Source organism: Arthrobacter sp. Marseille-P9274 (assembly GCF_946892675.1).
Classification (GTDB): domain Bacteria; phylum Actinomycetota; class Actinomycetes; order Actinomycetales; family Micrococcaceae; genus Crystallibacter.
The window spans coordinates 115344-226623 of record NZ_CAMPOV010000001.1 but is presented as its reverse complement, the minus strand read 5'-3'; the positions used below and the strand labels follow the sequence as shown (position 1 = coordinate 226623).

At 68.8% G+C, this 111280-nt stretch carries 107 protein-coding genes and 2 pseudogenes (1 of these 109 running past the window's edge); 61 read left to right on the top strand and 48 right to left on the bottom strand.

Annotated features, from left to right (window positions below; genetic code table 11):
• The first annotated feature begins 345 nt into the window (after positions 1-345).
• Positions 346-576 (top strand): hypothetical protein, encoded by a 231-nt coding sequence (locus OC550_RS01015; RefSeq protein ID WP_262103453.1) that lies wholly within the window; start codon positions 346-348, stop codon positions 574-576.
• Between the two features lie 302 nt (positions 577-878).
• On the top strand, positions 879-1334 hold the full coding sequence (locus tag OC550_RS01010; protein WP_262103452.1) for an LURP-one-related/scramblase family protein: 456 nt from the start codon (positions 879-881) through the stop codon (positions 1332-1334).
• A gap of 77 nt (positions 1335-1411) precedes the next feature.
• Here the strand turns inward: OC550_RS01010 and OC550_RS01005 are convergent, their stop codons facing one another.
• The 4 genes from OC550_RS01005 to OC550_RS00990 form a co-directional block, all read right to left on the bottom strand.
• Complete coding sequence (locus OC550_RS01005; protein ID WP_262103451.1) at positions 1412-1810, bottom strand: nuclear transport factor 2 family protein; 399 nt, start codon at positions 1808-1810, stop codon at positions 1412-1414.
• A 26-nt stretch (positions 1811-1836) separates the two neighbouring features.
• The gene (locus OC550_RS01000; protein ID WP_262103450.1) at positions 1837-2694 is read right to left on the bottom strand and encodes a hypothetical protein; all 858 of its coding nucleotides are present in this window, start codon (positions 2692-2694) and stop codon (positions 1837-1839) included.
• A 188-nt stretch (positions 2695-2882) separates the two neighbouring features.
• A complete protein-coding gene (locus OC550_RS00995; protein ID WP_262103449.1) occupies positions 2883-3797 on the bottom strand; it encodes an aldo/keto reductase in 915 nt (304 codons plus the stop codon).
• A gap of 57 nt (positions 3798-3854) precedes the next feature.
• The gene (locus OC550_RS00990) at positions 3855-4598 is read right to left on the bottom strand and encodes a hypothetical protein (RefSeq protein ID WP_262103448.1); all 744 of its coding nucleotides are present in this window, start codon (positions 4596-4598) and stop codon (positions 3855-3857) included.
• Positions 4599-4826: 228 nt separating this feature from the next.
• Here OC550_RS00990 and OC550_RS00985 point away from each other — a divergent pair, with 228 nt between their 5' ends.
• Complete coding sequence (locus tag OC550_RS00985; protein WP_262103447.1) at positions 4827-6143, top strand: ATP-binding protein; 1317 nt, start codon at positions 4827-4829, stop codon at positions 6141-6143.
• Between the two features lie 28 nt (positions 6144-6171).
• Here OC550_RS00985 and OC550_RS00980 read toward each other — a convergent pair whose 3' ends face one another.
• Both OC550_RS00980 and OC550_RS00975 read right to left on the bottom strand, forming a co-directional pair.
• Positions 6172-7356 (bottom strand): type II toxin-antitoxin system HipA family toxin, encoded by a 1185-nt coding sequence (locus OC550_RS00980; protein WP_306556899.1) that lies wholly within the window; start codon positions 7354-7356, stop codon positions 6172-6174.
• Positions 7356-7553, bottom strand: coding sequence for a helix-turn-helix transcriptional regulator (locus OC550_RS00975; protein ID WP_262103446.1), 198 nt, complete (start codon positions 7551-7553; stop codon positions 7356-7358). Before OC550_RS00975 ends, OC550_RS00980 begins: the two co-directional genes overlap by 1 nt.
• A gap of 193 nt (positions 7554-7746) precedes the next feature.
• Between OC550_RS00975 and OC550_RS00970 the strand changes: the two genes are divergently transcribed.
• The 4 genes from OC550_RS00970 (at position 7747) to OC550_RS00955 (ending at position 11335) form a co-directional block, all read left to right on the top strand.
• On the top strand, positions 7747-8250 hold the full coding sequence (locus tag OC550_RS00970; RefSeq protein ID WP_262103445.1) for a DUF2306 domain-containing protein: 504 nt from the start codon (positions 7747-7749) through the stop codon (positions 8248-8250).
• A 145-nt stretch (positions 8251-8395) separates the two neighbouring features.
• Positions 8396-9355: a BTAD domain-containing putative transcriptional regulator gene (locus tag OC550_RS00965; protein ID WP_262103444.1), complete on the top strand. Its 960-nt coding sequence runs from the start codon at positions 8396-8398 to the stop codon at positions 9353-9355.
• Between the two features lie 46 nt (positions 9356-9401).
• A complete protein-coding gene (locus OC550_RS00960; protein WP_262103443.1) occupies positions 9402-9608 on the top strand; it encodes a helix-turn-helix domain-containing protein in 207 nt (68 codons plus the stop codon).
• A gap of 197 nt (positions 9609-9805) precedes the next feature.
• Positions 9806-11335, top strand: a complete 1530-nt coding sequence (locus OC550_RS00955) for an SLC13 family permease (RefSeq protein WP_262103442.1) — start codon at positions 9806-9808, stop codon at positions 11333-11335.
• Between the two features lie 89 nt (positions 11336-11424).
• Here the strand turns inward: OC550_RS00955 and OC550_RS00950 are convergent, their stop codons facing one another.
• The gene (locus OC550_RS00950; RefSeq protein ID WP_262103441.1) at positions 11425-12327 is read right to left on the bottom strand and encodes a LamG domain-containing protein; all 903 of its coding nucleotides are present in this window, start codon (positions 12325-12327) and stop codon (positions 11425-11427) included.
• Between the two features lie 418 nt (positions 12328-12745).
• The gene (locus tag OC550_RS00945) at positions 12746-13315 is read right to left on the bottom strand and encodes a flavin reductase family protein (RefSeq protein ID WP_262103440.1); all 570 of its coding nucleotides are present in this window, start codon (positions 13313-13315) and stop codon (positions 12746-12748) included.
• A 216-nt stretch (positions 13316-13531) separates the two neighbouring features.
• Here OC550_RS00945 and OC550_RS00940 point away from each other — a divergent pair, with 216 nt between their 5' ends.
• The 7 genes from OC550_RS00940 to OC550_RS00910 are packed head-to-tail and all read left to right on the top strand — an operon-like array spanning position 13532 to position 19730.
• Positions 13532-13834: a (2Fe-2S)-binding protein gene (locus OC550_RS00940; RefSeq protein ID WP_262103439.1), complete on the top strand. Its 303-nt coding sequence runs from the start codon at positions 13532-13534 to the stop codon at positions 13832-13834.
• The gene (locus OC550_RS00935; protein WP_262103438.1) at positions 13822-14133 is read left to right on the top strand and encodes a (2Fe-2S)-binding protein; all 312 of its coding nucleotides are present in this window, start codon (positions 13822-13824) and stop codon (positions 14131-14133) included. The genes OC550_RS00940 and OC550_RS00935 overlap by 13 nt, the downstream gene beginning before the upstream one ends.
• Positions 14130-15350, top strand: coding sequence for an NAD(P)/FAD-dependent oxidoreductase (locus tag OC550_RS00930; RefSeq protein ID WP_306556898.1), 1221 nt, complete (start codon positions 14130-14132; stop codon positions 15348-15350). The genes OC550_RS00935 and OC550_RS00930 overlap by 4 nt, the downstream gene beginning before the upstream one ends.
• Positions 15341-16513: an FAD-binding oxidoreductase gene (locus OC550_RS00925; RefSeq protein WP_262103437.1), complete on the top strand. Its 1173-nt coding sequence runs from the start codon at positions 15341-15343 to the stop codon at positions 16511-16513. The genes OC550_RS00930 and OC550_RS00925 overlap by 10 nt, the downstream gene beginning before the upstream one ends.
• 27 nt (positions 16514-16540) lie before the next feature.
• Entirely contained in the window at positions 16541-18052 is a 1512-nt protein-coding gene (locus tag OC550_RS00920; RefSeq protein ID WP_262103436.1) for a TRAP transporter large permease subunit, read from the top strand.
• A 3-nt stretch (positions 18053-18055) separates the two neighbouring features.
• On the top strand, positions 18056-18712 hold the full coding sequence (locus OC550_RS00915) for an aspartate/glutamate racemase family protein (RefSeq protein ID WP_306556897.1): 657 nt from the start codon (positions 18056-18058) through the stop codon (positions 18710-18712).
• Positions 18713-18764: 52 nt separating this feature from the next.
• A complete protein-coding gene (locus OC550_RS00910; RefSeq protein ID WP_262103434.1) occupies positions 18765-19730 on the top strand; it encodes a LysR family transcriptional regulator in 966 nt (321 codons plus the stop codon).
• 59 nt (positions 19731-19789) lie between these two features.
• Here OC550_RS00910 and OC550_RS00905 read toward each other — a convergent pair whose 3' ends face one another.
• Positions 19790-20491 (bottom strand): BTAD domain-containing putative transcriptional regulator, encoded by a 702-nt coding sequence (locus OC550_RS00905; protein ID WP_262103433.1) that lies wholly within the window; start codon positions 20489-20491, stop codon positions 19790-19792.
• 172 nt (positions 20492-20663) lie between these two features.
• Between OC550_RS00905 and OC550_RS00900 the strand changes: the two genes are divergently transcribed.
• The 3 genes from OC550_RS00900 to OC550_RS00890 all read left to right on the top strand — a co-directional run bounded on the left by OC550_RS00900 (position 20664) and on the right by OC550_RS00890 (position 23667).
• Complete coding sequence (locus tag OC550_RS00900; RefSeq protein ID WP_262103432.1) at positions 20664-22748, top strand: M1 family aminopeptidase; 2085 nt, start codon at positions 20664-20666, stop codon at positions 22746-22748.
• Between the two features lie 229 nt (positions 22749-22977).
• Positions 22978-23298 (top strand): hypothetical protein, encoded by a 321-nt coding sequence (locus OC550_RS00895; RefSeq protein ID WP_262103431.1) that lies wholly within the window; start codon positions 22978-22980, stop codon positions 23296-23298.
• Between the two features lie 72 nt (positions 23299-23370).
• The gene (locus tag OC550_RS00890) at positions 23371-23667 is read left to right on the top strand and encodes a hypothetical protein (protein WP_262103430.1); all 297 of its coding nucleotides are present in this window, start codon (positions 23371-23373) and stop codon (positions 23665-23667) included.
• Positions 23668-23678: 11 nt separating this feature from the next.
• Here OC550_RS00890 and OC550_RS00885 read toward each other — a convergent pair whose 3' ends face one another.
• On the bottom strand, positions 23679-24227 hold the full coding sequence (locus OC550_RS00885) for a hypothetical protein (RefSeq protein WP_262103429.1): 549 nt from the start codon (positions 24225-24227) through the stop codon (positions 23679-23681).
• Between the two features lie 206 nt (positions 24228-24433).
• Positions 24434-26257 (bottom strand): calcineurin-like phosphoesterase family protein, encoded by a 1824-nt coding sequence (locus OC550_RS00880; protein WP_262103428.1) that lies wholly within the window; start codon positions 26255-26257, stop codon positions 24434-24436.
• A gap of 244 nt (positions 26258-26501) precedes the next feature.
• Here OC550_RS00880 and OC550_RS00875 point away from each other — a divergent pair, with 244 nt between their 5' ends.
• The 3 genes from OC550_RS00875 to OC550_RS00865 all read left to right on the top strand — a co-directional run bounded on the left by OC550_RS00875 (position 26502) and on the right by OC550_RS00865 (position 28308).
• Positions 26502-26741: a hypothetical protein gene (locus OC550_RS00875; RefSeq protein ID WP_262103427.1), complete on the top strand. Its 240-nt coding sequence runs from the start codon at positions 26502-26504 to the stop codon at positions 26739-26741.
• Positions 26742-26784: 43 nt separating this feature from the next.
• Positions 26785-27744, top strand: a complete 960-nt coding sequence (locus OC550_RS00870; RefSeq protein WP_262103426.1) for a 2-hydroxyacid dehydrogenase — start codon at positions 26785-26787, stop codon at positions 27742-27744.
• Between the two features lie 93 nt (positions 27745-27837).
• Positions 27838-28308: a universal stress protein gene (locus tag OC550_RS00865; RefSeq protein WP_262103425.1), complete on the top strand. Its 471-nt coding sequence runs from the start codon at positions 27838-27840 to the stop codon at positions 28306-28308.
• Positions 28309-28384: 76 nt separating this feature from the next.
• On the opposite strand, the gene OC550_RS00860 is transcribed toward OC550_RS00865, so the two are convergent.
• Complete coding sequence (locus OC550_RS00860) at positions 28385-28519, bottom strand: phospholipase D family protein (RefSeq protein ID WP_262103424.1); 135 nt, start codon at positions 28517-28519, stop codon at positions 28385-28387.
• Between the two features lie 136 nt (positions 28520-28655).
• Between OC550_RS00860 and OC550_RS00855 the strand changes: the two genes are divergently transcribed.
• Both OC550_RS00855 and OC550_RS00850 read left to right on the top strand, forming a co-directional pair.
• The gene (locus OC550_RS00855; RefSeq protein ID WP_262103423.1) at positions 28656-29006 is read left to right on the top strand and encodes a PadR family transcriptional regulator; all 351 of its coding nucleotides are present in this window, start codon (positions 28656-28658) and stop codon (positions 29004-29006) included.
• A gap of 2 nt (positions 29007-29008) precedes the next feature.
• Positions 29009-29377: a DUF1048 domain-containing protein gene (locus OC550_RS00850; RefSeq protein ID WP_262103422.1), complete on the top strand. Its 369-nt coding sequence runs from the start codon at positions 29009-29011 to the stop codon at positions 29375-29377.
• Positions 29378-29528: 151 nt separating this feature from the next.
• Here the strand turns inward: OC550_RS00850 and OC550_RS00845 are convergent, their stop codons facing one another.
• A complete protein-coding gene (locus OC550_RS00845; RefSeq protein WP_262103421.1) occupies positions 29529-30113 on the bottom strand; it encodes a DUF3237 domain-containing protein in 585 nt (194 codons plus the stop codon).
• Positions 30114-30124: 11 nt separating this feature from the next.
• Positions 30125-31543: a S9 family peptidase gene (locus OC550_RS00840; protein ID WP_262103420.1), complete on the bottom strand. Its 1419-nt coding sequence runs from the start codon at positions 31541-31543 to the stop codon at positions 30125-30127.
• A gap of 427 nt (positions 31544-31970) precedes the next feature.
• Between OC550_RS00840 and OC550_RS00835 the strand changes: the two genes are divergently transcribed.
• Positions 31971-33497 (top strand): flavin monoamine oxidase family protein, encoded by a 1527-nt coding sequence (locus tag OC550_RS00835; protein ID WP_306556896.1) that lies wholly within the window; start codon positions 31971-31973, stop codon positions 33495-33497.
• 53 nt (positions 33498-33550) lie between these two features.
• Positions 33551-34225, top strand: a complete 675-nt coding sequence (locus OC550_RS00830) for a Rid family hydrolase (RefSeq protein ID WP_262103419.1) — start codon at positions 33551-33553, stop codon at positions 34223-34225.
• Here OC550_RS00830 and OC550_RS00825 read toward each other — a convergent pair.
• The 3 genes from OC550_RS00825 to OC550_RS00815 form a co-directional block, all read right to left on the bottom strand.
• Entirely contained in the window at positions 34198-34854 is a 657-nt protein-coding gene (locus tag OC550_RS00825; RefSeq protein ID WP_262103418.1) for a hypothetical protein, read from the bottom strand. The two genes, OC550_RS00830 and OC550_RS00825, sit on opposite strands and share 28 nt — an antisense overlap.
• Before the next feature lie 67 nt (positions 34855-34921).
• Entirely contained in the window at positions 34922-35344 is a 423-nt protein-coding gene (locus OC550_RS00820; protein ID WP_262103417.1) for an organic hydroperoxide resistance protein, read from the bottom strand.
• Positions 35341-35790 (bottom strand): MarR family winged helix-turn-helix transcriptional regulator, encoded by a 450-nt coding sequence (locus OC550_RS00815; RefSeq protein ID WP_262103416.1) that lies wholly within the window; start codon positions 35788-35790, stop codon positions 35341-35343. Before OC550_RS00815 ends, OC550_RS00820 begins: the two co-directional genes overlap by 4 nt.
• Before the next feature lie 174 nt (positions 35791-35964).
• Between OC550_RS00815 and OC550_RS00810 the strand changes: the two genes are divergently transcribed.
• From OC550_RS00810 to OC550_RS00800, 3 genes are all read left to right on the top strand, one after another.
• Entirely contained in the window at positions 35965-38175 is a 2211-nt protein-coding gene (locus OC550_RS00810; protein WP_262103415.1) for a S8 family peptidase, read from the top strand.
• Between the two features lie 189 nt (positions 38176-38364).
• Positions 38365-41091 (top strand): hypothetical protein, encoded by a 2727-nt coding sequence (locus tag OC550_RS00805; RefSeq protein ID WP_262103414.1) that lies wholly within the window; start codon positions 38365-38367, stop codon positions 41089-41091.
• A 35-nt stretch (positions 41092-41126) separates the two neighbouring features.
• Positions 41127-42185, top strand: coding sequence for a nuclease-related domain-containing protein (locus OC550_RS00800; RefSeq protein ID WP_262103413.1), 1059 nt, complete (start codon positions 41127-41129; stop codon positions 42183-42185).
• Between the two features lie 84 nt (positions 42186-42269).
• Here OC550_RS00800 and OC550_RS00795 read toward each other — a convergent pair whose 3' ends face one another.
• The 5 genes from OC550_RS00795 to OC550_RS00775 form a co-directional block, all read right to left on the bottom strand.
• Positions 42270-43133, bottom strand: coding sequence for a hypothetical protein (locus OC550_RS00795; RefSeq protein WP_262103412.1), 864 nt, complete (start codon positions 43131-43133; stop codon positions 42270-42272).
• Complete coding sequence (locus OC550_RS00790; protein ID WP_262103411.1) at positions 43130-43993, bottom strand: hypothetical protein; 864 nt, start codon at positions 43991-43993, stop codon at positions 43130-43132. Before OC550_RS00790 ends, OC550_RS00795 begins: the two co-directional genes overlap by 4 nt.
• 518 nt (positions 43994-44511) lie before the next feature.
• The gene (locus OC550_RS00785) at positions 44512-45297 is read right to left on the bottom strand and encodes a SurA N-terminal domain-containing protein (RefSeq protein ID WP_262103410.1); all 786 of its coding nucleotides are present in this window, start codon (positions 45295-45297) and stop codon (positions 44512-44514) included.
• A gap of 77 nt (positions 45298-45374) precedes the next feature.
• Entirely contained in the window at positions 45375-46838 is a 1464-nt protein-coding gene (locus OC550_RS00780; protein ID WP_262103409.1) for an FG-GAP-like repeat-containing protein, read from the bottom strand.
• A 193-nt stretch (positions 46839-47031) separates the two neighbouring features.
• The gene (locus OC550_RS00775) at positions 47032-47382 is read right to left on the bottom strand and encodes a hypothetical protein (RefSeq protein ID WP_262103408.1); all 351 of its coding nucleotides are present in this window, start codon (positions 47380-47382) and stop codon (positions 47032-47034) included.
• Between the two features lie 201 nt (positions 47383-47583).
• Here OC550_RS00775 and OC550_RS00770 point away from each other — a divergent pair.
• Positions 47584-49073 (top strand): annotated as a pseudogene (locus OC550_RS00770) (FAD-dependent monooxygenase).
• Positions 49074-49086: 13 nt separating this feature from the next.
• On the opposite strand, the gene OC550_RS00765 reads toward OC550_RS00770, so the two are convergent.
• Positions 49087-50274 (bottom strand): FAD-dependent monooxygenase, encoded by a 1188-nt coding sequence (locus OC550_RS00765; protein WP_262103407.1) that lies wholly within the window; start codon positions 50272-50274, stop codon positions 49087-49089.
• Positions 50275-50361: 87 nt separating this feature from the next.
• Positions 50362-50631: pseudogene (locus OC550_RS00760) on the bottom strand (four-helix bundle copper-binding protein); the annotation flags it as partial.
• Between the two features lie 335 nt (positions 50632-50966).
• Between OC550_RS00760 and OC550_RS00755 the strand changes: the two are divergent.
• Positions 50967-52520 carry an HNH endonuclease signature motif containing protein gene (locus tag OC550_RS00755; RefSeq protein ID WP_262103406.1) on the top strand — a complete coding sequence of 518 codons (1554 nt, stop codon included), beginning with the start codon at positions 50967-50969 and terminating at the stop codon, positions 52518-52520.
• A 247-nt stretch (positions 52521-52767) separates the two neighbouring features.
• On the opposite strand, the gene OC550_RS00750 is transcribed toward OC550_RS00755, so the two are convergent.
• Positions 52768-53523: a ZIP family metal transporter gene (locus OC550_RS00750; RefSeq protein WP_262103405.1), complete on the bottom strand. Its 756-nt coding sequence runs from the start codon at positions 53521-53523 to the stop codon at positions 52768-52770.
• 108 nt (positions 53524-53631) lie between these two features.
• Positions 53632-54612 (bottom strand): ROK family glucokinase, encoded by a 981-nt coding sequence (locus OC550_RS00745; protein ID WP_262106213.1) that lies wholly within the window; start codon positions 54610-54612, stop codon positions 53632-53634.
• Between the two features lie 270 nt (positions 54613-54882).
• Between OC550_RS00745 and iolC the strand changes: the two genes are divergently transcribed.
• Genes iolC through OC550_RS00710 form a run of 7 tightly spaced genes read left to right on the top strand, consistent with a single transcriptional unit; the run spans position 54883 to position 63170 of the window.
• Complete coding sequence (gene iolC, locus OC550_RS00740) at positions 54883-55875, top strand: 5-dehydro-2-deoxygluconokinase (protein ID WP_262103404.1); 993 nt, start codon at positions 54883-54885, stop codon at positions 55873-55875.
• Positions 55872-56789, top strand: a complete 918-nt coding sequence (locus OC550_RS00735; protein WP_262103403.1) for a deoxyribose-phosphate aldolase — start codon at positions 55872-55874, stop codon at positions 56787-56789. Before iolC ends, OC550_RS00735 begins: the two co-directional genes overlap by 4 nt.
• 14 nt (positions 56790-56803) lie before the next feature.
• Positions 56804-58750, top strand: coding sequence for a 3D-(3,5/4)-trihydroxycyclohexane-1,2-dione acylhydrolase (decyclizing) (iolD, locus tag OC550_RS00730; protein WP_262106212.1), 1947 nt, complete (start codon positions 56804-56806; stop codon positions 58748-58750).
• A 25-nt stretch (positions 58751-58775) separates the two neighbouring features.
• On the top strand, positions 58776-60272 hold the full coding sequence (locus tag OC550_RS00725) for a CoA-acylating methylmalonate-semialdehyde dehydrogenase (RefSeq protein WP_262103402.1): 1497 nt from the start codon (positions 58776-58778) through the stop codon (positions 60270-60272).
• Positions 60273-60313: 41 nt separating this feature from the next.
• A complete protein-coding gene (locus OC550_RS00720; protein WP_262103401.1) occupies positions 60314-61234 on the top strand; it encodes a sugar phosphate isomerase/epimerase in 921 nt (306 codons plus the stop codon).
• Between the two features lie 12 nt (positions 61235-61246).
• Complete coding sequence (locus OC550_RS00715) at positions 61247-62266, top strand: Gfo/Idh/MocA family protein (RefSeq protein WP_262103400.1); 1020 nt, start codon at positions 61247-61249, stop codon at positions 62264-62266.
• Positions 62267-62297: 31 nt separating this feature from the next.
• A complete protein-coding gene (locus tag OC550_RS00710) occupies positions 62298-63170 on the top strand; it encodes a sugar phosphate isomerase/epimerase (RefSeq protein ID WP_262103399.1) in 873 nt (290 codons plus the stop codon).
• 4 nt (positions 63171-63174) lie between these two features.
• On the opposite strand, the gene OC550_RS00705 is transcribed toward OC550_RS00710, so the two are convergent.
• Complete coding sequence (locus OC550_RS00705) at positions 63175-63963, bottom strand: SDR family oxidoreductase (protein ID WP_262103398.1); 789 nt, start codon at positions 63961-63963, stop codon at positions 63175-63177.
• Positions 63964-63965: 2 nt separating this feature from the next.
• On the bottom strand, positions 63966-65171 hold the full coding sequence (locus OC550_RS00700) for a phytanoyl-CoA dioxygenase family protein (RefSeq protein WP_262103397.1): 1206 nt from the start codon (positions 65169-65171) through the stop codon (positions 63966-63968).
• A 246-nt stretch (positions 65172-65417) separates the two neighbouring features.
• On the opposite strand from OC550_RS00700, the gene OC550_RS00695 reads away from it, so the two are divergent.
• Entirely contained in the window at positions 65418-66443 is a 1026-nt protein-coding gene (locus OC550_RS00695) for a LacI family DNA-binding transcriptional regulator (protein WP_262103396.1), read from the top strand.
• A 79-nt stretch (positions 66444-66522) separates the two neighbouring features.
• Here the strand turns inward: OC550_RS00695 and iolB are convergent, their stop codons facing one another.
• Positions 66523-67425, bottom strand: a complete 903-nt coding sequence (iolB, locus tag OC550_RS00690; protein WP_262103395.1) for a 5-deoxy-glucuronate isomerase — start codon at positions 67423-67425, stop codon at positions 66523-66525.
• Positions 67426-67445: 20 nt separating this feature from the next.
• The gene (locus tag OC550_RS00685) at positions 67446-68186 is read right to left on the bottom strand and encodes a GntR family transcriptional regulator (protein ID WP_262103394.1); all 741 of its coding nucleotides are present in this window, start codon (positions 68184-68186) and stop codon (positions 67446-67448) included.
• Positions 68187-68483: 297 nt separating this feature from the next.
• Here OC550_RS00685 and OC550_RS00680 point away from each other — a divergent pair, with 297 nt between their 5' ends.
• The 6 genes from OC550_RS00680 (at position 68484) to OC550_RS00655 (ending at position 74704) form a co-directional block, all read left to right on the top strand.
• Complete coding sequence (locus OC550_RS00680) at positions 68484-69482, top strand: substrate-binding domain-containing protein (protein WP_262103393.1); 999 nt, start codon at positions 68484-68486, stop codon at positions 69480-69482.
• A 62-nt stretch (positions 69483-69544) separates the two neighbouring features.
• Positions 69545-70585 (top strand): ABC transporter permease, encoded by a 1041-nt coding sequence (locus tag OC550_RS00675; RefSeq protein ID WP_262103392.1) that lies wholly within the window; start codon positions 69545-69547, stop codon positions 70583-70585.
• Between the two features lie 29 nt (positions 70586-70614).
• Positions 70615-71520 (top strand): ATP-binding cassette domain-containing protein, encoded by a 906-nt coding sequence (locus OC550_RS00670; protein ID WP_262106211.1) that lies wholly within the window; start codon positions 70615-70617, stop codon positions 71518-71520.
• A gap of 30 nt (positions 71521-71550) precedes the next feature.
• On the top strand, positions 71551-72555 hold the full coding sequence (locus OC550_RS00665) for a Gfo/Idh/MocA family protein (protein ID WP_262103391.1): 1005 nt from the start codon (positions 71551-71553) through the stop codon (positions 72553-72555).
• Complete coding sequence (locus OC550_RS00660) at positions 72552-73658, top strand: Gfo/Idh/MocA family protein (protein WP_262103390.1); 1107 nt, start codon at positions 72552-72554, stop codon at positions 73656-73658. The genes OC550_RS00665 and OC550_RS00660 overlap by 4 nt, the downstream gene beginning before the upstream one ends.
• A 23-nt stretch (positions 73659-73681) precedes the next feature.
• Complete coding sequence (locus OC550_RS00655) at positions 73682-74704, top strand: Gfo/Idh/MocA family oxidoreductase (RefSeq protein WP_262103389.1); 1023 nt, start codon at positions 73682-73684, stop codon at positions 74702-74704.
• Here OC550_RS00655 and OC550_RS00650 read toward each other — a convergent pair.
• Together OC550_RS00650 and OC550_RS00645 are read right to left on the bottom strand one after the other, a co-directional pair.
• Entirely contained in the window at positions 74688-75503 is an 816-nt protein-coding gene (locus OC550_RS00650) for a TIM barrel protein (RefSeq protein ID WP_262103388.1), read from the bottom strand. The two genes, OC550_RS00655 and OC550_RS00650, sit on opposite strands and share 17 nt — an antisense overlap.
• Positions 75500-76603, bottom strand: coding sequence for a Gfo/Idh/MocA family oxidoreductase (locus OC550_RS00645; protein ID WP_262103387.1), 1104 nt, complete (start codon positions 76601-76603; stop codon positions 75500-75502). Before OC550_RS00645 ends, OC550_RS00650 begins: the two co-directional genes overlap by 4 nt.
• Positions 76604-76822: 219 nt before the next feature.
• Between OC550_RS00645 and OC550_RS00640 the strand changes: the two genes are divergently transcribed.
• The 7 genes from OC550_RS00640 to OC550_RS00610 all read left to right on the top strand — a co-directional run bounded on the left by OC550_RS00640 (position 76823) and on the right by OC550_RS00610 (position 82894).
• Complete coding sequence (locus OC550_RS00640) at positions 76823-77839, top strand: LacI family DNA-binding transcriptional regulator (RefSeq protein ID WP_262103386.1); 1017 nt, start codon at positions 76823-76825, stop codon at positions 77837-77839.
• Between the two features lie 198 nt (positions 77840-78037).
• Positions 78038-78706: a fasciclin domain-containing protein gene (locus OC550_RS00635; RefSeq protein WP_262103385.1), complete on the top strand. Its 669-nt coding sequence runs from the start codon at positions 78038-78040 to the stop codon at positions 78704-78706.
• Between the two features lie 133 nt (positions 78707-78839).
• Positions 78840-79418 carry an ECF RNA polymerase sigma factor SigK gene (sigK, locus tag OC550_RS00630; protein ID WP_262103384.1) on the top strand — a complete coding sequence of 193 codons (579 nt, stop codon included), beginning with the start codon at positions 78840-78842 and terminating at the stop codon, positions 79416-79418.
• On the top strand, positions 79418-79915 hold the full coding sequence (locus tag OC550_RS00625) for a hypothetical protein (RefSeq protein WP_262103383.1): 498 nt from the start codon (positions 79418-79420) through the stop codon (positions 79913-79915). Before sigK ends, OC550_RS00625 begins: the two co-directional genes overlap by 1 nt.
• The gene (locus tag OC550_RS00620) at positions 79861-80334 is read left to right on the top strand and encodes an anti-sigma factor (protein WP_262103382.1); all 474 of its coding nucleotides are present in this window, start codon (positions 79861-79863) and stop codon (positions 80332-80334) included. Before OC550_RS00625 ends, OC550_RS00620 begins: the two co-directional genes overlap by 55 nt.
• Before the next feature lie 319 nt (positions 80335-80653).
• Positions 80654-81097: a DUF4383 domain-containing protein gene (locus OC550_RS00615; protein WP_262103381.1), complete on the top strand. Its 444-nt coding sequence runs from the start codon at positions 80654-80656 to the stop codon at positions 81095-81097.
• 48 nt (positions 81098-81145) lie between these two features.
• On the top strand, positions 81146-82894 hold the full coding sequence (locus OC550_RS00610) for a molybdopterin-dependent oxidoreductase (RefSeq protein ID WP_262103380.1): 1749 nt from the start codon (positions 81146-81148) through the stop codon (positions 82892-82894).
• A 25-nt stretch (positions 82895-82919) separates the two neighbouring features.
• Here OC550_RS00610 and OC550_RS00605 read toward each other — a convergent pair whose 3' ends face one another.
• Positions 82920-83156 carry a DUF6480 family protein gene (locus OC550_RS00605; RefSeq protein WP_262103379.1) on the bottom strand — a complete coding sequence of 79 codons (237 nt, stop codon included), beginning with the start codon at positions 83154-83156 and terminating at the stop codon, positions 82920-82922.
• A 138-nt stretch (positions 83157-83294) separates the two neighbouring features.
• Here OC550_RS00605 and OC550_RS00600 point away from each other — a divergent pair, with 138 nt between their 5' ends.
• Positions 83295-84014 (top strand): hypothetical protein, encoded by a 720-nt coding sequence (locus OC550_RS00600; protein ID WP_262103378.1) that lies wholly within the window; start codon positions 83295-83297, stop codon positions 84012-84014.
• Positions 84011-85303, top strand: a complete 1293-nt coding sequence (locus OC550_RS00595) for an alanine racemase (RefSeq protein ID WP_262103377.1) — start codon at positions 84011-84013, stop codon at positions 85301-85303. The genes OC550_RS00600 and OC550_RS00595 overlap by 4 nt, the downstream gene beginning before the upstream one ends.
• Positions 85304-85395: 92 nt before the next feature.
• Here the strand turns inward: OC550_RS00595 and OC550_RS00590 are convergent, their stop codons facing one another.
• The 6 genes from OC550_RS00590 to OC550_RS00565 all read right to left on the bottom strand — a co-directional run bounded on the left by OC550_RS00590 (position 85396) and on the right by OC550_RS00565 (position 93734).
• Positions 85396-86823 carry an alpha-2,8-polysialyltransferase family protein gene (locus tag OC550_RS00590; RefSeq protein ID WP_262103376.1) on the bottom strand — a complete coding sequence of 476 codons (1428 nt, stop codon included), beginning with the start codon at positions 86821-86823 and terminating at the stop codon, positions 85396-85398.
• On the bottom strand, positions 86820-87725 hold the full coding sequence (locus OC550_RS00585; protein ID WP_262103375.1) for a glycosyltransferase family 2 protein: 906 nt from the start codon (positions 87723-87725) through the stop codon (positions 86820-86822). Before OC550_RS00585 ends, OC550_RS00590 begins: the two co-directional genes overlap by 4 nt.
• Positions 87726-87973: 248 nt before the next feature.
• The gene (locus OC550_RS00580; protein ID WP_262103374.1) at positions 87974-89410 is read right to left on the bottom strand and encodes a UDP-glucose/GDP-mannose dehydrogenase family protein; all 1437 of its coding nucleotides are present in this window, start codon (positions 89408-89410) and stop codon (positions 87974-87976) included.
• Positions 89411-89476: 66 nt separating this feature from the next.
• Complete coding sequence (locus OC550_RS00575) at positions 89477-90601, bottom strand: right-handed parallel beta-helix repeat-containing protein (RefSeq protein ID WP_262103373.1); 1125 nt, start codon at positions 90599-90601, stop codon at positions 89477-89479.
• The gene (locus tag OC550_RS00570) at positions 90598-92457 is read right to left on the bottom strand and encodes a right-handed parallel beta-helix repeat-containing protein (protein WP_262103372.1); all 1860 of its coding nucleotides are present in this window, start codon (positions 92455-92457) and stop codon (positions 90598-90600) included. Before OC550_RS00570 ends, OC550_RS00575 begins: the two co-directional genes overlap by 4 nt.
• Complete coding sequence (locus tag OC550_RS00565) at positions 92454-93734, bottom strand: glycosyltransferase (protein WP_262103371.1); 1281 nt, start codon at positions 93732-93734, stop codon at positions 92454-92456. Before OC550_RS00565 ends, OC550_RS00570 begins: the two co-directional genes overlap by 4 nt.
• 563 nt (positions 93735-94297) lie before the next feature.
• Between OC550_RS00565 and OC550_RS00560 the strand changes: the two genes are divergently transcribed.
• Entirely contained in the window at positions 94298-95125 is an 828-nt protein-coding gene (locus OC550_RS00560) for an alpha/beta fold hydrolase (protein ID WP_262103370.1), read from the top strand.
• A 2-nt stretch (positions 95126-95127) separates the two neighbouring features.
• Positions 95128-96246, top strand: a complete 1119-nt coding sequence (locus tag OC550_RS00555; protein ID WP_262103369.1) for a zinc-binding dehydrogenase — start codon at positions 95128-95130, stop codon at positions 96244-96246.
• Positions 96247-96290: 44 nt separating this feature from the next.
• Here OC550_RS00555 and OC550_RS00550 read toward each other — a convergent pair whose 3' ends face one another.
• The gene (locus OC550_RS00550) at positions 96291-97481 is read right to left on the bottom strand and encodes an acyltransferase (protein ID WP_262103368.1); all 1191 of its coding nucleotides are present in this window, start codon (positions 97479-97481) and stop codon (positions 96291-96293) included.
• Positions 97482-98157: 676 nt separating this feature from the next.
• Between OC550_RS00550 and OC550_RS00545 the strand changes: the two genes are divergently transcribed.
• From OC550_RS00545 to OC550_RS00525, 5 genes are all read left to right on the top strand, one after another.
• Positions 98158-98289: a hypothetical protein gene (locus OC550_RS00545; RefSeq protein WP_262103367.1), complete on the top strand. Its 132-nt coding sequence runs from the start codon at positions 98158-98160 to the stop codon at positions 98287-98289.
• Between the two features lie 127 nt (positions 98290-98416).
• Positions 98417-99229 carry an alpha/beta fold hydrolase gene (locus tag OC550_RS00540; RefSeq protein WP_262103366.1) on the top strand — a complete coding sequence of 271 codons (813 nt, stop codon included), beginning with the start codon at positions 98417-98419 and terminating at the stop codon, positions 99227-99229.
• 19 nt (positions 99230-99248) lie between these two features.
• Positions 99249-99968 carry a hypothetical protein gene (locus OC550_RS00535; RefSeq protein ID WP_262103365.1) on the top strand — a complete coding sequence of 240 codons (720 nt, stop codon included), beginning with the start codon at positions 99249-99251 and terminating at the stop codon, positions 99966-99968.
• Between the two features lie 6 nt (positions 99969-99974).
• Positions 99975-101195 (top strand): sensor histidine kinase, encoded by a 1221-nt coding sequence (locus tag OC550_RS00530; protein ID WP_262103364.1) that lies wholly within the window; start codon positions 99975-99977, stop codon positions 101193-101195.
• Positions 101195-101896, top strand: a complete 702-nt coding sequence (locus OC550_RS00525; protein WP_262103363.1) for a response regulator transcription factor — start codon at positions 101195-101197, stop codon at positions 101894-101896. Before OC550_RS00530 ends, OC550_RS00525 begins: the two co-directional genes overlap by 1 nt.
• Positions 101897-102010: 114 nt before the next feature.
• Here OC550_RS00525 and OC550_RS00520 read toward each other — a convergent pair whose 3' ends face one another.
• Positions 102011-102532, bottom strand: coding sequence for a hypothetical protein (locus tag OC550_RS00520; protein ID WP_262103362.1), 522 nt, complete (start codon positions 102530-102532; stop codon positions 102011-102013).
• Between the two features lie 412 nt (positions 102533-102944).
• On the opposite strand from OC550_RS00520, the gene OC550_RS00515 reads away from it, so the two are divergent.
• Together OC550_RS00515 and OC550_RS00510 are read left to right on the top strand one after the other, a co-directional pair.
• Positions 102945-103232 carry a hypothetical protein gene (locus OC550_RS00515; protein WP_262103361.1) on the top strand — a complete coding sequence of 96 codons (288 nt, stop codon included), beginning with the start codon at positions 102945-102947 and terminating at the stop codon, positions 103230-103232.
• 66 nt (positions 103233-103298) lie between these two features.
• Positions 103299-104426, top strand: coding sequence for a PKD domain-containing protein (locus OC550_RS00510; RefSeq protein WP_262103360.1), 1128 nt, complete (start codon positions 103299-103301; stop codon positions 104424-104426).
• Here the strand turns inward: OC550_RS00510 and OC550_RS00505 are convergent.
• The 7 genes in view from OC550_RS00505 to OC550_RS00475 are tightly spaced (at most 35 nt apart) and all read right to left on the bottom strand, a layout consistent with a single transcriptional unit that may run on beyond the window.
• Positions 104416-104865, bottom strand: coding sequence for an exodeoxyribonuclease VII small subunit (locus OC550_RS00505; protein ID WP_262103359.1), 450 nt, complete (start codon positions 104863-104865; stop codon positions 104416-104418). The genes OC550_RS00510 and OC550_RS00505 overlap by 11 nt on opposite strands.
• A gap of 35 nt (positions 104866-104900) precedes the next feature.
• On the bottom strand, positions 104901-105449 hold the full coding sequence (locus OC550_RS00500) for a hypothetical protein (protein ID WP_262103358.1): 549 nt from the start codon (positions 105447-105449) through the stop codon (positions 104901-104903).
• Positions 105442-107826, bottom strand: a complete 2385-nt coding sequence (locus OC550_RS00495; protein WP_262103357.1) for a caspase family protein — start codon at positions 107824-107826, stop codon at positions 105442-105444. The genes OC550_RS00500 and OC550_RS00495 overlap by 8 nt, the downstream gene beginning before the upstream one ends.
• A gap of 26 nt (positions 107827-107852) precedes the next feature.
• Positions 107853-108539 carry a M12 family metallopeptidase gene (locus OC550_RS00490; protein WP_262103356.1) on the bottom strand — a complete coding sequence of 229 codons (687 nt, stop codon included), beginning with the start codon at positions 108537-108539 and terminating at the stop codon, positions 107853-107855.
• Between the two features lie 28 nt (positions 108540-108567).
• Entirely contained in the window at positions 108568-109605 is a 1038-nt protein-coding gene (locus tag OC550_RS00485; protein WP_262103355.1) for a ComEC/Rec2 family competence protein, read from the bottom strand.
• Entirely contained in the window at positions 109598-110917 is a 1320-nt protein-coding gene (locus OC550_RS00480) for a hypothetical protein (protein ID WP_262103354.1), read from the bottom strand. The genes OC550_RS00485 and OC550_RS00480 overlap by 8 nt, the downstream gene beginning before the upstream one ends.
• Positions 110914-111280, bottom strand: the end of a protein-coding gene (locus tag OC550_RS00475; RefSeq protein WP_262103353.1) for a caspase family protein. Its footprint extends 812 nt past the window's final position; the window shows 367 of its 1179 coding nt (coding positions 813-1179); the start codon falls outside the window, past its right edge; its stop codon occupies positions 110914-110916. Before OC550_RS00475 ends, OC550_RS00480 begins: the two co-directional genes overlap by 4 nt.

The window sequence follows — 111280 nt, the reverse complement described above, 5'->3', positions numbered from 1 at the left end:
AGCTGACGACCTGACAGGCTCTCCGGGGGATGTGTAGCCGAATCGAGACCGTGCTCTTCGTCGGGCGGAAAGCGGCTCGGGCAAACCGGAACCCTATTTGTGCCACTGCGGCACATTTTGCTTTCCCCGGCCGGGCGCCTCCATCGCGCATCGCAACGGTCCTTCGCTCCTCGACCGCTGGGGGAGGGGCGGGCGAACGGGAGCTTTGCAGGAGCGAACGAGGGGGAGGACAGTAATGCCATGGGAGCCCGCTGTTTCGCATACTCCACGGCGCTGCTTTTATCCGCCGGCTTAGTGACCGGGTGTGCGCCTGACCGTGGAAGCGTCGCCGTCGAGGTGAGAAGCATGCCTGAAGGGCAGAAGAGTGCCCTCGAAATTCGTGTCACCGGTCCCGCGGACGAACTCCTCCTGTCCGAGGAGATGAGCGCAGGAATGTCCCTCGTGTCGGAAGACATCCCGCTGGGACGGGTGTCTATCAGTGCAGTTCAGCTCTGCACGGTTGAAACCGAGCTGACGTCGAAGGATCGGACGATGCGGCTGATCGTAGACGCATCGCACTGCACTCTTGCCGACTGAGAGCTGTCAAGCTGGGCCCTGGGGCAAAAGATAGACACCCTTGGCGCGTCCATGATCACTGTCGCTCGGACGCCCCCGGTCCCGGCCCTGGCGGATTCGCTCCCGGACCGGTGACGGTAAAACAGGCCGACATTCAGATCAAGTTCAACCGCCTGGTGAGCCGGCGGTTGGACCGGCGGGCGCTTCCACGGTCCCCGGACCATCCGGTTCGGGTGAGGCGCCGCCCGGTGAAGTGGACCTATGGTCACGGCATGGGATTATTACGGCATCGGCCCGACGAACCCGCCGGAGCGCGGTTTCAGATGCGCGAGAAACTGCTGTCGATTGGGGATGATTACTGGATCGAGGACGACCAGGGTCGACGCGTCTACAAGGTCAACGGCAAGGCGCTTCGAGCCCGGGACACGTTCGTTCTGGAGGACGCCTCGGGAAACGAGGCGGCGAGGATCCAGGAGCGAAAGCTCTCGATCCGGGACAAGGTCGCCATTGAGCGCGGCGGCGACACCGCCGCAACTGTCCACAAGGCGCTGATCGGGCTCCGGGACCGCTTCGCCATCGATGTGAAGGACGGCGACGATATGAAGGCGCACGGGAACATCGTCGACCACGAGTACCAGATCGAGCGCGAGGGCCGCACGGTCGCCACGATCTCCAAGAAATGGTTCCGGGTGCGTGAATCCTACGGCGTAGACATCGCGCAAGGCGAAGACGTCCCGCTCATTCTGGCGATCACCGTCGCCATCGACTCGTTGACCTAGCCCGTCCAGGGAACATTCGCCGAGGATCGGCCAGCAGCCTCGGTTTGAGTGCCAAACGAAGTTGACCGTCACAGCACCTACCCGGTGACGGTATCGCCGTGCCGGTGGGCCACCTTCCATTCGCCGTCTTCGCGACGATAGACCTGCGTAGCCCGCAGCACATAGCTGCGCGGCTCACCGTCCACCGAGGCGGAGGTGTGCTCCAGCCCGGCCGTATAGGCCATGTCGCCCACGACGTCGCAGGCCAACAGCTCGAAGCGGTAGGACGTGCAGTTGGAGAATTGTTTGGCGAGGCCGGTGAACAGTTCCTCCAGTTCCTGCTGCCCGAAGGCATTGCGCCACGCGCCCAGGACGCTCACCGGCTCGTTGCGCGACCAGAGCGCCCGCCGCGGCGCCGCGTCGCCGTTGTGGATGGCGCGTTCGGCGTCGTACAGGGAGGTCTTCACCCAGGCGACGAAATCATCTGCGTCAGTCATGCCTCAGTATGCTCCACCGAGAGCGCTCAGCGCTGTCTCACGGGGTATACCCGGTAGGCGATCTTGGAGCCGGCGGTCCAGCCCTGGCTGACCTTCAGCGTCTGGCCGTAACGGGCCGTGCCGGAGATAGCCGGCCACTGGGACGCAACGATGGAGCCGGCGGCGACCATGCGGGAGACCGACCAGCGGTCGAGGGTGGTGTAACCGGCCCGGGAGGCGCGCACGCGCACTTTCAGGTACTGGCCGTTGTCCGCAGCGGTCGGCGTGTAGGTGCATGCCGTAGCGCCGCTAATCGCAGTGCTGCCGCGGTACCACTGGTAGCCCAGGGTGGCGCCTGTGGGTGACCAGTTGCCCGGGTTGGCCGTCAGCTGGGACCCAACCTTGGCGGTCCCGGCAATGGCGGGGGTGGGAGTAGCTGTGAACGTGCCCTTGGCGACGACAACTGATTTGGACGCCAGGATGAGCGGATTCATGCCGGTCCCCGTGGCAGTGACTGTTACGGAGAGTGTCTGGGCTGAGTCGGCCGGAGTCAGCGTGTAGCTGGAAGACACCGCGCCGCTGATCGCCGAAGTGCCGCGGTACCACTGGTAGGCGACGCTCCCTGCAGGGGAGAGCAACGGGCTCGCTACGGAGAGCTTCTGCCCGACGGCGGGCTTGCCGGAGACAACACCGTCCCAGGTAGTGGTGAAGTCGCCGTTGGGAATCTCCGGCGTCGCCGGAGCGGAAGTTTCCGGCGACGGCGTCGGCTCAATGGGTGCGGCGGTTGCAGCCGGCCCCGAGAAGAGGCCGAGAACAAGTGCCCCGGCGCCGAATAGGACAGTGGCAGAGCGGAAACCGCGCGTGCGGACGCGCGGCGGCTCTGCGGAAATGAAATCAAGAGACACGAAAAATGCCCTCCCCCATCTGGCGGCCGGTGCTTCCGGCCGCGAAAAGAGTACGGTTTTTCAAGCACTAGGGAAACGTTTATCCAAGTGATGGACAAACGCCGGTTGTGCTCTTGACGACCGGTGCCGTAGTCGTACTGATTCAGGAAGCCGGTTTAAAGCCGGGGAGTTCAGGCTGGTGCGTGTGCTCAGACGGCTGTATTTATTGCGGTTCCCGCCTGCTCGATCCGGTGCAGCAGGTCTGCCGGCAGCCTAATGGCAGACGTTTCGAGGTTCGTCTGCAAGTGCTCCGGCCGCACAGTGCCGACCACGGCACTGGTGACATGCGGGTTGCTGAGCACGTAGGCAAGGGCGACTTGGCTGGCCTTGAGCCCTTCGACGTCGTTGATGAAACGGAATTTCCGGCCCTGGATGAACTTGTGGCGGTGGTTCTTCAGCGCGCGCAGCAGGTACCAGACGTCGCTTGGTGCGGAGATCTTGAAGATGTCGCGCGAGTAGAGAGTCTGTGCCAGCGGCGACTTGATGATGATGCCGGTCCCGGCCTTCCCCGCAGCCGCGATGACCGGTGCCAACGAACGGTCCACTAGGTTGTACTCGACCATCAGGCAGTCGAAAATCCCCAGCTTCAGGGCACGCTTCGCGCCGCCCGGCCCGGTGGATACGCCCAGCGCGCCGACCATGCCCTTGTCCTTGAGCCTGAGTAGGGTCTCAACCGCCGGGCCGGCAGGGTTCGGATAGCCATGAAAATGCAGCAGCGGCAAATGGTCAAGGTGCAGCCGCCGCAGGCTCTCCCGCAGACTGTGTTCGATCGAAGCCGGCGAAAAGTCCTTCGTATTCCGCCCTTCGGACCAGAGCGAGCCCACCTTGGTGGAAATGACCAGGTGCTTGGCACGGCCGCCGAGGATCCGGCCCAGCCGCACTTCAGCGTTGCCACGGCTGTAATTGGGGCCGGTGTCGAAAAGGTTGATCCCGCCATCGAGTGCCTGTTCCACCAGCCGCGCAGCGCGGCGATCGTCGAAGGCCTTCATGCCCCAGTATCCGCCGGCCCCGAAGCCGATCTCGGATACTGACAGCCCGGATTTTCCGAGCGTCCGCTGCTTCATTGTTCCCCCTCAGGCCCTGACCTGCATGACCGGCCCCAGTCAGGATATGGCACCTGGCTAGGAACTACCCTGTGCGGCATCCTCTGAGGCCAAGCGCGCCAGTTGGGTCAGGACCCGGCGTGTTTTGGATTCCCGGTCATCATCTATCGAGAGCCCCAAGGCACGGACCGCGGTCTCGAGGCCCTGTTGCCGGCGTTCGGCGTCGGTGTCGGAACGTATGGACACTTCGAGGAAGTCCAATTCGCCGACCTCCCACCGCTCGATGTGGGTGTCGAATTTTCCGACCGGGGCGTTCTTCCATTTGGTTGCCAAGACGGGACCCAGTGGGGTCAGCCCGGCGAAAGCGATCCGAAGAGTGCCGCAATCACGAAGGAACTCCCGCTGTTTCCCGGCTAGGAGAGTGTCGGCGTCGGCCCCCTCCGAGACCACGCTGTCAATCAGATTGGGGTCCAGATTCACCACTGACGAGGCGGCCAGGGACCGCCGTTGCCCGGTCCAGTCTTGCTCCACGCGGTACTCGAAGCCGTTACCGTCCGTGAATCCCGCGGCCCACTCGGGGGTCAACTGCGTGCGCCGGCAAGGCCGCAGCTTGAGCGTAAAGTCGCCGGATTTGCCGCTGCGGACCCGGAGCACAACCCCGCCCGAAAGCAGCGGCAGGCCCGGCTCGATGCCGGGGGTCAGGTCCTCGAAGAACCAGATGCGGCGTTTCGATCCGCCGTTGAGCCCTAGGGCCGACAACGCGTCCTCCGGGTGCCCTGCCACGTTCACTTTGCTTTCCACGGGATACTCGGTCGGCGACATCCTTGCTCCCACCCTTGTGACGGCGCGGTCCCGCGCGGGGACGAGGTGCTTGATCTCCGCCACAGACTACTCGGGGCCCGCCCCGGCAGCTATGGGCTGAAGGTCTCAACATGGTCGGACAGCGCGTCCCTTATTCACGAGCAGTCATGGAAGCGGCGGCTCCGGCGAAGGCCGCTATCTTGGGAGCAGGCGGCGCAGACGCGTGGCTCAGACCACAGGAGACTCTTCATGACCCACTGGCGGATCCGTGACTTCCACTCGACCGATCTGGATGGCATCCTGCACCTCTGGGAGTCGCTGAAGGCCACGAACGTCGAGCCCGTGTACGCGCTGTCGGAGGTGATGGCGTCCTGCGAGAAGGACCACGCCGTGGTGGCGGTGATGGGCGAGCAGGTGGTGGGCGCCGCCGTCGGCCGTGCCGCCCATGACCAGGGTTGGATCGTCTTCCTGGCCACGCTGCCGGAATTCCGCGGCCGGGGGATCGGCACCTCGCTGCTGGCCGCCGTCGAAAACCGGATGGCGCCGCACGGGCTGAACAAGCTGTCCGCACTGATGCCGGAGTCCGAGACGCGGATGGACGCCTTCATGGACCGCGGCTTCGTGCTGAAGAAGAACCTGCGCTACTTCGAGCGGACCATTCCGATCCAGCGCCAGGAGCTGGAGCCGCTGGGCCTGCTGGGAGGCCGGATCCTCGCGCGCAACCTCTGGGACAACGTGGCCGGCATGCGGCGCGAGAAGGAGCTGCTGGAGCGGCGCCTGGTCCTGCCGCTGGCCGAGTCGGACCTCGCGGACGAATACGGCGTGGTGCCGCCGCGCGCCGTCGTGCTCTTCGGGCCTCCGGGCACCGGCAAGACCACGTTCGCGAAAGCGATCGCGTCCCGGCTGGAGTGGCCGTTCGTGGAGGTCTTCCCCTCGCGGCTGGCCTCGGACCCGAAGGGCCTGGCCGGCGCGCTGCGCGAGACTTTCCTGGAGATCGCGGAGCTGGAGCACGCAGTGGTGTTCATCGACGAGGTGGAGGAGATCGCCTCGCAGCGGGCCGGGGATCCGCCGTCACCGCTGCAGGGCGTGACCAACGAGCTGCTCAAGATCATCCCCGCCTTCCGCGAGCAGCCCGGCCGGCTGCTGGTCTGCGCCACGAACTTCATCCGCGCCCTCGACTCCGCGTTCCTGCGCCACGGCCGGTTCGACTATGTCATTCCCATCGGCCTGCCTGACGCCGAGGCGCGCGAGGCGATGTGGCGGCGCTTCATCCCGGAGACCGTGGTGGAGAACGTGGACATCGCGCTGCTGGTGGGGCGTACCGAGGGCTTCTCGCCGGCGGATATCGAGTACGCGGCGCGCAGCGCGTCGCAGCGGGCGCTGGAGAAGGCGGTGTACGACGACGGCGGGACGGGGCACGCGGATGCCGGCATCTTCGGCGCGGGGGAGCGCCGGGGGCCGTCCACGCAGGACTACCTCGACGCGATCGGCGACACCCGGACCACGGTCAGCGAGGAAGTGCACCGGGACTTCCTCGACGACATCGACGTGCTGGGCCGGGTGTAGGTACCGGACGCGGCTTTCCCCGAGGGGCTTAGGTTTCCAGTTCTGCGCGGCGAAACCGCAGCTCGCGCTCGGTGCCGCCCAATGGGGAGCCGGTAAACGGCAGAGTCTTCAAGTCGACCGCGGACGCTGCCTTCAGGGCCAGTGCGTTGGCTGCTTTCGCGGCGCGTTCCGGTAGACCGATGGCTTTGGCGAAGGAGGCCCAGTGCCGCCGGCGCAGTCCTTTTAGCTTCCCGTCCACGGGCAGGGCCAGGGTGTCGTCGCCGTAAAGCAGGGTGCAGGGAACATCGTAGACCGGAGCAATGGTGAAGCCGTTCTGCAGGCCGCCGAGGACGGCAACGTTCTTGGCATGCAGGTCCCCGTTGCCGGTCAGCCATGCGTAAGCGAACTGGAGGTAGAGGTTCCTGACCGCGACCACGGGGGCCTTGCAGGTCGCAGCCAGGGCGCTGACAACGGACTCGGAATCGATGTTGTACTTAGCGGCCGGCGGCAGGCCCATGACCTGGGCTGCGTCCTCCAAGGGCAGCCGCCGCCACTCGGCGCCGTTGGGCACCCGGTCAAATCTCTCCACGAGCAGGCCCGGAAGCCCATTGCGGTCAGTCACCACGATGGCTTTTGCCACAGGGATTTTCAGCGCACGGGCGGCCGCGAGATGCAGGGCCTCATTTTCAACGAGGTGCGGGTGCCGGGGCGGATTCATCTTCAGGATGTACCGGCGGCCGCGCAGGGCCAGAGGAGCGGTGAGCATGGAAGCGCTGGCCTTGTCCTGCGCGCCGGGGAGGGCGTGCAGGTCCACCGCTTCGGCGAGCCGGGCAAAGTCAAGGCTTGCCGGATCGGTGGTGTCGGCCAAGGTTTCAGGCTCGGCAGCTGCCTCCCCGGCGGGCACGACCTGAACGTCGCCTGGCGCATCGGCCCCGACAGCCAGCAGCAGCGAGAACTCGTCACTCAGGCTCGTCTTGACCGCATCCTTCAGCACGGTCAGGCGGTGTCCTTCCGGCAGCACACCGGCGAAGAACGGCGGCAGGGCGCCGGACGGCGAGAGGACCGGGACCGGCGAGATCGGCAGACTGCTCGCCACGGCTCGGCCGTCGGCCAGGTATGCGCCGTCATAGGTGAAGGCCGTGCCCTCGCCCGTGCGCTCCAGCCGGCCAGCCAACCGTCCGCCCTTGTAGACGTCGGCGGCCGTGACGAACCGTAGCCGGTGCAGGTCTGCCATTATTCGGCCACCAGCCGCAAGCCGAGAACGTTGACTACGGCGGCAACAGCGGCCAATGCCGGATTGCCCGTTCCGGTCTCTATGGCCCGGACCGTACGTTCCGAAACACCGGCGAGGTCTGCGAGGTCCTGCTGCGTCAGTTGGGCGGCCTTGCGGGCGGAACGGATCCGCTTGCCCAAACCTTCGATGTCACTCATGTCTCTCCTCAATCGGCAACATCCTGCCGGTCTCCGGCCTATTCCGACTATTATCTCGCGCACAGTGCTGATTCGGCAAGATCTTGCCGATTTGCCCTCCAGAGGCCAGTGAGGGTAACTGTACGGAGAAAAGCGCAGAATCCTGCCGTTTGCGCCTGCAGGGGGCGGCCTGCCTGCGGGTTAGGATGCTTCCGTGCATCCTGCTTGGCCGGTCCTCATCGTCGTGCACGCCGTGGCCGCGGCGTACTCCATCCTGTTCGGCGCTTTCCAGCTGCTGCGGCGCACGAAGGGCGGGGCCGTCCACCGGGTCATCGGGCGGATCTGGGGTGCGGCGATGTACGTGGTCATTTTGACCTCCTTCGGGATCCGCACGCTCAACGGCGGGTTCACCTGGCTGCACGCACTCTCCGTCTTCACATTCTTCACCGTCAGCATCGGCCTCTGGGCCGCGCGCACCGGTCGCATCCCGGCACACCGGTCCTACATGACCGGCAGCTACTTCGGCATCCTCGGTGCGTTCGTCGGCGTAGTCGCAGTGCCGGACCGGCGGATCCCGCAGATGGCAGTCAATGACCTTCCCGGGTTGGTCGTTTGGGTGGCTTGCATCCTGCTGACCGCGGGCTTCGCGGTCGCCGGAACAGTGCTGCTCTCGCGGCAGAAAAAGTCGCTGCGGCCGGCACCAAGCAGCGGCCTGTAGGCCCGTAGTGTGATGGCGGCAACCCCCAAGTTTGGGGTGCCCGACATGCCACCTCTTCACCAGGAAACCCAGCAGTAACCCCTCATGATGAAAGGACGCATTTATGGGGGATGCCATTTGGGGAACGTGAATGCAAGGGGGATGTATGAAGCAATTGACAGCCGGGTACGCCGAGCCCATTTCCGTTCGGATGATCGGCAATCTCGAAGTGCGCCGCGGGGACGCCGTCATGACGTCCGCCACGTTGGGCAGCCCGAAGGTCAGGCAGGTCTTCGGAATCCTGCTGCTGAGGTTGGGCGCTAGAGTCTCCAAAAGCGAGCTCATTGAGCTGCTCTGGGACGGCAGGCCTCCGCTGAAGGCGCAAGCCACGCTGGAAAGCTACGTCAGCGTGCTGCGGCGCAGCCTCCAGCCGGGCGTCGCAAAGACCGGCCCGCTACGGACCGCTACCGGAAGCTACCTCCTCGACCCTGACCTGGTGGACGTGGACCTGATCTGCTTCAACGACCTCGTCGCTCAGGCCGAAGGGCTCGTACCGGAGGAGGCTTACCCGCTGCTGGTGCAGGCGCTGAAGCTGGGTTCGGCGCCGCTGCTCAGTGAGGAACTGGACACCGGCTGGGCCGAGGAGGCGCGTGCGCAGCACTCGTCCATGGTCACGTCGGTGCAGATCCGGGCGGCTGAAACTGCGGAGCAGCTGGGCCGGACACAGGAGGCGATCGACTGGGCCGGGCAGGCCGTGACGTCTGCACCGTTGAACGACCGGGCCTGGTGCACCCTGGTCCTCGCTTTGGAGTCCGCCGATCGCTACGTGGAGGCGCTGCAGTCCTACGACAAGTGCAGGCGTCTGCTGGACCGCGAATTGGGCTGCGCTCCGGCTCCCGACCTTCGGGCAGCCCACCTGCGGCTGCTGCAAAAGAGCGCACAGGACGACGACGAGCTGTACGACGTCCTGGACGCCCTTTTCTATCTGAACGACCGTTTGCGAGGCCAGTCCCGGCACCCGGGCCTCCATGCATCGGGCAAGCGGCCGCAGGGTTCGGCGTCACGTACAACCACGGCACGCCGGGTCATCCACTCCTTCCTCAACAAGGCGCTGACCGTCGCCTGATCCGCAAAGGCACATTTCCCGAACCAGTTACAGGAGGGCGATTCCCATGGTGGAGAACCGCATCGACCACGATCAGACATTCCTGTCTGTCGCCCAGGTCGCCGAACATCTGAACGTATCGAAAATGACCATCTACCGGCTGGTCCACACGGGGCAGCTGCCGTGCGTGCGGATCGGGCACACCTACCGGGTGGCCGAAGAAGCCATGACCCGGTACCTGGAAGAAGGAACGGTCCAGGCGAGCCCTCAATAGGGCTGTCTACGCCAGCAGCGGGCTCCATTCGCAGCCCGATCCATATCGACCGCGTATGAATGAACGGCCGGTCTGTATTTCCCTTGGGTGGCTCAAGTTACATACCGTAGTGACTCGGCTCGCTCCATCGCTCGCGGGCCTTTGATGAGTAGCAGGGCGTGCACGAGCTGTGCTGCAGGCCCGCCAAAGGAGATTTCATGACGGTGGATAACCGTGCCCAAACCGCTGTCCCGACGGAGGTGCAGCCGCAGGAAAAGTCCGCCAAGGTCACCAGGATCAAGTGGTCGATGGTCGCCGCCGGCATCGTCCTGGGGCTGGCCGCGTTCTTCCTCTTTCCCGATTCGCTCTCGCTGGAGGGCCGCGGGGTAGTTGGCATCGGCGTCGTTATGGCGTTTTGGTGGATGACCGAGGCGGTGCCGATCGAGGCCACGTCGCTGCTGCCGCTGATCCTCTTCCCGGTCACGGGGATCGCCCCGATCAGCGAGGCGGCGGCGCCGTACGCCAACTCCGTGATCTACCTGGTGCTCGGCGGCATCGTCCTCGGGCTGGCGACGCAGCGGTGGAACCTGCACCGCCGGGTGGCGCTGCTGATCATCATGGCGGTCGGCACCAAGCCGAGCCAGATCGTCTTCGGGCTCATGCTGGCCAGCGCGTTCATCACGATGTGGGTCTCCAACACCGCGACGGCCGTCATCATGGTGCCGATCGGCGGCGCCATCCTCGCGCTGATCAACTCGCTCGAGGGCAGCAAGGTCACGCCGAAGCTGGCGGCCTCGATGCTGCTGGGCATCGCCTACTCGGTCACAATCGGCTCGATGGCGACGCTGATCGGCCAGCCGCCGATGGCCCTGATGAAGGCCTACCTGGGCGACAACTACAACATCGAGATCGGCTTCGGCCAGTGGATGCTCGTGGGCGTTCCGTTCGCCGCCTTCATGATGTTCGCCAGCTGGCTGGTGCTGACCAAGCTGGTCTTCCGCTCCGAGGTCGAGGAGATCCCGGGCGGCAAGGAGATCATGCGCGCGGAGCTGGCCAGGCTGGGCGGGCTGACCACGCAGGAGAAGCGGGTCATCGCGATCTTCCTCGGCGCGGCGTTCTGCTGGATCTTCATGCCGTTCATCGCCGAAATCCCGGCCGTGGCCGCGGCCGCGCCGTTCCTGGCCAACTTCAACGACACCTCCATCGCCATCACTGCGGCGCTGCTCTGCTTCATCGTGCCGGGCGACAAGGTCTCCAACGGGCCGCTGCTCGAGTGGAGCGCGACCAAGGAGGTCCCGTGGGGCCTGCTCATCCTCTTCGGCGGCGGCCTCTCGCTGTCCGACCAGTTCACCTCCACCGGGCTGAGCGAGTGGATCGGCGACAGCGTCGGCGGCCTCGCCGGCGTCCCGACCCTGCTGCTGATGGTCATCGCGATCATCCTGCTGGTCATCCTGACCGAGCTCACCAGCAACACCGCGACGGCGGCGGCGTTCCTGCCGATCATGACCGCGGTGGGCGTGGGCCTGGGCATCGACCCGCTGGTCATGGCCATCGCCGTGACGCTGGCGGTCTCCGGGTCCTACATGCTGCCGGTGGGCACGCCGTCGAACGCGGTGGCCTTCGCGGTGGGCGACGTCTCAATGCAGAACATGATGCGCGGCGGCCTCTGGCTGAACATCATCAGCATCGTCACCATCCCGGTGGTCCTGACGACGCTGGTGCCGCTGGTCTTCGGCGTGGGGCTGTAGCCGGCTGATCCCAGAAGTAGATCGACGACGGCGGGTGGCTGCGTTACGCGACCACCCGCCGTAGCTATCTGGCTCGTCGGTTGGGCCCCTTATTTCTGGGTCATCGCGTTGAAGTGCGCGCCTATACGTTTGCCTGACAGTTCCTTGGTATAGATGGCGACCTTTCCGATCGCTCCGTCAAAGAATGAACCGCCGTCCCGGGTGGCTACCCGAAGCGGCGCGTTGCCTCTCGTTGGCACCACTGCGCTGCCGCGGTAACTGAGATCCACGGTCTTCTTGAGTACTCCATCCCGGTAAATCTTGCTGTAGCCGTTCGGATATTTGTCGGACTTTGCGTTTGCGTTGATCACGAAGACGTAATGGATCCACTTTCCGGCACTGACTTTCTCCTCGAAATAGGCCCCTGCACCTTTGCCTCCGGAGGAGTTGAACAGATAGCCGGAGATGCGGTTCGGGCGGTCCGGATCATCCTTCGAGTAGAACCTTGCAACATACTCGTGGTTGTTGGGCTGACCTTTTCCCATCCAGTGCACATAGTGGTTGCTGCCGCCCTCGCCTGTGAAGGTGACAGTGTCCGGCCGCATCCAGGCTTCGATAGTGAGCAGGCCCCTGGTGGCCGGGCTGAGTGCAGCGGAGTCTGCGACCTGTAGATATTCCCGACCGCCGTCGAAGTCGGCTGCGGTGTCGCCATTCGGCAGCGTTGCTGCAGCCGGGCGCCCGAAGTAAGTCCCCGTGTGGTCATGGCCGGTCCGATCCTTTTCGGTGGCTCGAAGCGGGCTGCCCATGGTCCAATATGCAGACGGTTTGTCGGTCAGGACGGCGCTGTCATACTTTGCTTCGGGCCGGGCTGCGCGATCAGCTTGTGGACTACCGAACTGGGCTGTCGCTGGAAATCCGAGGAGGCCCAGCGCGAGGGCGGATACCAGGATTGTTTCCGTTCCTTTGAGGAGCGCCGATTGCGTACTTCTTTGACGACGTTTCATCTCAGCCATCCCTGTAACTTCGTCGAACCGTGCTCCGCAGTCTTTGCATGGCCTCGGCACAGGACGAGGTCTAGACTGGCTGATTCTTTGACGGCCGGAAGCGAAAATACGGCAGCCAGCGGAGGGCATCATTCCGTGAGAGCCGAAGCGTAATCCGCCGGTGCTCTTCCTGATTCCGGAACCAAAGAACCAGATGAGAAAGTTCGAGAGCATGAACTATGAACGTTGTTTCTGATTCCAGTTTTCTGGATTTAGCTTCCCCAAGCTCGCCCCACGCACCAACAGATGTGATGCAGTAGTGACATTTTAATGACGAGCAAAAACCGGCACCAACACCCCAATCTAGGCGTTGACAGCAGCGACGCGTGTGTTCAGCCGCGCTTGCCCGGCCGTTTGCCACCTGCATCGAGGCCGGGAGAGCGTCCGGTCAATCCGCCGCCATCGGCATCGGTGCGCCCAAAGGAGTGAAGGTATCGCCGCCGGCACCGCCCCAGTAGTGCACCGGCCGGGCCTGTTTCCAGACGAGTTCATTGTCGGGGCCGAGGCAGTCACGGCGGGCAGAGGCGGCGACGACCCGGCCGACGACCATGCAGCGGCCGGACCAGGACTTGAGCCATTCCGTTTCCAGTTCCAGATGCGCGTAGCACTCGAACAGGCGTGGCGGCCGGATCCTGATCGCGGGCAAGGGCGTCAGCCCGGCGTACGTGGCTTCGTCGATTTCGGAGGGCCAGGGCTTTGCGGTAGTGACAACGCGCCGAAGCAAGTCCTCGCTGTGCGACACGAGATTCAGGGTGAACTGTCCGGTCGCCTGGACGTTGGCGCAGGTGTCGCTGCCTTCGCCGCAGGTGAAGGCAAGCTGCAAGGGCTCCTGGTTAACGCGGACAACGGTAGCGAAGGGCGCCGCGTTGGTACGGCCTTCGACGTCGACAGTCGTGACGATGGACAGCGCAGATGTCGGCCTGGCTACGGCCAGCCAGTTACCGGGACCGAGCTCCACACGCTCGTCAGACCTGCTTGAGGGTTCCTCCGGGTTGGGCGTCGCTGGACAGGACATAGCTATAGCGCACCATCAAATGTGCCCAGGCCAAAGCAGCCGAGCAATAGTTTTGCTGGACCTGGCGTGAACGCCTTCTGTAACTCGGGCTATTGTCCGCACATGTTGAATGCTGGAAATGTGTTGGAGCAATTCAACCTCTTGAAACGGTAGACCCGAATGAATGATCCGACGATCTGCAGGTGCGAGGATGTCACCCTCCGCCAACTCGAAGACTGCTTGGCGGCCAGCGGCACCGCGGTGTCCTTGCGGGAAGTGAAGCTGCAGACCCGTGCCGGGATGGGAATCTGCCAGGGCCGGACCTGCCTGCCGCTGCTCGCCGCACTCGTCGATTCCACCGGCCGCGGACTGCCGGAAGACGCCGGCCTGGCGCGGAACCAGCCGGTCCGGCCCCTTACCCTGGCAGACCTGGCCCGCTTCGCGTCCAATGGTGGAGGGGAGGTATCCGCGTGCAGCGGCTGACCGAACATCCCGTCCTGGGTCCGCATGACGGGCAGCCCATCTCCTTCGAGTTCGACGGCACCGTCTACCCAGCGATCGAGGGTGACTCCGTTGCATCCGCCCTGCTCGCTTCCGGTGTCCGGATTCTGCGCCGCTCCAAGAAGGCAGACGAACCCCGGGGCATCTACTGCGGCATCGGCCACTGCTATGAATGCCGGGTCACCGTGGATGGGAAGGCCAGCGTCCGTGCCTGCATCACGCCGGTCGCGGACGGCATGATGGTGGAGCCCGGGATCCCCTCGGCGGAGACACGCTCGTGACGGCGTTCGACGTGGCCATTGTCGGGGCCGGGCCGGCGGGCTTGTCCGCCGCGATCGCGGCGGCAGAAGCCGGTGGACGCGTCGCCGTCGTTGACGAGAACAGCGTGCCGGGAGGCCGTCTCCTCGGCCAGCTCCACCAGGAGTCCAAGGACAACTGGTGGATCGGCCAGAAGGTCGCCGCGGGTTTGGCGGAGCGGGCCGTCGCTGCCGGAGTGGAGCTGTTCTGCGGGCGGGAAGTGTGGGGTATGCACCCCCGGTGGTCCCTGGCGCTCGGCGGCGGCGACACCATCTCGGCGCCGCATGTGGTGCTGGCTTCCGGGGCTGCCGAGCGGGCGGTGCCAATTCCGGGCTGGACCCTCCCTGGCGTGATGACCGTGGGCGCTGCGCAGACCCTCACGAATTTCTACCGGGTGCGCCCCGGGCAGCGGATCGCCGTCGTCGGGGTGGACCCGCTGTCACTCACCGTCGCGCATGAGCTGAAGTTGGCAGGTGCGGACGTGGTGGGCATATTCCTGCCGCCGCTTGATATCTTCAGCGGTCAAGGCGGCAACCCCGGCTACAACCTGGGCTACCTGTCGGGCCTGTCCAGTCTGGCTCCCAATGCGTTCCTGCGCGCGGCGGCCGGCCTCGTCCGCCACTCCGTTCCCCGGAAAGTAGCGGCTCGGCTGTATCCGGCATCGGGCGTTCCCGTCCTCGGCGTCCCGCTCAAACTGAAGCAGAGCATCACCGCCATCGAGGGTGATGAGCGGGTCCACGCCGTCGAAATCACCGACATCGACGCGAAGGGCCGGCCGAAGGGACGTACCCGCTCGTTGGAAGTGGATTGCGTCTGCCTCTCCGGCAGCCTCTATCCGGTGCAGGAGTTGACGAGCGGATGCGATGTGGCCCGGATCGACGAGCTCGGGGGAGAGGTGCCGCTGCACAGCGCGGAAATGGAAACCACCCTGAAGAACGTGTTCGTGGCCGGCAACATCACCGGCATCGAGGGGGCGAAGGTCGCCATGGCGCAGGGGACCGTCGCCGGGCTGGCCGTCGCCGCCCGGCTGGGCCTGGCCGAACCTGCGCGGCTCAGGCAGGCCATCGCCACCGTCGACGACGTGCGCCGGACCAGCCCCATCACCTTCCTGCCGCACATCGGCGAAGGCCGGCGCAAAGCAGGGGAGCTGTGGGCCGCGGCGGGCATCGACCAGCAGACGGAGGCACAGGCATGGGCGTGAAAACAGCAGATGCGGTGATTATCGGCGCCGGCGTGATCGGCTCATCGATCGCCTTCCGGCTGGCCGAGCAGGGGCGGAAGGTCATCCTCGTCGAGAAGGGAGGCCCGGGGGCAGGCGCCTCCGGCTCCTGCGACAAGGCAATCTTCCTGCAGTCGAAGCGCCCCGGCCTCCACATGGAGCTGGCGCTCGCCAGCCGGCGCCTGTACGACACGCTCGAGGCGGAACTGGACGCCGACCTCGAACTGAAGAACGACGGCGGAATGGTCGCCATCGAGACGCCCGAACATCTGGACTTCATGCGGGACTTCGTCCGCAAGCAGCAGGATGCCGGCATCTCGGTTGAGCTGCTCGACGGAGACGAGGCCAGGACGCGCCAGCCGTGCCTGTCCCCGCACGTGCTCGGCGCTTCCTTCAGCCCCGACGATGCCGAGGTCAACCCGCTGGCCCTCAACACGGCCCTGTTCCGGGCAGCGGTGCGGCACGGAGCGGAGACCCTGACGCACTGCGAGGTTACGGGCATCCGCGCCTCCGCCGGGCGGGTCACCGCCGTGGAAACGCGGCGCGGCAGCATCTCCACGCCACTGGTGGTCAACGCCGCCGGTCCCTTCGCCGGACAGATCGGTCAGCTGGCCGCAGTGCACGTCCCGGTCAAGCCGCGGCGGGGTACGATCCTGATTTCCGAGGCCGTTGGACCGTTGGTCAACGGGAGCATGCTGTGTGCCCAGTACATTGCCGCCAAGCATCTTGCCGCCGTCGGCTCCGGGAAGGTGCCGCTGTACGGAATCGGCCTGTCACTGGGGCAGACCGACTCGGGCAACCTGCTGATCGGCGGCAGCAGGGAGTTTGCCGGCTTCGATAAGGCTTCCGGGCCGGAGATCATGGCCGCGATTGCCCAGCACGCCATTCGCATCGTGCCGGCGCTGGCCAAGATACGGATTATCCGTTCCATGTCCGGCTTCCGGCCGTACACCGGTGACGGCTTGCCCATCATCGATCGTGCCCCCGAACTGGACGGCTACGTCATTGCGGCGGGACATGAAGGCGACGGGATCGCACTGGCTCCCATTACCGGCATACTGGTCCGCGACCTGCTGGACGGAAAATCCAGCCCGTTCCTGCACGCCCTGACTGTCAACCGCTTCACCGCGCCCATCCCCGCGTAAGATCACCGAGGCCGAGGAGTCCGACACATGCTGGTAGTTATCGTCCCCCTGGTGCTGCTGTTCGCCATTGCCCTCGTCAAGAAGATCCCGTGGATCGGCGGCGACATCCGCGCCGCGCTGCTGGCCGCTGCGGTCTCCGCCGGCCTGATCGGCGGTCTGGCACCGGCGGAGTGGGCCCTGGCAATTGTCGACGGTGTGGACCGCCTGGCCTGGGTCATTGCCCTATCGCTGTTCGGCAGCATCTACGCCGAAGCCCAGGTCCGCCTGGGGGCGATGGAGACGACACTCTTCGGACTGCGTGCGCTGTTCGGCAAGTCGCCAAAAGGCTTGATTGCCGCCGTCTTCGTGACGCTGATCCTTGCCGGGTCGCTGCTCGGAGATGCTATCGCCGCTGCAACGGTCATCGGCTTCCTGGTGATCCATGCCCTCAGCGAACTACGGATCAAGCCGGTTCAAATCGGCATGATGATCCTTGTCGGTGCGTCCATCGGCTCGATCATGCCGCCAATCTCACAGGGCGTCTTCCTGTCGGCGTCCCTGGTGGGAATCGACCCGACGCCCGTCACTAACCTTGCCTACCTGACGGTGGGCGTCGGGGCAGTCTTCGCGATCCTGGAATCCTTCCGGTTCGTCCGGGCCAAGCGCGGTCTCGGCAGCAGCCTGGTTTCGGCCGTCCAGACGGCCGGCGGACCTCCCCCGGGCACAGCGTCCGGCCGCGCGGGGCGAACGGGAATCCCCTCCGCCCCTGCGGCGGCCGCGGGCGGCGCGGCCGGATCCGGAGGCGGCTCGACGGGTCCGGGTGCTGCGCCGCTGGATGCTACAGGATTCAAGGCTTTCGCCGGACTCATGCGGGAGCGCTGGAAGACCCTGATTCCGCTGGCGGTGCTGGTGGCAATTGTGATCGCGAAGACCGGGTTCGGCTTTGACGTCTTCACCGAAACTCCCGTACTTGGCTCCGCCGTTGCCTGGATGGGAACGATTCCAGTGCTCAAAGGCATCGCCTTCCCGGTAGTGCTGGCGATCATCGTTGCCATCGTGGTGAGTTTCTTCTTCAAGAGCGTCAGGCGGGATTCCTTGGGAACGGTCGGCGCGGGACTGGGCAAGGTCAGCGGAACCATCCAGATCCAGCTCTGCGCCGCGGCCATGATCGGCATCTTCTACGCGGTGGGGGCAATCGACATCGTGGCGGTGGCCGCGGAGTCGCTGGCAGGTCCTGAGCTTAAGCTCGGCGGAGCAGCAGGCATCGTCGCGATTGGGATGCTGACCGGATCCCAGACCGCGGCACAGACCGTCTTGGTGACCTTCCTTGGACCTATCCTGGTCAACCTCGGCATGGATCCGGTCAATGCTGCCTTGGGCGCCTCGCATATTGCGGCGGCCGGCCAGAACATGCCTCCCGTGGGGCTGACCGCGTTCGTGGTCTGTGGTCTCGTCGGTTCCGCCCTGAACACCAAGGTGGATCCGGTTAGGGTGATGATCCTGGCCTTGCCGAACTCGCTGTACTTCCTCGCCATTGGCCTGCTGGTCTGGTTTATCTGATCCATGCTTGGCGTACTGATGCTGGCAACCTCGTTCCGACGCCCCGTGGGGGATATCGGCAACCCTTTGACCTTTCCGTTTCCCGTCCTCTACGAAACAGTGCCAAAAGCCTCGGTGCACAGGGTCGTCAAGGAACCCGACCTCCTTCTCATCAACGAGTTTGTCGCCGCGGGCCGCGTTTTGGAGCGTCGCGGCGCGAAGGCCATTTCCACGAGCTGCGGCTTCCTGGCGCTGTTCCAGTCCGAGATCCAGGCGCAGCTCTCGGTTCCCTTTGCCGCGTCGAGTCTCCTGCAAGTCCCGGAGGCGGAGCGACGGCACGGCCAGGTCGGGGTGCTGACGGCCCGCAGGGCGAGCCTGACCGAGGCCCACTTCCTTGGCGCCGGTTGCCGTGGCCTTCCTGCGGCCGTCGCAGGCATGGACATGAGTCCAGCCTTCACCTCCGCGATTGTCGAAGGCACCGCTGACCTGGACGAGCAAGCGGTGGAGCAGGAGGTCGCCGAGGCAGCGAAGTCGTTGCTGCGCGAACACAGCCGGTTGGGCGCCATCGTGCTGGAATGCACAAACCTCCCGCCCTACGCGGCGACGGTACGTGAGGTCTCGGGCTTGCTGGTCTACGACTCGACAACACTCTGCCTGGCGTTGCTCAAAGCAGCATCGTAACGAGCTGTCGCCAAGCGCGAGCCGCCCGGCGGATGCAGGCAGAATGCAGAACATGAGCAGTACCAATAGCTTTGTGCACTTGCGGACTCTGCTGGCCGTGCTCGAAGCCGGCTCCCACAGCGCTGCCGCGAAGGAGCTCGGTTATACGACATCCGCCGTCTCCCAGCAGATTGCCGCGCTGGAAAAGGCCCTGGGCGTGGCACTCTTTGAACGCGGTGCCCGGAACCTGTGGCCGACGCCTGCCGGCGTGGCGATGGCCGGACACGCCCGCACCCTCCTTACCCAGCTGGCCCACGCGGAAGACGAAATGTCCTCCTACGCGCACGGCGACCGGGGCCGCCTAAAGGTTGGTGCATCCGGGACCGTAGCCGCCCAGCTTCTTCCGAAGGCCATGGCACGTATCCTGGACAGGCGCCCGGAAGCCGAGCTCCGCGTGGAGGACATCCAGTCAGCCGAGCTGCCGGATGCGGTCCTCAGCGGCGAGGTCGACCTCGGGATCGTTTACGAGTACCCGCTGCTCCCTGCGAAGCGGCACTCGGACCTGAAATACAGACTGGTGCTGGACGAGGAGCTCGTGGTCCTCAGAGGCGGCCCCAACACGGAACGGGATGAGCGGGTCCGCCTGGAAGTCCTCGCCGAGGCAGTATGGGCGACGAATGCCAGCGGCTCGGACAGCGAGCAGGTGCTGCAACTGCTGTGCGCCGAGGTGGGATTCAGCCCGCGGATCCGGTTCAACAGCAACGACTTCGACGTCATCCGCGGCATCGTCAGTGAACAGCTCGCCGTGGCGCTCGTTCCTGCCCTCGCCCTCGGCATCGACCGGAACATCAAAATGCAGCGGCTCTCCGGCACTCCGTCGCGACGCCGGATTTACGCCGTCCGTCGCTGCACCGATCCGAACCCCCTGCTTCCTGACATGCTCGAAGCCCTTGATACAGCTGCCTCCAACTTCCTTGAGTGGACGGCCACAGCGTTCCTGACCCGTTTGACCTCTCCGCTGGCGAGCACCAGGAGCTGATCGGAACAAAGGCGTTCCTCGCCGGCCACCGGAAACCGTCATGACGAAAAGGTTGCTTTTCAGACGGCGCGGATGAGCAGCGGGTTGACGATTGCAGTGATGTCTGCGGGGAGGCGGGCTCCGAACTCGTTTCGCATGCGGAGGCTGAAGTCCCGATAGGCGGAGAGTACCCCGGCGTGGTTTCCTTCCTGGAGTTGTGCGCGCAGGAGCAGGCGCATGGCGTTGCCGGCCAGCGGATCAATGCGCAACGCGGCCCAGGCCGCTTCCAGCGCACCTTCCGTTTCGCCGAGGGCCAGCATGTTTTCGGCCATGGCCTCCAGGGCGCTCAGCCTGCGCCGCTGGAATTGTTCCTGTTCTTCGAGGACCCAGTCGTCGTACCACCCGGGCAGCAGATCGGCCCGGCCCCGCACGTCCAGCCGGTTTCCCGTAGTCACACCAGTCGTCGCGCCCGCGGTGTCGAGGAGGAAGTCGGACACGTCGACACGCACTGATTCCGCCAGGCCCAGCCGAAGGTTATCGCTGACCAACAGGCCAGGGAGCTGCTGCGAGATGGTCCAGACTGCCGCCCGCAGGCTGCCCGAGGCCTGCTTCTCGCTGCTCTCCGGCCACAGCAACCCTGACAGGTAGGGCCGCGGCTGGCTCCCGAGTAGCGCCAGGGCGGCAATCAGCCGTTGCTGACGCAGGCCTACTTTCACGTCCCGGCCGCCGGAGCGCAGACGCCAACCGTCAATGAGCTGCAACTGCCATGTATTTGCTGCCATGTCCTGAACCGACTTCCCCTCGTTTGCCCGTTACTGGAACGACCCTGAAAACGTACGAGGCAGATGCTTAAAGAACCTTGGGAAGGAAGCTACTGATCCTCGGTTTTCCGCCTTGACGGTTGCGTGGTTCGGGAGGAGCCTTGTGTCCCAGACGTTCGATGCAGGAACCGTCATGACGAAGATGTTCAGCCGGGTTGGTCGTTCGGGATCGTTGCCTTCGCACAGAGCCGCGTGGTGCGCGCTGGCGTGCTCGGTTGCCCTGTTGGCCGCCGGATCGGCGGACGCACGGAACCCCGGCGAGGCCCCGCCGTCGCACACTCCGGGGGCGCCGGGACTGGGGGATCCGTATTACCCCAAGGACGGGAACGGCGGCTACGACGCGCTCCACTACGCGCTGGAGGTGGACTACGAGCCGGCGACGGACGAGCTGACGGGCCGGGCTGCGATGCGGGCCGAGGCGACGCAGGAGCTGAGCTCGTTCAACCTCGACCTGGACGGGCTGACGGTCGATTCCGTGGAGGTGGACGGGGAGAAGGCGGCGTTCAAGCGGGCGGGCAGCGAGCTGACCGTCATTCCCGCGGAGGGGATCGACGACGGCGAGGACTTCGTCAGCGTCGTCACCTACCACGGCGTGCCCAAGACGATCGAGGATGCGTTGGGCCGCTCGGGGTTCTTCCACACCGACGACGGCGCGATGGTACTCGGGCAGCCGCACGTGGCCGCGACGTGGTTCCCGGTAAACGACCATCCGTCCGACCCGGCCGGCTACACCTTCGACGTGACGGTGCCGGAGGGGCTGCAGGTGGTGGCGAACGGGCGGCTGGTGGACGAGGAGACGGCCAACGGCCGGAACCGGTGGGTGTGGGAGGCCGAGGACCCGATGGCGTCCTACCTGGCGACGATCAACGTGGGGGCGTTCGACCTGGACGAGTACCGGGCGGACGGGCTGAAGTTCGTCGACGCCTACGATCCGGACCTGTTCACGCCGCTCGCCGCGCACGCGGGCCGGCAGTTCGCGTCCGCGCAGGCCGGCGACGCGGCGTACAAGCGGCTGAGCCGCACCATTGCCGTGACGGCCGGCGGGGCCGAACTGTCCTTCTGGGTGAACCGGGAGCTGCAGGGCGGCCGGGACTTCGCGTTCGTCGAGGCCCGGACGCCGGGGCGGCAGGACTGGACGACGCTGCCGGACCGGAACGGGCACACCTCAACGGCGGCCGGCAGATCCTGCCCGGACTGGCTGAAGCTCCATCCCTTCCTGCAGCACTACCAGTCGGCGAAGCCCGACGGCACCTGCGCGTCCAAGGGCTCCTCGGGGACGTGGAATGCCGCGAGCGGCGTGGGCGAAACCTGGGAAGAGTGGAAGGTGGACCTCTCCGCCTACGCGGGCTCCGACGTCGAACTTTCCATCACCTACGCCTCCGACGCGGAGGTGGCCCACAACGGGCTGTTCATCGATGACATCGCCGTGTCTGCGGGGGAGGGCGGCACGTCCTTCGAGGACGACGGCGACACTTGGGACGGGTGGGCGGCCGGCGGTCCGCCTGCGGGCAGTCCCGACATCGGGGGGAGCTGGACCGCCACCGATGAGCCGCCGGCGACACTGGGTGCGCGTACCGAGGCGGCGCTGGGCCGCGAGCCCGAGATGATCCGGTTCCTCGAGGGCTACTTCGGCGACTATCCGTTCGGCGACGCCGGCGGGATCGTGGACGACCTGGCCGGGCTGGGCTTCGCGCTGGAGAACCAGACGCGGCCGGTCTATGCCAAGGATTTCTTCTACGCGCAGCCGCTGGCCGACCTGGTGGTGGTGCACGAGCTGGCCCACCAGTGGTACGGCGACAGCGTGAGGATAGCCGACTGGCGGGAGATCTGGCTGAACGAGGGAGTCACTTCTTATGCCGAGTGGCTGTGGAGCGAGGAGCAGGGCCTCGAGACCGCGCAGGAATTCTTCGACAAGCGGGCGGCGATTCCGGCGTCGGATCCGTTCTGGAAGGTCGTGATCGGCGATCCCGGCGCGGAGGCGCTCTTCGACATCGCGGTGTACGAGCGCGGCGCGATGGCCGTGCACGCGCTGCGGCAGGCGGTGGGTGACGAGGACTTCTTCACGATCCTGCGGCGGTGGCCCGAGGAGCAGGGCGGCGGCGACGCCACGATCGGCGAGTTCATCGCGCTCGCCGAGGACGTGTCCGGCGAGGACCTGGGCCCGCTGTTCGACATGTGGCTGTACGCGCCGGAGAAACCGGGCGTGCTGGCCGACTAGGCGCCGATTGCCGCCAGGGCCGGCTGCGAGGCGGGGGCTGTGTGGAGCCCGCCGTTCCCCTGATCGGGCTCCACACCAATACCCCCAACCGGCACCAGCGCCGCCGCAGCCTCCCCATCCGGCGGCGCCGCTGATGCGTTCCACTACGGTAACGATTAAGCAGCGGGCGCCCATAGGGCCGAAGGTCCCGGGCACACGTGTTCGAGCGAATGCGGCGATAATGGAGCGCATGTTCTATAAGGTGGACCGCACGAAGGCCCGCGGGTTGCTGCAGCAGGAGAGCTCCTGGCACCCGGACTTCAAGCGGTTCCCGCCGGCGCGGGCGCCCTACGGCCGGGAGCCGTACGTGCGGGCCCGGCTCGAGGCGGAGGGCGGCGTGACCGTGGACGCCAAGGCGATCGGCTGGACGCGCGAGCACGTCCACCTGAAGTGGCAGGATGCCGACTACCGGATGCACACGCGCTGGGTGCCCGCGGCGTGGGTCCGGCGGATCGAGCGGGACGAGTCGAGCTGGCAGGACCCGTACGACATCCGGGACGCGGAAGACTGAGCGGAAGGCCCCTTGTCCGGCCCGAAGCACAGGGCCACGATGAAGATGTTCGATCTTTCGAAGGAGCCCACCATGAACAGCTCGGCCTATGCGATCGTGCACTTTTTCCCCGGCGGAACCAAGGAGCAGTACGAGGCATCCGTGGCCGCCGTCCACCCCGGCCCGGGCCAGCGGCCGCCCGGCCAGATCTTCCACGCGGCCGGCCCCTCCGACGGCGGATGGCGGGTCATCGCCGTCCACGAGTCGAAGGAGAGCTGGGAGGCCTTCCGCGACGGGACGCTGCTGCCGAAGCTGCAGGCCGGGGTCGAGGGCGGCTTCACCACGATGCCCGAGGCCACCGAGGTGGAGGTCTACAACCTCATGCAGTAGGTCTCCACGGGTCAGGCAGCGGGCGATACGCCGTCGACGACTGCCACGCTGCCGTCAATCAGCCCGGTGCCCGTCGCACTCGAGTGGGCGCAGGCTGCCGAGATTGCTTCACGTGACGGTGCCCCGGCGACTTCGCCAGCCGTCGCACGGTCATAAACGCCGTCCTTGTCGAGGTCCGAGACGGTGATGGAGACAGCCGTGGTGGCGCCTTCGGGCTTATCCAGCCAGCCCCAGACCGTCGCGTTCCGGCCGGAGCCGGAGTCTTCCGCCGCGACGCAGATGACGTCGGCCGTCACGCCGGCTCCGGTCTTTTCGCCGTTGGCGTCGAGGAGGTTGTACGCGATGGTTCCCTCCGCGTCGTCGTTCGCTGCCTGGCTCGGGTCCTTGGCGTCAATGGCGAAGGCGGCTGGCCCCATCGTGGCCGCACCGTCGCTGACGTGGGCCAGGCGGATGACGGCATCGTCGGTCTCGACCGAGTCGAAGCTTGCTGATGACGCAGGTCCCGCCGACAGGGCGACGAACGCCGCGGTCACTCCGAAAGCAAAAATGGTCTTGCGCATGGGCGTTCTCTCCTTTCCTCTGGTGGCTACCGGCCGGCAGCCACTTAAGGACGCTACAGGCGTGGCATCCGGCAATGTAACCCCCTTGCCAACATCGACGCTGCCTGCGATATTGCCCCCGTTCGGGGGCGGGCAACAATGAGGGGACGACGGCGGGTGGTTGCGCCGGGAACTCAGCGCAACCCCCCGCCGTCGTACTGGGGTGTTTACTCGGTGACCTCGAAGGCCAGGGTCTCGGTGGACTCGCGGCCGTGCACATCGGTGGCGGTGACCGTGGCGGTGTGCTTGCCGACGGCCAGGTCGGCCGGCAGTTCCAGGCGCCACAGGTGCGAGGTGCGGTCGTGGAGGCCGCCCCCGTGCACCAGCTGCTCCAGGGTGGCGGACGGATCCGTGTACTCGCCGCCGATCAGCGGGGTCTCGCCCTGCAGCTGCTGGGTGCGGACGGCCTCGGTGGCCGCGCCGCCGTCGATGGACACCTTGACGGTGGAGCCGGTGGCGCCCATCCAGAAGTTGGTGGTCAGCCAGGTCTCGCCGAGTTCGCCCTTGGCCACGGCGTTCGGGTTCTCCGGGGCCGGAGCCTTGCCGCGCTGGTTCTTGTACTCGTCGAACCAGGCACGGTACGCGGGGGAGTTGATGCCCAGGGCCATCTGGTCGGAGCCGTCATCGCCGGTGGCGGTGAAGCGCTCCTTGACCTCGGTGTTCTTGATGTCCAGGGTCAGCACGCCCGGAGGGGTCCCGTCACGCTGGATGGCGGTGGGGAAGCCCTCCTCGAGCACCCGGCCGTTGTACCACTGGCCCGACACGGCGGGGACGGTCAGGTGCGTGAACGGCAGGCCGGCTTCGCCCACCTCGTCGCGCCAGCCGTCCATGAGGTCGCCCGCGCGCAGGTTCTCCGACATGTGGGTGTGGCCGCCCAGGGAGACCACTTCGCGGCCGTCGAGGATCTCGTAGATCTCCTGCAGCTGCTTCACGGTGTGGGAGTTGCTGTAGTAGAACTCGAGCAGCGGGCTGTGGCCGGCCAGCACGATCACGCGGTCCTTGGGCACCTCTGCAATGTCCGCCCGGAGCCATTCGAGCTGACGCTCGCCGAGGCTGTACGTGTAGTTGCTCTTCTTCGCGGGCACCTGGGTCGGATACTCGATGTTGCTCAGCGCGACGACGTGGGCCTTGCCGGCGTCGTACGAGTAGTACTCCGGGCCGAACTGGGCGCGGAAGGTGTCGAACTCGTGCTCCTTGTCGAGGGCGTCGAAGTCCAGGTCGTGGTTGCCGGGCAGGAAGCGGGCCGGGCCGTTGAGCATCGAGGTCAGCTCGCGGGTCTGCCCGAAGAGCGACAGGTCGTCGCCGACGATGTCGCCGATGAAGAGGGCGCCGCAGCCGGCATAGTCGGTGCGGGCGGCCAGGTCGGCGAAGGCGCCCTGCTGCGCGAACCCGACCTCTTCCTGGTCGTAGGTCTGGACGTCCGCGCCGACGGCGCAGTGCTGCTCCGGCGACTGGGTGAGCTGGCTCTGCGCCAGCGGGAAGTTCACCTTGTCCGGCAGCGCGCCGGTCGGGGCGATGCCGCCGAACTTCAGCTCGGGGGAGCCCTCGGGCAGGTGGTTGTAGAAGAACTGGGCGACGTTGTCCTCGTCCACCGGCACCTGGTAGCCGCGCGGCTGGGTGACGAACACGGTCATGTTGTCGAAGGCCGGCAGCTCGTAGCGGCCCTGGCCGTCGGTGGTCACGACCTCGCGGCCGTTCGAGACCTTGACACCGGGCAGGCCGGGCTCGCCGGATTCCTGCGTGGAGTTCTTGTTCTTGTCATCGAAGACGGTGCCGTCGAGGGTCTGCTGGTCCGCGTCCGCGGACTTAACGACGTCGACACCTCCGCGGTAGGCGTTGGCGGCCCAGTCGGATTCGGGCTGGGCGGGCGCGGCGTTGGCAGCGGGACCGATCATGGCGCCGGTGGCCAGCAGGGCCAGGGCGCCCGCGGTCAGGCGCAGCGGCCGGGACAGCCAGGCTGATTGTTGATGGGTGGACGTGGACGGGTGCACGAATGGAACCTCCGGTTGAGTGATCGCCGGCCGGTTGGGGTCGGCCGGCACCACCAACTGTTGCCCAACCGGGTGAACGAAACCCGACGCCCGGATGCTCGCCGTGCCATCCGCTCTTAACGCATCCGCACCGCCCGTTAACCGATTTATGCAGGGAGTGTCGACGACAAGCGTTTGCCCTTCGTGCGACGGCGCCGGGCCCGGCCTTCGCCACACCGACATCCCGCCCGGTTAGCATGGCGGCATGACTACCCGCGATGTGCCGGCGCAGATCGGTGACCTTCCCCCGATCGGCCGGCCGGCGAACAGCGCCCTGCTCCAGGCCGGCGTCACCACCCTGTCCCGGGTCGCCCAGCACACGCGCGGCGAACTGCTCGCCCTGCACGGCGTCGGCCCGAAAGCCATCCGCATCCTTGAGGCCGCGCTCGAGGAGCGCGACCTGGCCTTCGCCGACGAAGGCCCCGGCCGGTCAGCCGGCGACTGAAAACCAAGACCTGTCCGTATGAGAAGACGAACCCGGAGGTTCCGTGAGCGATTCTGCAGCTGACATCAAGACGATCAGCTTTCCCGACCAGGACCTGCTGGAGGCGGTGCAACCGCTGCCGGACGGACTGCGGGGAACGGTGTGGGATTTCCGGGGCGATCCGGTGGACGTGGATGTGGCCGATGTCGACGCCGTGGTGCTGCCGTACCTGAATGCGCAGGACGTCCTCGGTGCGCTTTCCCGGGCCACCAACCTGAAGCTGGTGCAGGCGCAGACCACCGGTGTCGACGGCGTGGCCGAGGCCGTCGGCGATGACGTCGCCATTGCGAGTGCGGCGGGAGTGCATGCGGCGTCGACGGCGGAGCTTGCCGTGGGCCTGGCGCTCGCCTCGCTGCGGGGCATCGACGCCGCGGCGCGGGACCAGCGCGACGCCCGGTGGTGCCACGAGCGCAGGCTGTCCCTGGCCGACCGGAAGGTCCTGCTGGTCGGGGTCGGCGGGATCGGGGCCGAGATCTCCAAGCGCCTGCTGCCGTTCGAGGTGGAGCTGACGCGGGTCGGCAGCAAGGCCCGGGAGGACGAACACGGCCATGTGCACGGCAGCGACGAGCTGGTCGAGCTGGCGCGGGAGGCGGAGATCCTGATCGTCATCACGCCGCTGACCGAGGCGACGCGCGGCCTCATCGATGCCCGGGTGCTGGCGGCCCTGCCGGACGGCGCGCTCGTGGTCAACGTGGCGCGCGGCGCCGTGGTCGACTCCGACGCTCTGACCCGCGAGGTGGTCTCGGGCCGGATCAGCTGCGCGATCGATGTCTTCGACCCCGAGCCGATCCCGGAAGACCATCCCTTGTGGCAGGCGGAAAATGCCCTGATCACGCCGCACGTCGGAGGCGACACGTCGGCGTTCCAGCCGCGGATCGTGCGGCTGCTGAAGCGGCAGCTCGCTGCACTGGGCAGCGGCACGGAGCCGGAGAACCTGGTGCAGCGCGGCAGGGCCTGGTCCTGACCGCAGTCTCCTGATGCGGGGCTTTGTTCCCTTACCCACCGGGCCGACCACGTGCCATGGTGGGGACCTGCAGGCGAACACTTGGAGGGCAGGATGGCGTTGTCGAGCGGCAAGATCGTTGTAGGCGTGGACGGTTCCAAGTCCTCCGTGGAGGCGCTTCGGATGGCGGCCAAACTGGCGCCGGCGCTGGATACCGGGGTCCACGCGATAGCGTGCTGGCATTTTCCGCGGATGTACGAAGGCTACGTGCCGCCGGATTTCGAGGCCTTTGAGGCATCTGCAAAGGAGAAGCTGGAGGCCGCGCTGCAGCAGGCGTACGGCACCGAGCAGCCGGCGGGCCTGTCCACGGAACTGCTGCGCGGCCCGGCGCCGGAACTGCTGGTGCAGGCCGGCGAAGAGGCCGCGCTCCTGGTGGTCGGCCGGCGGGGCCACGGCGGATTCCGCGGCATGCACCTCGGGTCGGTGAGCACGGCCTGCGTGGCCCATGCCGCCTGTCCCGTCCTGGTGCTGCACGAGAGCGGCAAGGTCCACACCCGCGGCGGCCGCGAGCACGCCGAACCCTAAGCAGCACATACAAAGGCGGTGGCCGGCGAAAAAGCCGGCCACCGCCGTCGTTGTTGTGCCGCCAGCTGGCGGGCGGTTACTGCCCGGCAGCTGCCCACATAGCGTCGAAGTTCGCCTCGTACTGGTCATAGATCCCGGCGTCCGTGGTTTCGACGATGGCTTCGTCGTTGCGGTGCAGGGAGGTGAAGTTCCAGTTGTGGCTGCCGGTCATGACGAGCTGGCTCGATGAGCCGCGGCCATGTCGACGAGGCGGTCAGCGATGCCGGCGCGGGCGCCTCTTGTGCAGGAGCTATTCAGTGTTACTATCTAGTGGTAGTCAGCAACACTAGGTAGCTTGGGAGGAATTCATGGCCAAGCAGATGACCGAGATGCTCAAGGGCACGCTCGAGGGAATCGTTCTCGCGATCCTGGCAGTGCGGCCGGCCTACGGGTACGAGATCACGGCACGGCTCAGGGAGCAGGGTTTCACCGAGATTGCCGAGGGCACGGTCTATGCACTGTTGATCAGGATCGAGCGCCGGGGATTTGTCGACGTGGAAAAGGTGCCGTCCGAGAAGGGACCGCCGCGCAAGGTCTATTCGATCAACACACTGGGCAAGGAGTACCTCGAAGAGTTCTGGGGGGCCTGGAGCTTCCTCGCGGAACGGATCGAACGGCTCCACCATCACAGGGAACACCCGCAGGGTGAAGGAGATTAATCATGGCAGCAAAGTGGATCGAGGCCCTTGCCGGGTCGCTCGAGCAGAAGAAGCAGTACAAGCAGGACAAGGCTCGCATCGATTCCCTCCCCGAGCCGTACGGAAGTGCGGCGCAGGCGATGCACCGGTACCTCATGTACTACGGAGGCGTCACCGACGGCGAGACCCTCCTCTCGATGTTCGGCGACCTGGCCGACCTGTGGGAGCGCGCCGCCGCCGACGGCACCCCAGTGCGGGAGATCGTCGGCGAGGACCCGGCCGACTTTGCCGAGAACTTTGCCCAGGCCTACGGCGGCAGGCAGTGGATCGACAAGGAACGGGCGCGCCTGGCCAAGGCGATCGAAGATGCCGAGCGGGAGGACCAGAGGTGAGCGCTGAACCCGCTCTGGATCAGCTGAGCCGCCAGGTCAGCGGAACAGCTCCCCGAAAGTTGACTGAATAATCCAGTTCAGACTCCCGGGGGGCTGTTGCGAAGGCGAGCACCGCCGTCGTTACTGCCCGCTGCCCAATGGCCTAGGTGGCCTAGGTGAGGACGAAGACGCGCACGAGGACGGCGTCCCGCGCCGGCTTCAGCGAGTTGAGCGTGCCGACGAGGATGCGCCGGTTCAGCCAGTCGTGCGGGCCGGTCGGCGCGGTGACCGTCAGGAATGAGCGGGAGTAGCGGTTGTCCGGGGTGGGCTGGTCGATCAGGACGTTGTTGACCACGTTGAGGACGGTGCCGTCGTCGGCGCGCAGCTCGTAGGTTGCTTCTAGCATGCGGATGCCGTCGCCGCGGATGAGCTGGCGGTCGGCGCCGCCGGCCTCGATCGTGCCGCTGATCCGCGGGCCGCGGAACCGGCCGCCGGTGATGGGGACGATGCGGCGCCCGCCGAGCGGGCCGGCGCCGAGGTCCTCGCTGGGTGCGATGTCGACGACGGCCTCGAAGGCGAGCTCGGTGCCGACCTTATCCATCGGGATGCCGGCGAGCAGGTCGCCGAACTTCTTGTCGGTGAGCGTCGGCTGGGTGCCCTTGCTGTCGGCGGCCGCTGCCGAGCCGGCGGTGGCGAGGCCGGCAGCGGCGGCGAGGCCTGCGCCGAGCATGGCGCGGCGCTGGATGGTGTTGGTCATGTCCACTCCCTCTAGCCGTTCCAGACGCGGTCGTTGATGAACTCGTCCGGGCGGAAGTCCACGAAGGCGGCGCCGTCCAGGCCGAGCGACTCGGCGTTCCGCTGCAGGACCGAAGTCTTGGTGGAGTCGGCCCAGCGGCCGGTGTCCAGGCGCTGGTCCATGGCCTCGACCGACGCGACGTTCTCTGCAACGGTGAAGCTGCAGTGCCCCTCGCGGTCCACGAAGGCCTGGCGGAAGAGCGGCTGTTCGCCCGCCCGGCGGACGGTTTCGGCATACTCCTCCTGGTATTCGACGGGCGCGAGCAGGTCGACGAGGGTGTGCGTGGCCAGCAGCGGCACCTGCAGCTCGCCGGTGGGAGTGGAGGTGCGCTGCATCCACTCGAGGCCGGCCTCGTCCGGGCCGATGTCCGCGTTGGCGGTCAGCGTCCCCAGATCATCCGAGAGGTCCAGGCCGGCGAGCCGGTACATGTGCTCGACCTGCGGGCGCTGGGCGGAGGCGCGCAGGAGCTTGGCGTAGTCAACGCCGGCGGTCCAGCCGCTGTCGCCGCCGGCCGCGTTGACGATGGTGTGGCGCCGCTCGATCACGGTGGGCAGGGTGTTGAGCACGAGCTGCGCCTGGGCGGCGGCGAGGGTGTCGGGATTGTCGACGTCGACGCCGTGCAGTTCCGTGGGGGTGTTCAGCAGCGCCGCGACGAGGGCGATCCGGGCCCGGCCTTCCGCCGATTCCGTGGCCTGCTGCAGCGCCGCCTTGAGGCTGGCGATGGTGGCGTTCGACTGCTCGGGAGTGGTGAAGCCTGTCAGCCGGACGTCCTGGCCCGGGAGCAGCAGCTCGGCCGCGGCGTAGGCGGCGTCCAGCTGGTAGTTGTTCAGGGCGACGCCGCCGCCGACCAGGCCGCAGGTGCTGACGGCGCCGTCGATGCCGGCGTCCGGAATCTCGGCCATCATACTGGTCACGAGGCCGCCCATGGAGCGGCCCATGGCGATGACGCGGTCCGCCTCGCCGAACTGCTCCTCAAAGGCGGCGAGGGTGTCCAGTTGGTCCTGCGCGGCGGTTTCCAGCGCCCAGCCGGTTGCGGCGTACGACGACGAGGCCACGGCGTAGCCGCGCTGGATGAGTTCGCTGGCCGTGGGGGCGAAGCTGTTGTCCCAGGCCGGGTTGGCGGGTCCGGGGCGGAACCCGTGGGCGAACAGGACCAGCTTGCCGTTCCAGTCGGCGGGGACCTCGGCGCGCCAGGTGGCGCCGTTGGCGAGGGTGCCGGTGGCGACGGTGGAGGCGACCGTGGAGGCGGCCTGGCTGGCGGCCGCGGGGGAGGAGCCGTTGGCGGCCGGGGGAGCGGCGACCGCGGCGGGGAGGGCGGCGGCGGTCAGGACGGCCGAGAGGGCGGTGGCGGAAACAATCGTGCGGCAGCTTTGACGCAGAGTACGGGTCATTTGGGAACCTGACTGTAGATCGTTTAATCGGACAACTAATGTTTATTCGAACGATTGAAAGTGTCAATGGTTACCCTGCGATTTTTGTTCCTCGCGTGCTGCCCGTCAGGCTCCGCGTGATGGGGCGGGCCGCTGCAGCTGCAAAGTCCGACGGCGGCGGGTCACCTTAGCGGGCAGCGGCGGGACTGTCGAGGGTCCGGACGCCGTTTTACCGGGCGGCAACGGAGTTTACCTGCGCGGTTTTCGGCTTAACGCTGCCGGAATCTTCCCGGCCACACGCGGAAACGCGGACTGAATAGTTTCACCTTGTCGGTCCAGCGAACGGCATTGATACGGCATTAATGAGGAGACGAAGTTGCCCAACACCCGCAGGGATTTTCTGAGATATGTAGGCATAGCCGGGGGAGCCGGCGTCATGTACGGAACGATGAGTGCGATGGGACTGGCTCCGGCGGTGGCCGAAACGCCGGCCTACGTGGCGCCCAATGCGGGGGACCTGCGCGGCCGCGGCCGGAAGTCCGTGGCCGTGCTCGGCGGCGGCATCGCCGGGCTGACCGCGGCCTACGAACTCGGCAAGGCCGGCTACACGGTGACCGTGCTGGAGGCGCGCAACCGGCCCGGCGGCCGGAACTGGACGGTCCGCGGGGGAACCAGCGAGACGGACTTGAAGGGCATCACCCAGACGGCGAAGTTCACCAAGGGCGAGTACATGAACGCCGGGCCGGGCCGGATCCCGCAGCACCACGTGACGCTGGACTACTGCCGCGAACTCGGGGTGGCGATCGAGCCGTTCGTCAACCAGAATGCCGATGCCTACCTCTACCGCGAGGGAAGCACGGCGCTGTCCAACACGGCGGTCCGCCACCGGGCGGCCAAGGCCGACGTCTACGGCTACGTCTCCGAGCTGCTCGCCAAGGCGACGGACCAGGGCTCGCTGGACGGCTACCTCACGGCGGCCGACAAGGAGTCGCTGATCTCCTTCCTGGGCAGCTTCGGCGCGATCGGGCCGAAGGTGCCCGGCGACGCGGCGGCCAGCTACAGGTACAGCGGCACGGGGCGCCGCGGCTACGAGGTGGAACCTGGAGCCGGGCTGGAGGCCGGAACGCCGCTGGCGCCGTATCCGCTGAGCGACGTGCTGGCCAGCGGCGTGGGCAACTACTTCTCCTTCGAGTTCGGCTGGGACCAGGCGATGATGATGTTCCAGCCGGTCGGCGGCATGGACCGGATTCCCTACGCGTTCGAGCAGGCCATCGGGCTGGACAAAATCCGGTACGGCGCCAAGGTGCTCGAACTGCGCAACACCCCTGCCGGCGTCGAGGTCGCCTACACCAACCCGGGCGGGCAGCAGAAGGTGCTCGAGGCGGACTTCGCGATCTGCGCGCTGCCGCCGCACATCGCCGCCAAGGTCCCGGGGAACCTCTCGGCCGAGGCGGTCGCTGCGCTCGCCTACGCGCAGCCGGCCGACGCGGGCAAGATCGGCATCGAATACAGCCGGCGCTGGTGGGAACTGGACCACCGGATCTACGGCGGCATCACCAACACCAGCACCGGGCTGGGCAACATGTGGTACCCCTCCAGCGGCTTCCACGGCGAACGCGGAACGATGATCGGCTACTACAACACCGGCACCAGCGCCCGGACCTACGGGGCCATGAAGCCCGCCGGCCGGCTCGCCTCGGCGCTGGAGAAGGGCGCGCAGATCCACGGCCCCGTCTACGGCCAGGACGTTGCCTCGTCCTTCTCGGTGGACTGGAAGAGCGTGGAGCACTCCGAGGGCGCCTGGGTGGGCTGGCCGTCGCAGGCCGACGACAAGTACAAGAGGCTGCTGGAACCGGAGGGCAACATCTACTTCGCCGGCGACCACCTCAGCCACGCCATCGCCTGGCAGCACGGCGCCATGGTCTCGGCGCGCGCCAGCGTGTCCGCGCTGCACGGCCGGGTGATGGCCGCATGATGCGCCGCATCCGGCCCCGCCAGGACCATCCGCACGTCCCCGAAAGGAACCTCATGCCCCACCGCAAGCTGCCGGCGATGGCCGCCGCCGCCGTCGTTGTTTCCCTCTCCGCCACCGCGGCGGTGGCCGCGCCGGAGATCGCGAAGAAATTCGGAGGGCCGAAGCCCAACGAGACCGTGTCCATGCTGCCGGAGGGGCAGGACAATCCGATGATCGCCGAGGGCGTGGCGATCGGGGCCAACACCGCCATCTACAAGAGCAGCGGGCTCGGCCCGGCGGCGAAGAATGCGGCGGCGCCGGCCGGCAGCGAGGAGCGCTACATCGACACGGACATCTTCCCCGGTGCCGAACTGCCGGCGGGCGTCACCATTACGGAGGCCCAGGGGATCAACGTGCTGGCGCGCATCGGGGAGAACCTTGAGCGGGCGGGGCTAACGTACGACGACGTGATCACCATGCGCGTGTTCCTCCAGAATCCCGACGGCGAGGAGCAGATGGATTTCGCCGGCTGGAACCGGGCCTACCGGCAGTACTTCGCCAACACCAGCCTGGCGACCGGAGAGCCGGTGCCGGTGCGGCTGGGCACCGCGGCGCCGGCCGAGCCGCTGGTGGTCAATCCGGCGCGTCCGTCCCGGTTCGCGCTGGAGATCGAGAACCTTCCGGTGGACGGCTGGCTGGTCGAAGTGGAAGTGGACGCGGCCTACCCCTCGTCCGCGGGCGGAAAGTAGGGTCCGCCCGGGCGGCCCGGAGAGCCGCCGGAGGCGCCGGCATGGGGGCCGGCGCCTCCGGCTATTTCCGCGGCGGGACGCAGCTTGGCCAGGACGATCCCGGCCGTGAGCGAGCCGAGCAGGCCCGCGGCGAGGTCGCCGACGGTGTCGTCGTAGCCCACGTTGATGTCGCTGCTGACCAGGTAGTAGCCGAACCATTCGCCGAACTCCCACAGGACGCTCAGCAGGGCGCCGAGGGACAGGACGGGCAGGACGCTCCGTGCGCCGCCGGGCGGAGGCTGCGGTGCGGGTTCGAGCCAGCGCTGCCAGAGGCGGAAGGCCAGGGCGGCCAGGACACCGGTGGCGGCGAAGTGCACCGCGAGGTCCAGCGCCGGGACCGCCGCGTACCAGTCGAGGACGGCACTCCAGGAGGCCAGCAGCAGCACGGTGCTCGTGGCGCCGTCGAGGACGGGATGCGTTCCGGCGGCACGGGTGAGCAGCTGGCCCAGGAGGACCAGCAGGAACAGCAGGACTTCGACCAGGCCCCAGCCGATGAGCGCCGCGAGGACGCTGAGCAGCCCGAGCACGCGCAAGCCGTCGGCGATCCGGGCGGCGGGTCCGAGCGGGCGGCGGAGCAGCATGTCGATCATGGGGCGCCTTCCTGCCGGTTCTCGGATTTTACCGGCCGGGGTCTGCCGACGGGCCGACGGATGCCGATCAGTCCTCGGCGAGGCGGAGCTCGACGTCGATGTTGCCGCGGGTGGCGGTGGAGTACGGGCAGACCTGGTGCGCCTGTTCCAGCAGGGCCTGCGCGTGCTCGGCGGGCACGTTGGGGAGCGAGGCTTCCAGGACGACCGCGAGGCCGAAGCCGCCGCCGTCCTGCCGGTTCAGGCTGACCTGCGCGCCGACGGCCGAGTCGGTGAGGTCGGCCTTGGCCTGGCGGGCCACGAGCTGCAGGGCGGAGTGGAAGCAGGCCGCGTAGCCGGCGGCGAAGAGCTCCTCCGGGTTGGTGCCGACGCCGCTGCCGCCGAGTTCGACGGGAGCGTCCAGCTTGAAGTCGAGGCGGCCGTTGGCGGAGCGGGTGCGTCCGTTGCGGCCGTCTCCGGTGGCCAGCGCCTCGGCGGTGTACAGAGGGGTCATGGGGTGGTCTCGCTTTCGGTTGTCTGCAGGGTGGTGGAAATCCGGTGCAGGGTCTCGCGCAGGGCGAGCAGCTCCTCGTGGTCCAGGCCGGTGGCGGCGGCGATCCGACCCGGAACGTCCACGGCCTTGGCCTGGAGGTCGCGGCCGGCCGGGGTGAGCCGGACCAGGACGCGGCGTTCGTCCTCCGGGAGCCGGCGCCGTTCGACGAGGCCGAGGTGTTCCAGCCGCTTCAGCAGCGGGGAGAGCGTGCCGCTGTCCAGCTGGAGTTCCCGGCCCAGCTCGCGGACCTCGAGTCCGTCGCCGTCCCAGAGGACGAGCATCGCCAGGTACTGCGGATAGGTCAGGTCGAGCTCCTTCAGCACCGTCCGGTACAGGCCGGTGGTGGCACGAGAAGCCGAGTACAGGGCGAAGCACACCTGCTGGCTCAGGGTCGGGGAGGTGGGCATGCGTCCACAGTAACGGGCAACTCAATTGTGCACAACTGATTGAGTGGCGGCGCGCAGAAACGGCTGTGGAAAACTCAGCCTTCGGTTTTGGTTAACCGTTATGATCAGACCGGGTGCGAAGGATGGGTTTTTGCAGAGCGCCCGTTCAGTTTCGTGCCTCTCCCAAGGATTTCCATGCCCGTGTTCCGCCCCTCCCGAGCCGTGTTCGGCGCCGCGGTTTTCAGCGCAGCCCTGCTGGCCGGCAGCCTAGCCGTGCCCGCGGTGCCCGCGGACGCCGCGGAGCAGCCGGGCCGGCCGGCCGTATCGGCCCAGCCATGGGACCAGGCTGAAACCGGCGACGGCGGACCGGCGACGGGGCGTTTCATCGTCAAGTTCAAGGAGCGGGCCGGGCGCAGTTCGGTCGGCCGGAGCAGGGCGTACGGGCGGGCCGCGAAGGCGCTCGGCGTCGCGGTCGAGGAGGTCAGGACGACGGCGACGGGTGCCCGGATCGTGGCGGCGGAGGAGCCGCTGGACAATGCCCAGGCGGCAGACCTGGTGTCCGCGCTCGAGGCGAGCCCCGACGTCGTCTATGTGGAACCGGACCGGCTGATGAGGCCGCTGGCCGCCGCGCCCGACGATGAGCTGTACGGCCGGCAGTGGAACCTGTGGGAGGACCGGGCCGGGCTGCGCGTGCCGGGTGCGTGGGACGTGAGCACCGGGGAAGGCGCGGTGGTCGCCGTCGTCGATACCGGCATTACGCCGCACAGCGACCTGGCCGGCAACGTGCTGCCGGGCTACGACATGGTGTCCAATGCCGAGATGGCGCGCGACGGCGACGGGCGGGACGCGGATCCGCGGGACGAGGGCGACTGGTACGGGGCCTTCGACTGCGGTGACAACCAGGACGGCGAGGGCTCGTCCTGGCACGGCACACACGTCGCCGGGACGGTGGCCGCGGTGGCCGGCAACGCAAAGGGCGTGGCGGGCGTGGCGCCGGGCGCGAAGATCCTGCCCGTGCGGGTGCTCGGGGCCTGCGGCGGCTTCATGTCGGACATCGCGGACGCGATCGTCTGGGCCGCCGGCGGGGCAGTGGACGGCGCGCCGCTGAATCCGAATCCGGCGCAGGTGGTCAACCTGTCGCTGGGCAACCGTGGGCTGTGCTCGCCGACCACCCAGGCTGCGATCAACTATGCCTACGGCGCCGGGACCGCCGTGGTGGTGGCGGCGGGTAACGAGCATGTGGACGCGGCGAATGCGAGCCCTGGCAACTGCCGCAACGTCATCGCGGTCGGGGCCAGCGGGCGCGACGGGCGACGGGCGGCCTACTCGAACTACGGATCCCTGCTGGACGTGACCGCGCCGGGCGGGGACATGGCCGCGGCGGAAGCGAACGGGATTCCGTCCACCTCCAACGGCGGGGCGACGACGGCGGGGGCCGAATCCTATGCGTACGCGGAGGGGACCTCGATGGCGGCGCCGCACGTTTCCGCGGTGGCGGCGCTGCTGATGTCGCCCGCCGGCGGAGGCCTGTCGCCGGCGGCGGTGGAGAAGCGGTTGAAGGCGACGGCGCGGCCGCTGGCCTCGGGATGTTCGGTGGGCTGCGGCGCGGGACTGGTGGACGCGGCGGCGGCGCTCACCGGCGTGACGCCCGCTGGGCCGAGGGCCACGCCGTCGATCCGGCCCGGGGACCTCGTGGCCTACGACGCCCGGGGCCAGCTGTGGAACTACGGCAGGAGCGGGTCGGCCTCCACCCGGAAGCTGATCGGCGCGTCCGGGTGGACCACGATGGACGAGCTCCACACGGCGGACTGGAACGACGACGGCTACATGGACATCGTTGCGAAGTCGAAGGCCGGGCGGCTCTACCTCTACACCGCGCGGGCCGCCGGCGGATTCTCCCGCTCGACGATCGGCAGCAGCGGGTGGGGCCCGCTGGACCTGACCGTTGTGCGGTGGAAGAGCGGGGACGACTATCCGTCGATCATCGCGCAGGACCGCAGGACCGGAAAGCTCTACGTGTACGGCAACACCGCCGGATCGCGCCTCTCGCCGCGCTACGTGCTGGGCAGCGGGGGCTGGGCGCAGTACGCCCTTGCCGCCCTCGACTGGGACAAGGACGGGCGCAAGGACCTCGTCGCCAGGACGCCGGCCGGCCAGCTGAAGCTCTTCCGGGGCGACGGCGCGGGCGGATTCATCAGCGAGTTCCGGCTGATCATCGGCCGCTCCGGCTGGGACAAGATGGGCAATATCGTCAGCTCCAGCGGGTTCGGGGGAGCGGGCACTACCGGGCTGATCGCCCGCGACGGCGCCGGCAAGCTCTGGTACTACCAGGCGGACAGGAAGATCTGGGCTCCGAGGCGCCTGATCGGCAGCGGTTGGGGCAGCTACCGAGTCGCCGCGCAGTAGGATGCCTACGCGGCGGGCGGCACGCCGTCAACCACCCGTGGCCACACCCCAAGGAAAAACTAGGGTCGTACTAGGGTATGAAAGCTTTCACTCACCAAGTACTCTTCTCGCGGGGGAATGTCCACGGCTTGCCGGGCACAGTCCTGTGGCTCGGAGCCGGCCCGCGGTTCCGCTGATTTTAGGGGAACCGTGAAACAACGTCTTGCTGCGCTGATTGTCGCCGGAATTCTGGCGGCCGCGACCGTCATGCCCGTCGCCGGGCCCGCCGTTGCCGCGGAAGAAACAACGACGACGGCGGGACCCGCCCCGTCCGGCGGGGCGCCTTCGGCGGGGGCCGCTTCGGCTCCAACGCCGTCCGCTCCGGCCACGGGATCCGCGCTGGCCACAACCTCCGCACTGGCCACCGCCTCCGCAACGGCGCCCGCCGTGGAGCTGGACCTCCTGTCCCGCAAGGCCGGCGACCCCGAGCTCGCGTTCGAGGGCCGGGCGGTCAACGCGACGGGGAAGACGGTCCGGCTGGAGGTCTACCGGGACGCCAAGTGGCAGGAACTGTGGGTCTCCGACGCGCTGGCCTCCGGCGATGCCGACTTCGAACACACGCTCAAGCTCACGGCGACCGGCACGCAGAAGTACCGCGCCGCCGTCGTTGGTACCACCGCGGTATCCGACACGGTCGAGGCCGACCTGGCCAAGGCCACGGCCGCGACGGCTCCGACCGCCTCGGCGACCCCGACGCCGAGCCCAATCCCGACGCCGACCCCAACCCCAACCCCGACTCCGGCTCCGACTCCGACCAAGACTCCCGCTCCGTCCACCTCTGCCACGCCGACTCCGGTTCCGACGGCGACGGCGAGCCCGAAGCCCACGACGGAGTCGCCGGCCACTACCCAGGCCGAGCCGCAGCCGGTCCGGAACACCGCAGTCCCGACCATCTCGGGCAGCGCGGTGCTGGACCAGAAGCTCACCGCCGCGCCGGGCACCTGGACCACCGGCACCACGCTGAGCTACCAGTGGCTGCGCGACGGCCAGGCGATCAGCGGCGCCACCGCCGCCACCTACACCGTCGCCGCGGCCGACGCGGGCACCCGGCTCAGCGTGCGGGTGACCGGGACCAAGGCCGGCATGACCTCCGCGACGGCGACCTCGGCCGTCACGGCGAAGGCCGTCCTGGGCACGGTGGCCAACACCGTCGCCGCGAGCGTCAGCGGCAGTGCCTACGTGGGCAGCACGCTCACCGCCAAGGGCAGCTGGACCGCCGGCGCCGCGCTGAAGTACCAGTGGCTGCGCGGCGGCAAGGCCGTCTCCGGCGCCACCCTCGCCACCTACAAGGTGACGGCCGCGGACCTCGGGCTCAGGCTGTCCGTGAAGATCACGGCGACCAAGGCCAACTATTTGACTGCCACGGTGACCACCGCCCAGACCGCGGCCGCAGCCTACGCGCCGGCGCCGTCGAACGCCACCTACCAGTCCTTCACCGCGCCCAACGGGCTGAGCGGCCAGTACCACGTCTACGGCAACAACGTGGACCGTTCGCAGAAGGTCGGCGTGGTGTTCGTCTTCCACGGCGACTACAGTTACCCGGCGCAGTCCTACGTGCACCAGCCCAACGGCGCCGTGATGAAGGCGATGGCGGCCGAGGCGGCCAAGAAGAACATGATCATGGTCCCGGTGGTCACGCCCGATAAGAAGGGCGGCATCACTTGGTGGGAGGACGTCGACAGGAACGGCGACTACTTCCGTTCGCTGGCCGCCAAGGTGATCTCCCAGTACGGCGTCGACGCGAGTCGGGTCTGGCTGCACGGTTATTCCGGCGGGGCCGAATTCATCACGTTCGAGGTGCTGGCCGACCGGCAGGGCTGGATCAAGGGCGGCGGCGCGACGATCGTGGGCGGCGGCGGATGGCGCGGCGTCCCGACGGCGCCGACCGCGGCGGTCAAGGCGATGAACGTGAACTGGATCTCCGGCAGCCTCGACGGTCTCGGTGGCACGACGCTGGCCACCTGGTCGGCGCTGGACACCGCCAAGAACGCCCGGACCATGTACGCCGGGATCGGCTTCACCAAGACCACGATGACGGTGCTGCCCGGCGTCACCCACTACACCTACGACATGCCCGCGCTGCTGGCGCGGGACCTGCGGGTACTGCCGGACAAGGTGCCGCCGGCCAACAGTGCGGCCAAGGTGCTCGCCGGCGACATCGCGGCCGTCGACGCGGCCGGGTCGCTCTACGTCTACCCGTCCGCGAAGGGCGGCGACCTGGCCCAGCGGACGTTCATCTCGGGCGGCTGGCAGTCGGCCGTTTCGGTGGACGTCGCCGACTGGAACAAGGACGGCGTCCAGGACCTGGTGGCCAACTGGAAGTCCGGCAAGCTGACCGTGGACTACGGGCAGGCCGCCGGCGGATTCAAGCGCACCGAGATCGGCCGCAGCGGCTGGCAGGGCTACGAGATCCTGGTGACCAACTGGCGCCAGTCCGACCAGTTCCCGGGCATCGTCGCGAAGAACCTCGCCGAGGGCAGGCTCTACGCCTATACCAACCCGGCCGGCGCAGGCCACGGGGCGCGGACGCTGATCGGCTCCTCCGGCTGGCGCAACCTGAAGCTCATGGCGATGGACTACGACCGCGACCGCAGGATGGACCTGGTGGTCAGGACGACTGCCGGGCAGCTGAAGCTCTACCGCTCCAACGGCGCCGGCCGCTTCCTCGGCGAGGAACGCCGGGTCGTCGGCAGCTCCGGCTGGAACGCGATGACGCACCTCTCGGGGATCTCCGACCACGTCACCGCCGGCCTGCCCGGGATCCTCGCGGGCGACCGGAACGGCAACCTGTACCACTACGGCGTCGGCACCAACCGGATCCTGAAGCGCGCCCTCATCGGACAGGGCGGCTGGGAGACCCTTCGGCTCGGGTCCTGAAAATTCAACAACTGCATAGCGAAACTGGGGGGAACATGACGGCAGGGGAGAGGGCCGCGGAACAGTCGCGGCTGGCCGGCGAACGGGCGGCAAGGCTGCGGCGACAGGCCGAGCAGGCGGAGCGGAGCGCTAGATCCTGGGCGGCCGGCGCCGCCGGGGAGGTCCGGGTGGCCGCCGAGCTGCGGGAGCTGGAGGCCCGCGGCTGGCGGCTGCTGAACGACGCCCACTGGCCGGGACGGCCGAAGGCAAACCTGGACGACGTGCTGGTGGGGCCTGGCGGGATCCTGGTGGTCGATGCGAAGAACTGGACCGGCCGGGTCGAGCTGCGCAACGGGCGGCTGACGCAGAACGGCTACTCGCGGGTCCGGGAAACTACCGGGGTGCTGGAGCAGGGCGCGGCCGTCGCTGCCGTCCTGGAGCCAAGGCACCGGCGGCTCGTCCAGGGCTGGATCTGCCTGGTCAACCATCCGCAGCTGCGGACGGAATCCGCGGACGGCGTGAGGATCGTTGGACTCGAGTCGCTCCAGTTCGCGGTCAACATCCTGCCCCCTCTCCTCGAGTCGGCGGAAATCGACATGGTCTTCCACCATCTGCAGCAGCTGCTTTCGGGCCGCGCCAGCCCGGCGCTGCTGAACACCGCCGCGGTGGGCCTGCCCGGTCACCGGCCGGACTTTTCGCCGGAACCCGCGCCTGCTTTTGCGCAGGAATCCGCGCTGCACGACAGCCTGGCGGCACTGGCGCCGACTTCAAGTCCGTCCACGGCCACCGCACTTTTTGGAGGCTCGTCCGAGGCGACCGGACCTTTTGCAGGTCAATCCACGGCAGCGGTGCCGGGAGGCCGACCAGCCAAGGGCCGCCGGCGGCAGCAATCCGGCGGATCAGAAAAGCCCTCGGGCCGGCGGCGCAAGGGAAGCGGCCGGCGGCGCAGCAGGTCCAGGAACCGGCGGGCCGGGATAGTGCGTCTGATCGTCCTCGCCGTCATCGTCGTCGCGTTCTGGACCTTCGCCGGCAACGCGAACCGGAGCAGCGCGGTAGCACCCTCGACGCCCCAGCCGCCCACGGTCAACTCCCAGACGGCGGATCAATCCCCGTAGCGGGAGTCCGCAGTATGGTCGATCAGCGGCCTGGACAACGGAACGGGTGGCCGGCTGCAAAGCCGGCCACCCGTCGTCGTTCATTCACCTGCCGAACTCTACGCGGATTGAATTGTCGTCCGGAAGGACAATCACGGTTCCGTTTTCGGTGGTCCAGCCGTCATTCAGGAAGAAGAACCGGCCGCCGCTCAGCACCAGCAGGCGCAGGCCGGCGTACCGGTACAAAGGCTGCTCGCCGGTGCCCACTTCGCTGACCTCGACCGCATCGGCTCCTATGCCCAGTGGTTTCTCGCTGTACACCTCGGCGCGCGGCAAGAACTGCACGTTCCGTTCAAAGCCCGCGGCGATCCCGCGTCCGACGGCCTGGGCGTAGTCGGCGGTTCCCCAGAACAGGAGCAGGGTCACGAGGCTCAGCACGAGGGTCACTTCCACCGCTCGCTCCTCCGTGGTGAGAGACGGGGCGTGTCCCAGGCGGGCGTGGCGCCGCAGCCGGATACCCCAGGCGGCCACGAGCACGCCGGCTGCCATCACGTACGGCGCGAAGATGGCCGTCCGGCTGGGCTGAAGAAAGGCCACCAGAAGGCTGATGAAGGCTATGACGACTGCGACGAGGGCCGCGCTGCCCGCGATCCGGGCGGTCAGGGTCCGGTGGCGGTCCTCGTCGATCTGGCGACGGAGCCACCTGTCGACCGCCAGCCACAGGACGCCGACGATGAGGAGCAGCACCAGCGGGAGATACAAGGCGTTGATGCTGATCAGGATGTAGTCCTGGGCGGCGTAGCCGAAAAGGCTCTCGTCCAGGCCCATGTCGCTGGCCTGGGCATCCGCGCGCGCCCAGCCGAAATAGAACAGCAGGCCGGTCGCGACGGTGATTGGCGGGCCGATCGCGGAGACGACGCCGAGGAGTCGCGACCAGGGGGATCGTTCGTCGCCGCTGGCTTCCGTCATCGGATCCAGCCTGCGGTGTAGCGGGCTGCCGGCGCTTCGGTACGTGCGGCGGCGGCGGACGGCGGCATACCGCTCGGACCCGGGTCCGGCTCATCCGGGCCGGGATCCGGCTGGCCCGGGTCTGGTTCGACGGGGCCGGGCTCCACTGGACCGGGCTCGGGCTGACCCGGCTCCGGGTCAACGGGGCCGGGGCCCGGTTCGCCGGGATCGACCGAGGGGCCGGGATCCGGCGGGGGCTCGAAGCCAGGGCAGGTGCTCGGGTCGCCGACATACTCCATGTCGACGGATTCCGTCACGAGGACATCGCCGTCGGCGACGCTCACCGTCGTCGAACCTTCCCGGGCGGAGGGCGGTGCCCGGAAGACGAAGTCCGGCCCAAGCGGTTCGACCGGAACGGTTGTGGGCTCCGGCTGGGTACCGACGACGACGCTGCGGATGCTTCCGGCGGGCAGGCCTCCCAGGGTGCCGATCATGTGCATTTGCGTGCCGCCGCACACCGAAGCGGCGGCATTGCGGCCGTTATTGTCGCTTCCGTCGTCGTCCAGGTCGTAGAACGTGGGCTCGCAGGCCAGGCCACTGCCCTCGACAAGTTCATAGGCAACGCCCGGGTTCCGCTGGCGGAAGTCCACGACCGACCGGAGCACGGAGTTGGCGGTGCTCGACCAGCAGTCCGAGCCGGGAGCGGGAAGCCCGGCCAAAAGCTCGCCTCCGCGGGTCCAGGCCGCCTCGTCTCCGGCCACGGCAAGGCAGAACACCTTCGCCACGTCCTGCACCGACTCGGGCTGCTCGCCCGGTTCGGCGAGCTGATCGCAGTTTCCGCTCTTCAGATACAGATACCAGGTCGGGTCGCCCCGCCCCACCGGCCCGATCGGCAGCCAACTGATGACCGGGGCGCCGGCCCCTGCCGGCGGACCGCCCGGAGCCGCCGGCCCCGGGGGTACGAACTGGCCGTCGTCGGGACCGCCCTGCGTCGGGACCGGCTGGGACGACCCATTGGAACCTGGACCATTGCCGACGCCCGGACTGCCGGATGTCCCGGCCGTCCCCGTGGGGCTCGCGGAGCCACCTGCACCCCCGGCCGCTCCGGTCCGAGTCGGGTCACTCTCCTCGGCGACAATCCCGCAGGCCGCGGTCAGGGACAGGATTGCCGCCGCAACGACAGCGGCAAGAGGATGATGGCCATTTGGATGCATCTCACGCCTGAGCTATCTGCGGTCGCGCCCGCTGAACATGCGAAGGTCGACTCGACTAAAGGGTACGCCCGGCCCCCGAGGGCGTACAGATGCCTCCGCCTCCTATTCGTGCGGTTGGTCCGCACAACGAAACGGGTGGCCGGCTGCAAAGCCGGCCACCCGCCGTCGTTCTTGGATACCGCTCGCTAGACGTGGATCTTGACGTCCGCCTTGGCGCGCAGATCCTTGGCGAGCTTCTGCACGACCTCGCCTTCCTTCTGCGACTTCACCTGCTCCTCGAGCTGCGGCTTGGCCTCCTCGAAGGAGGGCATCTCGGCGCCCTGGCCCCCCTGCTTGGCCATGGCCTCCTGCTGCTTCTTGGCCTCGTCGTAGGCGGCCTTGAGCTCCTTGTCGGTCGGCTTGGAGTCGCCGGCTTCCTCGGCGATCAGCTTCTCGACGATGACCTGGTTCTTGAGCTCTTCCATGACCGTGGCCTCGTCCATGCCCTGCTTCTTCATTTCGGCCATGAACTCGTCCTTGGACTTGAGCTGGTTGGACTTGACGATCTCGTCGAGGGCCTTGTCGGTCTCCTTCTCGGAGGCGGCCAGGCCGCGGTTGCCGGCTTCCTGGATGAGCAGCTCGGTGCCGACGATGCCTTCGGCGGTCTGCTTCTTGAGCTTGGCCTGGTCGACTTCCTGGCCCATCATCTGGGACTGCATCGCCATCTGCTGGAACTGTGCCTCGTAGGCGGTGGTGAAGTCTTCCTTGGAAATCTTGGTGCCGTTGACTTCAGCAACGACGTCGGGGATTCCGTTCAGGTCCGGCTTCGGCATTTCCTGCTGGCCGGCTGCGGGGTCCTGTGCTTGGCCGCTTGCACCGGGCGACGCCTGCTGCGTCTGGCCAGCGCTGCCGGCTTCGGTTGATCCGCCGCAGGCCGTGAGGGTCACGGCTCCGGCGACGGCAATTGCCACTAGCCATTTGTTGCTCGACATAAAGTCCTTCCGTTTCCGGCTGAGTGTCCGACGGTAGCAGGTCCGCCGGGGTGAGGTCACACCGGATGACGCGCCGGTCAGGAGAAGGTGTTATAGGTGCCGAAGCCGGTGCCGATCTGCTTGGCTGTGCCGACCCGGCCGGCGGGGAGTTCGTAGTAGCGCACCGTGCCGTTGCGGAATTTGACCGTCATGCCATTGGCGCTGCCGGTGCCGAAGCCGCGGGCGTCGGTGAAGGTGGCGGCGGTGGACCAGCCGGAGCGGCCGATGGTCGGGCGGGTTTCGGGGATGAGGGCGCCCTTGCCGTTGGTGCGGTAGAGCTTGAGGACGCCGCTGGTCTTGTTGGCGCCCAGGATGTCCTTGCGGCCGTCCTGGTCGAAGTCGGTCAGGGCGATGCCGTAGTTGCCCCAGCCGGTGTTGAACTTGTTCGGGGCGGCGTGGAAGGCGGCGCCCTTGAGGTTCTGGTACAGCGAGAGGTTGCCGCCAGCGTCCTTGACGACCAGGCCGGGGAACGGGTTGTTGGCGCACAGGCGGTCGGCGATGACCGTGGAGGAGGCGGCGATGCTGCCGGCGCTGAACCAGGTGGAGAAGCCGCCGGTGGCCTTGCCCTTGTAGACGCGGACCTTGCCGTCCGACCAGTGGGCGACGATGTCGAGGTAGCCGTCGTTGTTCCAGTCGGTGACCGAGGTGGAGCGGGCGTGCTGCCAGCCGCTGCTGCCGATCAGCACCTTGCTGCCGAGCGCGCGGGTGGATTTCTCCGGATAGCGCCAGAGCTGGCCGGCGGAGTCGGCGGCGACGTAGTCCGCGGCGCTCTTGATGCTGGCGCGGGAGAGGTCCCTGCCGGTCGCGGGGGTTCCGGCGACGGCGGTGCACTGGGCGATGGGCTGGACGGCGGGTGCCGGTGCGGGGAGGGTGGCGTAGTAGGCGTTTGGCGAGGAGTACGTACCCTTGGGCTCGGACGAGTAGCGGAAAAAGTTGGCCGTGCCGTACATCTCGTAGCGGCCGCCGCGCTCGTCGGAGAAGGCGATGCCGACGCCGACGACGGTGTAGTTCGGGTCGGACATGATCTTGTTGTGAGACCGGGAATCGATCCACTGCTGGACGAGGCCCTGGCCCCTGCGGTCGTCCCGGGCGGCGATGATCTCGCCCCATGCAGTCCGGCCGGCTACACGAGGGTCATACCCGTAATCCGGGTTGTGCTCGAAGATACCGGTGTTGGCCATTCTGGTGGACCAGTCCTGCGAGACCTTGGCGGCGTTCACGTAGAACCGCACCGGTTTGAGGCCCTTCGACTTGCGAAAGGCATTGATCCCGTCGAAGACCTGCTGGACCTGGGCGCGGTTGCTGTCGTTGAGGACGTTGCTGGCGGCGGCGGCCGGCTGGACCCGCGCCAAATTGGCCGGTGCGGCCATTGCTGGCGCGGCGTTGGCCGGCGCGGCCAAGGTTGCGGAGGCGGCGAGCACTGCGGCGGCGATCGCCGCGGCCGAGGCCTGCTTTGCGATGCGGGCGGCGGTTTTGAACACAGGGCGGCTGGAGACTGGCATTGGTGTTTCCCCCGGGGAGTCGGCTCGCTTTCCGGTTCGGCGGAGCCAAGAGACCGCCAACAGGATAATGGATAAACCCCAGATGCCGGAAGGCGAGTGCGGGAACCGGCCTAAGCCGCCTTGGACAATGGCACGGCGGTGGCGGCCCTGCACCATGCGGGACCGTCACCCCAATTGTGTATGTGAGGCGGTGCTAGAGGGCCGGCGGCTTGTCCTCGCGGGGGCTGGCGATGCGCTCAACCGGATCGTCGGGGACTGGGCCGGTGAAGGAGCCGCCGGTCGTTTCGCCGTCGGGATCGTAGGCGTCGTCGAGCGGGGGCTCATCGGGATCGAGATCCGGTTCCGCAGTCAGGGGCTCGTCCGAGTCCGGGTCGACGTCAGGGTCGTCGAACGGGTTGCCGTCCGGGTCGGTCTGCCGGGCGCCGAGGGGCTCGGCTTCGGGAAACTCCGACGGGTCGCGGGTGTCCTCGGCATCCTGCCTGGGTTTGCCGCGGCCGTGGAGCATCTCGTCCGCGGCGTGCTTGATCTTGTCTCCGAGTCCCATGGAAATCTCCTTTGCCTGGTGGGCTGCCGGGGCTGCGGGGGATGCCCGGCTATCTCCACGCTAGTGCCGGGGCCGGACTGGCAGAAGGGGGCGGCCGGGATCGGATCACGACGTCCCGCCAGTTCCAATTTATCCCGGCCACGGGGGCTTGCGGCAAGGCCCCCGTTATGCCTCAGACTGGCTCGGACGTGCGACGACGAGATGCTCGGAAGGCGTGGAGAGGCGGGGGCTGTGATGGTCGAGGTGATTGTTGCCGGCGGGGGCCCGACCGGGATGATGCTGGCCGGCGAGCTGAGGCTGGCCGGGGTGGACATGGCGATTGTGGAGCGCCGCCCGACGCCGGAGCTGGCCGGCTCGCGGGCGGGCGGGTTCCATTCGCGCACGATCGAGATCCTCGAACAGCGCGGGATCGCCGACCGGTTCCTGGCCGAGGGAAAACCGGTCCAGGCGGCATTTTTCGGGACCACGATGCTGGACGTGGGCGATTTCCCGACGCGGCATCCCTACACGCTCGGCCTATGGCAGAACCATATCGAGCGGATCCTCGCCGGTTGGATCGAGGAGCTGGGGGTGCCGGTCCACCGTGGGCTCGAGGTGGCCGGCTTCGCCCAGGACGAGAGCGGCGTCGACGTGCTGCTCGCCGGCGGCCGGCAGCTGCGGGCGCTGTACCTGGTCGGCGCGGACGGCGGCCGGAGCGCGATCCGCAAGGCGGCAGGCATCGATTTCCCCGGCTGGGACGCGACGAGGAGCAGCCTGATCGCAGAGGTGGAGGTGACCGAAGAGACGCCGGCGGGCATCCGCATCGACGAGGTCGGGATCCACGGGCTGCACCTGATGGAGGACGGGCGGACCACGCGCGTGGTCGTGACCGAGAAGGAGATCGGACCGGCGGCCGAGCCCACCCTGGCCGACCTCGGCAAGGCGCTGACGGAGGTCTTCGACACGGACTTCGGCGTCCACAACCCGACCTGGATCTCGCGGTTCACGGACGCCACCCGGCAGGCCGCCGCCTACCGCAGCGGCAGGGTGCTGCTCGCCGGGGACGCCGCGCACATCCATGCGCCCTCAGGCGGGCAGGGGATCGGGCTCGGCATCCAGGACGCCGTGAACCTCGGCTGGAAGCTCGCCCAGGTGGTCAAAGGCAGCGCGCCGGATAGCCTGCTGGACACCTACCACGACGAGCGGCATCCCGCCGGGGCCCGTGCGCTGAAGCACACGATGGCGCAGTCGATCATGCAGAAGGCGGATCCGCGCATCGGTGCGCTCGCCGACACCGTGACCGACCTGCTGACGATCGACGAGGCCCGCAGACGGGTGGCCGGGCTCATCTCTGGCTTGGACGTCCGCTACGACCTCGGCGAGGGGCACCCGCTGCTGGGACGCCGCATGCCGGATCCCGACGTCGTCACCGCCGACGGCCCGCTGCGCGTGTCCACCCTCCTGCACCGCGCCCGCCCCGTGCTGCTCAACCTCGGCGCGCCGGGCAGCATCGGCGCCGGGCCGTGGGCGGACCGGGTGCAGACCGTGGGCGCCACGTACGACGGCGGGTGGGAGCTTCCGGTGATTGGTCCGGTCAGCGCCCCGGCGGCCGTCCTGATCGGCCCGATGGTCACGTCGCCTGGGTGGGAGGCGGGACGCAGGCGGGGCTGGAGGACGCGCTGGCCCGCTGGTTCGGCACCGCCCGGGGCTAGCCTCCGTCCATCGTCACTTCGCGATGCTCCGCAGGAGCTGCCGGGCCACGAGACGGTCGATTCCCGGCAGCTTCGTGGCGCGGATGACCCAGCGCCGCAGCAGGCGCTGACTCCGGTTCGCGGGAAGGAACGACGACGCTGCCCGCCTGCCGGACGCCTGGGCCTGCGCCACGACCGGCTGCCATTCCCGTTCGAACTCCGCAAGGGCCGGCGCGATCCCATCGGCCGAGGCGGCTTTCCCTAGGACATCGCCTAGCAGCGCGCCGGCCGCTATGGCCAGCGAACCGCCCTGCCCGGCCAGGAGGGAGACTGCACCGCACGCGTCGCCGACGAGCACCGCCCGCCCCTTCCACCAGCGTGGCATCACGATCTGCGCCACGACGTCGTCATACGGGTCGGCGGGGCAGAGGTTTAGCAGCCGGTCGACCGCGGTGCCGAGACCGGAGAACTCGCTGCGCAGCCTGTCCCGCGGAGAGGTCGCAGCGTCCCGGCCGGCGCCGGCAGGCGGGTCGCGGTACACGAGGAACGCCGCGACCTCGTCGGTGCGGAGGCTGTAGAACCCCGCGGTCCGGCCGAGACTGTCAGTGAGGATGAACCGGCCACTGAAGCGGGCATTCAGCTCGGCCTCGGGCACGATGAAGGCGGCGGCCCGCATTCCCAGCGGGCGCAGGTACTCCGTCTCGGGACCAAAGATCCGGGCGCGGACCGCGGAGTGGATCCCGTCGGCGCCGATGACAACGTCAGCTGCGGGCAGCCGGGCCGTGGGGCCGTCCGCATCGATCCGCACCCCGTCGCCATCCATCGACACCCCTGTGACACGGGTTCCGTAGCGGAGGCGGACGCGGCCGGCGGGAACGTCGTCGAGGGCGGCCAGAGCAGCGCGTTCCATGTCCGGGCGCAGGAGGCTGAGGACCTTGCCGCCCGCGAGCCGGGCGAATTGGTCGTAGTCGAGGCGGGCCTTGACCCGCTCCTTGGCGTCAACGTACTCGGCGGCCTCCACAGGGTAGGCCATCCGGGCTAATCGCGGATACAGGCCGATCCGCTCGGAAGCCTCCAATCCGGGCCCGAAGAAGTCCATCATGTAGCCGTCCCGGCGGGGCCCGTCGGCCTTTTCCACCAGCTCGACCTCCCAGCCGGCAAGGCCGAGCTGGCGGGCGGTGACGAGGCCGGCGATGCCGGCGCCCACGACGATCGCCTTCATGACGGTCCTCCTCCCCGGGCCGGAAACGACCCCTACCCGGCACGGCCCGCGGAGCTATCTCCAGGCAGCACGCCGCCTTGCCCCGTCTCAGCCCAGGGCGGAGAGCAGATCGCTGCAGGCCTGCTCGCAGCGCCGGCAGGCCTCTGCGCAGAGGCGGCAGTGCTCGTGCATGGAGGCGTGGCGCTCGCAGTCGTCGGCGCAGGACCGGCAGGCGGTCCGGCAGGCCTCGAGGAGCGCCCGAATCGTCGCGGCGTCACCGCCGGTGCGACGGGACAGGACGTTGCCCGTGGCCGCGCAGATGTCGGCGCAGTCGAGGTCGGTGCGGATGCAGGTGACAAGGTCAGCCACCCCGTCCTCATCATAAGCAGGCTTGGCAAACGGTAAGCCGATCGGCCGGATTATTTCTGATGGCTGCGAGCAGCGGCGTCGCGGCTCGCCGCATGTGCGCGCTTAGCGGCTTTCCCGCGTTCGCGCACCAAGCGGCAGCCCATTGTTCCGCTGCTTTAGGCCCTGATTCTTGCGCCTGTCGTCTCCTGCACACAGCCGGTCTTTTGGTGCATTCGAAGGCGCCGGATTGCCAAGTGAATTGCCTCCTCGTGGCCCTGCCTCAGTCCTGGTTTTTGCCCCTTTCAGTCGTCCTACACGGCAGAGATTTATCGTGCTATCAGAACGTTTCTTCGATAGAATTAGGCATGGCGATCGCACCCCTCGAAGCGACTCAGGAAGCCACCGGCTTCCTCGCTTCGGTGCGCGACGAACTGCAGGAATTCGCCGCGATTTTCCGGCAGGAGGCCGGCCTTCAACATCCTGAGGTGCTGGCGGACTGCGTGGGCCTGTTCGAGGACCTCTCCCGGACGGTGGAGCAGCTCCAGGTCGCCGGGGCGCATTCCGTCGAGCAGCAGGGCGTGGCCACGATGACGGGCCGGGACCCGGGCGCCCCGGAGTCGAAGTCAGAGTTCCGGGACGCCGCGGACTACCTCCGGGCCCGGCTGCGGATCAGCCGGAGCGAGGCCCGGCGCCGGATCCGCGTCGGTGCCGCCACCATGCCGCGAACCCTGATCACCGGCGGCGAAACGCCGCCGAAATACGAACACCTGGCAGCCGGACTGGCAGAGTCCGACATTGGCGGCACGGCTGCCACTCTCATCCACGACACCCTCGAACGCATCCGCCCAGCAGCGGCCCCGGATGACCTGGCCGCCATGGAACACCAGCTCACCCGGCAGGCCACCGAAACCGACCCCGACACGCTGCGCATCATCGCCCGCAGCTGGGAAGCGGCCATCGACCCGGACGGGCAGGAACCCAGCGACGAACAACTCGCCGCCCGGCAGGGCGTCTTCCTCAAAGGCAAACGCCGCGGCCTGCACCGCTTCGAAATTGCCGCGACCGACGAACAATACGAACACCTCATCCAATACGAACACCTCATCACCGCCATGAACACCCACACCAACCCCCGCCTGCAGACCACCTTCGGCGAGTCTCGCGCCGCCGGCGGAACGGCAGCCGCGGCTGCCGGCCGCCTCACCACCGGGGACGGCGAAGCCGGCACCGGGCAAGACGGCACCGGGCACGACGGCGGCGGGGCCGAGGGTGGCGGGGCCGAGGGTGGGCGGCCAAATCCCGGCTGGCCGGCACCCACCCGGCCGCAACTGCTGCTCGAAGGCCTGGTCGGCTCCTGCCGGATCGCCCTGTCCACGGACAGGCTTCCCGCCAGCGGGGGCCACCGGCCGCAGGTCATGGTCACCATCGACTACCAGGACCTCATGAACGCCACCGCAGCCGGGACCGCGGGCCAGGCCGTGTTCGGCGGACTCATCACACCCCGCACCGTGCGCAAAATGGCCTGCGACGCCGACCTCATACCCATCGTGTTCGGCGGCAAAGGCGAAGTCCTCGACATCGGACGCGCCCAGCGGCTCTTCACTCCGGCCCAGCGCCGCGCCCTCGTTGCCCGGGACAAAGGCTGCGCCTTCCCCGGCTGCACCATGCCCGCGCACTGGACCGAAGCACACCACATCCGCTACTGGAAGAAACACAAAGGCCGCACCTCCGTTGCCAACGGCGTGCTCCTCTGCTCCTTCCACCACCACCTCATCCACGCCGGAGACTGGATCATCGAATCGATAGACGGGATACCGTGGTTCATCCCGCCCGCCTACACGGACCCGTCCCAAGTCCCACGACGCAACCACTACCGGTACCCGCCCAACCTCAAACGCGCCAACCAGCTGACCAGCTGACAGTTCCCGCGTCACGCCGCGCTTGGAGCCCGGCCCGGGAGAGACACGGCCGTTGCGCGCTCCCGCGGCTCTCACGGCGCTGACCGTCGTCGCCGCAACCCCTGCGCTGACCGCCGTCGCCGCAACCCCTGCGCTGACCGTCGTCGCCGCAACCGCCGCGCTGACCGCAACCGCAGACGGCGGCGGGACCGGTACCAGAAGTTGCGGCGGGAGCTGCCGGGGCCCGTCACACCTTCCGGGAGGGCGATCAGCCGCCGGCGATGTGGATCGCGAACGCCGTCACGAATCCGACGGACGCGGTGAGGCCCGTGAGCAGATGGTGCTCCTCGAACGCCTCCGGGATCATGGTGTCGGCCAGCATGGCGAGGATCGCGCCGGCCGCCAGCGCGGTGATGAAGGCGACGAGTTCCGCCGGGGCCTGGTCCAGAGCGAGGAAGCCGAGGCAGGCGGCGACGCCGCTGAGGATGGCGATGGATCCCCAGACGGTGAAGACGTAGCCGGCAGTGCGGCCGGCCTTCTTCATGCCGGCTGAGCTGGAGAGGCCCTCGGGGACGTTGGAGATGAAGACGGCGGCCAGCATGGCCGGGCTGACGGTACCGGCGCTGATCAGGCCCAGGCCGAGGACGAGGGATTCGGGAATGCCGTCGAGCAGGGCGCCGACGGCGATCGCCGTCCCGCTGCCCGGGGACTCCTGTTCGCTGGGCTGCTGGGAGCCGGAACGCTTGCGGTGCTTCGCCCCGCGGCGGGCGAGTGCGAAGTTGGCGGCGACGAAGATGCCGGCCCCCACGAGGAAACCGGCGACGGTGGCCGCGAGGCCGCCGTTGCTCTCGGCCTCGTCGACCAGCTCGAAGGCCAGTGCGGAAATCAGGACGCCGGCGCCGAAGGCCATGATGGTCGAGACGGTCTTGGCGTGGATGCGCCAGCGCCAGGAGATGGCCGCGCCGAGGACCAGGGCGGAGCCGGCGAGGGTGCCCCAGAGCAGGGCCTGCAGCCACATGGGCATGGGTGCCTCCGCTCCGGGTCCGGCCGGGCTCGGCGCGCCGGCTCAGGGTCAGCATACTGACGACGGCGGTGCACGCGGCGGAAGCGGGAAATGGTCTTTTGCCCGGTGTCAGCGCCAGGCGGTCACGCGGGACAGATCGGCCGCGCCGATGAGGCCGGCCTTCGAGCCCAGGGCGGCCCGCTCAATCGGCGCGGCGGGCCGAAAGCCCCGCCCGGTGAGGTTGCGGTTGAAGGCGCTGCGGGCGGGACCGAGCAGGAGGTCGCCGGCTTCGGACAGCCCTCCGCCGATCACGAACATCCCGGGATCCAGAGCCGCCGCGAGGTTGGCCAGGCCGAGGCCGAGCCACTCGCCGATGTCCTCGAGCAGGTTGATGCTGGCGGTGTCGCCCTCGCGGGCAAGGGCGGTGACGATGGCTCCGGTGATCCGGTCCGGGTCTCCGCCGGCGGCACGCAGCCATTCCTGGGCGACGGGAGAATTGGCCGCGGCGAGTTCGCGCGCTTCCCGGCCGACGGCGTTGCCCGAGGCGTACTGCTCCCAGCAGCCCCGGTTGCCGCATTCGCAGCGGTGGCCCTGGGGCACGATGATCTGGTGGCCGAACTCGCCGGCCACGCCCCAGTTGCCGCGTTCGATCCGCCCGTCGATGACGATGCCGCCGCCGATGCCCGTGCCGAGGGTGATGCAGACGAGCCGGTCCTGTCCCACGCCCGCGCCGAAGCGGAACTCCGCCCAGGCGGCCGCGTCGGCGTCGTTGGACACCGCCACGCGCCGGTGGAGGAGCTTCTCGAGGTTCATCCGCACCGGCTCGTTGCGCCACGCGAGGTGGGGGCTGAAGAGGACGGTGCTGCCGCTGCGGTCCATCCAGCCCGCGGCGCCGATGCCGACGGAGAGGACCTTGAATTCAGCCGAGAGATCCCGCACCAGCGAGACGATGACCTGTTCCACCTCGCGCGGGTCGTGCCCCGGGGTGTCCCGGTACAGCTCGGCCAGGATCCGCCCCTCGCCGTCGACTACGCCCGCGGCAACCTTGGTGCCGCCGATGTCGATGCCGATGGCCAGCCCGCGACGGGCGAGCCGGACCGGCAGCCGCACTCCCGGGCGCAGCAGGCTGCTCCGGACATTGCGGAAGGCGGGCGCCCTGCCCCCGGCCGCGCGCGGTTGGGAGGGGTCGTAGATTCTCATCGGTTCCATAGTAGGGGCCGGATAAGGCCGCGGCTTGCATCGATCGATCTTGTCAATATGTCAGTACAAAGGTTTGACAGGACAAAGTCCTTCAGGCAAAGTATGAATGTGGCTCGGCTCACAGCTCGCCAGGCAGGCGGCCAGGCGGCTCGCCCCGAACAGAAAGGCCGATGATCTCTAGTGGCTCACGACTTGCTTACCATGGGACGGATCAGCGTCGACATCTATCCGAATGACATCGGGGTCGGGCTGGCGGATGTCAACAGCTTCGGCAAATACCTGGGCGGTTCGCCCTCCAACGTCGCCGTCGCGGCCGCCCGGCATGGTCGGCGGTCGGCGGTCATCACCCGCACCGGCGAGGATCCGTTCGGGGAGTACCTGCACCGTGAACTGCGGAAGTTCGGGGTGGACGACGGCTTCGTGACGGCGGTGCCGGGACTGCAGACCCCCGCGACGTTCTGCGCCATCCTCCCGCCGGACGATTTCCCGCTCTATTTCTACGGTCGTTTTCCGACGGCGCCCGACCTGCAGATCGCCGCCGGCGAGCTGGACCGGGCGGCCATCCGCGACGCCGGGATCTTTTGGTCGACGGTGACCGGCCTCAGCCAGGAGCCGAGCCGCTCGGCTCACCTGGCGGCGCATGAGGCGCGGCCGCGCGAAGGTCTCCGTCCGGGGCAGTACACGGTGCTGGACCTCGACTACCGGCCGATGTTCTGGGCGTCCGAAGAGGAAGCCCGGGAACAGGTTTCGGTGATCCTGCCGCACGTCACCGTCGCTATCGGCAATGACAAGGAATGCGCGGTCGCCGTCGGCGAGGGGACTCCGGATGAACAGGCGGACCGCCTGCTGGAGGCAGGAGTGGAAATCGCCGTCGTGAAGCTGGGGCCCGACGGCGTCATGGCCAAGACCCGCACCGAGCGGGTGGTCTCCGCCCCGGTCCCCGTGGAGACCCTCAACGGGCTCGGCGCCGGGGACGCCTTCGGCGGAGCCTTCTGCCACGGACTGCTGGCCGGCTGGCCGCTGGCCGCCGTACTCGACTACGCCAACGCCTCCGGAGCGCTGGTGGCATCGCGGCTTTCGTGCGCGGATGCAATGCCGACGCCGGAAGAAGTCCACGCGCTGTTGGCCGAACGCGGCCGCGCCCTGCCCGGAACCGTGGAGGCCGTCCGATGAGCCGCTTCGACGACAACCCGCGCCGCTACGAACACTTGTCCCGGATCCGGCTCGAGGACCCGGACGCGGTCTCCCGTGCCGCCGCGGTCCGCCGGCCCCACCCCGGCCTGAAGCTCGGCGAGCAGAACTTCATCGTCGCAGCCGACCATCCCGCCCGCGGCGCGCTCGCCGTCGGGGACAATAAAACGGCGATGGCGGACCGGCGCGACCTGCTCGACCGGCTGCAGGCCGCCCTGTCGAACCCCGCCGTGGACGGCGTGCTGGCCAGCCCCGACATCATGGACGATCTGCTGCTGCTGGGTGCCCTGGAGGGCAAGCTCCTCTTCGGCTCGATGAACCGCGGCGGTCTGTCCGGCTTCGTCAACGAGATGGATGACCGGTTCACCGGCCACACCGCCGAGGCATTGGAGGCGCTCGGCGCCAACGGCGGCAAGATGCTCACCCGCATCTGCCTGGGCGACCCGGCGACGGTGGCCACGCTCGAATCGACGGCGAAGGCGATCGACAGCCTGGCCGAGCGCCGGCTGGTTGCCATGGTGGAGCCGTTCATCTCCGTGTGGGACAACGGCCGCGTGCGCAACGACCTCAGCGCCGACGCCGTCATCAAGTCCGTCGCCATCGCCTCCGGCCTCGGGTCCACCAGCGCCTACACCTGGATGAAGCTGCCGGTGGTGGGGGAGATGGAACGCGTCATGGCCGCCACCACGCTGCCCACCGTGCTCCTGGGCGGAGACCCGTCCGGCTCGCCGGAAGAAGTCTTCGCCAGCTGGGGCGCCGCCCTCAAGCTGCCCGGCGTCCAGGGCCTGACGGTCGGACGGGCCCTGCTCTACCCGAAGGAGGGGACGGTCGAGGAGGCCGTCGCCGCCGCCGCTTCTTTGCTGAACGCACACACCGGACAGGAGATCGCCAGCTGATGGCTACCCGCAGAATGACCGTCGCCCAGGCGGTCGTAGAGTTCCTGGGCAGGCAGTACCTGGTGGACAGCGTCGGCGGGGAGGACTACCGCGGGCGGTTGATTCCCGGCATGTTCGGCATTTTCGGCCACGGCAACGTCGCCGGCGTGGGCCAGGCGCTGAAGCAGTGGCAGGTCAAGGACCCCGCGCTGATGCCCTACTACCAGGGCCGGAACGAGCAGGCGCAGTCGCACCAGGCGGTCGGTTATGCCCGGCACAACCGCCGCCGCGCCACGTTCGCGGTCTCCACCTCGATCGGCCCGGGCTCGTCCAATCTGCTCACGGGCGCGGCGCTGGCCACGGCCAACCGCCTGCCGGTCCTGCTGCTGCCCTCGGACACCTTCGCCACCCGGGCCGCGGATCCGGTGCTGCAGCAGCTGGAGCGGCCCGAGGCCTACGACATCACGGTCAACGACGCCTTCCGCCCCTTGTCCAAGTACTTCGACCGGGTCAACCGTCCCGAGCAGCTGTTCTCCGCCCTGCACCACGGTTTGCGCGTGCTGACCGACCCGGCGGAGACCGGCGCCGTGACCATCTCGCTGCCGCAGGACGTGCAGGCCGAGGTCTTCGATGTGCCGGAGGAGTTCCTCGCCGAGCGGGACTGGCGGATCCGCCGCCCCGAGCCCGAGGAGCAGGACATCCGCCGCGCGGTGGAGATGATCCGCTCGGCCAGGCGCCCGCTGATCATCGCCGGCGGCGGCGTCCTCTACGCCTTCGCCAACGAGCAGTTGGCCGAGCTCGCCGAACTGACCGGCATCCCCGTGGCGTACACCCAGGCGGGCGTGGGCGTCCTGCCGTGGGACGCGCCTTACTGCCTCGGGGCCATTGGTTCCACGGGAACGACGGCGGCGAACGCCGTCGCACGCGAAGCGGACCTGATTATCGGGGTCGGGACGCGCTACGAGGACTTCACGACGGCGTCCCGCACCGCCTTCCAGAACCCGGACGTCAAATTCGTCAACATCAACGTCGCCCCGATCGACGCCTACAAGCACGGCACCAGCCTGCCGATCGTCGCCGACGCCCGGAAGGCGCTGGCGAAGCTGGCCTCGGGACTCTCGGGCTACCGCGTCGGCGCCGACCTGGCGCAGCTCGCGGCGGCGGAGAAGGACCGCTGGGACCGGACCGTGGACGAGGCCTTCGACACCCGGCACACGCCGCTGCCGAGCCAGAACGAGATCATCGGCGCGGTGAACCGCGCGATGGACGAACGCGACGTCGTCATCTGCGCCGCCGGCTCGCTGCCCGGCGACCTGCACAAGATGTGGCGGGTCCGGGACCCGTTCGGCTACCACGTGGAGTACGCCTACTCCTGCATGGGCTACGAGATTCCCGGGGGACTGGGCGTCAAGCGGGCGGCCGTCGACGAGGCGGACCGCGCAGCCGAAGGCTCCGCCGAAGCCCGGCCGCGCGACGTCGTCGTTATGGTCGGGGACGGCTCCTACCTGATGATGCACACCGAGCTGGTCACCGCCGTGGCCGAGGGCCTCAAGCTGGTCACGGTGCTCATCCAGAACCACGGGTACGCCTCCATCGGGGCGCTCTCCGAATCGCTCGGCTCGCAGCGCTTCGGCACGAAGTACCGGACCCTGGACCGCAAGCACCACACCTTCGACGACGGCGAGAAGCTTCCGATCGACCTCGCCGCCAACGCCGAATCGCTGGGGGTGCGGGTCATCCGCGTGGAGCCCGGCGAGCACGTCATCGCCGACCTGGAGGCGGCCGTGGCCAAGGCGAAGGCCGAACCCGAGGGCAGCGGCCCTGTGCTCATCCATATCGAGTCCGATCCGCTGCTCGACGCGCCGGATTCCGAGTCCTGGTGGGACGTGCCGGTCTCCGGCGCCTCCGAGCTCGAGTCCACGCAGCACGCCTACCGCACCTACACCGACCACAAGTCCCGGCAGAAGCCGCTGCTCGGCTAGACCTGCACGATCCCAAGGAGCACACATGAGCACGACCATCACCCACTTCATCAACGGTGCGGAAACCGTCGGGTCGGGGGACCGGACCCAGCCGGTCTACAACCCGGCCACCGGCGAGGCCACCGGCGAGCTGCGGCTGGCCAACCGCGCGGACATCGACGACGTCGTCGCCGCCGCCAAGGCCGCCTCCGAGACCTGGGCCGAGACCTCGCTGACCAAGCGGGTCTCGGTGCTGTTCAAGTTCCGCGAACTACTGGCGGAGAACGTGCAGGAACTGGCGAAGGTCGTCACCAGCGAGCACGGCAAGGTGGTTTCCGACGCCGCCGGCGAAGTGGGCCGCGGGCTCGAGGTCGTCGAGTACGCCTGCGGCGCGGCGCAGTCCCTGAAGGGCGAGTACTCGGACCAGGTCTCCGGCGGGATCGACGTGTTCTCCTTCCGCCAGCCGCTCGGTGTGGTCGCCGGCATCACCCCGTTCAACTTCCCGGTCATGGTGCCGCTGTGGATGTCCCCGGTGGCGATCGTGACCGGCAACGCCTTCATCCTCAAGCCCTCGGAACGGGACCCCTCGGCGAGCCTGTTCCTGGCCCGGCTGTGGAAGGAAGCCGGCCTGCCGGACGGCGTGTTCAACGTCCTGCAGGGCGACAAGGAAGCCGTGGACGGCCTGCTGACCCACCCGGACGTGGACGGCATCTCCTTCGTCGGCTCCACCCCGATCGCCCGGTACGTCTACGAGACCGGCACCCAGCACGGCAAGCGGGTGCAGGCGCTCGGCGGGGCGAAGAACCACGCCGTCGTGATGCCGGACGCCGACATGGAGCTGGCCGCGGACCACATCAACGCCGCCGCCTTCGGCTCCGCCGGCCAGCGCTGCATGGCCATCTCGGTCGCCGTGGCCGTGGGCGACGCCGCGGAGGGCCTGGTCGCCAAGCTCAAGGAACGCGCCGAAGCGGTCAAGGTCGCCAACGGCATGGAGCCGGACGCCGACATGGGCCCGGTCATCACGCCGCAGTCCAAGGCCCGGCTGCAGAAGATCGTCGGCGAGGCCCAGGAGGACGGCGCCGCGCTGGTCGTCGACGGACGGGACCTGGTGGTCAAGGACCACGAGAACGGCTTCTTCGTCGGCCCGACGGTGATCGACCACGTCCGCCGCGAGATGAGCGCCTACCGCGAGGAGATCTTCGGCCCGGTGCTCGCCGTGGTGCGGGTGGCCAGCATCGACGAGGCGCTGGAGATCATCAACTCGAACCCGTACGGCAACGGCACCGCCATCTTCACCTCGTCCGGCGCGTACGCCCGCGCGTTCACCCGCGGCGTCAAAGTCGGCATGGTCGGCGTGAACATTCCGCTGCCGGTACCGGTGGCCTGGCACTCCTTCGGCGGCTGGAAGGACTCGCTGTTCGGCGACCACCACATCTACGGCCCCGACGGCATCCGCTTCTACACCCGCGGCAAGGTCGTCACCCAGCGCTGGCCCGAACCGAAGCAGGCGTCCGGGGCGTCCTTCGCCTTCCCGTCCAACTGACCCGTCCCGCCGAACCACTCGAACTGAAAGGACCTGGAGGAATGTCCGAAGTTGAGAACAAGCTGATCATTGGCACGGCCCCCGATTCGTGGGGGGTCTGGTTCGCCGACGACCCGAAGCAGACGCCGTGGCAGCGGTTCCTCGACGAGGTGGCCGAATCCGGCTACAAGTGGATCGAGTTGGGCCCGTACGGCTACCTTCCCACGGACCCGGGCCAGCTGGCCGACGAGCTGGCCCAGCGGGACCTGAAGGTCTCCGCCGGGACCGTGTTCACCGCCTTCCATCGCGGTGTCGGCCAATGGGACGAAGCCTGGGAGCCGGCCCGCCGGGTGGCGGAGCTGACGGCCGCGGTGGGCGGAAAGCACATTGTGGTCATCCCGGCGATGTGGCGCGACGACGTGACCGGCGAGGCGGTGGAGAACGGCGAACTGACGGTGCAGCAGTGGGACGACCTGTTCAACGGGCACAACCGGCTGGGCAAGGTGCTGGCGGAGGAGTACGGACTGGCGCAGCAGTTCCACTCCCACGCCGACTCCCACGTCTGCGTGCAGCCGGACATCGAGCGGTTCCTGCAGCACACGGATCCGCAGTTGGTCACGCTCTGCCTGGACACCGGCCACGCCGAGTACGGCGGGGCCAGCAGCGTGGACCTGATCGGGAAGTACCCCGAGCGGATCGGCTACCTGCACCTGAAGCAGATCGACCCGGAGGTGCTCAAGACCGTGCGCGAGCAGAACCTGACCTGGGCCGCGGCCAACACGGCCGGCGTCATGACCGAACCGCCCAACGGCCTGCCCGACCTGTCCAAGGTGGTCGACGCCGTCGAAAGGCTGGACAAGCCGATCTTCGGCATCGTGGAGCAGGACATGTACCCGGTGGCGGACTTCGGCGTGCCGATGCCCATCGCCCAGCGCACCTGCAAGTACCTGCTCTCGTGCGGCTCCCGCACCCGCGTCCAGTAAGGAACCGACCCTATGAACCAGAACCTCCGCGTGGCCGTCATCGGGGCGGGCCGCATGGGCATCGACCACATCCAGCGGCTGCACCGCTGCATCCACGGCGCGGAAGTGGCCGCCGTCGTCGACATTGACGAGGACCGCGCCCGCGCCGCCGTCGCGGACGTCCCCGGCGCACTCGCCCTGACCGATGGTGCGGCGGCACTGGATCATCCGGACGTCAACGCCGTGCTGATCGCCACGCCGGGCTTCCTGCACGAGGAGGTCCTGCACGCGGCCCTGGCCAAGGACATCCCGATCCTGTGCGAGAAGCCGCTGACCCCGGACGCCGAGTCCTCCTGGCGCGTGGTCCAGGCCGAGGAGAAGCTGGGCCGCCAGCGGATCCAGGTCGGCTTCATGCGCCGCTACGACGCGGAGTACGCCCAGCTGGGCCGGATCATCCGCAGCGGCGAGCTGGGGGAGCTGCTGGTCCTCCACCACCAGCACCGCAACCCGACGACGCCGCCCGGTTTCACCAACGAGATGCTGATCAACGACTCGGTAGTCCACGAGTTCGACGCCGTGCGCTTCTTCACCGGCGAGGAGATCACCTCCGTGCAGGTGCGGCTGGGCAAGCGCACCCGCAACGCACCCGAGGGCCAGCACGATCCGCAGCACGTGCTGCTGGAGACGGCCTCCGGGGTGCTGGCCGACGTGGAAATCTACGTCAACGCCCAGTACGGCTACGAGGTGGCCACCCAGGCCTCCTTCGAGCAGGGCGTGGTCAGCATCGGCAACGACTCCGGACCCTACGTCCGCACCCAGGGGCGCTGGGGCGGGCAGGTGACGCCGGGCTTCGTGGAGCGCTTCGCCACGGCCTACGACGTGGAGCTGCAGGCCTGGGTCGACGCCGCACTGGAGGGCCGGATTGGGGGCCCGAGCGCCTGGGACGGCTATGCCACGGCGGCCTGCTGCGAGGCTGGGGTCGAGGCGCAGAAGACCGGCGCCAAGGTCCGGGTCCAGTTGAACGACAAGCCCGCGCTGTACAGCCAGGGCTGACAGACAAACGAACCAACGAAGGGCGCCACCGATGAAGATCGCGCTTGATCCCACCCCGTTCCACCACACCCACTCGCTGCTGGAGTTCCCGAAGCTGGCCGCGGAGCTGGGCTACAAGTACCTCCAGCTCACGCCGCACCAGGACGTTTTGCCGTTCTTCACCCACCCGAAGGCCGACGACGCGCTGGTCGCCGACCTGAAGAAGGCCTGCGCCGAGGGGGAGGTCGAAATCGCCTCGGTGCTGCCGGTGCTGCGCTGGTCGTCGCCGGACGAAAACCTCCGGGAGGCCGCCGTGCGCTACTGGAAGCGCGCGGTGCAGATCGCCGTCGACCTCGGCGTGACGCAGATGAACACCGAGTTCAGCGGCCGGCCGGAGCTACCGGAAGAGTCCGAGGCTGCGTTCTACCGCTCGATGGAGGAGCTCGTGCCGCTCTTCGAACGCGAGGGTGTCCACGTGGCCATCGACCCGCACCCGGACGACTTCGTCGAGGAAGGCCTGGCCGCATGGCGCGTCATCCGCGGCGTCAATTCGCCCAACCTCGGCTTCGTGTACGTCGCGGCGCACACCTTCCACATGAAGGACGACCCGGGGCAGATCATGGAGGCCGTGGGGGACCGGCTGCGGGTGGTCCACGTCGCCGACACCATGGACCACCATGCCTCCCACGGCCTGCGCTACATCACCAATCCGCCGGGCAACCCGGTGCGGGTGCACCAGCACCTGAAGATCGGCGACGGCGACGTGGACTGGCAGGAGTTCTTCGGCTCGCTGGCCGAGAACGGCTTCCTGGACCGGCCGGAGACCGTGATGGTTTCCAGCGTCTTCGCCGAGAACGAGCACGCCCGCGAGGTCTCGCGCTACCAGCTGGACACCATGAAGGAATTCATCGGCGGCTTCCAGTGACGGCCTAGTCGTAGGCGCCGGGAACCTGCTGGTCCCAGTCGATCACGGAGCCGGTGACCACTCCGGAGCGCTCGGAGAGCAGGAACACGACGAAGTCCGCGATCTCGTCGACCTGCCCTAGCTTGCCCATCGGCTGGGACGCGTTGGCCTGCTCGAGCCAGTCGTCGCCGGCCCCGTGGAAGCGGCGCTGGATTCCGTCCTCGCCCTCCGTCGCGGTCCAGCCGATGTTGATGCCGTTGATCCGGATCCGGTCCCAGCGGTGCGCGTGGGCGGCGTTCTTCGTCAGCCCCACCAGCCCGGCCTTGGCCGCGACGTACGGCGCCAGATAGGGCTGGCCGCCGTGCGAACTCATCGTGATGATGTTGGCGATGGCACCGGGTGCGCCGCGGCCGCGCAGGTGGGCGATGGCCTGCTGCATGAGGAAGAACGGAGCCTTCAGGTTCACGGCAATGTGGGCGTCGAAGAGTTCTACGGTGGTGTCTAGCATGGTTCCGCGTGTGGTCAGGCCGGCGGCGTTGACCAGCGCATCCACCCGGCCAAAACGTGCGACGGCGGTGTCCACCACGGTGCCGACCTGGGCGTGGTCCGCCAGGTCGGCCCGGACGAAGAACGCCGCGGTTCCGGCCGCCTCAAGGGCGTCCACCGACTGCCGTCCTTTGTCTTCGCTGCGGCCGACGACGGCGACGGCCTCCGCGCCCTGCTGCGCGGCAGCGAGGGCGATGCCGGCGCCGACCCCCTGCGTGCCGCCGCTGACCAGCAGGACCTTGCCCTTCAGCAGATCCGCAAGCGCCATGGTCAGGCGGCTCCGGTGCCGCGGCGCTGCTGCTGGGCCGCCAGTTCGGTCTCGAACGCTGCGTCGTCCAGCCCGGTTTCCAGCGCGCGCAGGACCAGCGCGGCCTGGCTCTCCGGGGCGATGCCGCCGATCGGCTGGTCCCGGTCGAGGTTGGTCGGGAACGCGTAGCCCTCGGCTGCCGCGGCGACGACGTTGCGGATCCAATCCGGGCCGGCCCCGGCGGCGACGCGCTCCCTCAGGACGGGATAGAGCGCCCTGCACATGCTGGTCCGGTCCACCGTTTCCATGGCGCGGCCGAAGGCGGACGAGACCTGCAGGAGGTTGGCCATCCGCCGGATGCCGGCGCTGCGGTTGTGGCCGGCCCCGTGGAAGAGCGCCGGATTGAAGAAGGCCGCGTCGCCCTTCTGCAGCGGCAGCTGGACCTGGTGCTGCTCGAAGTATTCGGTGAATTCCGGCTGGTGGAAGGCGACGTAGCCGGCCGGATACTTGTGCGAGTGCGGCAGGTACAGCGTCGGTCCGGACTCGACAGGCATGTCGCAGTGCGCCACCGCTCCCTGCAGGGTCAGGGCGGGGGAGAGCAGATGCACGTGAGCCGGGTAGGACTGGGCTTCCTCCAGCCCCATGAAGCCGAGGTGGTAGTCGCGGTGGGCGGTCTGCGCGGCGCCGCCGGGATTGACCACGTTGACCTGGGAGGTGACCTGGTAGTTGGGACCGAGCCAGGCCTGGGAGATGAGCGCGAGGACATCGTTGGCGTAGTAGTCCGCGAAGACGTCGGGGGCCGCGACGGCCAGCTTGTCCAGGGCGCCCCAGACCCGATCGTTGGCTCCGGGCTTCGCGAAGTGGTCCCCGGCGGCCGTGCCCCCGGACCGCTGGGCCTCGATCAGCCGGTTGAAGGCGTCCGTGGCGCGGTCGACGACGGCGGTGTCCGCGAAGGCGCGCTTGAACACCACGATGCCCGGGCCTTCGGTCAGGGCCCTCACCAGCTCCGCCTGGATCTCGCGGCGGACCTCCGGATCCGCGGCCCGCTGCTGCAGGTCCGGCCCGTAGATCAGGACGTTCCGCTCGGCTCCCGCGGCGAAGGGGTAGTCCTGGGGCCGGGTCTCCGCCTCGACGACGCGCACGAATTCGTCGAGCCGGCAGTCGGCCGTGCTGAACCACTGGACGTCCTGGCGGAGGCCGACGGTTCCGGGCTGGGCTGTGGTGGACATTGGGAACTCCTTTGTCGAGGGGGAAGGGGTAAGGAAAGCCGCGGCGTGCAGGCCGGCTGCACTGGAACCAGTCTTCTGGCCTGCCCGGGTGCCGGCAAGGGGGCAAGTACCTCAAAAACCCATCAGGCCGGAGGCCCGGCGGAACGTTGCGGACGGCCTTGCCGTGCCCCTTGCCGCCGTGCCATGCTGGCCGCATTCAGTCCGCATCCATCACGAATCCGCCAGGCCTAGACCACCGGAGGCAGCGTGGCCCATACATTCACCGTGCGTGAGATCGCGCGCCAGGCCGGCGTCAGCGACGCGACGGTCGACCGGGTGCTGCACAACCGTCCGGGCGTGCGCGCCGCGACGGCCGGCCAGGTGAAGCGGGCCATCCAGGAGCTCGAGGCGCAGCGGCAGCAGCTGGAGCTGACCGGCCGCCGGTTCATGATCGACGTCGTCGCGGACGCGCCCGCCCGGTTCCACCTCGCCGTACGGACGGCGCTGGAAGCCGAGCTGCCGCTGCTCCGGCCGGCCGTCTTCCGGGCGCGCTTCCACCTGCACGAACTCTGGAGCGCTGCCGCATGCGTCGCGCAGCTGGACCGCATCGGCTCGCAGGGCAGCCACGGCGTCGTGCTCAAGGCGCCCGACGTGCCCGAGGTCGCCGCCGCCGTCGACCGACTGCTGGCTCTCGGTATTCCGGTCGTCACGCTCGTCACGGACGTGCCCCTGAGCCGCAGGTTGGCCTACGTCGGGATCGACAACCGCTCGGCCGGGGCAACGGCCGCCTACCTGGTCTCGCAGTGGCTGCGCGGGCGGCCGGGCGCCGTCGCGGTGACGGTGAGCAATGATGCGTTCCGCGGCGAGGAGGAGCGGGAAATGGGCTTCCGCGCCGCGATGCGCAGGCTGGACCCTGAGCGGCCGGTGCTCTATCTGGACGGATCGGACGGACTGGACGACAGCGCCCGGGAGATCATGGCGCGCGCGCTCGCCCGGGAGCAGCCGCTGGCCGGCGTGTACTCGTCCGGCGGAGGCAACCGCGGGCTGCTGGCCGCGTTCGAGGCGGCGGGCCGGGAGCCCGAGGTGTTCATCGGACACGACCTGAACGCCGACAACGTTGGGCTGCTGCGGGCCGGCAGGATCAGCGCCCTGCTGCACCACGACCTGCGGCTGGACCTGAACCGGTGCTGCCGCATCCTGCTGCACCACCATGGGGCGCTGCCCGAAGATCCCGCCGGGGAAGCCTCGAAGATCGACATCATCACGCCGCACAACATACCGGCTGGACTCTAGGCTGACGGAGTGCGGCCCGAACGCCGGGCGCGGCGGGCCGGCCCGTGAAGGGGCGCATCGGAATGCTGCCTGCCGCGGGTCAGTCCGTGAAGGGCAGCCTCGGGTCGACCTGCTGCCCGTCCCACGTCCGGCGGATCCAGCCGTGGTGCGGATCGTCGCTGATCAGCCACTCGCGGACCCGGCCGGGGCCGGCCATCACGTTGAGGTAGTACAGGTCGTAGCCCGGGGCGGCCATCGCCGGGCCGTGCCAGCCGTAGGGGACCAGGACCACGTCGCCGCTGCGGACCTCGGCGTTGACATCGATGGGGCGCTCGTCCGAGGCGTAGACACGCGCGTACCCGATGGGGTCGACGGCGGCCGGTGCCGGAGCGTCCCGCGCCAGCCGGGTCTCGAAGTAGTAGATCTCCTCGAGGCTGGTTTCGCCGTCCTTCTCCTCGTCGTGCTTGTGCGGGGGATAGGAGGACCAGTTCCCGGCCGGCGTGATGACCTCGCAGACGATGAAGCGGTCCGCCTCGAGCGCGGCGGGCGTGCCGAAGTTGTGCACCTGGCGGGAGCAGACACCCGCCCCCCGGAGTTCGACCGGCGTCTCTTCCGCGGTGATCAGCCGCACCGGGTAGCTGGCCTTCGCCGGCGCCAGGGCGACCGCGACGCGCCCGCCCTCCTTCGAAGAAATGGCGACGGCGGTTTCGATCCCGGTATACAGCACGTCCGAGGGGCCGGCGAAGACGGAGCCGCGGCCGAGGAGCTCGTAGTCCGTCCCGTCCACGGCCACCGTGAAGGCGCCTTCCAGCGGAACCACGATGCGTTCCTCCGCCTCGGCACCCAGCTTGACCGCTTCGCCGGGAGCGAGCCGCGCTACCTTGAGGCCGGTGTGCGCCCAACCCTCGACCCTGGTGGCGCTGTCGGAGGCTCCCAGTGATACTTGCCAGGCGCCGTCGTTGGCGGAACCTAGCGGATAGAACCATTGCGTTGTCCCGGGCATGGAGTGGCCTTTCGTGTGGTTTAGCGCTGGACCAGGGTCATCTCGAAGCTGTAGGAGTCGGCACGGTAGACGTGCCGGCCGGTTTCCACGTTGCGGCCGGCGTCGTCCACGGCCGTGCGCTCCATGGTGACCAGCGCGGAGCCCGGAGCGGTTTCCAGCAGGCCAGCCTGCCGCTTGTCCGCCACGGTCGCGCCGATCCGCTGCGTGGCCAGGCGGAAGTTCACTCCGGCGTCCCGAAGGATCTGGTAGAGGCCCAGCTTCCGCAGGCCGTCCTCCGTGATCTCCGTGATGTCGTCCCGCACCCAGTTCTCCATGAGCGCCAGCGGCTTCCCGCCGACGCAGCGGAGCCGCGTGAAATGGTAGACGTTGACGCCCGCGGGCAGGTCCAGGGCCTCGGCGGCATCGGGATCGGCGGCGCCGTGGCGGAACTCCAGCACTTCGGTGGTCGGTTTCTGCCCGGTGCGCTTCAGGTCATCGAACAGGCTGGAGAGTTCCAGGTGCCGGCGGACCTGGCTGGAAACCACCTGGGTGCCGACGCCCCGCTTCCGCACCAGCAGGCCGGAGCGGACCAGTTCGTCCATGGCCTTGCGCATGGTGGGCCGGGAGAGCTTCAGCTTGCTGGCGAGTTCGATCTCGTTGTCGAGGCGGGAACCGGATTCCAGTGCGCCGCTGTGGATCGCCGCCTCAATCCCCTGGACGACCTGGTGGTAGAGGGGGACCGGGGACGACCGGTCGATGGGGATGTGGAGTTCGGTGCTCATGATCCCTCGTTCACCTGCTTCCTGTTCATCGTTCGCCGTTGACCTATTGACAGGACAAATCTGTCAACGAGCGTACCAGTCGTGTCCAGAGGTTCAGAGGGTCCCGAGCTCCTGCTTGAGCGGCCGGCACCGCGCCTTGGGCGACCAAATGTGAATATGTCCTGACATTCTATTGACTTTTGTGATCCGTGTCACCCATTCTTGTGTTCAAGGCGTTGAGCCCGGCGGGCAGGCACTGCAGCCGGGCAGCCGCCGGCCTTCGGGGAAGGCCGGACCACGCAGACGAAGGAGATTCTCGTGTCACACAAGCTTTCCTGGCGGAAACTCGCGGCCGCAGCGGTCGTGGTCCCGGCCCTTGCTCTCACGGCGTGCTCGAGTTCCGGCGGGCGCACGCCGGAAGCGGCCAACGACGGCGGCGGCGGTGCCGTCGCCAGTACCGACCGGATCAACGTCGCCCTGATTACCCATGCCGCTCCCGGTGACACGTTCTGGGATATCGTCCGCAAGGGTGCGGAAGAGGCATCGGCCAAGGACAACGTCGAACTGCAGTACCTCTCCGATCCCGAAGGCGGCCGGCAGGCGCAGCTGGTCGAGCAGGCCATCGACCAGGGCGTCGACGGAATCGCCGTCACCCTGGCCAAGCCCGACGCGCTGGCCGGGGCACTCAAGAAGGCCGAGGATGCCGGCATTCCGGTGGTGAGCCTCAACGCCGGCGAGGACCGCTCCGCCGAACTGGGCGCCATCACGCACTTCGGTTCCAACGAGAAGCTTGCCGGCGAGGCCGTCGGCGACCGCCTCGCCTCGGACGGTTACAAGCACCCCATCTGCGTCATCCAGGAGCAGGGCCACGTGGGCCTTGAGAACCGGTGTGCGGGCGTGAAGGCGAAGGTTCCGGACACCGAAGTCCTGTACGTCCAGGGCACGGACATGACCCAGGTCGAGTCCACCGTGACGGCGAAGCTGCAGGCAACCAAGGCGGCCGACGTCGTGATCGGCCTCGGCGCGCCCTTCACCCTGACCATCCTGCAGGCCATCTCGGGCTCGGGCAGCGACGCGAAGGTCGCGTCCTTCGACATGAACGCCGAACTGGCACAGAAGATCGTCGACGGCGACATCCTCTTCACCGTCGACCAGCAGCCGTGGCTGCAGGGCTACGGAGCGGTGGACGCGCTGTGGCTGAACAAGCGCGGCGGGTTCGAGATCGGCGGCGGCCAGCCGGTGCTGACCGGCCCGACCATCGTGGACCAGAAGAGCGCTGAGCAGGTCCTCCAGTTCGCCGAACAGGGCGTCCGCTAAACAGACGAAAGCTGTGGCGGGGCCGGTTTCGGCTCCGCCACGGCCTCCAAGGAGTAAATGACATGACCATCGCAGCAACAGCGCCGGTGACCGATGAACGGGTCGGCAAGAAAAGCACTCTGAGCAAGATCCTGGGCCGCCCGGAAATCGGCGCGCTGGTGGGGGCGGTCGCCCTCTTCATCTTCTTCGCAGCCGTCGCGCCTGTCTTCCTGCAGCCGGCGTCCATCGCCACCGTGCTCTACGGAGCCTCGACCATCGGCATCATGGCCGTGGGCGTCTCGCTGCTGATGATCGGCGGCGAATTCGACCTCTCCACCGGTGTTGCCGTGATCAGCTCGGCGCTGATGGCATCGCTCTTCAGCTGGTACTTCTCGATGAACGTCTGGGTCGGGGTGGTCCTGGCCCTGGTCATGTCGCTCGGCGTCGGCTTCATCAACGGCTGGATCCTGATCAAGACCAAGTTGCCGTCCTTCATCGTGACGCTGGCGACCTTCCTGATGCTGACCGGCCTGAACCTCGGCCTGACCCGCGCCATCGGCGGGAGCGTCTCCACGCCGTCGATCGCCAATATGGATGGCTTCGATTCCGCCAAGGCGATCTTCGCCTCCTCGGTCAACATCGGCGGCGTCGAGGTGAAGATCACCGTTTTCATTTGGATCGTCATGGTTGCGATCGCTTCGTGGATCCTGCTGCGGACCCGGGTCGGCAACTGGATCTTCGCTTCCGGCGGCGACGCCAATGCTGCCCGCGCCGTAGGCGTCCCGGTCGTCAGGACGAAGATCGGCCTGTTCATGGCCGTCGGCTTCTGCGCCTGGGTGCTCGGCATGCACAACCTCTTCGCCTTCGCGACCGTCCAGTCCGGTGAAGGCATTGGCAACGAGTTCCTCTACATCATCGCCGCGGTGATCGGCGGCTGCCTGCTGACCGGCGGCTACGGCTCGGCCATCGGCGGCGCGATCGGCGCCTTCATCTTCGGCATGGCGAACAAGGGCATCGTCTACGCCGAGTGGAACCCGGACTGGTTCAAGTTCTTCCTGGGCCTGATGCTCCTGCTGGCCACGATCGTCAACCTCGTGGTCAAGCGCCGGGCCGAGCTGAAGTGACGGACGAGGAGCAGAAGGAAATGACCACCATGGACAACAAGAAGATCACCCAGGACACCCTGCTCAAGGGTGAAACCGACCCGCTGACCTCCACCCCGGTGCACCTGCTGAACCTGGACAAGGTGGGCAAGCACTACGGCAACATCATCGCCCTGCGCGACGTCACCATGGCGGTCGACGCCGGACGCGTGACCTGCGTGCTCGGGGACAACGGTGCGGGCAAGTCGACGCTGATCAAGATCATCGCCGGCCTGCACCAGCACGATGAAGGAACCTTCACCATCCTCGGCGAGGACCGCAAGCTGTCGTCGCCGCGCGAGGCACTGGACTCCGGCATCGCGGCCGTGTACCAGGACCTGGCGGTCGTGTCGCTGATGCCGATCTGGCGCAACTTCTTCCTCGGCTCGGAACTGACCACCGGTTTCGGACCCTTCAAGCGGCTCGACGTCGAGCGCATGAAGGAGATCACCAAGAAGGAACTGCAGGACATGGGGATCGACCTGCGCGACGTGGAGCAGCCGATCGGACAGCTCTCGGGCGGCGAACGCCAATGCGTGGCGATCGCCCGCGCCGTGCACTTCGGCGCCAAGGTCCTGATCCTCGACGAGCCGACGGCGGCCCTGGGCGTCAAGCAGTCCGGCGTCGTGCTGCGCTACATTCTGCAGGCCCGCGACCGCGGCCTCGGCGTCATCTTCATTACGCACAACCCGCATCACGCCTTCCCGGTCGGGGACAGGTTCCTGCTGCTGAAGCGCGGCAAATCCATCGGCTACTACAACAAGAAGGACATCACGCTCGAGGAACTCACCGCACAGATGGCAGGCGGCGCGGAACTGGCGGAGCTGGCCCACGAGCTGGAAGCCCTCGGCGGCCACAAGGACGTCGTGGCGGAAGTGGAAGCGGAAGTCGAAGCTACGGAAGCCCGGCGCACCTAGGCCGCCGGCGGAACAAGCATGGGAGGGCATGTGACCATTCGGACGGGCGTGGTCGGCGCGGGAATCATGGGTGCCGACCACGCGGAGAATCTGGCGAGGAACATCGGCGGCAGCACGCTGGCGTGCGTGGCCGACATCGACGGCGAACGGGCCAAGGCCGCGGCCTCGGCCCTGGGAGCCCGGGCCGTGACGGACCCGCTGGAGCTCATCCACGACGACGGCGTGGACGCGGTAGTTATCGCCTCCCACGACTCGACCCATCCGGAGCTGGTGCAGGCCTGCCTCGACGCGGGCAAGCCCGTGCTGTGCGAGAAACCGCTGGCCTCAACGGCGCACGAGGCGCGGCGGATCGTCGAAGCCGAGCGCGCGGTGCGCGACGAGCGCGGCGTTTCCCCGGTCAGCGTGGGCTTCATGCGCCGCTTCGACCCGGGCCATGTGGAACTGCGGCAGGCCCTGGCCGAAGGCGGACTCGGGCGGCCGCTGCTGCTGCACGGCATCAGCCGCAATGTCTCCGCCGCGCCCGGGGCAACCAGCGAATCCGCCGTCACGAATTCCGCGATCCACGAGCTGGATGCCTTCCCCTGGCTGCTGGACTCCCCGATCGCAGAGGTGTCCTGGGTGCCGGGCGTCCTTGCCTCGTCCGAGGCCGCCCCGGGACTGCAGGACCCGGCCTTCATGATGATCCGCCTCCGCTCCGGCGTGCTGGCCACGCTGGAGCTGTTCCTCAACGCCGGGCACGGCTACTCCACCCAGTGCGAAGTGGTCGGCGAACGCGGCACGGCCCGGGTAGTGGAACCGGCCGCCGCGGCCTACAACCTGGAGAGGAAAAACTACGTGGCGTACCCGGCGGACTGGCGGCCGCGCTTCGCCGAAGCCTACCGCCGCGAGCTGCAGGCCTGGGTCCGGCACCTGCTGGAGGGAACGCCGTCGTCGCTGGCCAAGGCGGAAGACGGGCTGCGCGCCACGCTCGCAGCGGACGCGATGGTGCGCTCGATGCACGACGGCGGCGCCTTCACCCCGGTGGCGGCCGCATGAGCGCCGTGGACAACGCCCGCCCCGACCGGGTGCACGACCGCCTGCCCGCCCGGCTGCCCGAGAGCCGCGTGCCCGCCTCGCGCGATGCGCCGCCGCTGCGCTGGGGAATCGCCGGACCCGGCTGGATCGCCGAGCGCTTCGCGGCCTCGCTGCAGCAGCACACCCGGCAGCAGCTGGCGGCGGTGGGCTCCCGGTCACTGGAACGCTCCGCCGGATTCGCCGCCCGCTTCGGCATCCCGGCCGCCTACGGCAGCTACCGTGAACTGGCCGAGGCGCCGGACGTCGACATCGTCTACGTGGCGACCCCGCACAACCACCATCACCGGGTGGCGCTGGAGGCGCTCGACGCCGGCAAGCACGTGCTGGTGGAGAAGCCCATCGGCATCAACGCGGCGCAGGCCGAAGAGATCGCCGAGCTGGCGCGGGCCCGGGGCCTGTTCGCCGCGGAGGCGCTGTGGACGTTCTTCCTGCCAAAGTTCGACGTCGTCCGGCAGCTGCTGGACGGAGGCCACCTGGGGCAGGTGGTGTCCGTGATGGCGGAGTACGGCGAGCACTTCGAGCCCGGGCACCGGATCTTTGACGCCGACCTCGCCGGCGGGCCGCTGCTGGACCTCGGCACCTATCCGCTCGCCTTCATTACCGCGCTGCTCGGCCACCCGGAGGAAGTCTGCGCGCTCGGGACTCCGCACCCGGAGGGCGTGAACGGGCAGATCTCGGCGGTGATGCAGTTCCCCGGCGGGGCCCACGCCGTAACCAACACGAACCTGTACGGCTTTACCCCGACTGCGGCCACCGTCGTCGGAACCCGGGCCACGTTGACCATCGACGGGCCGTTCAATTTCCCCGGCGGATTCACGGTGAAGGGCCACGATGGCGGCGAGCTGCGCTACGAAGGCGAGCCCGGCGGCCATCTCGAAGGGCTGCACTACCAGGCGGCCGCCGTGGCCCGCGCCATCGCGGCCGGGCGGCGGGAGGTCGAGGAACGGCCGATGGCCGAATCGATCCGGTTCCTGCGGCTGGCCGACGAGCTGCGCCGGCAGCTGGGAATCCGTTTCCCGGAGGAAGCACGCCAGGCTCCGGCCGCGAGCCTGCCCAACCAGTAAAGACCCAACCAGTAAAGGAAAGCATGAAGCACCTGACCCTCGGCCTGGCCGGCGTCGGCCGGATCGGCAGCATGCACGCGCACAACATCATGGGCCTGCGCCCCGTGCTGGAGGAACGCGGTGTCCGCCTGCGCCTGCTCGTCACGGACGTGGCGGCGGACTACGCCCGTTCCGTCGCCGAGGCCCTCGGGGCGGAGGCCGTGCCGTCGGCGGACGTGCTGCTGGACGGCGGGGTCGACGGCCTGGTGGTAGCCACCGGCACGGGCACGCACCCGGAGCTGATCCGGGCCGGGGTCGACGCCGGCGTGCCGGTCTTCTGCGAGAAGCCCGTCGCCGGGAACGTGGCGGACTCGCTGCCCGTTGTGGACCATGTCCGCGAGCACGGCGGCGTGGTCCAGATCGGGCACCAGCGCCGCTTCGACACCGGCTACCTGGAGGCCAGGCGCAGGTACCAAGCGGGGGAACTGGGCTGGATCCACTCCCTCCGCGCCGTCACGGGGGACATGTTCCCGCCCCCGGTCGAATTCCTGGCGACCTCGGGCGGGCTCTTCCGCGACTGCTCCGTGCACGACTTCGATATCCTGCGCTGGCTGACCGGCAGGGACATCGTGGAGGTCTACGCGCGCGGCTCCAACAACGGTGACCCCGCGATCGGCCAGGTCGGCGACGTCGACACGGCCCTCGCCGTCGTTACTCTTGACGACGGTACGGTGGGGACCGTTTCGGCCACCCGGTACAACGGCGCAGGCCATGACGTGCGGCTGGAAATCCAAGGCTCGAGGGCCTCGGTCATGGTCGGGCTGGACGACAGAACCGCCCTGCGGTCCACGGAGCCGAGTGCCGGTTTCCCGCGGGGTGAGCCGCACCGCACCTTCGCAGAGCGGTTCGAGGCGGCGTACCGGGCCGAAATGCTGGCCTTCCTCGAGCTGGTCCAGAGTCAGCGGGAGAATCCGTGCACTCCGGAAGACGCCGTGGCCGCGTCGAAGGTTGCCGACGCGGCGCAGCTCTCGCTGGAGACCGGCGTGCCGGTCAAGGTCGAGGCCTGAGCCCCGAGGCCTCGACGGTGAAGGCCGCCCGGAAGCGGTCCAGGGCCAGGTCACTGTCCGATTCGGCCCAGGCCTCCAGGCCGACCGTGCCTTCGTAGCCGATTTCCGCCAGGGCACGGGCCACGGCGGGATAGTTGATCTCCCCGGTGCCCGGCTCGCACCGGCCGGGCACGTCCGCCACCTGGACCTCGCCGATGTGCGGCTGCGCCCGCCGGAGCAGTTCGATCAGGTTCCCCTCGCCGATCTGCGCGTGGTAGAGATCCAGCATCATCTTGACGTTGGGATGCCCGGCGCCCTCCACCAGGTCCAGCGTGTCCTTGGCCCGGGCGAGCGGAATGCCCGGATGGTCCACGGCCGTGTTGAGGTTCTCCAGGACGAAGGTGATGCCGTGCCGCTCGCCGAGCGCGCCGAGCTTCTCGAGGGTCCTCAGGCCGGTCAGCCACATCCGGCCGGCGGAGCGGTAGGCCGGACGGGCGGCCAGCCCGTCGATCAGCGCGGCGGGGTGGACCACCATGCGGCTGGCGCCGAGCTCGAGCGCCGTCGGGATGAGCTCGGCGGCGGTCCGCAGGACGTCGGCGGCGGAGTCCGGGTCGATCACACTGCCGGCGGAGTAGCCGGTCATGGAGGAGAACGTGGCTCCCGTGGCGGCGAGCTTGCCGGTGTCGTGCCGGCGCGTGTCCCAGAGTTCGACGTCGAAGCCGCGGTCGGTGATGCGGCGGACCCGCTCCTCGAAGGGCAGGTCCAGGTAGACCATCTCCGCGCAGACCGCCAGGCGGACGCCGCCCTGCGGGGCGCTCATCGGGTGGCCGCCGGGGAGGGAGAGAGGGCGGCAACGTCGCTGATGTTGACTGTGCCGCCGGTTTCCACGGACTTGATGCAGGCCAGGGCGACGGCGAGGGCCGCCCGCGCATCGCCGCCTCCGGGCGCAGCGGCGGGCGGTCTCGGCGTGCCGTCGCGGCGGCTGCGGACCAGTTCGGCGAAATGGGCCAGTTCGGCGGTGTAGGCGTCGTGGAAGAGCTCCACGTTCAGCCGGGGCGTGCCGCCGCTGAAGCCCTGCTGGGTATAGGCCGTGGCGGCCGTCTCCTGCAGCGATCCCGCGGTGACCATGCCGGCCGAGCCGAATACCTCGCCCCGAACGTCGTAGCCGTAGAGGGCGCTGAAGTTGGCCTCGGCGACGGCGATCGCGCCGTTGCTGTACCGGATCGTGGCGACGGCGGTATCGAGGAAGCCCTGGTCCTTCAGCCCGGGCTCGACCAGTGCGTCCGCCATGACGTGGACCTGCTCCGGCACGGCGCCCTGGTTGAACCAGTTCAGGGTGTCGAAATCGTGGATCAGGGTTTCGAGGAAGATCGTCCCGGCCGGAATCCGGCCCGCCTGCGGGATGCCCTCGGCGGTTCCGGGATCGCGGGTCAGGGAACGCAGCAGCCGCGGTTCGCCGATGGTGCCGGCTTCCACCGTGCGCTTGGCTGAGGCGAAGTCGGCGGCGAAGCGGCGGTTGAAACCGATCTGCAGTTCGACGCCGGCCGATTCCACTGCGGCGAGGGCGCCGTCGAGTTCTTCCACGGTCCTTGCCGCGGGCTTCTCGCAGAAGACGTGTTTCCCGGCGGCAGCAGCCTGGGCTATCAGGGAGGAATGGAAGCGGGCCGGCGCGGCGATGATGACGCCGTCGATGTCCGGATCGCTCCACAGGTCGGCGGCGTCCGCGGTCACCTTGGCCACGCCGAGCCGGTCGGCGAGTGCCGTGGCGGCGTCGAGGGCCGGATCGGCGATGGCTTCAAGGCGGGTGCCGGCGATGCGGGTCGCGGCGCTTTCGGCATGGAAGGCCCCGATCCAGCCGGAGCCGATGAGGGCCAGCCGGACCGGTATCGGCCGGGCAGGCGTCCGCTCGAGATATGCCATGGGTTGTCTCCTCGGTAGGGCGGCAGGGCGTCGCCGCATGAGTTCTAGATCGATCTAGTCGATTGGATGGCACAACTGTGGCACAGGTGGACGGCGCTGTCTAGATCGATCTAGTATCCTGCTCAGGACCGACTCCTTTGGCGCCGCTGGAGATTCCAGCGAGGGAGGATAGGCGGTCGGGGCGGACCGGCAAGTGCGGGGGAGAGGCGGAGGAAGAACGTGGAGCGAGATCAGCAGCCCGGCGGACGGCCGGGGCGCAGGCCGACGCTGGCCGACGTGGCCGCGGCGTCCGGGGTCTCACGCGCCCTCGCGTCCATCGTGATGCGCGGCGCGGAAGGCGCCGGCGAGGCGACGCGGGAACGGGTGCTCGAAACCGCCCGGCAGCTGGGTTACCGCCCTGACTCCCGCGCGCGGCTCCTGCGCAGCCGCCGGACCCGCCTGCTCGGAATCACGTTCACTGTGTCTGAGCCTTTCCACGGGGAGATCGTCGAGTCCATCTACGCCGCCGCCGAGGCCGCGGGCTTCGAGGTGCTGCTCAGCGCTGTCGGCGCGCGACGGCCCGAGGGACGGGCGGTGGAGACTCTCCTTGATGCCGGCGTCGAGGCAGCGCTGATGATCTCGCCCTCCTCCGCCGCGGCAGACCTCGCCGCGCTGGCCAGACAGGTGCCGGTGATTAGCCTCCTCAGCGCAGCCGCCCCCGGGATCGACGCCGTGAGCAGCGATGACGCGGCCGGCATCCGGGCAGCCGTGCAGCACCTGGCCTCGCTGGGGCATCGGGACATCGCGCACGTCGACGGAGGGGAGGCCGTCGCCTCGGCCGAGCGCCGCGCCGCCTACGGAAGAAGCATGCGGGAGGCCGGGCTCGGAGAGTGCATCCGGGTCCTCCACGGCGGGGCGCACGAAGCTGACGGCATCGCCGCCGCCGGCGAACTTCTCATCGGCCGCCGCCCCACCGCGGTTGTGGCCTTCAACGACCGCTGCGCCCTGGGCATCCTCGAGGCTGCCTGGCGGGGCGGGCTGAAGGTGCCGGACGACCTGTCCGTGGTCGGCTACGACGACAGCCAGCTCGCCCGGCTCGACCACATCCGGCTGACCTCGGTCAGCCAGGACGCCGCGGGGCTTGCCGAGGCCGCCGTTGCCTGCGCCGCGGCCCGGATCCGCTCGGAGGAGCCCGACGGCCTGGTCCTCCAGCCGAGCCTCGTCGTCCGTTCCACGACCGGCCCCGCGCCGCACTGACCTCCGGATCCGCCGCACCAGCCGCCCGCAACCAGCCCGCCGCCCGATGACCCGCCGCCGTCGTTCTCCAGGCGCCGGAAAATTCCTCCGAAATGATCCAATCCGTCCGCGCGCCCGCTCCGAATCCATCGTGACAGCCCGCACCGGAAGGGGCGGGACCCCAGGGCGGCGCGGCCGTCCAGAGGAAGGAGATCCATCATGGCTACGTACCCGAGGATGAGCGGACTGGTCGGTCTGGCGGCCGCGGCGGCCCTGGGGCTGACCGCGTGCGGCGGCGCCGGCAGCTCCAGCGGCGAGGCGGCCGAGGACAATATGAGCACCGGAACGCCGATGGAGACCTCGGCGCCGGCCACCGGGACGATGGATCCGGCGGCGAATCTCGTGGGGCCGGGCTGCGCGGACTACGCCGGCCAGGTGCCGGACGGGGCGGGGTCCGTGGAGGGAATGGCGCAGGATCCGGTGGCGACGGCCGCGTCGAACAACCCGCTGCTGACCACGCTGACCGCGGCCGTATCCGGCAAGCTGAATCCCGACGTCGACCTGGTGGACACGCTCAACGGCGGCGAGTTCACGGTGTTCGCGCCGGTGGACTCGGCGTTCGAGAAGGTGCCGGCCAAGAGCATCGACGCGCTGAAGACGGACTCCGACGCGCTGACCAGCACCCTGACCTACCACGTGGTGCCCGGCCGGATCGCGCCGGACAAGCTCACCGGCGAGCTGGAGACGGTGCAGGGCGAGCCGGTGGAGATCGCGGGCAGCGGCGACGAGCTGAAGGTCAACGATGCGAGCGTGGTGTGCGGCGGCGTCCAGACGGCCAACGCCACTGTCTACCTGATCGATACGGTTCTGGTGCCTCCGGCCAAGTAACGGCTGCATAGAGACCGCGGCCGGATGCGGGATCGAGGAGCCCATCCGCATCCGGCCGCTCAGCCGCTCCGTCACCAAACCCCGTCTTTGCGAAAGGTGCCCCGTGCCCGACCGGCGTGAGAGTCTAGAGCCCATGCGACTGCCGTGGCTCCGCTCCGCCGAGCCTTCCCCGCCGACCCACGAGGACCTGGTCCGCCGGGTCGCGCTGGGCGACGAGGCGGCGTTCGAGGAGCTTTACGACGCGGTGTCGCCGCAGGTGTTCGGGCTGATCCGCCGGGTGGTGCGGGACCCGGCGCAGAGCGAGGAAGTCACGCAGGAAGTCTTCGTGGAGGTCTGGCAGCAGGCGGCGCGTTTCGACGCCGACCGCGGGCGGGCCGTCTCATGGATCCTCGTGATCGCGCACCGACGGGCCGTGGACCGGATCCGGGCGGCGCAGGCCAGCGCGGACCGGGACCTGCGGCAGGGCATCAAGGAATTCCAGGAGAGTTACGACGACGTGCAGGACATCGTCGAGGCGAAGATCGAGGGCGAACGGGTGCTCAAGGCGCTCGAGAGCCTCACCCGGGCACAGCAGGAGGCGATCCGGCTGGCCTACTATGGCGGTTACACGCAGCAGGAAGTAGCCAACCTGCTCAAAGTGCCGGTGGGCACGGTGAAGACGCGGATTCGCGACGGCATGATCAGGCTCAGGGACAAGTTGGGGGTGGCGTGATGGACGAGCAACTGCACATCCTGACCGGCTCCTACGCTTTGAACGCCCTGGAGGGCGATGAGCGGGCGGCCTTCGAGCAGCACGCCCTGGCCTCCGAGCAGACCCGCGAGGAAGTCCGCGGGCTCAGCGCGACGGCGGCGATGCTCGCCCACGGCGTGGACCCGGTGCGTCCGCCGCAGCGCGTGAAGGACATGTGGCCGCCATCCGGAACACGCGCCAGCTTCCGGCGGAGGATGTCGTGGCCGACAGCGCGGAGCGGGAGTACGACGGCGGCGTCCGGCCGGCTGCCGGGGCGGACCTTCGGCTCGGGCCGGGGAGGGCTCCGGCTCGGGGCGGGGCGACGTGGAACCGCCGCCGGCGCCGAGGCGGGGACTGACGAGCTGGCCGCGCGGGCCGCCGCTCCCGCAGGAGCAGCGGTTCGGGCGGATCTAGGCCGGGCCTGGTGCGGGCGCTGGCCGCGGCGGCGGGAGTGCTGCTGCTGGCCGGCGCGGGGCTGACCGGCTGGGCGCTCGGGCAGTCGGCCGAAAACAACCGGCTCGAACAGCAGCTGGCGCAGGCCCAGCAGACCCAGGGCGCGATGCTCGGGATCCTCACGTCCGAGGACGCGAAGGTGTCCACAGCGCGGATGGCGGACGGCGCCGTCGTTACCGTTGCCTACGCGCCCTCGCTCAACCAGGGCGCGGTCACGGCGCACGGCCTGCCGGACCTGCCCGCCGGCAAGACCTACGAGCTGTGGCTCCAGCACGACAACGTCATGGTCCCCGCCGGCCTGATGTCCAGCGCGGCCCCCGGATCGCCCATGATGACGCTGCTCGAGGGGCAGCTCTCGGGCGCGACGGCCGTCGGCATCACGGTCGAGCCCGCCGGCGGATCACCGGCGCCGACCACCGAGCCGATCATGGTGCAGGAGCTGTAGCCCGGCCGGCGCCCGCGCCCGGCGCGCCGATCATGGCAGGAGCTGTAGCCCGTCCGACGCCCGCACGCCGAGCCGTTCATCCGAAATCGATTGGCCGGAAACTGCCGGTTTAGGGGCGCTATCGAGCCATTTCCGGCCAATCGTTTATGCACAAGGCGCTGTTCATGCACCGGCTGCTGCCCAAATCAGCCGCTGCAACCTCAATCAGCGGAGCGTTCCGAAACAAGCGCTGCGATCCAATCCGGCGTCTGCTCCGCTCCGAATGACCAGTACCGGGCCGGCCAGCCGGCGTGCCCGGACGGATCCAAGGAGGAACACCATGTCAGTTTCAGCCACTCGAACCGGCAGCCGTACCGCTGTCCAGACCGCGGCGCTGGTTGTCGGCGCCGCGTTCCTGTTGGTCGGGGTGCTCGGCTTCGTCCCGGGCATCACCTCCAACTTCTCGGAGCTCAGCTTCGCGGGGCACCACTCGGGCGCTCTGCTGCTGGGGATTTTCCAGGTGTCCGTGCTGCACAACCTCGTTCATCTGCTTTTCGGCGTCGGCGGACTGGTGCTGTCCCGAAGCCGGGCGGCAGCCAAGTCCTACCTGGTCTGGGGCGGCGGGGTGTACCTGGTGCTGTGGCTGTACGGGCTGCTCATCGGGCACGGCACTCCCGCGAACTTCGTTCCTGTTAACACGGCGGATAACTGGCTGCACTTCGTGCTGGGCGTGGCGATGATCGGCCTCGGCACGGCACTGGGCCGGCGCCGGACGTCGGCGTAGCGGTCCGGCGGGCGGGCGGTGATGGCGCGGCGGAAGGAAGTGGTCCGGATGGACGAGCGGCAGACTCCCGAGCCTTCGGGTACGCCCCGTGTGGACGGGTCGGAGAGCGATCCCCCATCCGGCCTAGCGGGCAGCCCAGACCCCGCGGGCGGCGCGGGCGGCTCGGACAGGGCGGGCGGCTCGGACAGGGCGGGCGGCTCGGACAAGGCGGCCGGGCCTGGCCGGGGGAAGCGGCGCTGGCTCGGTGCGCTCGCCGGGCTCGTATCCGCGGCCGTGCTGTTCGCTGTGGCCGAGCTGGCGGCGGTGTTCTTCGGGCCCGGCTCGTCTCCGCTGGTGTCGGTCGGTGCCGCGTTCATCGACTTCACGCCGCCGTGGCTGAAGGACTTTGCCATCTCGCTGTTCGGCACGGCGGACAAGGCCGTGCTGTTCATCTCGATGGCGCTGGTGACCGCGGTGCTGGCGGCGGTGGCCGGGATGCTGGCGGTGCGGCGGTACGCGCTCGGGGCGTCCCTGGTAGCGGTCCTCGCCGTCGTTATGGGAGTGTGCGTGGCGACCCGTGCGGTGAACAGCGTCCTGGACCTGGTGCCGACGGCGGTGGGAACCTTGGCGGGGCTGCTGGCGCTGAGCTGGCTCACGGGCAAGGCCGTCGAGGCGGGGGCCAGGGCGCCGGAAGCGGAGGCTGGCGCCGTGGTCCCGCAGGACGGCGCCGCCGCCACGGAGGAGGCCAGGAGCCGGCGGAGTTTCCTGGTCGCGGCCGGGCTCACAGCGGCTGCCGCCGTCGTCGTTGGAATTGCCGGCCGGACGTTCTCCGCCGCCCGGAACACCGCGCGCATCGCCCGCCAGGCGCTCAAGCTGCCGGCCGCCAAGACCCCCGCCAAGCCGCTGCCCGCGGAGACCGCCGCGCCGGTGCAGGGAATGCCGCCGTACCTCACGCCTAACCCGGATTTCTACCGGATCGACACCGCGCTGGTGGTCCCGGAGATCGACCCGGCGGACTGGAGCCTGCGCGTGCACGGCCTTGTGGAGGAGGAGTTCACCCTCAGCTTCGACGAGCTGCTCGCGCTGGACCTGGAGGAGTCGTACGTGACGCTGACCTGCGTCTCCAACGTGGTTGGCGGCGATCTCGCGGGCAACGCGAAGTGGCTAGGCTACCCGCTGCGCAAGCTGCTGGAGCGGGCGCGGCCGCAGGCCGGGGCGGACATGGTGCTGTCCACCAGCATCGACGGGTTCAGCGCCTCCACCCCGCTGGCCGTGCTGCAGGACCGGCGTGATGCGCTCCTGGCGGTCGGGATGAACGGCGAGCCGCTGCCGCTGGAGCACGGCTATCCGGTGCGGATGGTGGTGCCCGGGCTCTACGGGTACGTGTCGGCGACGAAGTGGGTGGTGGATCTGGAGGTCACGCGTTTTGCCGACAAGACGGCCTACTGGACCACGCGCGGCTGGTCGGCGCGGGGCCCGATCAAGACGGCATCGCGGATCGACGTGCCGCGGGCGTTCGACCGCGTTTCCGCCGGGACGGTGGCGGTGGGCGGTACGGCGTGGGCGCAGCACCGCGGCATCTCCCGGGTGCAGGTCCAGTTCGACGGCGGTAGCTGGCAGGACGCGGAACTCGCCGCGGTGCCGTCCATCGATACCTGGCGGCAGTGGTCCTACCGCTGGGAGGACGCGCCGGCGGGGCGGCACGAGGTGCGGGTGCGAGCCTACGATACGGACGGCGAGCTGCAGACGCAGGACGAGGCGCCGCCGGCTCCGGACGGCGCGACCGGCTGGCATTCGATCACGTTCACCGTGGAGTGACCGGCGGCCCGGTGGGGTGACGGAGTCAGCCGAAGGCGAGGATGCCGGCGTAGGTGAGGAACAGCAGGGCCATCACGAGCCCTCCGCCGAGGATGACCACCAGCCAGGCCCACTGGACCCAGCGCTTCCCGCCGCCCTCGTCGTGGCCCTGCGTCATGCTGGTCGAGGCCTCACCCGGCGGGGTCTCGCCCGGCGGGACGCCGCCGCCCGGTTCGAGCCCGGTGATCTTTTGCTCGTCGGGATCGGGATTCTGGCTGGTCATCGGCGCTCTCCTGACGCTCGTGGAATCCTGCTGGCAACCCCTGCGGAGCCGGTCCAGACCAGCGTAGGCAGATGCTCAGTAAGCTGTCTACGCTAAGGGGCAGGGCGAGGAAGGGACGGCAGCGGCATGGAGAAAGACGTGGCGGCAACAGCGGGCCGGGTCTTCGCGCGGGCTTTTGCAGCGGTCAAGACGCTCCGCCCGGACCGGCCGATCCACCCCGCGGGCCTCCACCTGCGCGGCCGGCTGGAACGCCAGGGCGGCCCCTTCCGAAGCGGGATTGCGTGGCTGGACGCGGCGGGGAACGAAAACGTGGAGGCCCGCCTGTCCCGCTCCATCGGCTTCCCGCCGGGCTGGCCGGACATTATCGGCCTGGCCGTGCGGCTCACGGTGGACGGCGGGCCCGTGGACATCCTGCTGGCCTCGACCGGCATGTCGCGGGCCGGGCGCTACGTGCTCCGGATGCGCCGCAGCGTCGGCCCCGCGGCGCTGACCACCATGATGCCGTACGAAGGAACGGGCGGCCCGGTGCAGCTGGCCGCCCGCACCCTCCGCCCGCACGGCCGGCTGCCCGCGGAGCCACGGGGATTCCGCGACGCGCTGGGCGGCAGCGAGTGGGTGCTGGGGCTGTACCACGGCCGTCCCGGAGCGCCTTGGCAGCGCTTCGCGACCCTGATGCTCCGCGCGTCCGCGGAGGCGGCGGATACTCCCGTGCGCTTCGACCCCATGCAGCACCCGATCCCCGGCGCCGGGACCTACAGTTGGACGCAGGCACTGCGCGAGCCCTCTTACGCTGTGGCGCGCAGACCTGTCGAGAAGCAGACGCGGAGGCGCGCCGACCAGGAACGAGGAGGCCCATGACCACCGGCAAGGAACGGGAAGCGCACGTGCTGGAACGGCTGATCGGCGGAGAGGACAAGGGCCTCCCGGTCGAGGCCGCCGGCCTGACGGTGGGGGAGTACCTGGCCAGCAAGCCGGAACTGTCGGAGTTCTGGACGCCCCTGCTGGTGCTCAGCGAGGACGCCTTGGCCAACAACATCGAGTTCATGGCGGGCTGGCTGCGCGAGCGCGGACTCGAGCTGATGCCGCACGGCAAGACCACGATGGCGCCGCAGCTCTGGCAGCAGCAGCTGGACGCCGGCGCCACCGGCATCACGGTGGCGAATCCGAGCCAGCTCAAGGTCGCCCGCGCGCATGGCTTCGGCACGCTCATGCTGGCGAACCAGCTGGCCGATCAGAACGCCATCCGCTGGGTGGCCGGCGAGCTGGAACACCCGGATTGCACGATCTGGTCCTGGGTGGACAGCGCCGAAGCCGTGCGGCTGGCCGAAGACGCGCTGCGCGGGCTCTCCCCGGCCAGGCCGCTGTCAGTGCTGGTGGAGCTCGGCGCCCCGGGAAAGCGCACCGGCGCCCGCAGCGTCGCGGCGGCCCTGGAGGTGGCCGAGGCGGTCGCGGCATCGCCGGTGCTGCGGCTCGCGGGTGTGGCCGGCTATGAGGGAGCGCTCGGCAAGGACCGTACGGAGCCGACGGTGGAACTGATCCGGCGCTACGTCGCGGACCTGCTCGAACTGCACGGCAAGCTCGGCAGCCGCTACGGCGACGGGGATGTGCTGGTCACCTGTGGCGGCAGCAACTACCCGGAACTCGTGGGCGAATTGTTTGCGGAGGCGCGGAAGGCGGATTCAGCGCGCTACGTGCTGCGGTCCGGGGCCTACATCACGCACGACGACGGCGCATACCACGCGCTGTCACCGTTCGACCGGGATCGTGCGGGGGAGGAGCGGAGCCTGGTGCCGGCCGCGCACGGCTTAACGCGCGTGCTGTCCCAGCCGGAACCCGGCCTGGCCCTGCTCGACGGCGGCAAACGCGACTTCCCGTACGACGACGGACTGCCCGTCCCGCAGTTCGCGGTTCCCGCTGCGCCCGGACAGGTGACCGCCCTGCACGGCGCCGTCGTCAGTGACATGAACGACCAGCATTCCTTCCTGCGAACCGCCCCGGGGTGGGAACCGAAGGTGGGCGACCTGGTCCTGCTCGGCCTGTCCCACCCCTGTACCACCTTCGACAAGTGGCGGCTCATTCCCGCCGTGCAGAACCTGGTTCCGGGCGAGGACGCCACGATCACCCGACTGATCGAGACCTACTTCTAGGCGCCGCCCATCCGCTGGACAGGCCTGCATCGAAAACGGCGCGTTTCGATGCAGGACTCTCCAATGGACGGCTTGTTCGAACGGGCTGGCGGCTAGGGGGTGCGCCGGGCGAGCCGCTTAGCCCACCGGATTCCCACGCGGCGGGCCCGGTGCAGGGGATGACGGGACCGGGATGGCTTGGGCTCGCGCGGCGGCAGCGCCCCGGGCAGCTCCAGCTTCGTGAGCCTGCGCCGCTTGAAGTACCGCATGTCCGGCGAGCCGTCCGCGGTGGCGAGGAAGGCCTCGGCCGGGGGCCGGACCGCCGCCAGGGTGTCCGGCTGCATGCAGTAGGCCACCGCCTCGACCAGCCGCTGCAGCGGAGCCGCAGCTCCGGCCCCGTCCGTTCCGGCGCCGCCCGGGATCTCGGCCGGCGCGGCATAACCGCGCTCGAGGAGGGCGTCGATGATGGTGACGGGGATGCGGTTGCTGTTTTCGTAGGGCGTCAGCCGCTCCAAAAGAACGTCCGTGCCGACTGCCGCGACGTCGATATTGAACAGGTATTTCGCCGTCATCAGGGCGGTGGAGAAGCAGCTGACCACCAGGTCCGGCTTGAGCCGCTGCATGACGACCTCGGCCGGGCTGGTGGAGGTGAGCACGTGAAGTTCCAGCCCCAGTTCGGCCGCGGCCGCCTGGATGGAGGTCACGGCGCCGGGGCCGGCACTGGGGTGCGGCTTGAAGACGCAGTACCGGATGCCGCGGTCCAGCGCCTTCTGCAGCATGGTCCGGTGGAGCTCGATTTCCTCGGTGGAGGAGAGGATGTTCAGCTCGGACAGGTACTGGCCCAGCACCAGGGCGGTCGGCTGCCCTGCGGCCTCCGCCCGCGCTCCCGACTTCCGCTGATCCGCCGCGGGAGTGCCGGAGAAGGCCGACAACGTCGTGTGCTCCTCGGGCAGGGCCCTGGCCAGTTCCTCCATGCCGCGACGGAGGGCTGTCCGGTCGACGGGGACCAGGGCTGGATTGTTTTCGCGCAGCAGCTGGGGCACCAGACCCGGCACCAGATCGACGTAGATGAGCGACTTGAACCGCTGGGCCATCTCGCGGGAGATGGGATTGCGCGTCGGGCCGTAGCTCATCAGGCCGTCGGAGTGCACGGAGATCCGGGCGCTCGAAAAGATCCGGCAGAGCGCGACGGCGGGATTGACCTGGATCGATTCGACGTACAGCTCCACGCGGTCATCCCCCAGGTCCCACAGGGCACGCAGGACGCGCTGCCACATGTAGAGTTCTTCGGCGCGTGGATTGAACTGTCCGGGACGACGCGGCCAGACCAGCGCGTTCAGGTCCACGGTGCGGTCAAAGCGGGAGGCCGCCTCGGCGAACCCGGGCGCCTCGTGGAAGGGAACCGACACCTCGGGGACGAGGGAGTTGTTGGACAGGACCAGGATCCGCTCGCCCGCGGCCGGCGGAATGGCGCCTTCATCGATGGCAGCAGCCAGTGCCACGCACTGGTAGAGGGTGGAGACGACGAACAGCTCTTTCACACAGGCCTCCGAAGGATGGGGGCGACCAGGGCACGCCGCTTGGAATCGAGCACCGCCAGGCTTTCCGCGGCGACGTCGGACGGCAAGGTCGCGAAGGTTTGGCCGATCCCCGTCTGCAGGTCGGCGAAGACGTCCGATGGCATATGTTCCGACCTGTTGAGGTGGTGGCAGGCGATGGCCAGGAACTGCCGGCCGGCCTTGGGCCAGAAGCGGTCAGCCTCCGAGTCCTGGGCCACGAGGCGGAAGATCTCTTCGAAGCACGGCAGGAAGTCCAGCTGGCGCCGGTCATAGATCTGGGTGAGGGACGTGGAGACCCCGCGCCGGTAGATGACGCCGAGCTGGTCGCTGATGGCGTAGCTCTTGCACTGCAGATGGAGCCGCCACATCCACGGCCGGTCCTCGGCGGTGTGCCGCCCGTCGAGGAAATGGAGCATCCCCGAGTCTTTGAGCCGGCCGTCGTAGATTCCGAAGGCGACGATCGGGTAGTCGATCATCGTGGAGGTGTTGTACGGGGCAATGTCCGCCCGGGGGTCGAGGACGGTTCCGTGCAGGGCCTGCGGAGCGCGGTGGATGCTGCGGTTTCCGGCGGTATGGCGGATGTGGTCGGTCCGAAGGAAATCCACACCCAGCTGGTCGATTTCCGCCACCAGCTTCGGAAGGTAGCCGGGCGCATACCAGTCGTCGGGGTCCAGGAACGCCAGGTAGCGGCCGGAGGCCACGTCGATGCCCTGGTTCCGGGCAGTGGCAACACCGGCGGGCTTGTCGTTCCGCAGGATCTTGAGGCCGGGCAGCTGGCTCGCGAAGGCCCCGGCCAGCTCACCCGTGCCGTCGGTGGAACCGTCGTCGACCACCACCACTTCCAGCACGGAAGGGTCTTCGAACTGGCGGGACAGGCTCGTCATCGAATCACGGATGAAGGGCGACTGGTCCTTCGCCGGAACGACGACACTTACTAGAGGCTGGCTTACCAAATCGTTTTCCCCTCGTCACCGGGTCAGTCTAAGTTGCGCTCGTGAGCTGCTCCAAAAGGTGGCTTCACAGGCGCGTCGCCAGCACGGGATGCGGGTGGCCGGCACGGATGCCGGCCACCCGCGTCGTCGATTGCCCGGTGCCGGATCGGGCACCGGCCGGGAAGAACGACGGCGCCGGGCTAGGTGGTGCGCGCGTCCTGCGGTGTTTCGCCAACGACGGCGCCGGGCCGGGGTACGCGTCCGTCCTGCGTGGCGGCGCGGGCGGTGCTGGGCTGGTACGGGCGGCCGAGGGCACGGTATTCCCAGCCGAGCCCGGTGTACAGGTCCTGGTCGAGGGCGTGGCGGCCGTCGAAGATGCGGCGGTGCGCGACGAGGGCGGCGAGCTGCTGGGGTTCGGCGCGGCGGAACTCGTCCCACTCGGTGAGCAGGGCGACGACGTCGGCGTCCTGGACCGCGCCGGCGAGCGAGCCGGCGTAGTCCAGGTCCGGGTAGGCGCGGTGGGCATTGCGGTTGGCCTCCGGATCGTAGACCGTGACGGCGGCCCCTTCCAGGTACAGCAGCCGGGCGACATCGAGGGCGGGCGCGTCGCGGACGTCGTCGGAGTTGGGTTTGAAGGCCGCGCCGAGTGCCGCGACTTTCACACCGGCCAGGTCGCCGCCGGCCAGCTCGCGAATGAGGTCGACGCTGCGGGTGCGGCGACGGTTGTTGATGGAGTCGACTTCGCTGAGGAAGCGCACGGCCTGGCCGACGCCGAGCTCTTCGGCCCGGTGCTTGAAGGCACGGATGTCCTTGGGCAGGCAGCCGCCGCCGAAGCCGAGGCCCGGTTTGAGGAAGCGCCCGCCGATCCGCGAGTCCAGGCTGAGCGCGCGGGCCAGCAGGCTCACGTCGGCGCCGGTGGCTTCGCAGACCTCGGCCATGGCGTTGATGAAGGAGATCTTGGTCGCGAGGAAGGAATTGGCCGCGACTTTGACCAGTTCGGCGGTGGCCAGCTCGGTCACGATCAACGGCGTGCCCTGCGCCAGCAGCGGCTCGAAGACGCGGCGCAGCCGGGCTTCGGCCCACTCCGAGGCGACGCCGACGACCAGGCGGTCCGGGTGCAGGGTGTCCTCGACGGCGTAGCCCTCGCGCAGGAACTCGGGATTCCACGCCAGCTCCAGGTCGACGCCGGCGGGGGAGAGCTCGTGCACCATCCGGGCCAGCCGGGCGGCGGTGCCGATGGGCACCGTGGACTTGCCCACCAGCAGTGCCTTGCGGTCGATGCGCGAGGCGAGCGAGGTGAAGGCGGCGTGCACGTACTTCAGCTCGGCGGCGGCGGAGTTGGCCGCCTGCGGCGTCCCGACGCAGACGAAGTGCACGTCGCCGAAGGCAGCGGCCTGGTCGAAGTCCGTGGTGAAGCGCAGCCGGCCGGTGGCGATGGCCTCCCGCAGCTTCTCCGACAGCCCGGGTTCAAAGAACGGCACCTCTCCGGCGTCCAACTGCGCAATCTTGCGCTCGTCCACGTCCACGCCGAGCACATCGAAGCCGAGCACGGCCATGCAGATGGCATGGGTGGCACCCAGGTAGCCGGTGCCTATCACGGTGATTTTGGGCGCGGGGGAGTAGGGAATCGGTTCCACGGTGACGGCCTTTCCTAGGTTTCCGGCGGAATTCTCAAGCGGTTGGGTGGAGGGGGAGGATAAGGATCAGCTGGTGCAGGGTTCGTTGGAGAGGCCGCTTTCGGCGGCGGTGGCACGGTTGCTGCATTCGACCACATTGTTCAGGGCGGGGGTCAGGGCGTACCCGTAGCCGGGCCCGTTGACCTGCGCCGTGTTGCCGCGGAAGACGTTGTCCGTGCCCCAGCCGTCCAGGATCTCGTGCGTCTGGTAGCCGTCACCCGGTGAGTCGGTGCCGGTGTTGCCGGTGATGGTCCAGCCCTTGCCTTTGACGTCGACCCAGGAGTCGGCCTCCTCGAGGTCGGCGCCGTCGAAATGGTTGTCGCGGAGCACGCCGTTGGCTGTTCCTTCCTTGATGTCCACGTTCTCCGATGTCGTCGCGGAGATTTTGTTTTCCGCGATCTCGTTGCGGTCGCTTTGGTCCGGCTCGCAGTTGCTCACGTCGCACCAGTTGCTCTCGGCGGTGCCGATGTAGATGCCCTCGCCAAACTTTTCTTTGCGGTGCCCGGTATCGGAAATGGTGTTGCCGATGACCAGGTTGTCGGTGCTGAAGCGGCGCAGGTGGATGGCCTCGTCGCCGGTCTTGGTGACGGTCAGGCCGCGGATCACGGAGTGGGTGACCTCGTCCGCCATGACGCCCTTCTGCCCGTTGCGCACGGTAAAGCCCTGCAGCACCCAGTGCGCCGCCTGGTCAAGGTGGAAGACGTAGCCGTCCTCGATGTCGCCGCCGTCGAGGATCGCCTTGGCACTGCCGCAGAGGGTGATGGGCTGCTCGGCCGTGCCGTCCCCCGTCGCGGTGAAGTTGCCTTGGTAGACGCCGTCCGACAGCACGATGACCGTGCCCGGTTCGGGTTCCTCCAGCGCACCCTCGAGTTCGGCCTCGGTGCGGACTGTGACGGTGGCCTCCGGGCATCCGGCCGCGGCGGCGGGAACGGACGACGGCGGCGCACTGCCTTTGGGCGCGTTCCCTCCCGATGCATTGCCTTCCGTCGCGGTGCCGGACCCGGGTGCCGCGCCGGTGACCGGCGCACTCGGGAGGGCGCCGGCGTCGTCATTTGGCCCGCGCAGCGGACCGTTGACGATGAAGACGGTGACGACGGCGATCGCCGCCAGCGTCATGAGGGCGGCCAGTAGGGCCAGCGGACGTCTGTTCATTCCCGCTCTCCGATCTCTTCGGGTGCCAGGATGCCCTTGCTCAGCGAGGTCAGAGGCACCCGTTCTGCGTAGGGGTTGCGGATGGTTCCGGTCCGCCGCCTGCGGCCACCGGAGAGGGCGGTCACCAGCAGCAGCGCGCCGAGGACCAGCCACACGAAGGTCAGCGGCTGGAAGACGAAATTGGCCACCCGCTGCAGCGTATACTCTGGCTGCCAGCCGAGCAGGTTATTCTCTCCCACGGCGCCGCCGGCGGACTCCTCCGCCCAGATGGCGATGGAGCCGTAGCCGGAGACCGTGTTGCCCGCCACCTGGGTCCCGGCCACGCGGCCGCGCAGCGTGATCCCGTGGTTGGAGATGCCGGCCAGTCTGTTGGCGGTGACGTCGGCCCGGGCGTTGCGCACGTAGACGCCCGTGTCGGCGCCGGTGATGAGGTTTTTGCTGACGACGGCGGAGGCACCGGCCTCGCGGATGGCGATGGCGTGTTCCTTCTGGTGCCGCAGTTTGTTGCCGGTGATGACGACGTCCCTGGCTGCATGGTTGACGACGACGCCGACCTGGTTCTTCTCGAACGTGTTGCCGGCGACCCGCAGCCGGGCGCCGCCGCTGATCTCGACGCCGTACCGGCGGTTGTCCTTCAGCGTGCTGCCGGTGATGCGGTTGCGGCCGTAGATTTCGACGGCGGTGCCCACCGCATTGGGGCCGTCCGAGAGCGGGCGGCCGTCCAGCGAGACGCCGTTGCGGCCGTTGTCTTGGGCAGTGACGCCGTCCAGCACGACGCCGGTGGTGGACCGCCCCAGCGTGAAACCGTCCACCGCGTTGTTCGAGGAGGTGGTCCTGGTGATGGCCGCGTTCGTGACGAACCGGTGCAGGACCAGTCCGTCCACCAGGCTCCCGCGGATGGCGGTGTCCTGGACTGCGACGTCCCGCGCGTTGGCGGCGAAGAGCCCGAAGGCGTTGTTCTCGAAGACCGCGTTGTCGATTCCCGCGGTGACCACGCTGTAGTCCTCGTCGGCGGGGTGGAGGGTCTCCAGCTGCTTGTCGGAGAGCAGCCGTGCACCGGCGATGGCGGCGTCCTGGGGCGCTGGTTTGGGCGGCGGGGCCGCCGGCTTGAAGGGGCTGATGGTGTTGGTTCCCGTCAGCGACAGCCCGCCGGTGTTGCCGCTCCAGAAGCCGAGGTTGGCCACCCTGGCATGCGAGAGCTTGGCATGTCCGCCGATCAGCCGGATGTAGGAACGGCCGTCCCTGGTTTCAAAGTCCGGGGACGCCTTGGTGCTGTCCCAGCTGGTAATGGAGACCTTGGCGTCCTTTGTGCCGGCGATGGTGACGGACCCGCCGAGGGCCACGAGGGAGACAAAGGAGCCGGCGCTGCTTTCCAGCCGGAGGTCCAGGCTCTTCGCCCCCTTGGCCGTTGCCAGCGAGAGGTTGGCGCCCGGCAGCACCACGATGTTTTCGGAGAGCAGGTAGGCGCCGCCCGGATGCCGGACGAAGGCCTTGGGCGCGAGCTGCAGGAGGTCGGCGACGGTGTAGGGAGTCTCCCGCGCCGGCAGCACCAGGGTAAAGGTGGAGTCGGTGCGCAGCCGATAGGGGCCCTTGAGCCCGTCGACGCGCCAGCGGGCGGCGGAGGCGACCGTGCGGACATAGATGAGGCGCTCGTCCTCGCGCTGGACCAGCCTGGCCTCGGTCCTCGGGTCGCCGGGGTAGAGCTCGCCCTGGACGTTGCCGTTGCTGGCGATCTCGTTGCGGCCAAAGGCGTCCACGTCCTTCTCCTTGAGGAAATCGCCGACGACGAAGAAGCCTGCCGCCAGCGCCGCGACGACCAGAAACAGCGCGGAAATGATGATGGCGGGATTCCTCATGCCGCCGCCTCCGAGGTCTCGAGGGTGGTGGCGTCCTGGCCGTCGCCGCCGGTCTGGTCCGCGTGGCGTGTCAGCCAGCCCTGCTTGTTCATCGTGGCGAACGCGTACACCTTGATGGGCAGCGCCACGAAGATGACGGCGAATGCCAGTATCGGCAGGATCAGCAGGTCTTTGGGATGCCGGCGCAGGTGCGAAACACCGCGGACGGCGCGGCCGAGCAGCAGCCAGCTGGCCGCCGCGGCGACGCCCAGCGGAGTCAGCTCCAGCCTGCTGAAGACCAGGTAGAGGAGGGTCAGCCCCATGGTGACCGGCGTCAGCAGGATCTGCAGTACCGTCACCTTGGTGATGAACGGAACCCGCCAGAGCCAGCCGGTGCCGATGGCGGTCAGGTAGCAGCGGTAGGAGTTCCGGCTCCAGCGGATGCGTTGCTTGACGAACGCGCGGAAGCTGGACGGGAACATCGACAGTGCCCGGGCCATGGACTGGTGGACGGTCTTGTAGCCGGAGGCGATGACCAGCCAGGTCAGCCGGCCGTCGTCGCCGGAGATGCACCGCCGGCCCAGGAAGTACTCGTTCTCCAGATGCTCCAGCACCGGCAGTACGGCCGCCCGGCGGTACACTGCGGTGCGCCCCGAGATGCAGGGTACCGCCCCGGCCCGGCCCATCGCCGGCACGTAGTCCAGGTAGCGCAGGTTGACCAGCCAGTCGGCGATCCGCCGCCACAGGCTGGTGTCCCGCTGATAGACGTTCTGGTGCGTCCCGACGGCCCCCACCAGGGGGTCCTCGAACGGCATCTGGACCGTCTCCAACAGGCCCGGCTGCCACCACGTGTCCGAGTCCGTCAGGACCAGCAGGTCGTAGCGCGCCAGCCTGATGCCGGCGCCGAGCGCCGAGCGCTTGCCCACGTGGTGGAAAAGGATCGGTTGGACCGTGGGATCGCCCAGCGCCGTGACGCGCCGGTAGGCCTCCAGGTCCTCGACGTCCAGCACGATGATGATCTCGTCCGGCCACTGCGCCCGCCAGGACTCGAGCGCGCTCATGAGGATGTCCGGATCCTCGTGGAAGGACGGGACGATGACCGAGGTTGTGGCCCGGTGTCCCGTGATGATCGGTCGGGCCCGGCGGGAGAGAATGAAGCGGTAGATCCACAGGCCCCAGACAATGGTGCCGGCCACCGCGACCGGGAAATACGGCGAGACTTCTACATAGATTTCGTGGATGGCCGTCCAGTCAATGGACGCGGCAATATCGTCGAAGATTTCCCCCAAGGAAAACACTTCTGCTCCTAGCGCACTCGATTCGACGGGGATAGCTCGGTGGAAGGCACCGCCGCGGCTGCCTGCCCCCAGGACAGCAGCGGTTGTGCCGCACGACCGGCGGCCATCGCGGTCCGGAAAGGTTCCGTCTCTCCGTATCGCGTTTCGAATGGCCGCCCCCAGCCTTACGAATTCGCCGGTGGCTCGTCGATGAGCCTCTGCATCTACGGTGGCGCGGGTAGATCCCGGCGCTCCAGAGTATTGGCTGCGGGAAGATTCCGGGCGGCTACTCGAATCACATCCGCGTCGTACCGGCCGGGCTGGTTTCCGGGACCGGGGACACCCGATTTCCTGCTTGAAATCCGGGCGCTGCCTCCCGGGGCGGTCCGCCGAGGAGTATAAGCATGCTGAGCAGTTACCGGTCTGCCGGCAGGTGCGACTTGGTCCGAGGGTGGGTCTTGCTGCCCTATCGGCAGCCCGGGAGCCCGGGTAGCTTTCGGAGTGGGCGGCCCCGCCGATCCGGGGCCGGCTTGCCGGGCTGCCTCCAGAGGACCCGGCGCAACGGCAGCCACCGGGAGGTTGGGATGGGCAAGCATGTGCAGGCCGGGCAGTTGCAGATCTGGACGGAGCGGGTCGGCGAGGGCCCGGACGTGCTGCTGGTCGGGGGACTCGGGGACACCGTGGAATCATGGCAGCTCCAGCTGGACCGGCTGGCGGACCGTTACCGTTTGACCGCGTTCGACAACCGCGGGGCCGGCCGCACAGCGATGCCGGCGGGACCGCTGACCGTCGAAGCCATGGCCGACGACGCCGCGCAGGTGCTCCGGGCGGTGGGCATCGGGTCGGCCCATGTCGCCGGCTTCTCCGGCGGGAGCCTCATCGCCCAGGAACTGGCGCTGCGGCACCCCGACCTGGTGCGAAGCCTGGTGCTGCAGAGCACCTGGTCCGCGGCGGACGAATACATGAAGGCGGTGTTCCGCGGCTTCCGGTGGCAGGCAGAGCTGGCGCCGAACGAGCGCGACTTCCTGGAAGGGTTCTTCGTCTGGGTCTACACGCCCCGGGCGCACAACAACGGCATGGTCCGGCAGTTCATCGAGGGGGCCATGGCGTTCCCGCACAAGCAGGCCACCGAGGACTTCCTGGCCTTCGCTGACGCCTGCCTGCGCTACGAGTCGGCCGGGCGGCTGGGCGGAATCTCGGTGCCGACGCTGGTGCTGGCCGGCGGCATCGACCCGATGAGCCGGCCGGAGCTGGGCAGGGCCGTTGCGGACGAGATCCCCGGGGCGCTGTTCGAGGTAATGGCGGGCGAGGCGCACCAGCCGTTCCAGGAGATTCCGGACGTTTGGAATGCGCGCGTGCATGAGTTCTGGCAGGATGCGGAAAGGAAGCATTCGGGTACGACTTGGAGCTGAACATGCGCGCGTCTGTCCTCTACTCGGCCGGCCTGCCCCGGCCCTACGCCGACTCGAAGCCGCTGGTGCTGGAGGACCTGGACGCACCCGCGCCTCGGGCCGGCGAGCTCGCCGTCGACATCAGCTACTCGAGCCTGTGCCACTCGGACCTGTCCGTGGTGGACGGAGTGCGGGTGCGGCCGCTGCCGATGGCGCTTGGCCACGAGGCCGTGGGCCGGGTGGCCGCCGTCGGGGAGGGCGTGGCCGATGTCCAGGTGGGGGACCATGTGGTGCTGGTCTTCGTGCCGAGCTGCGGCGCCTGCAAGCTGTGCCGGGCCGGGCGGCCGGCGCTGTGCCCGAAAGCGGCCGAGGCCAACGGCAGCGGAGACCTGCTCCACGGCCCTGCGCTGCTGCGCACGCGGCAGGGGGAACGGATCAACCACCACCTGGGAGTCTCGGCCTTCGCCGACCACGCCGTGGTGGCGCGGGAGTCCGTGGTGGTGATCGACGACGACGTGCCCGACGAAGTTGCGGCAATGTTCGGCTGCGCCGTGCTCACCGGCATGGGCGCGGTGGCCAACACGGCCCAGGTGCAGGCCGGGCAGTCGGTCGCCGTGTTCGGGCTCGGCGCCGTCGGACTGGCGGCCGTGATGGCGGCGAAGCTGGCCGGCGCCTCCGCGGTGGTGGCCATCGACCCGAACACCGCGAAGCATCCGCTGGCGCTGGAAGCCGGGGCCACGCACGCGGGCGTCCCGGACGAGGCGGCGGAGCTGATCCGGCAGACCACGGGGGAGGACGGTGCCGATGTTGCGATCGAGGCCGCCGGTTCCGCCCGCGTACTCGCAGCCTGCCTCGAGGTGACTAACCGCGGCGGGGCGGCCGTCGCCGTCGGCCTTCCGCACCCGTCCCAGGAACTGACGGTGCCCGCGCTGCAGTTCGCCGGAGCCGGCAAGCGGCTGCTCGGCTCCTACATGGGCGACGCGGTGCCCGGCCGGGACATCCCGCTCTACCTGGAGCACTGGCGCGCCGGGCGGCTGCCGGTCGAGCTGCTGCATACGGACACGCGGCCGCTCGCCGAGCTGAACGAAGGCCTCGATGCCCTGGCCGCCGGCGACGTGGTGCGCAGGCTCTTCACCCCCTGACGGCGGCGGGAGGATACGAACCCGAGGAGCGCAGTCATGCCCCGCTAGTTCCGAACGGCCGGCGCGTCTTCAAGGCCCGTGTCGGGCTGCCCGGCGGGATCATGCGCCTCAACGGTGTGCCGCTGGCGCGTGTTGAGGAAGTGCCGCTCGACCAGCAGGAAGAAGAGCCAGCAAAGGACGAGGACAGCCGGCATGACGGCGAACGTCATGACGGCCCAGTGGGTGGCCAGGCTCAGGTCGAGCGGCAGCAGCAGCAGGTTCGCCAGTCCGAGGAGGGGGCTGTGGAACAGGTAGACGCTGTAGGAAATCAGCCCGAGGAAGAGCATTGGGCGCGCCTGCAGGAGCCTCGCGCCGCGGGGGATCCTCCCCGCCACGGCCCGGCGACCCAGCCAGACGAGGCCGGCGGCGACGGCCAATCCGGTCATCAGTTCCATCAGGCCGCGGGTGGGCAGCGTGATGTCCGACCTGAACACGGCGCAGCCGACCGTAGCGGCGGCCAGGAGAATGAAGACGGGGCCGGCGGCCCGGACCGTTTGCTGACGCATGGTCAGCTGCGCGGCCCACATCCCGGCGGCGAAGAGGGCCACCAGCCAGGGATGCACGAAGCCGAAGGCGCGCTCGGCCAGCAGCCAGAAGCTCGCTGCAGTGAGGGCACCGACGATGATTGCGGGGTGGATCCGCCGCCACAGCGGCAGGAGCAGCAGCGGCATCAGGAAATAGATGTGCCATTCGACGGCGACGCTCCAGAGCGGACCGTTGATCTTGCCGATCCAGTGGTGGTTGAAATCGTGCAGCATCAGGAAGTGGCTGATGGTGCTGCCCCACGTGACGGGGATTTTCGAGTCCCACTGGGTTCCGCCCTTTTCCTGCAGGACCGGGAAAAGTGCGATCAGCAGGAGCGAGAAGACGAGGGCGGCGTAGTAGGGCGGCAGGATGCGTTTGCCGCGGCGCTTGATGAAGGACCACACACCGTGGCGGAACTTCAGTCCCGGCGTCGAGAGGACGGGCAGCATCAGCACGTATCCCGAGAGCACGATGAACACGGGGACACCGAGGTAGCCCCAGCCCAGGAACTCCTTGAGCATCGGCAGCTCTGCGCGGGACTCGCCGCTGAGGCCTGTGAAGAGGTAGGTGTGGTAGAGCACGACGAGGACCGCCGAGAGGCCGCGGAGGCCGTCCAGGTACGGAAACTCGGGGCGCTTGGGCGGGGCAGGGTCGGTGGCGGGCAACGACAAGCGTGTCTCCAAAGCATCGCGGGCGAATTCCGTCCGATGTTACTAGCCGAAGGGCCGGTTTCCGGTTTCGCATGACCTCGGCGCGGGAGGACTTCGGCACTCGACCGCGATGTTTAGCAGGGGCGCTGGCGACCGGCGAGTTCATTACACGGATTTGTAACAATGAATTTCGACGATCGAAATATAAGTGGCAAACTAATGGGCGGCACGAGCGGCCGCGAATTACCCCCAAAGACGCTGGCCTGGCCCGGCGGATGCGTTCCCCCATTGCATCCGCTGAGGTGCCGTTGCGAAGACCCCCGCTCCGAGACTGGCGGGGGTCTTCCGCATCTCCCGGGCAGTCGCCAGGGGCGTCGGCCGTGGCCAACGTCCCACCCGGAAAACATCACACCGCGCCGCGCTTCCCAGACCGGCCGCCGATGGGTTATGTTTTTGCATGCAGCGCGGAATGGAACGTTCGTCCGTTGCGGGCTGCGGGCAAGTTGGGGCGTTGGGGAACGTTGTAATTTCTTCCTGTATCCGTGCCTCAGTGCGCTCTAGTACTGGGAGGCTCTCAGTCCTGAAACGCCGGGCACGTACGTGGTACCAGATCCCCCAAAAATCGGGTCAGTACGTGCCCGGCCCAGCAGGGCTGCGGCTCCCTTCGGGTCAGTGCTGAACAGTTGGGGAAACTGCAATGAGTTATCGAAACCTGCGCCGCAAGTGGCGCCGTTTGAATCCTGATAAGAAGCGCCATATGGCCAACACGGTTGTGTTCGTGCTCGGTGCCATGGTCCTGGCGGCGGGGACCTATTCCCTCTCGCTGTAAAGGCGTGCCAGGGCCCTTAGGCCCTGGGGGACGGAACAACGACGGCGGACGGCCGGCACCCGGCCGGGGTTCCGCCGTCGTACGCCTTAACGTAGACCGCCGAACCGCCGGCGCGTAGGGTCGGACCATGAGTGAGCTTCGTGTGAAGGGCGTGGCCCTGTACTACGAGGAGCACGGAGCGGGCACGCCGATTCTGTGCATTCACGGTACCGGCAGTTCCGCGAAAGTGTGGGGCTCAGCCGTGGACAAGCTCGCCGGGCGCGGGCGCACCATCGCCTACGACCGGCGCGGCTGCACGCGCAGCGAACGGCCCGATCCGTACGAGCTGACCTCCGTGGAGGAGCATGCCGACGATGCGGCCGCGCTGTTGCAGGAACTCCATGCGGCGCCGGCAATCGTGATCGGCCGCAGCTACGGCGGGGAGATCGCCCTCAATCTGGTCGAGCGGTATCCGGGGTTCGTCCGGGCGCTGGTCCTGCTGGAGCCGGCCATCCTCACCCTCACGGCGGAGGCGCACTCGTGGGAAGGCGCGCTGGTGGACAACGTGCTCCTGGCCGCCGGGTCCGGCGGTCCGCAAGCCGGGGCCGAATGCTTCTACCGGGAGATCCTGGGCGCCCACGGATGGGCAGCGCTGCCCGACGAGTTGCGCACGATGGTGCTGGACAATGCGCCGGCTATCCTGGCCGAGCTGAAGGGCGGCTCCTCCCGGCCGAACGAAGGGATCCTGACACAGCTGCACAAGCCGGTGCTGATCGTTTCCAGCGCCGAGTCGCCGCCGCCGTTCCGGGCCGTTGACGAGGTCCTCGCGGACCTGATCCCCGGGGCAGTCCACGAGATCGTGGAGGGCGGGCACTTGATCGATGCGGCCGGTCCGAAGGTGCTGCGGTTCCTGGACGAGCACATGGACGCCACGGAACCGCGGCGGGATAATCGGGCGTAGCGGGGAAGGGGTGTTTCCCATGGCTACAGGCGAAGGGGTCTGCAGGCAGATCGTCTCGATCCAGCGGCCAGGCGCGGTCGATGCGGAGGCCGGACATGTGACCTGGGGCGTGCTGATCAGCGAGACGATGGTGGTTTGCCGCGATGTCGGCTGGGTGGAGGACGCAGACCGCTGGTGGGACGTGCTGGTCGCTGCGCCCTCCCGGGACGGCACCGGCACCGTTGAACACATCCGGATGCGGGAGATCGATGTGCTGGGCAACCCGAACGGCCCCGGTGCCGTCGCCCTGGTGAAACTGGCCCATGCTCCCGTGCACGAGGTGCACACCGACGTCGTTGTTGATGACTTCGACGAGGCGGAGTTCTACCGCGCGCTGGGAGTCGAGGGAAATGTGTGTGCGGCGCTGGAGGCGGTGAGGGTGCTGCCTGCGCAGCGGCCGGAAGGGACCGTTTCCCAGGTGCTGGGACCGGTGGACCGGTGGAAGCTGGACGGTCGGGGCCTGCGGGTCCGCAGTTTCGACCCGCGCGCGCCGCTGGCCGACGCGGGCGGCGCCGAATCGCAGCTGGCCGGGGCCGGCCGGCCTGTGGCGACGGAGGGCGAAGTGACCGGCGCCCAAGCGCCCGGTGCAGGGGAGGGCGACGGCGCCGCCGGCGAAGGATCCGGAGAGGACACGGAAACGAGGCCCAGGCCGCCGGATCCGGACCGGATCCTGCTGTGCTTCTTCAAGCGGTGCAGGTAGGCGGCCATGCGCCCGCCGCGGTTCCCTGCCAGCGTGACGCCGGTGCTGGAGGCGCTGGGGCTGTTGCTGCTGTACGGGCTGGACCTGGCGGTGTCCTGGGATTTCAGCTCCGCGCCGTCCTGGCTGGACCCGTGGGCGGTGCCCCTGCTCGGGCTGGCCGTCTACCTGCCGCTGCTGTGGCGGCGGAGGCGGCCGCTGCTGGTGCTCGCGCTGTCGGTGCTGGCCAGCATCGGGTTCGCGCTGCTGGTTCCGCATACGGTCCTCATGCTCGGGCCATTCGTGGCGTTGTATTCGGTGGCCCGGCACACGCGGCTGCGGCCGGCCTATGCGGGGCTGGGCATGGCCTTGGTGCTGGTGGCGGCGAACGTCCTGGCCCAGCTGGAGTTTGTGCGGCCGGAGGAGGCCGGACAGCTGGTCCTGGTCAGCGGGCTGCTGGGCACGATGATGACGGTGGCGGCGTTCGCGGCCGGACGGTGGGGGCGCAGCGCGGCACGCCAGCGGCGCATCCAGGCACAGTTGGCGGCGGCGGACGAGCGCAGCAGGATTGCCCGCGAACTCCACGACGTGGTGGCGCACTCGGTCAGCCTGATGGTGCTGCAGGCCGCGGGAGCCGGCCGGTTGCTGCAGAGCGATCCGGACCGGGCAAGGACCGCGCTGCGGCACGTGGATGAGCTCGGCGCACAGGCGATTTCCGAGCTGCGCCGGATGCTCGGCCTGCTGGTGCCCTCGGATCCCGTGGAAGCGGAGGGCGAGGCGGCGGCAGCGGCCGGGCGGCTGGGCGAGCTGCCGGGCCTGGTGCAGGAGTTGCGGGCGGCCGGGCGCGAGGTCGAGTTCGCTGTGGAAGGCCAACCGGCTGCCCTGCCGGCGGAAACCGGGACAGCGGTGTTCCGGGTGGCGCAGGAGGCGCTGACGAACGCGGTCAAGTACGCGGACCCGCAGCGCCCGGTGGAGCTCCGGCTCGCGTGGAGCGACAAGGGGCTGGGGCTGGCCGTACGGAGCTACGGCAGCCGGGGCGGCAGCGGGCGTCCGGCGGGAACCGGCCACGGGATCGGCGGCATGCGGCAGCGCGCGGAGTCCGTGGGCGGCGTGCTGGAGGCGGGGACGACGCCGGAGGGCGGCTTCCTGGTCTCCGCTACCTTCCCCGCGGCGGGGCGGGCAACGCCGGGCCGGCCGCGGCGGCAGCATTGGGGGCCGCGGATGGCCCGTGCGGCGGGAGGCAGGTCCTGATGGCTGCGCCGGAGGACGGCGTCATCCGGGTCCTGCTGGCCGATGACGAGGCGCTCGTCCGGGGAGGACTGGCGATGCTGCTGGAGGCCGAGCCGGACATCACCGTCGCGGGAGAGGCAAAGGACGGGGCAGAGGCGGTGGAACTGGCCGCCCGGATCCAGCCGGACGTCGTCGTGATGGATATCCGCATGCCCCGGATGGACGGTGTGGAAGCAACCCTACAGCTGAGCTCGGATGCGTTCCTGGACAAGGTGGAGACGGTACCGGCCGTGCTGGTGCTGACCACGTTTGGCGACGACGAGGCAGTCCGCACCGCCCTGCGCTCGGGCGCCTCCGGTTTCATCCTGAAGAGCTCGGCTCCCGGGGTGCTGAGTGACGCCATCCGCGCGCTCGCGGCGGGAGGCGGCTGGCTGGATCCGGCGGTCACCCGCGGGCTGCTGGCCGATTTCGCCCGCAGGCCGGACGTGCGGGCACCCGGACCGGCCGAGCTGGCGCAGCTGACCAAGCGGGAGCGGGATGTGCTGACCGTGGCAGCGCACGGGCTCAGCAATGCCGAAATCGCCGCACATCTGTTCCTGAGTGAGGCGACGGTCAAGACCCACATGCACCGGATTTTCCTCAAGCTCGGCATCACCGACCGCGCCCAGGCCGTCGCCGCCGCCTACAAGAGCGGGCTCGTCCGCTCCGAAGACACGCTGTAGCCGGATCGACAGCCGCTGGGCGGGGTGCCGCCGGACGGTGCCGCCGCTGGCACAGACGGTTCGGGGCCGGAAGTCCCCCTGGCTTCCGGCCCCGGCCGCGGTCTTGTGCCGGGCCTACTGGTAGACGTACTCGACGTGGCTCTTCTTCCAGTTGTGCCAGCCGGTCCAGTCCCCGTCGTAGTACACCTTGTAGGTCACGCGGTGGTAGACCTCCTCGTCGCCATGCTCGGTGTCCGGCGCCTTCTTCTTGATGTGGTAGACGCTGGTGTCTTCCTGGTCGAAGTGGTCGTACTTCGACCAGTCGCCCAGGTACTGGTCGTGGCCGTGGTCCTTCTCCCAGCGCTGGTCGTACAGCTCGATGCCGTAGCCCTCGTCGCAATGGACCTTGACCCGATAGTCCACGTAGTCGTCGTGCTTACCGTGGTCGTTGTAATGGACGACGGGCTTGAGCGCCCACACCTCGCAACCCTGGTGATCATCCCCGTGCTGATCGTCGGTGGCCTGCGCCGGGCCGGCCAGAGCCATGGGTACCGCAGTGGCGGCAAAGGCCAGGACGGCCGCGGCCGCCCCCGCCTTCCCGAACCTGGACCTGCGGGTTGCCTGCTCTGCTGCCGAGTCGGTCTTCTTGGTGAACATGCGTTTGCTCCTGCTGAAGGTTTGGGCTGCTGTCCGCGTTCCGTCCGGAACACACCATCAGTTTTGCGGCGCGGGGATCGGTCGCGAGTCCACCCCGGGATTGGTTTGGCACGTACATCCGCAGGTGTAGCTGCCAGCCGCAGATTGCAGCGGCAGGCCGACGCGGACGCAACGGGCCGGCGAGCACACTGGTTGCGACGGCAGCTTCGCGGGAGAGGACCTCAAGATGGCCGAGCAAGCAGTTTCACGGATAGACGCCTTCACGTCCGTCCAAGCCCTTTGCGCGGACCGAAGCCACGATCCATCGCCCGCATTGCTGCATGATTCCTACGCCCCCACAGTCCGGTTTTGCTGCGGTTTCAGGCACCTGCAGGCGTTTCCGGCCCCGCCGCCGAACGAAGCGACCGTTTACATGCCGCGATACGCCCAGGTGGCGGAGGCGTGCACGTTCGCCATGCTCGCCGAGGGGTACCGCGCGGCGCTGCAGGACGGCGCGGCAGGAACCGAAGAGGAACTGCTCGCGGCGGTCCGCCGCCTAGCGGACCTCGTCACCGCCGACCTCGCGACGGCCCGGCAGAACTACATCAGGTACCTCAGGGGGGAACTTGGCTGGTGGCTGGAGCGGCTCCAGTGGCTGCTCGACCAGGCAGGCCTCGGCGTCGACACCAGCGGGGCCCTGTCCCCGGACCCCGCACGTTGACTGCTGCTCCGGCCGGGGCCACATTAGGAGGAGGGATACCGTAAATCGGGGCCGGGCGGAGGATCCGTGTTCCCTGCAGCAGCCGTGACGGGGGCGGGCGGAGTGCAACGTGTGCTCCGCAGGGTCCTGCTTGTGCTCACGGCCGCCATGTCCTGGCTGTCCGTGTCCGCTTTTCCCGGCGCCGGCCCGATCCCGCTTTACGCCGGGACCGAAGGTCCGCCGCCGCTGCCGCCGATCGCGCTCTTCGAAGCCGCGTGCGAGGACCTGACCTGCTTCCTCGATGCCTCCGCTTCCTTCGATCCGGACGGGGCCATCGTTTCCTACGGCTGGGACTTCGGGGACGGAACCCACGGCCAAGGCATCGCGAGGGAACAGGTATTCGGTGAGCCGGGGACCTACACAATCGTGCTGACCGTTACCGACCAGTCCGGGATTTCCTCGGCCTTCAGCCAGACCGTGACGCTGCAGCTGCCCACCGGGCCCCCGCCTGCGCAAAGCACGTCGCCTGATGTCGTTGTCCCGCCGCCTCCGACCGAAACCACATATTCCTATTCCGAGGGCCCGGTCCCAGGCACAGAAACGGGAGCAGGCAGCAGCCCGCCCCTTCCGGGACAGGCCGCCCAGCAAATCCTGGACCGCTGCTTCGAGGGCACGCTCGTGTTCCGGCCGCCGTCGCCAATGGAGCAGGGCGAAACTACGTCCTGGTCGATCCGCGTGGCGCTTCACGGCTCGGACGAGGACCCGTCACGGGGCCTGCCCGGCGATGGGCCGGTGGAGACCCGGACACCTCGGCTGTGCGAGTTTATGCGGGCTGAACTGACCGGAGATGGCATGGACATCACAGCGACCAGCGGCGCGGGCGGACTGATCTCGCTCCCGGCGGAAGGCGTGGGCGAGTGGAGTTGGGACATCACGCCGCGCGAAGCCGGGGAGAAGGAGGTGACGCTGCGGCTGCTGGCTCCGGGACCGGAAGGCAGTAACATCATGGTCGAGACGTACCGGGAAACCATTGACGTGCAGGTGCGGCTCGGCTACGTCGTGGGCAACGCGGTCAAGGAATGGGCCGGACCGCTCGGTTTAAGCGTTCCCGTGGTGGTCGGTGCGATCGGCGCGCTCTACCTGTGGTGGCAGCGGCGGCGCTACAAGCCCAAGCACGCCCCGGCCTCCGGTACATCCGCACCGCCTAGTCGATGAAGGCTGCCTTGGAGCTGTACTCCTGGTAGAGCCGCACGGCCTCGTCCAGGGGAAGTTGCCCGTACTTGAGCGCCGCCAACAAGCCCTCGAGCTGCGCGCTGGCAGATTCGGCGGTGGAGATTCGCTCCGCCGTGTTGTGGGAATTCGCCAGCCCGGTGCAGATGGCAGCAGCCAGCGAAAGGATCGAGGCCAGCACGCAGATGACCTGCCAGACGACGGCGCTGTCCGGTAGGGAGAAGATACTCGCTATCGCATTATTGAAGCCGTCCTGGCCGAAGCCGGGACCGGCGGTCAAGGCGGCGGCCGTGGCGCTTGCGATGATGCTGATGTTGGTCAGAAGGCTGCGTTTCGGCCGCGCACGGCGCAGGTACGCCCTGATGCTTTCACGGCGCTCGTCGATTTCCCGGGTCAGGTCCTGGCGGCCTTGCGCGTTGTCCATCTCGTCATCCCTTTCGATTCGTATGCGGGCTGCGCTCAGGGTAGTCGCCAGCCCCCGTACCGGGCATCCGGTCGCAGGGGCGGCGTGGTTCCGCCGCCGAGGCGTTCGAAGACCGCGGCAGGCACGAACCTGGCACGCAACGAGGCGGCACTGTCATGGCCGCCGGCGTAGACGTCCAGCGAGCGGATGGCGGGCAACCCGGCAGGGGCGGGAGGGCGGCGCAGGCACCACCACCACCCGCCGTCGTTCCGGCTGATTCCCGGAACCTGCGCCGAGGGCGGCACCCGAACACGGGATAGGCCTGGAGGCTGATCGCCTTCCTTGCCGGAGAGGGGATCCACCGCGCGCCCGTCCACGCCGCGGATGGACAGGCTCACCCGTACAGGAGGGGCCCCCGGGGAAGCGGTGATGCCGATCCAGCAGCCCTCGCCCTCGGGCAGCGCCACCAGGAAGCGCCCGGGGCCGGCGGAGCAGCAGGGCAACGCCCCGGCGCTCGCCGGCAGCGCCGCCAGCACGCCGGATTCCGGGAGCGGGTAGCGCTGGAAGGACAGGGACACGCCCTCGGCGAGGGGCAGCTCAAACACGGTGCCCTTTGAGGATGGTGGCGGCTGCGGACGCCGGAATCAGCAGCCTGCGTGCGGCTTCCTCGTCATCCTGCGGCGCATTGTCCTTGACCCAGCGGGCCAGCTGGCGCGCGTGGAGCAGCTTTGCCCCGGGGTCTGCCGCCCAGGTCAGGAAGGGGCCGAAGTTGGTCACGGCATGCACGCGCTGCCAGAGTTCGTCCGGGATGAGCGCGGGACCGGTATAGCTGGCCTGGGTGAGCAGCTTCCAGCCGTACTTGAAAATCGGCGGCACGGGGAACGGTTCACGCCACACGAGTCCCGGGTCGAGGCAGCGCAGCGACAATGCCGCGATGTCGGGGTGGAAGCCCGGAATTTTCTGCCGGAGCCGCACCACGGCGGCATCCAGCTGCTCGTGCTGGCCCGCGGTTCCGCCCTGCGCGCCCTCCATGGCAATGAGCAGCAGGTAGCCACCGATGATTCCGGCGATGGGATCTTCGTATTCCTCCAGCAGCAGGTTCTGCAGCCCGGCGCCGTGTGTCTTGCCCAGCAGGTCGCGGCCCTGGGCCAGCGCCAGGCGGGCCGTCTCGATCACCTGGTCTTCCTTGGAAGCCTCCCCCGGAGCTTTGGCGGCGCCTGAAGCGGGACGCATGAAAACGGCCGCGTCGACAATGGGAACGATGTCGTTTTCCGGAACGCCCGGCACGAGCAGCGCGGGGGAGCGCTGCAGGGCGATCTGCGTGACCCAGCCGGCGCAGGCCATCACCGTCGCCTCGCCGGTCCGGCCGCTGTGGAAGGTGTGGCGCAGGAAGTACGGGCCGGGCTCGATGCTGCGTTCCCACACGGCCACGGGGTCGTCGGCCGGACCCTGCTGCAACTCGCTTTCCTCCAGCAGGTTGGCGACCACATCGCCGGAGGGGGAAATAAGTTCCAAGCCCTCCATCGGGTGGCCGGGTTCGCCGCGCGGCCCGTTAGGCTCCAGCCAGTAGCGCGCGAGGACCGAGAGGGTCGGCCCGGAGGGACCGGCCGCTGCACCCGGCTGGCGCGCGGCCGCCTTGACGAAGGGTTCGACGTGGGCCTCGCGGGTCATCGCGCTGCCCGGGATCGGCGCCGGTGAGGGCACCGCAGGTGTGGCATAGGCGGCGGCCAGGTTGTCGTCGAGGAGGACCACGTCCTCGATCACGGCGGAAATGTCGCGTCCGAGTTCGATCCGGATCTTGTAGACGCCGGGCGCATCGAATTCGTGCAGTTCGCCGGTGTCGGAAAAGATCCGGTTCAGGTTGTGGTCCAGGACCGAGATCGTCGCCGCCGCGTTCTTCGCCTCGACGTCGATGCCGTACAGCTCGGTGGGATGGGGCGGGCGCACGCGGCGGCCGGCGGTGCCGAGGGTCAGCTCCAGCGCACCGGCCCCCGTCACCTGGAAGCCGTGCCGGATGCCGAGGTCGGGAATCTCGGCGACGTACAGTCCCCGGGCCAGCTCGCCCTGCCAGAAACTGCCCGTGTGCTTCTGGTCCACAATGGCCGCGTGCGGCCGGCCGGTCCAGATCTTCAGCCTTTGGCCTGCCGCCGCAGGCAGGTCCAGGCGCACCGGGTAGGTGGGGCGGCTGCGGAGCCGCCGGAAGATGATGCCCGCATCGGCGCGGATGAACGGATGCAGGTCCACGGCCGAGGAACTGCGGGCCTGCCGGGGCAGGAACTGCGGCATGGTGTCATGCAGGAAGGCCTTCAGGCTTTCCCCGGTGATCCTGCCGTGCTCGTCGGTGGCACCGCCGCGCAGCCCCTGCAGCAAGGTGTAGCTGAAGACCCCGTGGACCCTGCCGTCGGGCATGGTATGTTCCAGCGCACTCTTCGTCTGCGCCGCCACGGCCACGAAGGCCGGCCCCGGTACGCCGGTGCCGCTGCCGGCGCGGATCGGGACGCTGCTGACCGGGATGGTCTGCTGGTGGGTCATGCAGCAGTCCATCCAGAGCACGTATTCGCGGAAGCGCAGCGCCTTCCGGAAGTTGCGCATCCAGTCGTAGGCATAGACGTACGACGGGACGGTCAGGGTGGCCTCGGCGGTGAAGAGCGCCCCTTCCTCCAGCACGGGCGCGAACCCGTGGCCCGAGAAATACAGGTAGAGCCGCCCGCCCATGGTCTGCGCGGTCTCCTCCTCGATCCAGGTCAGGGCCCGGCGGATCTTCGCCTCCTCCGGCTGGGGCTCCTCCGGCTGCGGCGGATCGAAGTCCGCGGACCGGATCAGCCGGACGTTTTCGGGACTGAGCGCGCCGCCGTCGGGCGCGATGAGCCAGTCGCGGATGTCGACCGCATCCGTGTCCGGGCCCTGCAGGTCCGCGCTCCCGCCGGGCGCCGCGAACTTCGGGTACCGGGCAATTCCGACGACGACGGCGTAATCGGCCACGTGCCATGACCTCCTCAGGGGGTTGGTCACCAGGGATAGGCGGAGCGGATGAACTCTTTGTCCGTTGCGGAGAGCGCGCTGTTCAGCCCGGCGGAGAAGCCGTCCAGGGTCCAGGACTCGGGGATCGGGTACATCATGATCGATGAGCTGTCGGTGTCGGTCCCGGTGACCTGCTGCGCGTCGTACTTGCGGAAGATGTTGTGCTCGATCGTCGCCTCGTCCCAGTTGTTCGGCGGCCCGGACAGGTCGGCGACGACGGCCGCGCGGTTCCAGTCGATGGGCTTCTGCGGATTCTGGTGTTCGTGGATCAGCCCGATGGCGTGGCCGAACTCGTGCAGCACCACGCGCCTGACGTCGTCGTCGCTCGATTCCGGGGTCAGCCAGCCGAAGTTCATCGTGGGTTCGCCGGCGTCGATGTGCTGGGCATGGGTGCCGAGATAGGACCAGGAGCCGTTGCCCTGCTGGAAGGCAACGCGGATGTCGCCCTGGGAGTCCGAGGCCTCGGCGAACTGCAGGTTCGCCATGTCCGGGCCCGTCCACTCACGTGCGACGGCGAGGACGCGCTGCCGCAGCCCGGGGTCGCCCTCGAGGAAGGCGACATTCAGGCGGGTAACGTTCCAGCGCGCTTCATTGAGCAGCGCGGCCTTGGTGTTGCCGGTCGTTCCGGTCGCTGTCCGGATGAGGCAGTAGTGGTTCTTGTTGGTGTTCTCCATGGGATGTTCGCTCCTGGGTCGTTGGCCTTCACCACGTGAGGGTGATGAAGCCGTCGGATGTTGCCGGGCTGAGCACGCGGTAGCCGTACTGCTCCTGCAGGGCCGCGTCCTGCCACTTGGCCGCGCGGTCCCGGTAGTTGAAGACGATGTCCTTAGCGGGTCCGCCGAACTTCAGGATCCGTGCCATGCACTCGTCGTCGGGGTGGTGGTGCCGCGCGCCGCTGGTTGAGATCAGGTAGCTCGGACAGTCCAGCAGTGCCAGCAGTTCCTTGGACAGGTTGGCGGCGCTGCCGTGGTGCGCTACCTTCAGCGCGTCGATGCGCAGCCTGCCGCCCTCCGACTCCGCCAGCGGCTGCAGCGACCGTGCCAGCCGTCCGTCGTCGCCGTCGCCGGTGAAGATCAGCCGCCGGTCCTCGTACTCGAAGAGGAAACCGATGCTGCTGGCATTCGTGAGGGAGCTGTCGGGGACGAACCTGGAGGCCGCCAGCTCCTCGATGCCTGCCGCGGCCCCGAGGCTTTCGAAGCCGGGCAGCTGAGGGGGCGTGGCCTCGCGGCCAGGAATGAGGCCGTGCCGGGCGCACTCCTTTTCCCAGAACGGGCGGAGCCGGTCCAGCTGCCCGCGGTCGGGCGAGAGCACGGTGACGGCCGCCCCGCCCGCCAGCTCGGCCCGGCGGCCGGCGAGGACCGTCCTGCCGTCGAAGGAGGCGTTCCAGGCCAGGCCCTGCCGGTCCAGCGCGGAAGTGAGCAGCTCGCCGTCCCGGGGACCGAAATGCTCCAGTCCGTCCCCGACGAGGTGGTCGTAGCCGTTGAACCAGACGTCGCCCAGCGCGGGGCGGGCCGGGTCGTTGACCAGCGCGAGCACGCCGAGTACATGGTCCTGGTCGACATGCGTGACGACCAGGACGTCGATCGGCTCAGGGGCCACGAGGGCCGCGAACAGGGGATAGGAGGATGCGCGGCCGCCGTCGATCAGAATGCGATGCTTCCGGACGGGGCTGCTGCCCTCGCCGTAGGCCAGCAGCAGGCTGTCTCCGTCCTGTGCCGGCAGCATGGTCAGCTCAATCACGGCGGCCACCGCCCAGCTCGAGGACCACGAAGGGCTCCCGCATTTCGGCCCGCCAGGAGAGCCGGCGTATCTCTGCCAGCATGAGCTCGCACTCCGGGTCTTCGGGGAATTCGGCCAGCAGCTCGATTAGCCAGGCGAGGCCCGGAGTGAACACCGGCAGCCCCCGGTGGAACGCGGCCTTGGCGAGTTCCTTCGCCGCGGCGAGCTCCCGGGCGGTGGTCGCCTCGCGCAGCCGCAGTGCGGCTTCGAGGATGGCCGGGTCGCCGAGCAGCGGCGCCTGCCGGGAGATGGCAGGCAGCCGCGCGTACCAGTCTGCGGACCGGCCCGGAGATCCGGTGCCCAGGAAGAGGTAGCAGGCGGCGGCGGCAGCCAGCGGATTTCCGACGTCGTCGGGCCCGGCTGCGCCGGCTGGCAGTCCGTCCACGGGCGCGAAGACGGCAGCCGCCTTGGCCAGATTGCCGGCGGCCAGGTAGGCCAGTCCCGTCGCGAGATCCGGGTCCCGGACCGTCACGGAGATCCGGCTGGTGGCCGGCACGGGATCGCCGTGGACGACGACTTCGGCCTCGGCGTCCCGGCCACGCACGTCCCGCCAAGGAAGCGGCAGAGTGGCGAGCGTGCGATGTCCGGCCGCGGCCACGAGGAGGAACTCGCGCGCCGGAACGGTCGCACCGCCGGCCGTCGGTTCGCGCCCGAAACGGTAGATCGCGGCGAAGCCCTCGCCGCCGGGCACGGGGGCTTCCGGAGGACCGGAAGGCTCCATTGCCGCTTCGAGCGCGGCGGCGGCACCGGCGGGGGCCAGGCCCGCCGCCTCATTCAAGCGGCGGTAGGACAACGTGCCCGGCTCCGTGGTCCGGAGCCGCACCAGCCGGGCAGGCTCGGCGCGCGGCGCCGGCTGCGGGAAGCCGTGGTGGCGGGCAGGGCCGCCCGGTGCCTCCGTCGGGTTTTGCGCCGGCGGGACAGCCGGGGTGGGGAGGATGTTGCCAAGGACATGCTGGAAGGCCCGAGCTGCATCGTGCGGCGCCGCTGCCCCGAGCTCGACTGCTCCCAGCTCGACCGAGGCCGATCCGCCATCGTCGACTCCAACCTGCTCCGTCAGCAGTTCGCCCGAGGGCAACGTGGTTTCAACCAGGTAGCTGCCGGCCTCCACGGCGAATTCCGCGGGCGCTACCGAAGCCCCGAGCGGGAACAGGACCGAACGCCGGCCCCGGCCGCCCGGCGACGTGGCGTAGATATTGCCCACTACCTTGATACCGTCGTCCAGTCCGGGCCCGCCAGCGGACGCGTTAACGCGCACCCGCAGCAGCCCGCTCATGGCGCGGCCTTCAGCCGGACCGGACTATAGGGCGGCCGCACGGCCCTCGTGAGCGATCGCGGCGGCCCATTCTCCAGCTGCGCCTCGAATAAGTACTCGCCCAGCGCGAGCTCCAGGTACCACTCCACGGAGGGATCCTCGGCGTCGACCTCCGTCCGCAAACGGCGGCCGCGCTCTTCGTTTCCCTGGCGGCAGGCAAACTCGGCCAGGGAGTTCTCCTCGGCCGGCTGGCAGCTGACGTAGACCGGAACCAGGGGGTCACCGGCAAGCTGGTGGACATCGAAGACCGCCAGCTCATGAACCGTCGGCGTCTGCACGGTGGCCGCCCGACCGGCCAGCACGGGGCGCCTCATGAAGTCGTCG

Coding starts and splice junctions, on each gene's coding strand:
- OC550_RS00610 (WP_262103380.1), top strand. CDS start 81,146: ATGGACGAGCGGCAGACTCCCGAGCCTTCGGGTACGCCCCGTGTGGAC.
- OC550_RS00950 (WP_262103441.1), bottom strand. CDS start 12,327: ATGGCTGAGATGAAACGTCGTCAAAGAAGTACGCAATCGGCGCTCCTC.
- OC550_RS00925 (WP_262103437.1), top strand. CDS start 15,341: ATGGGCGTGAAAACAGCAGATGCGGTGATTATCGGCGCCGGCGTGATC.
- OC550_RS01005 (WP_262103451.1), bottom strand. CDS start 1,810: ATGACTGACGCAGATGATTTCGTCGCCTGGGTGAAGACCTCCCTGTAC.
- OC550_RS00625 (WP_262103383.1), top strand. CDS start 79,418: ATGGACGAGCAACTGCACATCCTGACCGGCTCCTACGCTTTGAACGCC.
- OC550_RS00785 (WP_262103410.1), bottom strand. CDS start 45,297: ATGTCGAGCAACAAATGGCTAGTGGCAATTGCCGTCGCCGGAGCCGTG.
- iolB (WP_262103395.1), bottom strand. CDS start 67,425: ATGCCCGGGACAACGCAATGGTTCTATCCGCTAGGTTCCGCCAACGAC.
- OC550_RS00720 (WP_262103401.1), top strand. CDS start 60,314: ATGTCCGAAGTTGAGAACAAGCTGATCATTGGCACGGCCCCCGATTCG.
- OC550_RS00980 (WP_306556899.1), bottom strand. CDS start 7,356: ATGGCAGACCTGCACCGGCTACGGTTCGTCACGGCCGCCGACGTCTAC.
- OC550_RS01015 (WP_262103453.1), top strand. CDS start 346: ATGCCTGAAGGGCAGAAGAGTGCCCTCGAAATTCGTGTCACCGGTCCC.
- OC550_RS00780 (WP_262103409.1), bottom strand. CDS start 46,838: ATGCCAGTCTCCAGCCGCCCTGTGTTCAAAACCGCCGCCCGCATCGCA.
- OC550_RS00985 (WP_262103447.1), top strand. CDS start 4,827: ATGACCCACTGGCGGATCCGTGACTTCCACTCGACCGATCTGGATGGC.
- OC550_RS00755 (WP_262103406.1), top strand. CDS start 50,967: ATGGCGATCGCACCCCTCGAAGCGACTCAGGAAGCCACCGGCTTCCTC.
- OC550_RS00990 (WP_262103448.1), bottom strand. CDS start 4,598: ATGTCGCCGACCGAGTATCCCGTGGAAAGCAAAGTGAACGTGGCAGGG.
- OC550_RS00520 (WP_262103362.1), bottom strand. CDS start 102,532: ATGTTCACCAAGAAGACCGACTCGGCAGCAGAGCAGGCAACCCGCAGG.
- OC550_RS00830 (WP_262103419.1), top strand. CDS start 33,551: ATGCCCCACCGCAAGCTGCCGGCGATGGCCGCCGCCGCCGTCGTTGTT.
- OC550_RS00700 (WP_262103397.1), bottom strand. CDS start 65,171: ATGTCCACCACAGCCCAGCCCGGAACCGTCGGCCTCCGCCAGGACGTC.
- OC550_RS00995 (WP_262103449.1), bottom strand. CDS start 3,797: ATGAAGCAGCGGACGCTCGGAAAATCCGGGCTGTCAGTATCCGAGATC.
- OC550_RS00595 (WP_262103377.1), top strand. CDS start 84,011: ATGACCACCGGCAAGGAACGGGAAGCGCACGTGCTGGAACGGCTGATC.
- sigK (WP_262103384.1), top strand. CDS start 78,840: ATGCGACTGCCGTGGCTCCGCTCCGCCGAGCCTTCCCCGCCGACCCAC.
- OC550_RS00525 (WP_262103363.1), top strand. CDS start 101,195: ATGGCTGCGCCGGAGGACGGCGTCATCCGGGTCCTGCTGGCCGATGAC.
- OC550_RS00575 (WP_262103373.1), bottom strand. CDS start 90,601: ATGAACAGACGTCCGCTGGCCCTACTGGCCGCCCTCATGACGCTGGCG.
- OC550_RS00535 (WP_262103365.1), top strand. CDS start 99,249: ATGGCTACAGGCGAAGGGGTCTGCAGGCAGATCGTCTCGATCCAGCGG.
- OC550_RS00560 (WP_262103370.1), top strand. CDS start 94,298: ATGGGCAAGCATGTGCAGGCCGGGCAGTTGCAGATCTGGACGGAGCGG.
- OC550_RS00890 (WP_262103430.1), top strand. CDS start 23,371: ATGAACAGCTCGGCCTATGCGATCGTGCACTTTTTCCCCGGCGGAACC.
- OC550_RS00840 (WP_262103420.1), bottom strand. CDS start 31,543: ATGACCCGTACTCTGCGTCAAAGCTGCCGCACGATTGTTTCCGCCACC.
- OC550_RS00685 (WP_262103394.1), bottom strand. CDS start 68,186: ATGAGCACCGAACTCCACATCCCCATCGACCGGTCGTCCCCGGTCCCC.
- OC550_RS00515 (WP_262103361.1), top strand. CDS start 102,945: ATGCCGCGATACGCCCAGGTGGCGGAGGCGTGCACGTTCGCCATGCTC.
- OC550_RS00795 (WP_262103412.1), bottom strand. CDS start 43,133: ATGACGGAAGCCAGCGGCGACGAACGATCCCCCTGGTCGCGACTCCTC.
- OC550_RS00490 (WP_262103356.1), bottom strand. CDS start 108,539: ATGGAGAACACCAACAAGAACCACTACTGCCTCATCCGGACAGCGACC.
- OC550_RS00660 (WP_262103390.1), top strand. CDS start 72,552: ATGAGCGCCGTGGACAACGCCCGCCCCGACCGGGTGCACGACCGCCTG.
- OC550_RS00705 (WP_262103398.1), bottom strand. CDS start 63,963: ATGGCGCTTGCGGATCTGCTGAAGGGCAAGGTCCTGCTGGTCAGCGGC.
- OC550_RS00505 (WP_262103359.1), bottom strand. CDS start 104,865: ATGGACAACGCGCAAGGCCGCCAGGACCTGACCCGGGAAATCGACGAG.
- OC550_RS00835 (WP_306556896.1), top strand. CDS start 31,971: ATGAGTGCGATGGGACTGGCTCCGGCGGTGGCCGAAACGCCGGCCTAC.
- OC550_RS00860 (WP_262103424.1), bottom strand. CDS start 28,519: ATGACCGGCAGCCACAACTGGAACTTCACCTCCCTGCACCGCAACGAC.
- OC550_RS00965 (WP_262103444.1), top strand. CDS start 8,396: ATGAAGCAATTGACAGCCGGGTACGCCGAGCCCATTTCCGTTCGGATG.
- OC550_RS00910 (WP_262103434.1), top strand. CDS start 18,765: ATGAGCAGTACCAATAGCTTTGTGCACTTGCGGACTCTGCTGGCCGTG.
- OC550_RS00555 (WP_262103369.1), top strand. CDS start 95,128: ATGCGCGCGTCTGTCCTCTACTCGGCCGGCCTGCCCCGGCCCTACGCC.
- OC550_RS00650 (WP_262103388.1), bottom strand. CDS start 75,503: ATGAGCGCCCCGCAGGGCGGCGTCCGCCTGGCGGTCTGCGCGGAGATG.
- OC550_RS00850 (WP_262103422.1), top strand. CDS start 29,009: ATGGCAGCAAAGTGGATCGAGGCCCTTGCCGGGTCGCTCGAGCAGAAG.
- OC550_RS01010 (WP_262103452.1), top strand. CDS start 879: ATGCGCGAGAAACTGCTGTCGATTGGGGATGATTACTGGATCGAGGAC.
- OC550_RS00775 (WP_262103408.1), bottom strand. CDS start 47,382: ATGGGACTCGGAGACAAGATCAAGCACGCCGCGGACGAGATGCTCCAC.
- OC550_RS00895 (WP_262103431.1), top strand. CDS start 22,978: ATGTTCTATAAGGTGGACCGCACGAAGGCCCGCGGGTTGCTGCAGCAG.
- OC550_RS00725 (WP_262103402.1), top strand. CDS start 58,776: ATGAGCACGACCATCACCCACTTCATCAACGGTGCGGAAACCGTCGGG.
- OC550_RS00715 (WP_262103400.1), top strand. CDS start 61,247: ATGAACCAGAACCTCCGCGTGGCCGTCATCGGGGCGGGCCGCATGGGC.
- iolD (WP_262106212.1), top strand. CDS start 56,804: ATGACCGTCGCCCAGGCGGTCGTAGAGTTCCTGGGCAGGCAGTACCTG.
- OC550_RS00800 (WP_262103413.1), top strand. CDS start 41,127: ATGACGGCAGGGGAGAGGGCCGCGGAACAGTCGCGGCTGGCCGGCGAA.
- OC550_RS00540 (WP_262103366.1), top strand. CDS start 98,417: ATGAGTGAGCTTCGTGTGAAGGGCGTGGCCCTGTACTACGAGGAGCAC.
- OC550_RS00735 (WP_262103403.1), top strand. CDS start 55,872: ATGAGCCGCTTCGACGACAACCCGCGCCGCTACGAACACTTGTCCCGG.
- OC550_RS00615 (WP_262103381.1), top strand. CDS start 80,654: ATGTCAGTTTCAGCCACTCGAACCGGCAGCCGTACCGCTGTCCAGACC.
- OC550_RS00570 (WP_262103372.1), bottom strand. CDS start 92,457: ATGAGGAATCCCGCCATCATCATTTCCGCGCTGTTTCTGGTCGTCGCG.
- OC550_RS00545 (WP_262103367.1), top strand. CDS start 98,158: ATGAGTTATCGAAACCTGCGCCGCAAGTGGCGCCGTTTGAATCCTGAT.
- OC550_RS00955 (WP_262103442.1), top strand. CDS start 9,806: ATGACGGTGGATAACCGTGCCCAAACCGCTGTCCCGACGGAGGTGCAG.
- OC550_RS00815 (WP_262103416.1), bottom strand. CDS start 35,790: ATGCCCACCTCCCCGACCCTGAGCCAGCAGGTGTGCTTCGCCCTGTAC.
- OC550_RS00710 (WP_262103399.1), top strand. CDS start 62,298: ATGAAGATCGCGCTTGATCCCACCCCGTTCCACCACACCCACTCGCTG.
- OC550_RS00875 (WP_262103427.1), top strand. CDS start 26,502: ATGACTACCCGCGATGTGCCGGCGCAGATCGGTGACCTTCCCCCGATC.
- OC550_RS00480 (WP_262103354.1), bottom strand. CDS start 110,917: ATGAGCGGGCTGCTGCGGGTGCGCGTTAACGCGTCCGCTGGCGGGCCC.
- OC550_RS00655 (WP_262103389.1), top strand. CDS start 73,682: ATGAAGCACCTGACCCTCGGCCTGGCCGGCGTCGGCCGGATCGGCAGC.
- OC550_RS00585 (WP_262103375.1), bottom strand. CDS start 87,725: ATGACGAGCCTGTCCCGCCAGTTCGAAGACCCTTCCGTGCTGGAAGTG.
- OC550_RS00960 (WP_262103443.1), top strand. CDS start 9,402: ATGGTGGAGAACCGCATCGACCACGATCAGACATTCCTGTCTGTCGCC.
- OC550_RS00855 (WP_262103423.1), top strand. CDS start 28,656: ATGGCCAAGCAGATGACCGAGATGCTCAAGGGCACGCTCGAGGGAATC.
- OC550_RS00905 (WP_262103433.1), bottom strand. CDS start 20,491: ATGGCAGCAAATACATGGCAGTTGCAGCTCATTGACGGTTGGCGTCTG.
- OC550_RS00670 (WP_262106211.1), top strand. CDS start 70,615: ATGGACAACAAGAAGATCACCCAGGACACCCTGCTCAAGGGTGAAACC.
- OC550_RS00865 (WP_262103425.1), top strand. CDS start 27,838: ATGGCGTTGTCGAGCGGCAAGATCGTTGTAGGCGTGGACGGTTCCAAG.
- OC550_RS00825 (WP_262103418.1), bottom strand. CDS start 34,854: ATGATCGACATGCTGCTCCGCCGCCCGCTCGGACCCGCCGCCCGGATC.
- OC550_RS00635 (WP_262103385.1), top strand. CDS start 78,038: ATGGCTACGTACCCGAGGATGAGCGGACTGGTCGGTCTGGCGGCCGCG.
- OC550_RS00940 (WP_262103439.1), top strand. CDS start 13,532: ATGAATGATCCGACGATCTGCAGGTGCGAGGATGTCACCCTCCGCCAA.
- OC550_RS00885 (WP_262103429.1), bottom strand. CDS start 24,227: ATGCGCAAGACCATTTTTGCTTTCGGAGTGACCGCGGCGTTCGTCGCC.
- OC550_RS00750 (WP_262103405.1), bottom strand. CDS start 53,523: ATGCCCATGTGGCTGCAGGCCCTGCTCTGGGGCACCCTCGCCGGCTCC.
- OC550_RS00810 (WP_262103415.1), top strand. CDS start 35,965: ATGCCCGTGTTCCGCCCCTCCCGAGCCGTGTTCGGCGCCGCGGTTTTC.
- OC550_RS00530 (WP_262103364.1), top strand. CDS start 99,975: ATGCGCCCGCCGCGGTTCCCTGCCAGCGTGACGCCGGTGCTGGAGGCG.
- OC550_RS00975 (WP_262103446.1), bottom strand. CDS start 7,553: ATGAGTGACATCGAAGGTTTGGGCAAGCGGATCCGTTCCGCCCGCAAG.
- OC550_RS00915 (WP_306556897.1), top strand. CDS start 18,056: ATGCTTGGCGTACTGATGCTGGCAACCTCGTTCCGACGCCCCGTGGGG.
- OC550_RS00820 (WP_262103417.1), bottom strand. CDS start 35,344: ATGACCCCTCTGTACACCGCCGAGGCGCTGGCCACCGGAGACGGCCGC.
- OC550_RS00675 (WP_262103392.1), top strand. CDS start 69,545: ATGACCATCGCAGCAACAGCGCCGGTGACCGATGAACGGGTCGGCAAG.
- OC550_RS00920 (WP_262103436.1), top strand. CDS start 16,541: ATGCTGGTAGTTATCGTCCCCCTGGTGCTGCTGTTCGCCATTGCCCTC.
- OC550_RS00605 (WP_262103379.1), bottom strand. CDS start 83,156: ATGACCAGCCAGAATCCCGATCCCGACGAGCAAAAGATCACCGGGCTC.
- OC550_RS00845 (WP_262103421.1), bottom strand. CDS start 30,113: ATGACCAACACCATCCAGCGCCGCGCCATGCTCGGCGCAGGCCTCGCC.
- OC550_RS00900 (WP_262103432.1), top strand. CDS start 20,664: ATGACGAAGATGTTCAGCCGGGTTGGTCGTTCGGGATCGTTGCCTTCG.
- OC550_RS00645 (WP_262103387.1), bottom strand. CDS start 76,603: ATGGCATATCTCGAGCGGACGCCTGCCCGGCCGATACCGGTCCGGCTG.
- OC550_RS00765 (WP_262103407.1), bottom strand. CDS start 50,274: ATGAAGGCGATCGTCGTGGGCGCCGGCATCGCCGGCCTCGTCACCGCC.